This is a genomic window from Paenibacillus sp. FSL F4-0125 (genome assembly GCF_038008565.1).
Classification (GTDB): domain Bacteria; phylum Bacillota; class Bacilli; order Paenibacillales; family Paenibacillaceae; genus Paenibacillus_AQ.
Map to the genome: position 1 here is coordinate 1,672,475 of NZ_JBBOZJ010000001.1, position 115,343 is coordinate 1,787,817.

General features: G+C 44.4%; 98 protein-coding genes, 1 pseudogene and 1 riboswitch (2 of these 100 running past the window's edge). Of the genes and pseudogenes, 68 read left to right on the forward strand and 31 right to left on the reverse strand.

The window, feature by feature from the left end:
* Positions 1 to 2,086 carry the 5' portion of an amidase family protein gene (locus NST74_RS07385; RefSeq protein ID WP_341111199.1) on the reverse strand. The gene continues 1,082 nt to the left of window position 1, outside the view, so only the first 2,086 of its 3,168 coding nucleotides appear in the window; its start codon is at positions 2,084 to 2,086; its stop codon lies beyond the left edge, outside the window.
* Positions 2,087 to 2,688: 602 nt separating this feature from the next.
* On the opposite strand from NST74_RS07385, the gene NST74_RS07390 reads away from it, so the two are divergent.
* Together NST74_RS07390 and NST74_RS07395 are read left to right on the forward strand one after the other, a co-directional pair.
* Positions 2,689 to 3,072, forward strand: a complete 384-nt coding sequence (locus NST74_RS07390; RefSeq protein ID WP_341111200.1) for a DUF5071 domain-containing protein — start codon at positions 2,689 to 2,691, stop codon at positions 3,070 to 3,072.
* Positions 3,073 to 3,594: 522 nt separating this feature from the next.
* Positions 3,595 to 3,987 carry a DUF5071 domain-containing protein gene (locus tag NST74_RS07395; protein WP_341111201.1) on the forward strand — a complete coding sequence of 131 codons (393 nt, stop codon included), beginning with the start codon at positions 3,595 to 3,597 and terminating at the stop codon, positions 3,985 to 3,987.
* A 551-nt stretch (positions 3,988 to 4,538) separates the two neighbouring features.
* Here NST74_RS07395 and NST74_RS07400 read toward each other — a convergent pair.
* Positions 4,539 to 4,955, reverse strand: coding sequence for a MerR family transcriptional regulator (locus NST74_RS07400; RefSeq protein WP_341115846.1), 417 nt, complete (start codon positions 4,953 to 4,955; stop codon positions 4,539 to 4,541).
* A 120-nt stretch (positions 4,956 to 5,075) separates the two neighbouring features.
* Between NST74_RS07400 and NST74_RS07405 the strand changes: the two genes are divergently transcribed.
* Complete coding sequence (locus NST74_RS07405; protein WP_341111202.1) at positions 5,076 to 6,125, forward strand: NAD(P)-dependent alcohol dehydrogenase; 1,050 nt, start codon at positions 5,076 to 5,078, stop codon at positions 6,123 to 6,125.
* Between the two features lie 157 nt (positions 6,126 to 6,282).
* Here NST74_RS07405 and NST74_RS07410 read toward each other — a convergent pair whose 3' ends face one another.
* Positions 6,283 to 7,320: a LacI family DNA-binding transcriptional regulator gene (locus NST74_RS07410; protein WP_341111203.1), complete on the reverse strand. Its 1,038-nt coding sequence runs from the start codon at positions 7,318 to 7,320 to the stop codon at positions 6,283 to 6,285.
* Positions 7,321 to 7,812: 492 nt separating this feature from the next.
* On the opposite strand from NST74_RS07410, the gene NST74_RS07415 reads away from it, so the two are divergent.
* From NST74_RS07415 to NST74_RS07455, 9 genes are all read left to right on the forward strand, one after another.
* Positions 7,813 to 8,706, forward strand: a complete 894-nt coding sequence (locus NST74_RS07415) for an ABC transporter permease (RefSeq protein WP_341115847.1) — start codon at positions 7,813 to 7,815, stop codon at positions 8,704 to 8,706.
* Between the two features lie 17 nt (positions 8,707 to 8,723).
* Positions 8,724 to 9,605, forward strand: a complete 882-nt coding sequence (locus NST74_RS07420; RefSeq protein ID WP_341111205.1) for a carbohydrate ABC transporter permease — start codon at positions 8,724 to 8,726, stop codon at positions 9,603 to 9,605.
* 61 nt (positions 9,606 to 9,666) lie between these two features.
* A complete protein-coding gene (locus NST74_RS07425) occupies positions 9,667 to 11,277 on the forward strand; it encodes an ABC transporter substrate-binding protein (RefSeq protein WP_341111206.1) in 1,611 nt (536 codons plus the stop codon).
* 57 nt (positions 11,278 to 11,334) lie between these two features.
* Positions 11,335 to 12,816, forward strand: a complete 1,482-nt coding sequence (locus NST74_RS07430; protein WP_341111208.1) for a glycoside hydrolase family 32 protein — start codon at positions 11,335 to 11,337, stop codon at positions 12,814 to 12,816.
* Positions 12,817 to 12,837: 21 nt separating this feature from the next.
* A complete protein-coding gene (locus NST74_RS07435; RefSeq protein ID WP_341111209.1) occupies positions 12,838 to 13,731 on the forward strand; it encodes an ROK family protein in 894 nt (297 codons plus the stop codon).
* 87 nt (positions 13,732 to 13,818) lie between these two features.
* Positions 13,819 to 17,622, forward strand: a complete 3,804-nt coding sequence (locus NST74_RS07440; RefSeq protein WP_341111210.1) for a GH32 C-terminal domain-containing protein — start codon at positions 13,819 to 13,821, stop codon at positions 17,620 to 17,622.
* 1 nt (position 17,623) lies between these two features.
* On the forward strand, positions 17,624 to 17,806 hold the full coding sequence (locus tag NST74_RS07445) for a hypothetical protein (RefSeq protein WP_042125295.1): 183 nt from the start codon (positions 17,624 to 17,626) through the stop codon (positions 17,804 to 17,806).
* 136 nt (positions 17,807 to 17,942) lie between these two features.
* The gene (locus tag NST74_RS07450; RefSeq protein WP_341111212.1) at positions 17,943 to 18,608 is read left to right on the forward strand and encodes a YczE/YyaS/YitT family protein; all 666 of its coding nucleotides are present in this window, start codon (positions 17,943 to 17,945) and stop codon (positions 18,606 to 18,608) included.
* A gap of 695 nt (positions 18,609 to 19,303) precedes the next feature.
* Positions 19,304 to 20,485 carry a sensor histidine kinase gene (locus tag NST74_RS07455; RefSeq protein ID WP_341111213.1) on the forward strand — a complete coding sequence of 394 codons (1,182 nt, stop codon included), beginning with the start codon at positions 19,304 to 19,306 and terminating at the stop codon, positions 20,483 to 20,485.
* A 107-nt stretch (positions 20,486 to 20,592) separates the two neighbouring features.
* Here the strand turns inward: NST74_RS07455 and NST74_RS07460 are convergent, their stop codons facing one another.
* Complete coding sequence (locus tag NST74_RS07460; RefSeq protein WP_341111214.1) at positions 20,593 to 22,524, reverse strand: ATP-dependent DNA helicase; 1,932 nt, start codon at positions 22,522 to 22,524, stop codon at positions 20,593 to 20,595.
* 247 nt (positions 22,525 to 22,771) lie between these two features.
* Entirely contained in the window at positions 22,772 to 23,641 is an 870-nt protein-coding gene (locus NST74_RS07465; RefSeq protein ID WP_341111217.1) for an AraC family transcriptional regulator, read from the reverse strand.
* A 116-nt stretch (positions 23,642 to 23,757) separates the two neighbouring features.
* Between NST74_RS07465 and NST74_RS07470 the strand changes: the two genes are divergently transcribed.
* From NST74_RS07470 to NST74_RS07495, 6 genes are all read left to right on the forward strand, one after another.
* Entirely contained in the window at positions 23,758 to 25,278 is a 1,521-nt protein-coding gene (locus NST74_RS07470; protein WP_341111219.1) for a glycoside hydrolase family 31 protein, read from the forward strand.
* A gap of 126 nt (positions 25,279 to 25,404) precedes the next feature.
* Positions 25,405 to 27,171 carry a sensor histidine kinase gene (locus tag NST74_RS07475; protein ID WP_341111221.1) on the forward strand — a complete coding sequence of 589 codons (1,767 nt, stop codon included), beginning with the start codon at positions 25,405 to 25,407 and terminating at the stop codon, positions 27,169 to 27,171.
* Between the two features lie 2 nt (positions 27,172 to 27,173).
* On the forward strand, positions 27,174 to 28,751 hold the full coding sequence (locus NST74_RS07480) for a response regulator transcription factor (RefSeq protein WP_341111222.1): 1,578 nt from the start codon (positions 27,174 to 27,176) through the stop codon (positions 28,749 to 28,751).
* Positions 28,752 to 29,047: 296 nt separating this feature from the next.
* Entirely contained in the window at positions 29,048 to 30,340 is a 1,293-nt protein-coding gene (locus NST74_RS07485; RefSeq protein WP_042125309.1) for an ABC transporter substrate-binding protein, read from the forward strand.
* An 87-nt stretch (positions 30,341 to 30,427) separates the two neighbouring features.
* Positions 30,428 to 31,309: a carbohydrate ABC transporter permease gene (locus NST74_RS07490; protein WP_341111223.1), complete on the forward strand. Its 882-nt coding sequence runs from the start codon at positions 30,428 to 30,430 to the stop codon at positions 31,307 to 31,309.
* Entirely contained in the window at positions 31,306 to 32,142 is an 837-nt protein-coding gene (locus tag NST74_RS07495) for a carbohydrate ABC transporter permease (protein ID WP_341111225.1), read from the forward strand. Before NST74_RS07490 ends, NST74_RS07495 begins: the two co-directional genes overlap by 4 nt.
* A gap of 73 nt (positions 32,143 to 32,215) precedes the next feature.
* On the opposite strand, the gene NST74_RS07500 is transcribed toward NST74_RS07495, so the two are convergent.
* Positions 32,216 to 34,870: a cation-translocating P-type ATPase gene (locus NST74_RS07500; protein ID WP_341111227.1), complete on the reverse strand. Its 2,655-nt coding sequence runs from the start codon at positions 34,868 to 34,870 to the stop codon at positions 32,216 to 32,218.
* Between the two features lie 542 nt (positions 34,871 to 35,412).
* Between NST74_RS07500 and NST74_RS07505 the strand changes: the two genes are divergently transcribed.
* The 3 genes from NST74_RS07505 to NST74_RS29940 are packed head-to-tail and all read left to right on the forward strand — an operon-like array spanning position 35,413 to position 37,188.
* Complete coding sequence (locus tag NST74_RS07505; protein ID WP_341111229.1) at positions 35,413 to 36,963, forward strand: polysaccharide deacetylase family protein; 1,551 nt, start codon at positions 35,413 to 35,415, stop codon at positions 36,961 to 36,963.
* The gene (locus NST74_RS07510) at positions 36,894 to 37,118 is read left to right on the forward strand and encodes a hypothetical protein (RefSeq protein WP_445668177.1); all 225 of its coding nucleotides are present in this window, start codon (positions 36,894 to 36,896) and stop codon (positions 37,116 to 37,118) included. The genes NST74_RS07505 and NST74_RS07510 overlap by 70 nt, the downstream gene beginning before the upstream one ends.
* The gene (locus tag NST74_RS29940) at positions 37,060 to 37,188 is read left to right on the forward strand and encodes an S-layer homology domain-containing protein (protein ID WP_445668178.1); all 129 of its coding nucleotides are present in this window, start codon (positions 37,060 to 37,062) and stop codon (positions 37,186 to 37,188) included. Before NST74_RS07510 ends, NST74_RS29940 begins: the two co-directional genes overlap by 59 nt.
* 172 nt (positions 37,189 to 37,360) lie before the next feature.
* On the opposite strand, the gene NST74_RS07515 is transcribed toward NST74_RS29940, so the two are convergent.
* The 3 genes and pseudogenes from NST74_RS07515 to NST74_RS07525 all read right to left on the reverse strand — a co-directional run.
* Positions 37,361 to 39,736 carry an MMPL family transporter gene (locus NST74_RS07515; RefSeq protein ID WP_341111231.1) on the reverse strand — a complete coding sequence of 792 codons (2,376 nt, stop codon included), beginning with the start codon at positions 39,734 to 39,736 and terminating at the stop codon, positions 37,361 to 37,363.
* Between the two features lie 28 nt (positions 39,737 to 39,764).
* Positions 39,765 to 40,382, reverse strand: a complete 618-nt coding sequence (locus tag NST74_RS07520; protein WP_341111234.1) for a TetR/AcrR family transcriptional regulator — start codon at positions 40,380 to 40,382, stop codon at positions 39,765 to 39,767.
* 241 nt (positions 40,383 to 40,623) lie between these two features.
* Positions 40,624 to 40,958 (reverse strand): annotated as a pseudogene (locus tag NST74_RS07525) (MFS transporter); the annotation flags it as partial.
* Between NST74_RS07525 and NST74_RS07530 the strand changes: the two are divergent.
* The gene (locus NST74_RS07530; protein WP_341111237.1) at positions 40,931 to 41,512 is read left to right on the forward strand and encodes a TetR/AcrR family transcriptional regulator; all 582 of its coding nucleotides are present in this window, start codon (positions 40,931 to 40,933) and stop codon (positions 41,510 to 41,512) included. The pseudogene NST74_RS07525 and the gene NST74_RS07530 sit on opposite strands and share 28 nt — an antisense overlap.
* A gap of 71 nt (positions 41,513 to 41,583) precedes the next feature.
* Here the strand turns inward: NST74_RS07530 and NST74_RS07535 are convergent, their stop codons facing one another.
* From NST74_RS07535 to NST74_RS07545, 3 genes are read right to left on the reverse strand one after another with little or no spacing between them, the layout of a single operon-like run.
* Positions 41,584 to 42,849, reverse strand: coding sequence for an ABC transporter substrate-binding protein (locus NST74_RS07535; protein WP_445668179.1), 1,266 nt, complete (start codon positions 42,847 to 42,849; stop codon positions 41,584 to 41,586).
* A gap of 43 nt (positions 42,850 to 42,892) precedes the next feature.
* A complete protein-coding gene (locus tag NST74_RS07540; RefSeq protein WP_341111239.1) occupies positions 42,893 to 43,732 on the reverse strand; it encodes a carbohydrate ABC transporter permease in 840 nt (279 codons plus the stop codon).
* The gene (locus NST74_RS07545) at positions 43,732 to 44,613 is read right to left on the reverse strand and encodes a carbohydrate ABC transporter permease (RefSeq protein WP_076119360.1); all 882 of its coding nucleotides are present in this window, start codon (positions 44,611 to 44,613) and stop codon (positions 43,732 to 43,734) included. The genes NST74_RS07540 and NST74_RS07545 overlap by 1 nt, the downstream gene beginning before the upstream one ends.
* 175 nt (positions 44,614 to 44,788) lie before the next feature.
* Between NST74_RS07545 and NST74_RS07550 the strand changes: the two genes are divergently transcribed.
* Positions 44,789 to 45,259, forward strand: a complete 471-nt coding sequence (locus tag NST74_RS07550; RefSeq protein WP_341111241.1) for a VOC family protein — start codon at positions 44,789 to 44,791, stop codon at positions 45,257 to 45,259.
* On the forward strand, positions 45,256 to 45,954 hold the full coding sequence (locus NST74_RS07555; protein WP_341111244.1) for an SDR family oxidoreductase: 699 nt from the start codon (positions 45,256 to 45,258) through the stop codon (positions 45,952 to 45,954). The genes NST74_RS07550 and NST74_RS07555 overlap by 4 nt, the downstream gene beginning before the upstream one ends.
* Before the next feature lie 244 nt (positions 45,955 to 46,198).
* Here NST74_RS07555 and NST74_RS07560 read toward each other — a convergent pair whose 3' ends face one another.
* The 4 genes from NST74_RS07560 to NST74_RS07575 form a co-directional block, all read right to left on the reverse strand.
* The gene (locus NST74_RS07560) at positions 46,199 to 47,206 is read right to left on the reverse strand and encodes a FecCD family ABC transporter permease (protein ID WP_341111245.1); all 1,008 of its coding nucleotides are present in this window, start codon (positions 47,204 to 47,206) and stop codon (positions 46,199 to 46,201) included.
* Positions 47,203 to 48,210 carry a FecCD family ABC transporter permease gene (locus tag NST74_RS07565; RefSeq protein ID WP_341111247.1) on the reverse strand — a complete coding sequence of 336 codons (1,008 nt, stop codon included), beginning with the start codon at positions 48,208 to 48,210 and terminating at the stop codon, positions 47,203 to 47,205. Before NST74_RS07565 ends, NST74_RS07560 begins: the two co-directional genes overlap by 4 nt.
* A gap of 5 nt (positions 48,211 to 48,215) precedes the next feature.
* Positions 48,216 to 49,163, reverse strand: a complete 948-nt coding sequence (locus NST74_RS07570) for an iron-hydroxamate ABC transporter substrate-binding protein (protein WP_341111250.1) — start codon at positions 49,161 to 49,163, stop codon at positions 48,216 to 48,218.
* 174 nt (positions 49,164 to 49,337) lie between these two features.
* Positions 49,338 to 50,990 carry a helix-turn-helix domain-containing protein gene (locus tag NST74_RS07575; RefSeq protein WP_341111252.1) on the reverse strand — a complete coding sequence of 551 codons (1,653 nt, stop codon included), beginning with the start codon at positions 50,988 to 50,990 and terminating at the stop codon, positions 49,338 to 49,340.
* A gap of 189 nt (positions 50,991 to 51,179) precedes the next feature.
* On the opposite strand from NST74_RS07575, the gene NST74_RS07580 reads away from it, so the two are divergent.
* Both NST74_RS07580 and NST74_RS07585 read left to right on the forward strand, forming a co-directional pair.
* Positions 51,180 to 52,013: a metallophosphoesterase gene (locus tag NST74_RS07580; RefSeq protein ID WP_341111253.1), complete on the forward strand. Its 834-nt coding sequence runs from the start codon at positions 51,180 to 51,182 to the stop codon at positions 52,011 to 52,013.
* Between the two features lie 162 nt (positions 52,014 to 52,175).
* Entirely contained in the window at positions 52,176 to 53,336 is a 1,161-nt protein-coding gene (locus NST74_RS07585; RefSeq protein WP_341111255.1) for a serine hydrolase domain-containing protein, read from the forward strand.
* Positions 53,337 to 53,371: 35 nt separating this feature from the next.
* Here the strand turns inward: NST74_RS07585 and NST74_RS07590 are convergent, their stop codons facing one another.
* Positions 53,372 to 54,646, reverse strand: a complete 1,275-nt coding sequence (locus tag NST74_RS07590; RefSeq protein ID WP_341111256.1) for an AraC family transcriptional regulator — start codon at positions 54,644 to 54,646, stop codon at positions 53,372 to 53,374.
* A gap of 111 nt (positions 54,647 to 54,757) precedes the next feature.
* Between NST74_RS07590 and NST74_RS07595 the strand changes: the two genes are divergently transcribed.
* The gene (locus NST74_RS07595) at positions 54,758 to 57,022 is read left to right on the forward strand and encodes a beta-glucosidase family protein (RefSeq protein ID WP_341111257.1); all 2,265 of its coding nucleotides are present in this window, start codon (positions 54,758 to 54,760) and stop codon (positions 57,020 to 57,022) included.
* Positions 57,023 to 57,189: 167 nt separating this feature from the next.
* Here NST74_RS07595 and NST74_RS07600 read toward each other — a convergent pair whose 3' ends face one another.
* Positions 57,190 to 58,353, reverse strand: coding sequence for an MFS transporter (locus NST74_RS07600; protein WP_341111258.1), 1,164 nt, complete (start codon positions 58,351 to 58,353; stop codon positions 57,190 to 57,192).
* Positions 58,343 to 59,500 carry a serine hydrolase domain-containing protein gene (locus NST74_RS07605; protein WP_445668132.1) on the reverse strand — a complete coding sequence of 386 codons (1,158 nt, stop codon included), beginning with the start codon at positions 59,498 to 59,500 and terminating at the stop codon, positions 58,343 to 58,345. The genes NST74_RS07600 and NST74_RS07605 overlap by 11 nt, the downstream gene beginning before the upstream one ends.
* 181 nt (positions 59,501 to 59,681) lie before the next feature.
* Here NST74_RS07605 and NST74_RS07610 point away from each other — a divergent pair, with 181 nt between their 5' ends.
* The 4 genes from NST74_RS07610 (at position 59,682) to NST74_RS07625 (ending at position 66,548) form a co-directional block, all read left to right on the forward strand.
* Positions 59,682 to 60,146, forward strand: a complete 465-nt coding sequence (locus NST74_RS07610) for an Lrp/AsnC family transcriptional regulator (protein WP_042125340.1) — start codon at positions 59,682 to 59,684, stop codon at positions 60,144 to 60,146.
* A 611-nt stretch (positions 60,147 to 60,757) separates the two neighbouring features.
* A complete protein-coding gene (locus NST74_RS07615; RefSeq protein WP_341111259.1) occupies positions 60,758 to 62,581 on the forward strand; it encodes a glycosyltransferase in 1,824 nt (607 codons plus the stop codon).
* Between the two features lie 14 nt (positions 62,582 to 62,595).
* A complete protein-coding gene (locus NST74_RS07620) occupies positions 62,596 to 64,665 on the forward strand; it encodes an exosporium glycoprotein BclB-related protein (RefSeq protein ID WP_341111261.1) in 2,070 nt (689 codons plus the stop codon).
* A 53-nt stretch (positions 64,666 to 64,718) separates the two neighbouring features.
* On the forward strand, positions 64,719 to 66,548 hold the full coding sequence (locus NST74_RS07625) for an RCC1 domain-containing protein (RefSeq protein WP_341111263.1): 1,830 nt from the start codon (positions 64,719 to 64,721) through the stop codon (positions 66,546 to 66,548).
* Positions 66,549 to 66,709: 161 nt separating this feature from the next.
* Here NST74_RS07625 and NST74_RS07630 read toward each other — a convergent pair whose 3' ends face one another.
* Both NST74_RS07630 and NST74_RS07635 read right to left on the reverse strand, forming a co-directional pair.
* Complete coding sequence (locus NST74_RS07630) at positions 66,710 to 69,265, reverse strand: FAD-dependent oxidoreductase (RefSeq protein WP_341111265.1); 2,556 nt, start codon at positions 69,263 to 69,265, stop codon at positions 66,710 to 66,712.
* Between the two features lie 6 nt (positions 69,266 to 69,271).
* A complete protein-coding gene (locus NST74_RS07635) occupies positions 69,272 to 69,556 on the reverse strand; it encodes an ArsR/SmtB family transcription factor (protein WP_042125344.1) in 285 nt (94 codons plus the stop codon).
* A 101-nt stretch (positions 69,557 to 69,657) separates the two neighbouring features.
* On the opposite strand from NST74_RS07635, the gene NST74_RS07640 reads away from it, so the two are divergent.
* The 6 genes from NST74_RS07640 (at position 69,658) to NST74_RS07665 (ending at position 72,310) form a co-directional block, all read left to right on the forward strand.
* Complete coding sequence (locus tag NST74_RS07640) at positions 69,658 to 69,978, forward strand: rhodanese-like domain-containing protein (protein WP_042125346.1); 321 nt, start codon at positions 69,658 to 69,660, stop codon at positions 69,976 to 69,978.
* A gap of 5 nt (positions 69,979 to 69,983) precedes the next feature.
* On the forward strand, positions 69,984 to 70,397 hold the full coding sequence (locus NST74_RS07645) for a rhodanese-like domain-containing protein (RefSeq protein ID WP_052414515.1): 414 nt from the start codon (positions 69,984 to 69,986) through the stop codon (positions 70,395 to 70,397).
* Positions 70,397 to 70,753: a rhodanese-like domain-containing protein gene (locus NST74_RS07650; RefSeq protein ID WP_341111267.1), complete on the forward strand. Its 357-nt coding sequence runs from the start codon at positions 70,397 to 70,399 to the stop codon at positions 70,751 to 70,753. The genes NST74_RS07645 and NST74_RS07650 overlap by 1 nt, the downstream gene beginning before the upstream one ends.
* 183 nt (positions 70,754 to 70,936) lie before the next feature.
* The gene (locus tag NST74_RS07655) at positions 70,937 to 71,137 is read left to right on the forward strand and encodes a hypothetical protein (protein WP_341111268.1); all 201 of its coding nucleotides are present in this window, start codon (positions 70,937 to 70,939) and stop codon (positions 71,135 to 71,137) included.
* Between the two features lie 4 nt (positions 71,138 to 71,141).
* A complete protein-coding gene (locus tag NST74_RS07660) occupies positions 71,142 to 71,516 on the forward strand; it encodes a hypothetical protein (protein WP_341111269.1) in 375 nt (124 codons plus the stop codon).
* Between the two features lie 377 nt (positions 71,517 to 71,893).
* Positions 71,894 to 72,310: an HIT family protein gene (locus NST74_RS07665; RefSeq protein WP_341111270.1), complete on the forward strand. Its 417-nt coding sequence runs from the start codon at positions 71,894 to 71,896 to the stop codon at positions 72,308 to 72,310.
* 58 nt (positions 72,311 to 72,368) lie between these two features.
* Here the strand turns inward: NST74_RS07665 and NST74_RS07670 are convergent, their stop codons facing one another.
* Together NST74_RS07670 and NST74_RS07675 are read right to left on the reverse strand one after the other, a co-directional pair.
* Positions 72,369 to 72,713: a hypothetical protein gene (locus tag NST74_RS07670; RefSeq protein WP_341111272.1), complete on the reverse strand. Its 345-nt coding sequence runs from the start codon at positions 72,711 to 72,713 to the stop codon at positions 72,369 to 72,371.
* Between the two features lie 88 nt (positions 72,714 to 72,801).
* On the reverse strand, positions 72,802 to 73,740 hold the full coding sequence (locus tag NST74_RS07675; RefSeq protein WP_341111274.1) for an MBL fold metallo-hydrolase: 939 nt from the start codon (positions 73,738 to 73,740) through the stop codon (positions 72,802 to 72,804).
* A 148-nt stretch (positions 73,741 to 73,888) separates the two neighbouring features.
* Positions 73,889 to 73,997: riboswitch (guanidine-I (ykkC/yxkD leader) on the forward strand.
* 86 nt (positions 73,998 to 74,083) lie between these two features.
* On the opposite strand from NST74_RS07675, the gene NST74_RS07680 reads away from it, so the two are divergent.
* The 3 genes from NST74_RS07680 (at position 74,084) to NST74_RS07690 (ending at position 75,776) form a co-directional block, all read left to right on the forward strand.
* Positions 74,084 to 74,428 (forward strand): DMT family transporter, encoded by a 345-nt coding sequence (locus NST74_RS07680; RefSeq protein ID WP_042125357.1) that lies wholly within the window; start codon positions 74,084 to 74,086, stop codon positions 74,426 to 74,428.
* Positions 74,429 to 74,743 carry a DMT family transporter gene (locus NST74_RS07685; protein ID WP_341111277.1) on the forward strand — a complete coding sequence of 105 codons (315 nt, stop codon included), beginning with the start codon at positions 74,429 to 74,431 and terminating at the stop codon, positions 74,741 to 74,743.
* Positions 74,744 to 74,876: 133 nt separating this feature from the next.
* The gene (locus tag NST74_RS07690) at positions 74,877 to 75,776 is read left to right on the forward strand and encodes an aldo/keto reductase (protein WP_341111278.1); all 900 of its coding nucleotides are present in this window, start codon (positions 74,877 to 74,879) and stop codon (positions 75,774 to 75,776) included.
* Between the two features lie 79 nt (positions 75,777 to 75,855).
* Here the strand turns inward: NST74_RS07690 and NST74_RS07695 are convergent, their stop codons facing one another.
* On the reverse strand, positions 75,856 to 76,929 hold the full coding sequence (locus NST74_RS07695) for a M42 family metallopeptidase (protein WP_042125363.1): 1,074 nt from the start codon (positions 76,927 to 76,929) through the stop codon (positions 75,856 to 75,858).
* 517 nt (positions 76,930 to 77,446) lie between these two features.
* Between NST74_RS07695 and spoVAC the strand changes: the two genes are divergently transcribed.
* The 15 genes from spoVAC (at position 77,447) to NST74_RS07770 (ending at position 90,209) form a co-directional block, all read left to right on the forward strand.
* Positions 77,447 to 77,950, forward strand: coding sequence for a stage V sporulation protein AC (gene spoVAC / locus NST74_RS07700; RefSeq protein WP_042125365.1), 504 nt, complete (start codon positions 77,447 to 77,449; stop codon positions 77,948 to 77,950).
* Positions 77,947 to 78,978 (forward strand): stage V sporulation protein AD, encoded by a 1,032-nt coding sequence (spoVAD, locus tag NST74_RS07705; protein ID WP_042125367.1) that lies wholly within the window; start codon positions 77,947 to 77,949, stop codon positions 78,976 to 78,978. The genes spoVAC and spoVAD overlap by 4 nt, the downstream gene beginning before the upstream one ends.
* Positions 78,979 to 78,980: 2 nt before the next feature.
* Positions 78,981 to 79,331, forward strand: a complete 351-nt coding sequence (spoVAE, locus tag NST74_RS07710; RefSeq protein ID WP_036675923.1) for a stage V sporulation protein AE — start codon at positions 78,981 to 78,983, stop codon at positions 79,329 to 79,331.
* A 191-nt stretch (positions 79,332 to 79,522) separates the two neighbouring features.
* A complete protein-coding gene (locus tag NST74_RS07715) occupies positions 79,523 to 80,479 on the forward strand; it encodes an AAA family ATPase (RefSeq protein WP_341111281.1) in 957 nt (318 codons plus the stop codon).
* Position 80,480: 1 nt separating this feature from the next.
* Positions 80,481 to 81,725, forward strand: coding sequence for a DUF58 domain-containing protein (locus tag NST74_RS07720; RefSeq protein ID WP_341111283.1), 1,245 nt, complete (start codon positions 80,481 to 80,483; stop codon positions 81,723 to 81,725).
* 1 nt (position 81,726) lies between these two features.
* A complete protein-coding gene (locus tag NST74_RS07725; protein ID WP_341111285.1) occupies positions 81,727 to 83,967 on the forward strand; it encodes a DUF4129 domain-containing transglutaminase family protein in 2,241 nt (746 codons plus the stop codon).
* Between the two features lie 88 nt (positions 83,968 to 84,055).
* Positions 84,056 to 84,577, forward strand: a complete 522-nt coding sequence (locus tag NST74_RS07730) for a YqeG family HAD IIIA-type phosphatase (protein WP_341115849.1) — start codon at positions 84,056 to 84,058, stop codon at positions 84,575 to 84,577.
* 2 nt (positions 84,578 to 84,579) lie between these two features.
* A complete protein-coding gene (yqeH, locus tag NST74_RS07735) occupies positions 84,580 to 85,707 on the forward strand; it encodes a ribosome biogenesis GTPase YqeH (protein WP_339801708.1) in 1,128 nt (375 codons plus the stop codon).
* A 16-nt stretch (positions 85,708 to 85,723) separates the two neighbouring features.
* A complete protein-coding gene (gene aroE, locus NST74_RS07740; protein ID WP_283936275.1) occupies positions 85,724 to 86,599 on the forward strand; it encodes a shikimate dehydrogenase in 876 nt (291 codons plus the stop codon).
* Positions 86,600 to 86,656: 57 nt separating this feature from the next.
* Positions 86,657 to 86,950, forward strand: coding sequence for a ribosome assembly RNA-binding protein YhbY (gene yhbY, locus NST74_RS07745; protein ID WP_042125377.1), 294 nt, complete (start codon positions 86,657 to 86,659; stop codon positions 86,948 to 86,950).
* Positions 86,951 to 86,984: 34 nt separating this feature from the next.
* Positions 86,985 to 87,587, forward strand: coding sequence for a nicotinate-nucleotide adenylyltransferase (locus NST74_RS07750; protein WP_042125379.1), 603 nt, complete (start codon positions 86,985 to 86,987; stop codon positions 87,585 to 87,587).
* Positions 87,559 to 88,137, forward strand: a complete 579-nt coding sequence (gene yqeK, locus NST74_RS07755; RefSeq protein WP_042125381.1) for a bis(5'-nucleosyl)-tetraphosphatase (symmetrical) YqeK — start codon at positions 87,559 to 87,561, stop codon at positions 88,135 to 88,137. Before NST74_RS07750 ends, yqeK begins: the two co-directional genes overlap by 29 nt.
* Positions 88,134 to 88,481 carry a ribosome silencing factor gene (rsfS, locus tag NST74_RS07760; RefSeq protein WP_042125383.1) on the forward strand — a complete coding sequence of 116 codons (348 nt, stop codon included), beginning with the start codon at positions 88,134 to 88,136 and terminating at the stop codon, positions 88,479 to 88,481. The genes yqeK and rsfS overlap by 4 nt, the downstream gene beginning before the upstream one ends.
* Complete coding sequence (locus NST74_RS07765; RefSeq protein WP_076121874.1) at positions 88,478 to 89,398, forward strand: CvfB family protein; 921 nt, start codon at positions 88,478 to 88,480, stop codon at positions 89,396 to 89,398. Before rsfS ends, NST74_RS07765 begins: the two co-directional genes overlap by 4 nt.
* 40 nt (positions 89,399 to 89,438) lie before the next feature.
* Positions 89,439 to 90,209, forward strand: coding sequence for a class I SAM-dependent DNA methyltransferase (locus NST74_RS07770; protein WP_042125386.1), 771 nt, complete (start codon positions 89,439 to 89,441; stop codon positions 90,207 to 90,209).
* Positions 90,210 to 90,384: 175 nt separating this feature from the next.
* On the opposite strand, the gene NST74_RS07775 is transcribed toward NST74_RS07770, so the two are convergent.
* Positions 90,385 to 90,543: a hypothetical protein gene (locus NST74_RS07775; RefSeq protein ID WP_036675694.1), complete on the reverse strand. Its 159-nt coding sequence runs from the start codon at positions 90,541 to 90,543 to the stop codon at positions 90,385 to 90,387.
* 130 nt (positions 90,544 to 90,673) lie between these two features.
* Positions 90,674 to 91,630, reverse strand: coding sequence for an ArsR/SmtB family transcription factor (locus tag NST74_RS07780; RefSeq protein WP_042131966.1), 957 nt, complete (start codon positions 91,628 to 91,630; stop codon positions 90,674 to 90,676).
* A gap of 414 nt (positions 91,631 to 92,044) precedes the next feature.
* Between NST74_RS07780 and NST74_RS07785 the strand changes: the two genes are divergently transcribed.
* Together NST74_RS07785 and NST74_RS07790 are read left to right on the forward strand one after the other, a co-directional pair.
* Positions 92,045 to 93,310 (forward strand): glycoside hydrolase family 27 protein, encoded by a 1,266-nt coding sequence (locus tag NST74_RS07785; RefSeq protein WP_445668180.1) that lies wholly within the window; start codon positions 92,045 to 92,047, stop codon positions 93,308 to 93,310.
* A gap of 12 nt (positions 93,311 to 93,322) precedes the next feature.
* A complete protein-coding gene (locus NST74_RS07790) occupies positions 93,323 to 94,288 on the forward strand; it encodes a glycoside hydrolase family 43 protein (RefSeq protein ID WP_341111293.1) in 966 nt (321 codons plus the stop codon).
* A gap of 79 nt (positions 94,289 to 94,367) precedes the next feature.
* On the opposite strand, the gene NST74_RS07795 is transcribed toward NST74_RS07790, so the two are convergent.
* Positions 94,368 to 94,895 carry a hypothetical protein gene (locus tag NST74_RS07795; protein WP_076121033.1) on the reverse strand — a complete coding sequence of 176 codons (528 nt, stop codon included), beginning with the start codon at positions 94,893 to 94,895 and terminating at the stop codon, positions 94,368 to 94,370.
* A gap of 234 nt (positions 94,896 to 95,129) precedes the next feature.
* Between NST74_RS07795 and NST74_RS07800 the strand changes: the two genes are divergently transcribed.
* Positions 95,130 to 97,805: a YhgE/Pip domain-containing protein gene (locus NST74_RS07800; protein ID WP_341111297.1), complete on the forward strand. Its 2,676-nt coding sequence runs from the start codon at positions 95,130 to 95,132 to the stop codon at positions 97,803 to 97,805.
* Positions 97,806 to 97,864: 59 nt separating this feature from the next.
* Here NST74_RS07800 and NST74_RS07805 read toward each other — a convergent pair whose 3' ends face one another.
* The gene (locus NST74_RS07805; RefSeq protein ID WP_341111300.1) at positions 97,865 to 98,839 is read right to left on the reverse strand and encodes an aldo/keto reductase family protein; all 975 of its coding nucleotides are present in this window, start codon (positions 98,837 to 98,839) and stop codon (positions 97,865 to 97,867) included.
* Positions 98,840 to 98,948: 109 nt separating this feature from the next.
* Between NST74_RS07805 and NST74_RS07810 the strand changes: the two genes are divergently transcribed.
* Positions 98,949 to 99,611: an SGNH/GDSL hydrolase family protein gene (locus NST74_RS07810; RefSeq protein WP_341111302.1), complete on the forward strand. Its 663-nt coding sequence runs from the start codon at positions 98,949 to 98,951 to the stop codon at positions 99,609 to 99,611.
* A 43-nt stretch (positions 99,612 to 99,654) separates the two neighbouring features.
* On the opposite strand, the gene NST74_RS07815 is transcribed toward NST74_RS07810, so the two are convergent.
* On the reverse strand, positions 99,655 to 100,425 hold the full coding sequence (locus tag NST74_RS07815) for a DeoR/GlpR family DNA-binding transcription regulator (protein ID WP_341111305.1): 771 nt from the start codon (positions 100,423 to 100,425) through the stop codon (positions 99,655 to 99,657).
* Between the two features lie 238 nt (positions 100,426 to 100,663).
* On the opposite strand from NST74_RS07815, the gene NST74_RS07820 reads away from it, so the two are divergent.
* The 4 genes from NST74_RS07820 to NST74_RS07835 are packed head-to-tail and all read left to right on the forward strand — an operon-like array spanning position 100,664 to position 105,016.
* Positions 100,664 to 102,430 (forward strand): L-fucose isomerase, encoded by a 1,767-nt coding sequence (locus tag NST74_RS07820; protein ID WP_042125401.1) that lies wholly within the window; start codon positions 100,664 to 100,666, stop codon positions 102,428 to 102,430.
* A gap of 30 nt (positions 102,431 to 102,460) precedes the next feature.
* Positions 102,461 to 103,906 carry a rhamnulokinase gene (locus NST74_RS07825; protein WP_341111309.1) on the forward strand — a complete coding sequence of 482 codons (1,446 nt, stop codon included), beginning with the start codon at positions 102,461 to 102,463 and terminating at the stop codon, positions 103,904 to 103,906.
* Positions 103,907 to 103,924: 18 nt separating this feature from the next.
* Positions 103,925 to 104,575: a class II aldolase/adducin family protein gene (locus tag NST74_RS07830; RefSeq protein WP_042125403.1), complete on the forward strand. Its 651-nt coding sequence runs from the start codon at positions 103,925 to 103,927 to the stop codon at positions 104,573 to 104,575.
* Positions 104,576 to 104,587: 12 nt separating this feature from the next.
* Positions 104,588 to 105,016: an RbsD/FucU family protein gene (locus NST74_RS07835; RefSeq protein WP_341111313.1), complete on the forward strand. Its 429-nt coding sequence runs from the start codon at positions 104,588 to 104,590 to the stop codon at positions 105,014 to 105,016.
* Positions 105,017 to 105,019: 3 nt separating this feature from the next.
* Here the strand turns inward: NST74_RS07835 and NST74_RS07840 are convergent, their stop codons facing one another.
* A complete protein-coding gene (locus NST74_RS07840) occupies positions 105,020 to 105,847 on the reverse strand; it encodes an AraC family transcriptional regulator (protein ID WP_341111315.1) in 828 nt (275 codons plus the stop codon).
* Positions 105,848 to 105,993: 146 nt separating this feature from the next.
* Here NST74_RS07840 and NST74_RS07845 point away from each other — a divergent pair, with 146 nt between their 5' ends.
* Complete coding sequence (locus NST74_RS07845) at positions 105,994 to 107,280, forward strand: Gfo/Idh/MocA family protein (RefSeq protein ID WP_341111316.1); 1,287 nt, start codon at positions 105,994 to 105,996, stop codon at positions 107,278 to 107,280.
* A 192-nt stretch (positions 107,281 to 107,472) separates the two neighbouring features.
* Here the strand turns inward: NST74_RS07845 and NST74_RS07850 are convergent, their stop codons facing one another.
* A complete protein-coding gene (locus tag NST74_RS07850) occupies positions 107,473 to 108,735 on the reverse strand; it encodes a TraB/GumN family protein (protein ID WP_341111318.1) in 1,263 nt (420 codons plus the stop codon).
* A gap of 208 nt (positions 108,736 to 108,943) precedes the next feature.
* On the opposite strand from NST74_RS07850, the gene NST74_RS07855 reads away from it, so the two are divergent.
* The 4 genes from NST74_RS07855 to NST74_RS07870 form a co-directional block, all read left to right on the forward strand.
* On the forward strand, positions 108,944 to 110,065 hold the full coding sequence (locus NST74_RS07855; protein ID WP_341111319.1) for a glycoside hydrolase family 88 protein: 1,122 nt from the start codon (positions 108,944 to 108,946) through the stop codon (positions 110,063 to 110,065).
* On the forward strand, positions 110,055 to 112,214 hold the full coding sequence (locus tag NST74_RS07860; RefSeq protein ID WP_341111322.1) for an alginate lyase family protein: 2,160 nt from the start codon (positions 110,055 to 110,057) through the stop codon (positions 112,212 to 112,214). Before NST74_RS07855 ends, NST74_RS07860 begins: the two co-directional genes overlap by 11 nt.
* A gap of 67 nt (positions 112,215 to 112,281) precedes the next feature.
* Complete coding sequence (locus NST74_RS07865; RefSeq protein ID WP_341111324.1) at positions 112,282 to 114,003, forward strand: sensor histidine kinase; 1,722 nt, start codon at positions 112,282 to 112,284, stop codon at positions 114,001 to 114,003.
* A protein-coding gene (locus NST74_RS07870; protein WP_341111327.1) for a response regulator transcription factor crosses the window boundary here: on the forward strand, positions 114,003 to 115,343 show its 5' portion. 243 nt of this gene lie beyond the right edge of the window; the window shows 1,341 of its 1,584 coding nt (coding positions 1–1,341); it begins with the start codon at positions 114,003 to 114,005; its stop codon lies off the right edge, out of view. Before NST74_RS07865 ends, NST74_RS07870 begins: the two co-directional genes overlap by 1 nt.

Sequence of the window (115,343 nt, forward strand, 5' to 3'; positions counted from 1 at the left end):
GCACCTTATCTGAAGCTAGTACACTTGCTCCATCAATATAAGGGAAGTCCTTATGAAGCTCAATATAACGTGCCCAACCTTCAGTAGATCCATTAATACCTGAAGGACGACTAGGGCCTGATGGTACAGCTGACATTTCAATCATTGTCGCCCCCGCTGCTAGAAGCTCTGAGAACTTATCTATCACTGCCCGTCCAGTATCATCATCAGCATATGCAGATACAAAGGATGCAGGAATATATCCTATTTTCTTTCCTTTCAATGCATAAGCATCCAGAGATTCCTTCCAATCCACTGGACGCTTATGATCTGCATCAGCAGTCACAGTGAAAATATCTTGTGGGTCCGTACCCGTTGTAGTATTCAATATAATGGCTAGGTCAGTTACTGTTTTAGCAATGGGACCTGCATAATCTTGTCCCCAAGTGAGTGGAAGTACTCCTGTAGTACTTGCCATACCGTCTGTACCCCGGAAGCTTTTTAAGCTAGCGCCTGTAGTTGGTGCATAGAGAGATACCCCTGTTTGCGATCCCATTGCTGCTGCTGCAAAATCAGCTGCAACAGATACTGCAGACCCGCCGCTTGAGCCAAAAGATGTTTTTGATGGATAGAGTGCATTCCATGTTTGCTGCCAGCCGCTCTCACTAAAGCTTCCGCTGTTAGCAAACTCAGAAGTATTTACTTTACCAATAATTACAGCTCCAGCTTCCCGCAGCTTTTTCACTTGGAATGCATCGGAATCAGGCTGCCAGCCTTCAAGAGCTTTACTGCCACCTGTAGTAGGCATATCCTTTGTGTCATAAATATCTTTTATCGCAATTGGAATACCCAATAAATCACCTTTTACACCTTGTGCACGGGCATCGTCAGCAGCTTTTGCTTGGTTAAGCGCAGTTTCAGATACATGCAGGAATGCATGAAATCCCAATTGTCCCTCATCGTATACCTTAATTCTATCTAAATAGGCTTGAGTAATTTGTACAGAAGTAGTTTTACCATTAATCATATCCTTTTGCATTTCTGCAATTGATTTATTCTTAACATCATACGGCGATGAAGTTATTAATTCTTTGACCGCAGGAGCATTTGGAGTATCCAGATGATCTCCAGTATCAAGTCCCTCTATAGCAGATATATCCCAGTTGCTAATTGAACGAATTTGTGCGTTTGTTAATCCTGTTACATCCAGCAGACTATTAAGTCCATCTAGCTTAGCAACCAGATTTTTCAACCCTTCTTCACCAGCTTCTCCAACTTGTACATAATTTACTAGGGACTTCGATTCGCCCGGCCCAATATTTAGTGAATTAATGAACCCATAGAAATTCGCTTCATTTCCATACTCAGCTAAGGGTACTGTGAATGGATCCTGTTGCTGATTCCCTAGACCTGTTAATCCATTATCAAACGGTTTTGGAGATCCCACTGCAACGCCTAGCGGCTTATTGTTTCTGGCACTGCTATCTACAACAATCCATGAATCATCTGTAGTTACCTTTAGATCGCCTGAGTAGGTTGCCTTAACTACTGAAGCATTTGTTGTTGTACCATATCCTAAAGAGCCACCGAATGATACATCAACTTTTACAGCGACATCATTTTTATTAGTGAATGTATCAAAGAATCTCGTTCGATTTTGAATAGTATCCACATACACCTCACGTGTTACAGTTACATTTCCTAGATTTACAGATTGAGCCGAAGTAAACTTATTAACGCCATCGTATTTCAAGTCAAACCCACGCATCATTTGACCATTCATCAGTGGAGCTGAAGGCGAGGACACTTTAACAAAGATATTGCCGAAACCTTGTACTTGTGTAGCACCAACTGTACGTAAACTTCCTGTGTCTAAGCTAGGAGCAAAAACATCGTGAATCTCCCATACTGTGCCACTTTCTGAAGTAACTCTAGTTAAAGCGTCAGCTGTTTGGAAAGGAATTACACTAGTAGCAATAACAGATAACACAATTGAAGTAGCTATAAATTGCTTTTTACTCCAATTTTTTTTTGCTGGTGAATATTCAGATCGGGTGGAACCAGAATGATCTCTTTTAGTTTCACGTAGGCGTTTGAACTTATTCATGTGCGTAATCTCCTTTTCCATTATGTATTTTATTATTTAATGGTAGGAAATATAACACTAGTATTTGTTTCAGTCAATAAATATTATGAATTTAATATATTTTGAGGTTATAAAAAGGAAAAAAAGGCTTTTTTAGTTATTGTATGTAATGTATATGTAAACTGTTTAGTTAAATATATTACATATAGATTACATATTCTTGGGAGGATCCATAGGATATTGAGTATCATCATCCGGCTGCATCATCAAAAACCTTGAATTTCACGAAATCAAAAATAAGAGGAACAGCTAATAATTAACGGAGAATATTATGTTTTTAATTTTGTTGTCGGAATTTAGACGTGTAGTTCAAAAGAATGATGTAAAAAGTAGGGTTTCCATGTAAAACATTTGAAATATGATGTTATAATTTGGATAAATATAATCCTATTCAACGTAATCTGGAGGGATAAAAGTGGCTCGTAGTTTTGGAAGTACAGTTAATAAAATTATTAGAGAGACAGCAAAAGCGCAGCGTGCAGCTGAAAGATCAAGGAATGTTCAAAAATAGTTTTAGATTTGATTGAAATAATAAATTTTTTACCAAAAAGAGAGGGGAATCAATGATGGGGGATTTACCTCTAAGTAAAATGGATTATGAGAGTATTAAAAGATTAAAACAATTATATAAAAATGATCTTTTAGATCTGATTGAAGGGTTATCAATATATTTAAAGGATAGGAATTTTCCTATATTTGAAGATGTTGTGGAGTTATTACTTAATTTTAATAAGGAACTTATTCCACTCATCAATAGGATATTCGAAGGGGAGGAAAGTGATTGGAAATTAAATGTTTTAGAATATTTATTGCCTCAGTTTCCTATTGGAGTTCTTATTGAACTAGAAGTCAGTTTAATCAAGCTTGTTGAAACCCCAACTACATTAGATAGGGAATTAGAAGTTGATATGGCTGCTAAGGAAGTGTTGAAAAAAATTCAGGCTTAAGGATGGAGCCGCGCTAGTTATTTCAATAGACTTTTCTTCACATTCGCAATTTTGCTAGTAGCTTTAAGACGATATCCTGATTTAGGGTTATCACTATGAAAGTTACAGATCTTGTATTATTGATTACATGGACTTTGAAACCCGGTGTGGTTTATTTTTTTTCTTTATTTTAGTCTATGTTAAACTTAAATATTGATTTTAAGCTATAAAAATAGGCAACTCTAGCCTACCTATCCCTACTATATGCTTTTGAGGGCTTTTCTATTTTATCTCCAAACTTTGTTTCGTTTAGCTTGGGTATTAAGTTTTTGAAGTGACATGGCTGCAATAAAAAACCTAATACTTTCCGAATTGGTAAACAATTGGTGCGTGCGAACTGAGAAGCTGAATACTCTCTTCAAAGTGCTTTTTTCCATTATCTCGATTTTTCTCCGACCAAAAAACGTAAACCTTTATGATTTCATTATACTAAAGTATTGCAAGCGATAACGAATCAATATGATTTTAGGTAGGAGGATAAAGATGGAGATCAAAGGATTAATCCCGAAAGATAAAATGGATATCGAGTCAGTAAATAAATTAAAAGCATTGGATACAAATTTAATTAAACCGATTATTCCTGATTTATTAGAGTGGACTGCAGATGCGAATTGGCCTACTTCAAAAGAAATTGGGAAGTTGCTTATTCCGTTAGGCATGGAATTAATTCCTCATCTCAGGAAGATTTTCGCTTCTGATGATGACTGTTGGAAATATTCAATACTTGTAAAGTTGGTTAAAAATCTACCGAAATCTGTATTATCGGAGATGGAAGCTGACCTTAAAAGATTAGCCTTTAACCCAACTGAACGTGAAAAACAAGAATTAGTCGACGAAGAAGCAGCCGATATTTTGTCACTTCTATATCAAACATGAAGTGTACTGAGGAGTGTTTTCCTATCTTTCAATATGCAGAGCACGTTTATTGTTTTATCAATAAATGGATCGATATCAGTTAAGAATAACAGTTTGTAGGAGGTAAACATGGCTACTATTAAAATATGGGGAAAAGAACTGGTTTGTAACTGTTGCAGTCAATCAGACTGGGATCACTCCCGAATTAGAGTAACTATTTGTGATATAGTAAGGAAGAAGAAATCTCAATACAATCAAGATATCTATTTAGTTGTACAACTTGTGGTATGGAGGTAATGTTTGGAAAAATATATGATTGGGAAAATAGTAGTAGAAATATTGTAATTGAAGAAGAATAAGTTTCTAGATAGGTAACCCTAAAATGATAGTTAGCAAAAAAGGAGTGGTAATAATTGTCGCTTTTGTTTTTTAGGAAAGTTGATTAGACAACAAAATATCCCGAATCCTACAACTATTAAAAACGGGATACCTCATTATCTATAACCTCATCAGCTGTAATATTATCGGACAGGCTCTTTCTTGGAATATGCCATAATAAGCTGTGTTCCCTTCTAATGAGTACAAGCCTTCTTTATTTCATTATTTTTATGAACATCTTCCGTACCGCTATCCAAGGCGGTCTTGTAGTAGAAGCATTTATGTTCTATGACTTCCATCGTTTTTTTCAATTCTTCCATCTGTGCTTCTACGGAAGCTTTCCGCTCCAGGAACATGTCATATCTTTGCTGTAAGGTGGAATCCCCCTCAGAGCACCACTCAATGAAATGTTTTATTTCTTTAATGGGCATCCCGGATGACTTCAGGCATTCAATTACTTTTAAAGCGTCCATATCGGATTGTTTAAATATACGTTTACCGCCGGAGGTTCTATCTATAGCAGGGAAAAGACCTTCCTTGTCATAGTAACGCAGGGTATGTGGTGTCATGTTAAAGGACTCTGCAACTTCACTTATAGAGTATGTCTTCATCATCTTTCTCCAATCTCAAATATATTTTGTGCTTGACTTAGAGTTAACTTTAAGTAATAACATATATTTTGTAAAGCTGACGTTATAGATTTTAATATTATCTAGAAGAGAGGTTTCACTATGATAAAAGTTAATGCACGCGCAACATTCAGTCAGGAAGGTCCGTTCAAGCTAACCACAATCGAACGCCGAGATCTGCAGCCGCACGATGTTCTTATTGAGATTAAATACGCTGGCATCTGCCACTCGGACATTCATACTGCCCGCGGGGAGTGGGGACCGGTCAACTATCCACTCGTTCCGGGACATGAGATCGCCGGAATTGTCAGCCGGATTGGTTCTGAAGTCACAAAGTACTCAGTGGGCGATCGGGTAGGGGTAGGTTGTATGGTTGACTCTTGTGGAGAGTGCAGTAATTGCCATAAAGGTGAGGAGCAATATTGCCTGAGTGGAAATACGGGCACCTATGGAGCTATCGACCGGTATGGGCAATATACGCAAGGCGGCTATTCCACCCATATCGTCGTAACCGAAGATTTTGTGGTTCGAATCCCTGACAGTATTCCGCTTGACGCCGCTGCACCACTTTTGTGTGCAGGGATCACCACCTATTCACCTCTGCGTCATTGGGGAGCCGCTCCCGGCAAAAAGGTAGCTGTAGTGGGTCTTGGCGGACTTGGACATATGGCTGTGAAGATTGCTCATGCCATGGGAGCTGAGGTTACTGTTTTATCACAGTCACTAAAGAAGAAGGAAGATGGATTGCAATTAGGGGCTGACCATTATTATGCCACTAGCGATCCTGAGACATTTAAACAGCTTTCCGGTTCGTTCGATCTAATCGTAAATACTGTAAGCGCGCAGATTAATATCGATGCCTATCTTTCGCTCTTGGCGCTGGATGGTACATTAGTCAATGTCGGCGCGCCTGCTGATCCCTTGGCAGTTAACGTATTCTCGCTGATCGGCCACCGCCGCTCGTTTGCCGGATCGATGATTGGAGGAATCCGTGAAACGCAGGAAATGCTTAATTTCTGCGCTGAACATAATATTGCATCTGAAATCGAAGTCATTTCTGCTGACCGGATTGATGAAGCCTGGGAGCGTGTGCTTGCTTCAGATGTCCGTTACCGGTTTGTCATCGACATTAGCACAATGGGGAACGAATAAGAGACGTCCTCTTTGTTGACATCACATCATGCATTGGCTTGATTAATGCCATAAAGAGCTATCGTCCCAATAAAGGGAGTAGACTGGCCTTTTGAAGTCTACCCAAAATAAAGAACCCAAGCGATTGAATTTCAATCGCTTGGGTTCTTTGAATTCATCAACTGATATTAGGTGTAGATTCTCTTATGATGAGTTTGGTATAAATATGAGAAACCTGATAGGGTTGCTTCGGATCATGAATTCGGGAGAGCAGCATTTCGGCCGCTTTGACACCCATCTCATTACTATAAATATGAACTGTAGTGAGATGGGGTTCTACAATGCTTGATTCAGGACCGTTATCAAAACCACTAATGACGATGTCGTTAGGAATGGAAAGCTTATTTTTAAGTGACTTCATAAAGGAAACCGCAATATAATCGTTAGCACACACGAAAGCAGAAGGCAGCTCATCGATTTGACTTAGTCTAGTATCTGCCCACTCCGGACTTGAGAAAAATAGTCGATCGTCATCGAGAATGCATTGCGAGAGATCAAGCTGAATCCCGGATTCTATCAGAGCGCGATTAAAGCCCACCCATCTTTCATTAAAACTCCTACAGTGATTATAATCCCCGATGAACCCCAGTGATGTGTAACCGCCATCAATTAACTTTTTTGTAAGTTGATAGGTACTATGTTCGTTCTCCATGAGAAGGACATCTGCTTGGAATTCAGGGTAACAGACATGTGCAGAGCAGTCGATGAAAATAGTTGGAATACCTAGACTTGTAATTAGCTTAGTATATTCCGAATTGAATAGCTCAATACAAATAATTCCGTCTACATTGGAAACATCAAAATTATTTGGAAGAGACAGGGACTCCTGATCAACGTCTCTTATAATGTGCATGGATAAATTATATCCTTCTGCGCTGATTCTTTTTTCCATGCCACTGATCAGTTTCGATCCAAAATGGGAAGTGTTCGGTAAGTTTTCTGTTAATAAAGCAATGTTTCCAGAGTTTCTTGATAGAGTACTCTCGGTGTCCATAAAAGCAAACTGTTTATATTTTAACTCTATCGCTTTCTTTATAACTTTGTTTCTGGTTTCATCGGGTATACCGTTCGTTCCATTTAAAGCTTTGGAAGCTGTATTTCTGGAGATTCCTAAAGCGTCTGCGATGTCTTGTATAGTTACTTTTTCCCTGGCCATCTATGTAATTCACCTCTATATTCTTGTTCTTGATATCCGCCACAAATCGTGTACTATTTTCCATTATTCCAACTCTCTTTAATGTATATTAGTTTGCCTAAAATAGCAACATGATTTTTACAAATGCACAATTTAGTTTACATTTTATTTGATATAAAGTGTGCAATAAGATAGTGTTATTTTCATTATATTGAGAATGTGGTGAGATTAAAGGATGTAATCCTATTTTAATTGGCTGTATTTGTAATTATGTAAAATAATTAACGCCATTTATGAACAAAATAATTTGTCATATGCACATAAATATTTTTACAAAATGTATTGACGAACGATTAAGTGTTTGGTAAATTGTAAAAGCAGCAGGACATAAGTGAGATTGAAAGCCCTTACTGCATCAAGATGTAAACATTGATAAGAACGGAGGTAAAGGCATTGCATAACCCAATAGAAGCCGAACACGGAATAACGGTGACGCGACATAAGAGTTCCTTAATGGATTATTTAAAGAAGCACTACTTTCTTTATATTTTGCTCGCACCAGCTGTGATTCTGACCCTTATTTTTAAATACGGTCCTATGTATGGTGCGATTATAGCCTTTAAAGATTTCAGCCCAATCAAAGGAATCATGGGGAGTGAATGGGTAGGTTTGTACAACTTCGAGAAATTCCTTTCTTCTCCCAATTTCGAAGTAATCTTTTTGAATACGCTTAAATTAAGTTTCTTCGGATTAATTCTGAGTTTTCCAATTCCGATCCTGCTTGCCTTGATGTTGAATCAAATTCGCCGTGCAGGCGTCAAAAAGAACATTCAATTGTTCTTGTATGCACCTAACTTTATTTCTGTTGTCGTTGTGGTCGGGATGTTGTTTATCTTCTTGTCCCCAACGGGACCGATTAACCAGCTTTTTACCTGGCTTACAGGTGAACCAATTATGTTCATGTCTCGTCCCGAGTACTTCCGTTCGATCTACATTTTATCTGATATTTGGACCGGAGCCGGTTGGGCATCCATTATTTATGTAGCAGCGCTTGCTAATGTCGATCCTGAGTTACATAATGCAGCCAATCTCGATGGCGCTAATCTTCTACAAAGAATACGCCATATCGATCTGCCAACCATTCGTCCAATTATGGCTATCGTATTTATCCTTGCAGCCGGTGGGATTATGTCGATTGGCTTCGAGAAAGCCTACCTCATGCAAACGGCGATGAACTTGCCAACCTCAGAAATCATTCCGACTTACGTTTACAAAATAGGGTTACAGTCGGGCGATTATGCGTATTCAGCCGCAGTAGGATTGTTTAACTCTATCATCAACATCGTCTTGCTCGTCACCGTTAACTTCACCGTGAAGAAACTGAATGAGGGTGAAGGTCTTTACTAAGAAAGGAGCAACAAGTCATGCCCATTAAACATTCCGGATTAGATCGCTTTATCGTCGTGCTGAACGCGATCTTCCTGACACTGGCCGTACTTATCATCGTACTTCCCTTGATTTATGTAGTAATTGCATCTTTTATGGATCCATCTGTGCTGCTCAGTAAAGGACTATCATTCAACCTATCGGACTGGTCATTAGAAGGGTATATAAAAATTCTTTCTAATCCTGCCATGATCCGAGGTTTTGGAAACTCTGTTTTATACTCTGTTTCGTTTGCTATGATTACCGTTCTCGTCTCAATCTGTGCAGGGTATGCACTGTCCGATGACAGGCTCAAAGGAAAAGGGTTCTTCATGACATTGTTTATTATCACCATGTTCTTTGGGGGTGGGCTTATACCTACATATCTGCTCGTTAAGAACCTTGGTCTGCTTGATACAGTATGGGCGGTGATCATTCCAGGGGCAGTTAATGTTTGGAACATCATTCTCTCTAGAACTTTCTTCAAAGGAGTTCCGAATGAAATGAAGGAAGCCGCTAATGTAGACGGAGCTTCGGAGATGCGGATTTTCTTCAGTGTCGTATTACCGCTCTCTAAACCGATTGTTTTTGTGCTCGCTCTTTATGCCTTTGTTGGCCAGTGGAATTCCTACTTCGACGCTATGATCTATTTAGATAATCCGAATCTTCATCCACTGCAGCTCGTGTTGCGTTCCATCTTGATCCAGAATCAGGTAGATCCGGGCATGATCAGCGATCAACTCGCCATGGCGGAAATGAAACGATTGTCTGAAATCATCAAGTATGCTGCCATCGTTGTTTCCAGTTTGCCACTCATTGTTATGTATCCATTTTTCCAGAAGTATTTTGAAAAAGGTGTTATGGTCGGTTCCCTTAAGTAGGAAACAGGCTGCACATAGATAAAGATTAATTCATTCATATCTAATTTGGAGGTCATACCCTATGAAAAGAATTATGAAATCAAGAGTTTCGACGAAAGCAGCTTCTGCCACTGTACTTGCTTCTCTTATGTTCCTGACTGCATGCGGTGGTGGAGGAGGGGGAAGTGCAGCTAGTAAAGAACAGGATGCCAGCGGTAAAGTAACTTTGAACTTTATTACGCAAAGCTCTCCACTTGCCCCAACTGATCCAAATGAAAAACTGATTAATAAACGTCTTGAAGAAAAGACGAATGTTCATATTAATTGGAAGAATTTCACGAAAGACGTATTTGTTGAAAAAAGAAACTTGGCTGTGGCAAGTGGTGATCTTCCTGATGCTATTTTTAATGCGGACTACAGTGACTATGAGCTGCTCAAACTTGCTAAAGATGGTGCCATCGTCCCGCTGAATGATCTCATCGAGAATAATATGCCAAACTTCAAAAAGGTGCTGGAAGAAGCACCGGAATATAAGTCTATGATTACGGCACCAGATGGCAATATTTATGCGTTTCCATGGATTGAAGAGCTAGGTAGCGGTAAAGAAAGAATCCAGGCGGTAGATAGTATGCCTTGGATCAATGTGGAATGGCTTAAGAAGCTTGGCCTTGATATGCCTAAAACAACAGAAGAGTTAAAGGAAGTATTAATTGCATTCAAGACAAAAGATCCAAATGGAAACGGTAAGGCTGACGAAATTCCATTGTCCTTTATTAACAAGCCGGGAGCAGAAGATCTGGCATTCCTATTTGCTTCGTTTGGATTGGGTGAGAACCCTGACCATGCGGTTGTGAGCAATGATGGGAAAGTGATATTTACGGCGGCACAAGAAGACTACAAGGAAGCAGTTTCTTTTATTAACGAGCTGTATAAAGAAGGGCTCATTGATATTGAAGCCTACACACAAGACTGGAGTACTTACCTTGCAAAAGGAAAGGATCAGAAATACGGACTTTACTTCTCATGGGATAAGGCAAACATCACCGGAGATAATGACACCTACGAAGTTATGCCTCCACTTGCTGGACCTGATGGAGAAGTTAACGTAACAAGAACGAACGCGCTTGGTTTGGGAAGAGGGAAGATGGTTGTCACAAGCGCCAATAAGAACTTGGAAACGACAGCGAAGTGGGTTGATCAACTCTTCGATCCGATTCAATCTGTACAGAACAACTGGGGGACGTATGGAGATGATAAGCAGCAGAATATTTTCGAATTTGATAAAGAAAAAGGAATGCTGAAACATTTGCCATTGGAGGGTGCAGCTCCTGTAGAACTACGTGAGAAAACAAGTGTGGGTGGTCCCTTAGCTATCCTTGATTCCTATTATGGAAAATACACAACCATGCCGGATGATGCCAAAAGCAGAATGGACATTATCAAGAATATCATGGCGCCAAATATGAAAGCAGAAAACGTAATGCCAAGTGTATTCCACTCTATTCAAGAGCTTGATCGCCTTACGACAATTGAAACGGATCTTTTTGCCTACGTGCTTAGAATGCGCACGGAATGGTACCAAAACGGTAAAGTCGAAGCGCAATGGGATGAATACCTGAAAGAATTGGATCGTCTGGGCTTGCAAGAATGGCTTCAAATTAAACAAGGCGGATATGATAGAGCAACCCAATAACAAACTATAAATAATGTGCGGTGAAGGCCGTGTTCGGGAGTAAAGGAGAAAACAATAATGTCTACGATTGCGAAACAAAATTACCGAGGTGTGTACCATTTTTCCCCTAAGGAAAAGTGGATGAATGATCCAAACGGAATGGTCTATTTTGACGGTGAATATCATTTGTTCTTTCAGCACCATCCGGGTGGAATGACTATGGGAGCTATGCACTGGGGCCATGCGGTCAGCAAGGATCTTGTTACATGGGAGGAGCTGCCTATCGCTCTCGCTCCAGATGAATTAGGGATGATTTTTTCCGGCAGTGCTGTAGTTGACTGGAATAATACGACTGGATTTTTTGAAGATAAACCTGGTCTGGTAGCGATCTTTACACACCATTTGGATATGCCAGAAGGCAAGCCAGCCATTCAGCGTCAAAGCTTGGCCTACAGTAAAGATAACGGAAGAACCTGGACGAAATATGATGGAAACCCGGTACTTGAACATGATACATTCATTGATTTCCGTGACCCGAAAGTATTTTGGAATAAAGATACGAATAAATGGGTGATGATTGTAGCTTGTGGTCAAACGGTGTGTCTATATCATTCTCCTGATCTGATTAACTGGACTTTTGCTAGTGAATTCGGAGAAGGAATCGGTTCTCATGACGGGGTATGGGAATGCCCAGACTTGTTCCCGCTGGCCATTGATGGCGATCATTCGAACACGAAATGGGTGATGCTTGTGAGCATCGGTGCGGATCCCGCTTTTGTGGAAGGGTCAAGAACGCAGTATTTCACAGGCCATTTTGATGGAGAAGTGTTCACGCCAGATGAAGATTCGCTAAAAGTTCGCTGGATTGATTATGGAAGAGATAATTACGCAGGTGTAAGCTGGTCTGATATACCGGCTGAAGATGGAAGACGACTATTTATCGGCTGGATGAGCAACTGGATGTATGCTAACAAAACACCTGCAGAAGAATTCCGTGGTGCGATGACGATTGCAAGAGAACTTCAACTCGAATCAAGACAAGGGGAGATCTTTCTTGTGCAGAAGCCGGTACAAGAGTTGGAATCTGCTCGTGTACAAGTTCTTTCTGTGAAAGAGGCAACGGTACAAGAAATTAATACTCTTCTTAAAGAGATTCACTTGGAATCTTATGAGATTACTGCTGAGTTCACTCGAGGTAAATCTGTTGGTTTCAAAGTAAGAGTAGGTGCGGACAGTCAAACAGTGATCGGTATTAACGGTGAGACAGAGGAGCTTTATGTAGATCGGATGGCTTCAGGTCAGCATGATTTCCACGAACATTTCGCAGGACATCATTCAGCCAAACTCGAAGCACTTGGTGAATCAAATGATCTCCGCATTTATGTGGATCACACTTCCGTTGAGGTGTTCAGTAATGGAGGTCAGGCAGTGATCACGGATCTTATATTCCCTGGACTAGAATCTAAAGGTATTGCTGTGTTTGCAGATAATGAGAATGACTTGCTGATTTCCCTGGATATCTATGAGCTTACTCTCTCTGCTAAGCAAGACAAGAATTAGTCACCGAGAGGAGTCTTGTATATGCGTATTGGAGCGATTGAAGCTGGCGGGACAAAGTTTATATGTGGCATCGGGAATGAAAACGGGGTAGTTGAAGATCAGATTAGTTTCCCAACAGAACATCCTGAGTTGACGTTGCCCAAAGTTATTCAATATTTTCAAGACAAACCAGTAGAAGCTATCGGAATTGGATCGTTCGGTCCAATCGATATACGCCCAGATAGCCCGACGTATGGTTACGTTACAACAACACCAAAGCCAGGGTGGGGAAATTACGATATGCTGGGTACTTTGAAAAGTAACTTTTCGGTTCCTTTTGGATGGGACACGGATGTCAATGCAGCGGCATTTGGTGAAGCCAAATGGGGCGCCGCCCAAGGGTTATCCAGCTGTTTGTACTATACAATTGGCACGGGTGTTGGTGTGGGAGTGTATTCAGAAGGCAAACTCATTCATGGTCTTGTGCATCCCGAAGGGGGTCATGTTCTTACGAGACGCCATCCTGGCGATGTATTCCCGGGGGGATGTCCCTATCATGGGGACTGCCTAGAAGGGATGGCGGCAGGTCCTGCTATTGAAGCAAGGTGGGGGAAGAAGGGACATGAACTTCCTATGGATCATATGGCATGGGAAATGGAAGCATTTTATATTGCGCAGTCGATTACGGGTGCTATATTGCTTAACTCACCTCAGAAAATCATTCTGGGTGGCGGTGTTATGCAGCAGTCACAATTGTTTCCACTTATCCGTCAGGCTGTGCTTCAGAACCTGAACGGCTATGTCAGTTCAAATACTATTTTGGAACACATCGATGAGTATATCGTTCCACCAGGTCTAGGCCAACAAGCGGGATTATGCGGTGCTCTGGCTCTTGGACTCACAGCACTGGAAAGTCAGATTTCTGCTCAATTGTAAAAGAATATAGAGAGGAGGTCAGTGCAATAATGAATTGGCCTCCTTCTTGTTTTTCAATATTAATGATAGAAAATGAGGGCAAAGAAGATGAAAAATAAAGGAAAAGTCGCATTAGGCTTTCTTATGGCAACAGGGCTTGTTATGACTTCAGCAGGCATTTATATAGCAAATCCCGGCACTGGGTGGGCTGCGCTCGCTGAACAGGAGGTAAGCAAACGAGCTAAGGAGGGACTTTCTATTTTTGAAAGCGTAACCAATGCCAATACGAATTTGACAGGTTGGCAAATAAAAGGAAAAGGGAAGTTGGCAGATACGGTTGAAGGGATGTTACTGACTTCCGATCCAAAAGAAAATGTAATGGCAATCTCCGAAACGGTGTCAGAGGATTTTATCTATGAAGCTGATGTCATGATCAAGGATATGAAAGCTGACGCGACCTTATTGTTCCGTTCTAATGAAGATGGCTGGGGTTCCTATATGCTCCAAATCGTACCGAATGCAGGTATGATTCGCTTACGAGATGCAAGGGATGGTGAAGGCAAATTAAAAGAAGAGCGGAAGGTTACTGTGAGGGAAGGAGAGATCTATCATCTCAAAGTGAAAGCAGAGGGTTCATCGCTGAAAGTGTATTGGGATAATGCATATAAACCTGTGATTGAGGTTCAGAATTATACGTATCGTACTGGTAAGCTAGGACTCAATGTATGGGATGGTTCTGTTTTGTTCCAAAACATTATCGTGAGTGATCTGAGAGGAAATCTTGGCGCCATGGTTACAAATAAAGGACAATGGGAGCCTAATATCAGCGGCAAAAAAGGAACGGCAATAAACCAAAGTAAGTCACAGCAAGTGTATAACAAACAAGCTGCTGATTTTGTATATGAAGGAAATGTATCTCTTCATCCTGATTCTGTTGCATCGCTCGCCTTTCGTTCATCCGCTGATGGATCAAAGGGATATGAAGCTACCCTTATAAAGGAAGGAAATCAGGTTCGTGTAAGTTTGACGAAAGCTAATGGAACAACCATTGCAAGTTCGCAGCATACCTATCCAAGTCAGACGGGAGCAAAACATCATGTAGAGATAAAGGCAAATGGAAACAGAATTCAGGTCTTCTTAGACGGATACACCCCGGCTGCAATAGATCTAACAGATAAAACCTACACCGATGGATATGCAGGAATCGTCGTTAAACAGGGAACGGCTTACTTCCAGGATACCTATGTGACGGAGGCTAGCAGTTATTATAATGAAAAATATCGTCCTCAATATCACTATACGCCAATTCGTGGTTCTGCAAGTGATCCAAATGGACTGGTCTACTTCGAAGGAGAATATCATCTATTCCATCAGGACGGAGGCACATGGGCACATTCCGTCAGCAAAGATATGCTGAACTGGAAGCGGCTTCCGATTGCGCTACCGTGGAATGATCATGGGCATGTCTGGTCTGGATCGGCTGTGGCAGATTTGACGAATGCATCAGGTTTGTTCGGGGATTCAGGAGGTAAGGGGCTAATTGCCTACTACACTTCCTATAATCCCGATGGCCCGAATGGGAATCAGCGTATCGGCCTTGCATACAGCAAGGACCAAGGCCGTACTTGGGAATATTCCAAGGAACGTCCAATTGTTATCGGAAATCCCGGCGATAATGGAGATGAGCCTGGAGGTTGGGATTTCCGTGATCCGAAAGTGATTCGTGATAACGACAATAACAGGTGGGTAATGGTTGTATCCGGTGGAGATCATATTCGTTTCTTTACTTCAACGAATCTACTTGATTGGACTCTGACAGATAGCTGGGGATACGGGGACTATGTTCGCGGCGGTGTATGGGAATGTCCAGATTTGCTTCAGCTTTCGGTAGACGGAACATCACAGAAGAAGTGGGTCCTGATAATTAGTACAGGAGCGAATTCAAAAACAGGCGGATCAGATGCTGAATATTTTGTGGGTCATTTAACAGCGGAAGGTAAATTCGTTAATGATAATCCGGCAGGGAAAGTATTGCGAACTGATTTTGGAAAAGAATTCTACGCATCAATGTCTTTTTCTAACATGCCGGATCATCGCAGCGTAATGATGGCGTGGATGACAAACTGGGACTATCCGTTTGCTTTCCCAACAACCAATTGGAAAGGGGTACTGTCAATCCCAAGAGAAGTCTCATTAGTAACGACTAAAGATGGGATTCAGCTGGCTCAAAGCCCAATCAAGGAGCTCCAATCGCTGCGTAGTCAGCTATATTATACTGCTAACAAAGAGGTAAGTCCTTCTTCTCAGAATCTACTGAAAGGTGTTACTTCTGGTGCATACGAGATTGAAGCTGAAGTGGAAATTCCTGCAGGTAGTCAGGCAAGTGAATTTGGCTTTAACGTTCGTGTAGGGGGAAGTCAGAAAACGGTTGTTGGATATAGTCCTAGTGAGAGTCAGATTTTCGTGGATCGGGCTGCATCTGGTTTGACGGATTTTTCGAGTCTATTTAGTACAAGACATGAAGCACCAATGCAAATGGAGAACAAGCGTGTTAAGCTGCGTATCCTTGTAGACGAATCTTCTGTTGAGGTTTTTGGTAACAACGGTAAAGTCGTTTTCTCTGATGTCATTTTTCCGGATCCAGCCAGCAGAGCTTTGAGCTTTTACACCAAAGGAGGCAACGTAAAAGTCGTATCTTTGACAGTTAATCAGTTAGGTTCTGTATGGAATCAGGAGTCCGGCTCAGCTACCAAGATAATGATGGATACAAGTGATCGTGAACTGAGCAAGGGGGAAAGCGACACACTTTTGGCAATGGTAGAGCATGGCACAGGTAATGGGGCACAGCCGCTTAAATGGAATTCCAGTAACAAGGATGTGGTTGAACTAAACGTGGTAGATAACTCACAGGCAACCATTCTAGGCAAAAAAGAAGGCGAGTCTATCATTACTGTTTCTACTCCAAATGGGAAGACATCAGCCAGCGTATTAGTTAAGGTATCTGGCGGTGAATTCCATACGAACTTAAGTGGGTGGATTAAAGATCTATCAGCAGCCTCCTGGGTCATTAGTGAAAATGGAATTCGTGGAAATTACTTTAGTGACGCGAATTATATCGCAGAGAAGCAGGTAGGGAACTTTACTTATGAAGCAGAGATGATGTTAGGAAAATCCGGGGGAGCAGGCTCTGTGTTGTTCCGTGCCAGCGAAGATGGACGCAGCGGATACTACTTAAATCTAGATCCGAATATGAAGTCCATTCGACTGTTTTATAAAATTGACGGCCGTTTTGAAGAGCGTCAAGTTCTGGCGAAAGTTCCGACGTTCATTCAGCCGGGTCGAACCTATAAAGTGAAAATCGAAGCAAATGGCCCACATATTGTGGTATATATGGACGGACAGAAAGTGATCGACCTGCAGGATGGCACATTTGCAGAAGGACGCTTTGGACTACATGTATTTGGCGGATCGGTTTCATATCAAAACGTTAACGTGAGCGGAGAAGCACCTGCCAATCTGACCACATCCAGTCTAGTAAATGCAGAACTACAGAAATCTCTCTATACAGCAAATCTTGTAAATGGTGAAGCTGTTGCTCTGAAGGATGCGAATGATTCTACGGATCAGAAGTGGGTATTCGTGCCGACGGGGGACGATTTAGGATCCTATTCCATTCGTACAACGGCCGGTCAGGCCCTTGATCTGGACACAGGGCAAAATAAAATTCAGTTGTACCATTATCTCGGATATAACAATCAGCGTTGGATTCTTCAAAAGAATGATGATGGTACCATAAGTATTATTTCTGCTCATCATAAAAAAGCGCTGGAAGTATCAGCGGATGGAACGAGACTGTCTCTAAGTGAGCTAGATCCTACCCTTGATCGACAAAAATGGGTAATTACGAATTAACATGAGTATGATAGAAGTAATGGAAGAGCTGTTAAGATTGGCGGCTCTTCTTTTTTATAGCCGAAGCAGCCCAGACAGATGTGAGTTCATGCAGCAGAAAGCCGATCTATTCCAGAGCCAAGAGGTTGTCTCCAGTATGAAACGTATAGATTTCAACCTAGAGAATCAGTGTGGTAAAAATTAACTACCTCAATGCTATTTCATACACGGGTATGATAGTATATTGGTGAATACAGAAGGAAGGAGTAAGCTCTAGCTGTTGAATTTGTGTCGTTGTTTTGTGGAAAATAGATCTATAATATGAAAATAGGATGGACCATATGAAGTGGAATATTAATAAAGTAGATACAAAACGATTGATCATTATGGTTATGGGCAATGTATTTCTGGGCATGGGAATCAGTATTTTTAAGCTGTCAGGTATGGGAAACGATCCCTTCAGTGGGATGGTGATGGCACTTGCAGCGTCCAGCGGTATCGTATATGCAAATTTTCTAATCTTACTGAACCTGGTATTGTTTGTAATACAATTTATCACAGGACGAAAGCTTATCGGAGCCGGTACTTTCGTAAATGCAATTTTTCTAGGCTACATAGCTACATTCTTTCATAGTACCTGGCTACATCTGTTGGGCGAACCTCAGCTGTTTTGGCAGAGGGTAATCACTGTGGCCATTGGCGTAGTGGTATGTAGTTTTGGGGTATCCATGTATCAGAAATCGGATGTGGGAGTAGCTCCCTTTGACAGCTTGTCCCTGATAATGAAAACTAAATTACCGAAAATCTCATATTTTTGGCATCGGATGTTTACAGATGCTCTTTGTGCTTTGATTTGTTTCCTGTCAGGAGGCGTTATAGGTTTGGGAACTCTAGTCTCCATGTTAGGTCTAGGGCCCATCATTCATTTTTTTGATGTGCATTTTACGGAAAAGCTTCTGGCAAAAAAGGGTCCAAAAGCGAATAACGATTCAGTTTCGCTGACTTAACATAATGAAGTGTGGCAGGGTAACATCAGGTAGATATATTTCATAGATTATAAGTGGAGACAGCACCTTCGCTTGGTGCTAGGCGGAGCAAGGGAATAAGCAGGGAATACTCTCACTGCAGGTTTTCTGCAAACGCATTCATGTCCCTAATCTAGTAATGCTAACGTACTCGGAGAATCCGAAACCGGCTCTTACAAAATGAATCCTTTTTAGAATCGTTTTGTTATAGGTGGTGATGAGGAGTTATCGTTTTATGTGCAATCATCTGGGTAGGTGTGTATTTCAATCTAGCCGCATCGAAGGAATCGATGGATGTGAAGCCTATCCGTTCCGTGGATGATCTGTTTGAATAATTTAAGAACAACGCTAAAAGCACTTGATCTATGATCAAATGCTTTTTTTTGATAGCACATAGAGTCTACTCTTAATCCTTAAATAGATGTCGACTCTTCCAGAAACATCATGCCATAAATCTGTTGTCCCATGTCTTGTTATCCAAAAAGGGAGCCGCCTGAGCGGTTCCCTTTTTTTAATAGGCTGAATGGTTTGGGGTGTCTTACATTTTTATAGAATATATATATTTAAAATTTGAATTAAAATGATGATTAAGTGAGCCATAATGATTTACTGTGTTTTTTGAAGCAGGAAAATATACATATGTATTGAATACAAAACAACAAAGAGGGAGGATGAAAATGTCATACAGAGAAAAGGAATTACGTTCGTCATTAACCCTAGCTGTTCCAATCATTTTAGACAGGCATTATCATTCTATAACTATGAAAAATATCGAATCCGCCTGGTTTGTAGAGACACAAAAGGAAATGTTAGATTCGACATTTAGTATGATATTAATGAGTATGGTAGAAGCACTGTTCTTGGATTCCTTTGATTACGGCCAGTACCTAAACATACTAGAAAAAGAGGGGTTTGAGCAAGGCGTTTATACTGCAGAAATATTCGGTGATCATTTTGATATCTTACTTGAAATGAGCAAGGACTTAAACTTAACCGCTCAGGGTATTATGTTTAAAATCATTGAAGAAATGGAAGATGAATCTACGATTCGATTGTTTTTTTATAATCGTTTAATGGAATGCAACTGGATCCGGTTTACTGGCTTTGCACAGGGTTATCTGTCTAATAAAAATCAACAGATTGACAACTTACATGAACAAAAAATTGCTCTGATGGGACAAATGGCAGCAGGGATGGCACATGAAATACGGAATCCGCTTGCTTCAATAAAAGGTTTTGCTCAGCTTGTAAATAACAGGCTATATGAACCGGAGATCAAGGCGGATGAATTGCGTGCGTATCTGGATATAACCATCAATGAGATTGATGCTCTGAATAGATTAGTCACGGACTTCCTAGTACTGGCTCGAAAAGGTGATAGTGCGAAGAATAACGTCGTGGTATTTAATATTATGGAGGTTATACATAGAGTTAATAACATCGTAAACCAACTCATACTTAGTGATAATATCATTCTTTCCGTGGATTATTCTCTAGAAAAAGTACTAACGTATGGAAACGCCTCCCAACTTGAGCAGGTAATCCTGAATATTTTAAAAAATAGTATAGATTCATTCACAGCGTTTAGAGGCAGAATAGACATTACAGTTACGACCGATTCTGAGACTAACGAAATTATTCTTATTTTTAAAGACAATGGAGAAGGAATTTCACAGGATAAATTAAACCGAATATTTGATCCTTTCTTTACAACCAAGCAAAAAGGGACAGGAATTGGATTATCGATCTGCAAGCAATTAATAGAAATGTACGGGGGGCAAATTAAGGTGGATTCAGAGGTTCAGGTAGGTACCAGCGTGATGGTTATTTTGCCTTGGGTAAATGATTATCACATTTGAGATTACGAACAGAAACAAGCCTGGCGCAGAAGCCCGTCAGGCTTATTCCTTATATTTATCGCTAATTCCGAAGCATACGCGTCCCTTGGAAGACGATACAGTCGGTTCTACTTGTCACTAAGTTGTATCTCTTTTTCCTTTACAAACTTCTCCAGCACCCCAAAGTCCTCGGTAACTTTTTTAAATGGCAAAGATCCCAGTACCTTTTCCCGGTAATCCTTTTTGGCGGCAGTGGACAGACGGGAATCAAGTATGCTGAGTACTCCGAGGTCAGTTTCACTACGGATCAGACGCCCGGTTCCTTGTCTTAAGCGAAGCAGCATGTCCGGTACAAAAACATCTTTTAAGGGATTCTCTGCTAAAGATGCCTTATGTTCATAGACAGGATCGGAAGGAACCGGGAAGGGCAGTCGGAAAATAATTAACTGCGACAAATCGGAACCTTCGATATTCACGCCTTCCCAGAATACACCGGTACTTAGAAGGACGCCCTTACTTCCCCGGAATTCAGCGATCACCCCGTCCTGGGACGATCCTTCTCTTTGGACATGCACCGCCCATGCAAGCTTCTCGGAGCTTAACTTATTATGAATGTACTTCATATCCTCTTTAGCTGAAAAAAGGACCAATGTCCGCCCGTCCGTTAAATTACAGAGTCTTAGCATTTCCTTGTATGCCGCTTCAAGATAACTTTCCCGGTTCTGATGGTTATAGTATGGGATGTCCTTGGCAATATACATCATGGTGTGGTTGTCATAATCAAACGGTGAAGCCTGACGCTCCATATAATCTCCTTTGTAACCGAGGGATTGCGTCAGATATGCATATTGCTCCTCTAGTGTTTCGCCGGTCTGGCACATCGTTGCTGATGTTAAGATAACAGATGTCTTCCCGTTAAATAAGGTATATTTCAGAAACTTGCTTATACCTTTAGGACAGATACTAATGGTAGCTTCCCGCTGGGTATTACTTGCCCAAATCAGGTAGTTATCCTCCACTCCGGAGAGGACATCAAAGAGGTCTATAAGTCCGTTTATGGCTTCAAAAATATTGTCGATCTCCCGCTCATGCTTGGAAGTTAAGACGGAAACGCTGAGATTAACCTCTTTTAGAACCTGCGCCGCTCGTCTTAAGGAAATTCCGGTTATCTCCGACACTTTTATGCGGTCATTGTCTTGCTTGGCTGTTTGCAGCAAATCCGCCTCAACTTGTTTGAATATATGACCAACACATCTTTTTAAAAATTTGAATTGTGACATTAGATCCGTATCTGCGGATTGCTTGAAGAGAATTTGTAAGGCGTCATCCAGCATGCGGCAGGTTCCCCGGAATGTAAACTCAAGCGTTCTTGCATCTCTAACCTTTGCTTCCAGATTATGAGCTTCATCAATTACGATCAGAGCTGGCCGTTCAGTGATTAAACCCTTTGTTCCCTCTTTTTTCTTGATCAAATCACGGATGAGCAGGTCCTGGTTGACGATAATAAAATCCATGTCGCTGGCGTTAGCGTTAATCTTCGCTCTCATCTCATAGAATGAACATGTACTTTTATAATGGCAACGTTCAAATTTGCAATCATTCACACAAACGTTAGACCATACTGCATCCGTAACCCCGCCTTTAATATCTGCTCTCTCATCAATTTCGTAATTCAAAATACGCTGGGCAAGTGTAGATAGAGGGGAGCTTAAATCATCAGTCTTGAACAATTCTGCTGCTCTGTACCGGCAAGCATATTGCCCCATGCCTTTTCCGACTACGGAGCGAACAGAAGTAAATCCGAGCCGGCTTCCGATGAATCTCAGATCCTTATGTATCTGTTCTGAAAGCTGTATGGAGGATGTTGCAATAATGATTGGTTGCCTAGAGATTTGGTTAATAAGCAAGCTGGGAATGAGGTATGCAAAGGACTTTCCGATGCCGACTCCAGCTTCAATCATCGCGTTTCGACCATGAATGTAGGCATCAGCGATATCTAGAGACATATCCTGCTGGCCGATTCGCTCTTTAAGTCCAATCCTGGGAAATCTATCATACATTCGAAAGATGGCATTGACTAAAGAGGGCTCGATATCCTTTTTTAGCTCCTGCTTCTGTAATTTATAGAGATCACTTAACCAGCTAATGACGACCGCCCCTTTTCAAATCAATGTTCTTCCTAATTTTAGTTTTTTTGGTTTTTTGGTGAGGTTGTAATTATCATAGATGAAGCGCTAACAGTCAAGTGTCAGAATATAGAATGATGCATGTATCCTCTGCTACGTAGGCAAGAGCCTGTTGAATATTCTATTCATAATAAATAGCATCATAAGGAAACTCTAGCTTCTTCATCCGATATTCTTTTGGTGTCATCGACATGTATTCCCGAAAGACTTTACCAAAATAACTTGGACTTTCGAAGCCGCAGCGTTGCCCAACCTCCTGCACAGGTAAATCTGTAGTCCGTAGCAATGCTATGGCAGCCTCCATTCGTCGATCTCTAAGATAAGCGAGAGGAGAGGTCTGCTCCGATTTTTGAAACAACCTGCATAAGTGATATTTGTTTACTCCGCAATAGTCGGAAAGTATATCCAAGGTTACAGGCAATGCATAATTCTCTTTCAGATAGGTTTTAGCCCGCTGAATCAGCGTGATTGAATTTGCGCTTATCTCCTTACGCATTTCCCCGCTCGTTTTTACTAATGTAAGCATCCAGTTATACACTTCGGCAGATAACAAAAACTTGTCTGTTACTTTCTCTTCCGAAATTACCCTCAACAGTTCCCATAAACCTTGTATTAGAGGGGAGTTAGATTCTCTTTGAAGGATGTGGCCTTCTTGTTCTATTACTAAATCCCAGATTCGATTAGCTTCTGCTCCGCGAATATTAAGCCATAGAATCTCCCAAGGCTCTGCCTGTTCTACATAATAATATCGGTGCTTGCTTGGAATTTTGACTAGAAATCCCGAACCTTTGGGCAAAGGAATTGAGTGCTGTTCTAGTTCAATATATCCCTGACCACTGAGTGTGTATTGAAAAATGACATGGCCGGAATCGGGGCGTGTATCACCTGAAAAGCTGTAATCGGGGCTCCTGATCTTCTGCCATCCTATAGAATCTAGTGTCAAGATCGATGTATCGTCATTTCGAAATGCATAAGATAAAGGCTCAATCATTAGCGTTTCCTTCCTTATTAAAAAAGTCAATTTTGTTATATTGTAGCGCACAACATTTAGATTGTCTTGCGAATCCTTGAACGGTAAGATCAGGTTAGATAAAGGAGTGAATACATATGTCAAATCATAATCTCATACTCAATTTGCTTTTGGATGAGCACTGGTGGGGAGGACGGGTGGCAGACGGGACAAATATGCCATACGGTACGGCACTATTTAGTGCAGATCTGACTACCAGTCATAAAGCCAATCAAGCTTCTCCACTATTGATCTCTAACAAGGGAAGGTTCATTTGGAGTGAAGAGCCGTTTGCATTTCGATTTGAACAAGGAAGTCTTTTGGTGGAAGGGAAAGGAGAATTAATTACAGGGGAAGGTCATGGAGCCTTGAAAGAAGTATTCCAATATGTCTCCCGTACCTTCTTCCCGCCTGTACCTAGCATCCCGGAAAAATTGCTATTTACGGCTCCGCAGTACAATCTTTGGATTGAACTCCTCTACGAGCCCACACAGGACAAAGTATTACAATATGCCAAGGAGGTTATAAAGCATGGTATGCCTCCGGGTGTGATCATGATCGATGATAACTGGCATGAGCCGTATGGTACCTGGACTTTTCATTCCGGTCGCTTTCCTGATCCGAAGGGGATGGTGGAGGAGCTTCACGCTATGGGCTTTAAAGTGATGCTATGGGTATGTCCCTTTATTAGTCCTGATTCTCTTACTTTCCGTGAACTTGAATTTACGGGCTACCTGTTGAAGGATCGCGAGGGAGAGAATGCCATTCGAAAATGGTGGAACGGGAACAGTGCGGTGCTCGACTGCACCAACCCCCAAGCCGTCATCTGGATACAAGAACAGTTGGATAATCTTCAGCGCGAGTATGGAATTGATGGCTTCAAGCTGGATGCCGGTGATGTAGAGTTCTATGAATCGGATGATTGTTGTTATGTGCCGACAAGCGGCAGCGGTCAAAGTGAAGCATGGGCCAGGGTCGGATTAAAATACGAACTGAATGAATACCGCGCCTGCTGGAAGCTCGCAGGTCAGCCGCTTGTACAGAGGTTGAAGGATAAGATTCATGACTGGCAGGGGAACGGACTGGACACGTTAATTCCGGACGGCTTAGCGCAAGGGCTGCTAGGCTATGCCTATACTTGTCCTGATATGATCGGAGGAGGTGAATTCCTGAGCTTTACTTCGGCTGAATTAGATCAGGAGTTAGTGGTACGCTCAGCCCAGTGCTCGGCATTATTCCCGATGATGCAGTTTTCTGCTGCGCCTTGGCGTATTTTGGATGAAGATCATTTACGATACTGCGTTGAGGCCGCACAACTTCATTCGCAGTTTGGTCAGGAGATTCTAGAGCTGGCCAGACAATCCTCCTTAACGGGTGAACCTATCGTACGCCATATGGCTTATGAATTCCCTGAAGCAAGCTTTGAGACTATACAGGATCAATTTATGCTCGGAAGCTTCTTACTCGTCGCCCCTGTTATTACAAAAGGAATGAGAACGCGGGTTGTGGCGTTCCCGGCAGGCACTTGGGATGGTGATGACGGCAGCATTGTGGAGGGTCCTTCGACTAAGCAAATTGATGTGCCTCTCAGCAGACTGCCTTACTACAGAAAGCGTTAATATCGTTCCTTCAAAAGCCGCATTATTTGCGGCTTTTTTAATATATAGGCAACCTTTATTAAATGTTGTTATAATTTATTCGATTCAAAGATAAGTACTCAACTTACAGCAGTGGAGGCTAAAGAAGTGAAATTCTCCTTGCGCCAGCAGATGATCATTTCCTTTTCGGTTGTTTTTAGTGTTCTGATCGTCGTCTTTGGCAGTTTGATTCTAAGATACAACTTATCCAGTTATCAGAAACAAAGCTATGATTCTATGAATAAAGTGGTTAAGGCAAATATCTTATTAATTGATAATTATTTAACACAGATTATTTCCGTGTCCAAAATTGTAGCCAGTGATCCGGATATTATTAAGGCTGTTACTTATCGCAACAGCATTGATGAAATTGATTACTCGGTCGAACTCTATAATCAACGTAATGTCGACTCCAAAATCAAACAGCTCGATGTTCTTGGCACGATTACGAATGCCTTGGTGATTGGCGATAATTATGAATATTTGTATTACTATGGCAGCTCTCCGGTCAGGGGATATCGCTTCGACCAACAGGAATGGTTCGTCAAATCTGCATTAAATGTAGACAAACCCATTCATTTTACCAACTTTCATTCATCCGACTATCTGCTGGATCATGCAAACCATCAAACCGTGTCGGTGATTATGCCAATCATCAATGGTAATCAATACAGTGCAACCCATACCTTTTTAATGACAGACTTTAATCATAATCCGATTATCTCTGATAAGAGCGGCGAAGATAATGTGGAAATCGCTATTTATGATGGGACTACACCTATTCAATTTGCTAACAACAGCAATCTTTCCACGTTTCAAAAGAATGAAGTTGCCAAGCATCTAAAAAAGAATGAAAAATCATTTATTATTTCTAAATCCGGCAGTGATTCCGTATCATACCTCATTATCAATGAGCCATCTCTTGTTTCGGGTTGGTCCATTCTTGGGATCATGCCGCTTACGGAAATGGAGGAAATGAAATCGAATACTTCCAAAGTGGTTATAACGATTATCGTAACCGCTTGCATAGGCGTCATTATTTTGTCTGTGATGATTTCGCGATCCATCCTAAACCCTATGCAGAGCTTGTTGCAACGATTTAATCAAATTGCATCGGGGCGCAGAGATATCACTTTTAAATATTCCAAGAGCAAAGAAGTGAATTTGATTGCTGAAACGGCTGACTATATGCTCAAAAGCATCAACCATTTAACGGATGAGATTGTAGAAGAGCAAACAAGATTAGCGGGTGAGCAGCTGAAAGCGCTTCAGCATCAGATCAATCCTCATTTCTTGAATAACGTGCTTCAGTCGATAAAAGCAATGGCAGTAACGGGGGATAATCATTCCATCTCTCGTGCAACGACGCTGCTCGGTAAAATCTTGTCGTATTCGGTTTATAACCCTTATGAAATGGTAGGGCTAAAACAGGAGTTTGAATACACCGAAAATTATATCGCCCTGCAAAATATACGCTTTAACGATCTGATTATTTTTGATGCACATTGTGATGAACAGCTGGAACATTTCTTGGTGCCAAAACTGATGATTCAGCCTCTGGTTGAAAATGCAATCGAGCATGGCTTTGAGAACCGGAAGGAAGGCTCCATTTTCGTATCGGCAGAAGATGATGGAGATGAAATTTATATATCCGTTACAAATAACGGCAATTCTATTGAGATTGCGGACATGGAGCGTATTAATGAGATGCTATCCAGCCGGGATACCTATACACAAAGCAAAAGTATCGGACTATTAAATCTAAATCAAAGGCTGAAAAGCTGTTTTGGATCACAAGCAGAAGTGAAAATGTTATCGAAGGGCGGCATAAATACAACCATTGTTATTACGATACCCAAAGCAGGAAGAGGATGAATATGCTGACAGCAATTATTGTAGATGATGAGAATTTGTCCGTTAAAATGATGGAAAGTATTTTGGATTGGCATGGGCTCGGCATTAGCATCAGTGGAACAGCAGAGAACGGTATTGAAGCTTTGGAACTTTTTTACCGTGTGAATCCCAATATCATTATTACAGATATAAGGATGCCAGGATTGAATGGACTCGATTTTATTAAAAAAGCGAAGCTTATGAATCCGGAGGCTGAATTTATTTTAATCAGTGCTTTTGCTGATTTTGATTATGTTAAAAATGCGATGGAACTCGGTTGTTGCAATTATATTTTAAAGCCGGTAGATGAATATGAGCTGGAGCAGACACTGAAAAAAATCGTTGCCAAGATAGAAGATAAAAAAGCAGCTGAAAAAGATGCGCTGAAAAAGCAAATGGAGCATCATAAATTGGCGATTTACCATTATATGAATTCGGGTGCTAATCCGCTAGCCGCAGGAAAAAGTGCTGGAAAGCTGGAGGTCAATTTCGAAAGTTACTGCTTATTTAACTTTATCCTTAAGGATCAATCTATTAATGATTATATTGAAGGCGGCATGCAATTGGACGCACAAATGCCTTTTATTATGGAACGGATGTCCTCGGTGATTAAAGAGTTTGGGCAATGTATGCTGTTCCCTTATAGCGACTATTCCTGGACAGCCATTCTCAGTGGAAACTGCTCGCAGGAGGATCTGCAGAAGTGTGCTTTGAAAATGATCACTTTATTTAAAAATGAAATTCACAGAGACATTAATGTCTGCTTTAGTCCGCAAGGAACCCGGTTTGATGAATTGCCAGAGCTATATCGACACCTTACTTCTCTTATCCGTTACAGTGCCTACGTCAGGGATGAGCCGATCCTGGGTTACGGCTACAATATAATAGAAGAATATATACAGCAAACGGATTTTTTGGTCTATATTAAGCAGCTGACCGATGCCTTAAACAATAACGAATCGGAGGATGTGGCATGTATTGTAGAAGAAGTACTGATGTTATCATGCAAATCCAATCCGGAATATCTGCACTTGTTTATTGATTTCTACTATACGGTTTTCTGTGCGATACGAGAAAAATTAGTCGAAGAAAACAAGCTATCTGAAGAGCATCATGAAATCCTCAACTTGAGTTATAAGGATATATCGGATATGTCCACTGCGAACGAAATAAGCCGCTTTTTGAATCGGATCATTCAGCTTCTCCAGGGAAATCATCTTCAACCAGCGAGATCTCAATACGGTCAATTGGTTGAAACAGCTATCCGCTATTTGAGTGAAAACTACAACCGCAATTTATCTTTGGAAGAAATATGTACTGAACTGGCAGTTAGTAAAAACTACTTTAGTTATTTATTTAAACAAAAAACAGGAAAAAATTTATGGGCTTATTTGACGGATATTCGGGTTAGTAAATCCAAGGAACTACTGCGAACGACAGCGTATAAGAGCTACGAAATTGCGTATATGGTCGGGTATGATAACCCAAGCTATTTTTCTAAATTATTCAAGAAATCCACCGGTCAGACACCGAATGAATATCGTGCGGCAATTAAGTCATAAAGAGTCTGTCTGTTGAAACCTATAAAACATTGATAAAAGGCTTACCCTCCGGTAGTGCAGATGGGGGTAGGCTTTTGTGATTTAGGATGCCGATCTTAATAAATTACATAATTTATTTCTTTAATCGTAATATATTTGCAATCGTTTACAAGTAGGGGAGAAATTCGCTCAACTAAAAATCAAACTCCTTAATTTATTGCCATAAGTACGGAATACGCTTTCTTTTATGCGAAGAGAGAACGTTTTATCATAATCATGTAAACACTTTCAATCAAATTAAAGGGGGAAACACAATAATGAACAAGAAATGGATGCCTCTGCTGCTGGCTTTTGCAATGCCGATGGCTATGGTGGCAGGCTGCAGCAAAAGCAATCAAACAGAAAATGCGACTGCATCCTCAGACCAGGGAACTAAAACAGAGGGGCAAGTTTCGATCCGGATAATGGGCTACAACTCGGAAGCATCAAGAGCAACCTATTTGAAGATGCTGCAAGAAAAGCTTCCCAACATCAAAGTAGAATTTCAATTTGTCGCGCTCGATAATTTTAATAATGTTTTAAACACTCAACTGCAAGCAGGTGAAGGCCCAGACATTATTGAATTGGGCGGAGAAGCCCGATTGCTTGCCAAAGCAGGTTATTTGATGGATTTGACGAGCGAAAGCTTTGTGTCCAAATATGCAGATGCGGGTCTGACTCCTTATTCTGTTGAAGGTAAGGTTTATGCGACCCCGTTACAAAGCTGGTACGAAGGGATTTTCTACAATAAGAAAATATTTAACGATAACGGGATTCAAATTCCAAAAAACTTCGACCAATTCATTGAAATTCAGAAGGATTTAGCGGCTAAGGGAATTAAGCCTCAAACCATGGGAGCTCAATCTTGGGAGCCAATGATGAAGCAAAGCATTGGTCTTGTAAATAATGATTATTATTCAAATCCGAGTAATAAGGGCTTCGATGAGAAATTTAATAAAGGGGAAGCGAGCCTTGCGGAGACATGGGAACCTTATGTAGAAAACTGGTCGCGTATGATCAAAGAAGGTATTCTTAAGCCGGATATGCTGGGACTGAGCTATGATCAGGCACTGGATGAGTTCGCTACAGGTAAAGCGGCTATGTGGGAAAGCGGTCCGTGGGCAGTGAGCACCATTCTGGAAAAAAGCCCGGATTTTGAACTTGGCATGTTCCCCATCCCGGGCTCTAATGAAGGTCCAGGCTGGTTAGTAGGTGGACCTGGATCAGCTTTTGCCATTAACGCGAACACGAAGCATAAAGCCGAAGCGCTTCAGATTCTCGAACTTACTGCAACACCAGAGGCGCAGCAAGCATTAATTAAAGATAATGCCGGGAGCTCTTTCCTTAAGGGAGTAGATGTGGATCTCGGAGAGATTTATGCGGATGCTAAAGAGGCTTTTAAGGCAGGAAACGTATACGCTCCTTGGACAGCGGCATGGGATTCAGGGAATCCGATTGTAGAAGCTTACGGGAAATCGCTACAAGAAGTACTTGCTGGGACCAAAACTGTGAAGCAAGCGCTTGAAGATGCGGATCAAGTGAATCAGACGATGCGTGATTCGTTGAAATAACAAGAGAAAGCTACAGGGGATAAAGCCGGCTGCTATATAGCTCACCGGCCTTTTCTCTAGGGTAGACATAGAAAGGAGAGACACCACTTGAATATCAAACATAGAGATCGGGTTTTTCTTATGATGATCCTTCCTGCCTTTATTGGTTTTACAATACTTTTTATTGTGCCGACACTCATGAGCTTTGGGTATAGTGTAACGAATTGGTCGGTGTATAAGCCCAATTTCAGCCTTATTGGCCTAGATAATTATGTGAAATTATTTCATGATACCAAAAATATTACAGCGATCAAAAACTCTGTAAATTATGCGTTAGTGATCACGATCATCCAGAATATCCTGGCGATTCTATTCGCAACGCTGCTTAATAAAACAGGATTTGTCACCAATCTCGTCAAATCCATTTTCTTTTTTCCGGCAGTGTTAAGTGTATTGGTCGTAGGGTTTTTGTTCCAATACATAATGACCTCTGCAGATTACGGATTGTTAAACAATATCATTCAGTTTTTTGGAGGTCATCCTGTCAATTGGCTAGGAAACGGTAAAATTGCACTCTATTCTGTACTGTCGACTCAGGTATGGCAATGGACAGGTTGGAGTATGGTTATTTATATCGCCAATTTGAAAAGCATTGATTCTTCCCTTTATGAAGCGGCCAATATCGACGGCGCCAGCAAGCTTCAAACCTTTAGAACGATTACGCTTCCACTGCTGTATCCTGCTGCCTCATTTAATATTTTGATGAGTCTGATCGGAGGAGTGAAGGTATTTGATGTGGTATTTGCTATGACTAAAGGGGGACCTGGTTCTGCTACGGAGACCATCATGACAACATTGATTCGGGAAGGGTTCAGTTCAGGACGAACTGCGTACGCTTCGGCATTTGCTGTGGTATTCTTTGTCATTGTATTTACCCTATCCAAAGTGGTTACCTTCTTCTTGAATAAATGGGAGGAGAGAATTTCATGAAAATCAAGAATAGAAAATTACGATCTTCGTTTACTTATATAATGTATCTGTTGGCTGGAGCGGTTGTATTTCTTCCGATTTATTATTTGCTGATCACTACGTTTAAGACACCGGCAGAAGCCACAGCAAGCCCGCTTGGGCTTCCCAAGTCACTGAACTTTAGCAATTATAGTAAGGCATACAGCGCTATGGATTATCCGAGAGCAGTATCAAACAATCTGTTAATTACCGTGTGTTCTGTCATTATTATTATTTTAATCTCTTCTATGGCCGCTTATGTAATCGCTAGAAGTGACCGGAAAATTTTTAAATGGATGTTTTCGATATTTATGGTCGGGTTGATTATTCCTTTTCAAATTGCGATTATCCCTCTGTATAAAATCATTTCGGGAATGAATCTCATGAATACTTTTCCCGGCATCATACTAATTGATGTTTTCTGCATCAATTTGCCATTATCCATCTTTTTGTTCAGGGGTTTTATTTATACCGTACCAATAGAACTGGAGGAAGCAGCGGCTATTGATGGATATGGAACTTTCCGTACGTTCTGGAGCATTATATTTCCATTACTAAAACCCATCGTTTCCACTGTGGCAATTTTAGATGCCTTGGCAATCTGGAATGACTTTCTGACGCCGCTTCTGTTCCTCCAAGATCCGAACAAAGCGGTACTGCTGCAAGAGGTATATAAGAACGTCGGTCCGTTTTCTACGGATTGGACCTCCTTTTTCCCAATGCTAGTGTTGGCCACTCTGCCTTTGGTTATCTTCTTCCTGATTATGCAGAAGAGCATCATCGACGGTGTTGTCGCTGGTGCGGTGAAAGGATAAGTTATAAACGACAGAAGAACAGCGATCTTCCATCCTTGGAGAATCGCTGTTCTGTCTTTTCGGTCAATTGTGATTAAGAAGCTGATTTAGGAGTAAACGCTCTACGAATAACCTTCGTCAATTCCATTAGGATGACGGCGCCGAGTGCCAGACCACTAGCAATCAGCCAATCGGACATTCCGAACGAAGCCGGAATCGAGAAAATTTCTCTAACCCCAGGCAGAACCGCAATGCCATAAAAGGCAAAGCAGACCAGAACAGCTCCGATGACGTATTTGTTGCTGAACAAGCCAGCTTCAATAGCGGTTTGACTGTTCGAGCGGGCGGCAAAGGTCTGAAGTGTACGAGACAGGATCAGGGTTGTGAACGCCATAGCCACGCCCATATCAGGGGATTGCTGGAGTCCGATATACAAGGATACAATTACGGCTATACCAATCAGTAGACCACGGGTAATAATAGCCTGCATCATTCCTCCGGCAAATATACCTTCCTTGAGTTCTCTTGGATTTCTGTTCATCACATTAGGTTCAGGTTTCTCCATACCAAGCGCAATGGCTGGGAGAGAATCATTCGCCAGGTTGATAAATAGAAGCTGAATCGCCGTGAAGGGATTAATCCAGTCGAAAATCAGGGCAAAGAGTATGGCGATAATCGCACCCAGGTTACCTGAAAATAAATAGGCGATCGCTTTTTTGATATTGTCGAATACCGTTCTGCCTACAGACACAGCATTCACAATGGATACAAAATTATCATCGGTCAAAATCATGGCAGCCGCATCTTTAGCAACATCGGTTCCACTGCCCATAGCAACACCGATATCTGCTTGCTTCAAGGCAGGTGCGTCATTTACGCCATCACCGGTCATGGCTGTAATTTTGCCTTTTCGCTGCCACGCACGGACAATTCTGATCTTGTTCTCCGGGGAGACTCGGGCGTATACACCAATCTGCTCAAGCTTATTATCCAGTTCTTCGTCAGACATGGCATCGAGCTCTTGACCGGTTACGGCAATTTCTTTTTCGGTCATCAGGCCGATATCGCGTCCAATCGCTTGTGCGGTTGTCTTATGATCACCAGTAATCATGATGGTCCGAATTCCAGCCTTCTTAGATTCTTCGATCGCACCATAGACAGCTTCCCGAGGGGGATCAATCATAGCTGTCAAACCTACGAGTACCAGGTTTTGTTCATCCTCCAGCCCGACTTCAGTGACCGTATTGGGTACAGTTTTGTAAGCATAGGCAAGTACACGTAGTGCTCTGCTGGAGAATTCCTCATTGGCTTCAATGAAACGATCAAGAACTTCCGGAGTCATCGGCACTTCTTGTCCACTTAGTAGTACATGCGTACAAAGACTAAAGAGTACATCCGGTCCGCCTTTGGTGATCATTGCTTTTTGTCCGTTAAAAGTGTGTAAGGTCGTCATCAGCTTGCGATCCGAGTCAAAAGGAAGTTCAGCTTCGCGTGGGAAATTGTCGCGTATTTCCTTGTAATCTTTGTTCATGCTGTTACTGAAGGCAATAAGCGCCACCTCAGTTGGATCGCCTAATTCTTTACCATCCTCATTAATGTTAGAGTCGTTACAAAGCACGGCAATGTGTAGGAGGCGCCGGGCTTCCTCAGACCATTCTTCGGGCTCTCGATTGAATTGATCACGATCGCCTTCCGGTAAAAAGTAATCTACAACCGTCATTTTATTTTGGGTCAGAGTACCGGTTTTGTCCGTACAGATGACACTGGTTGATCCAAGTGCTTCGACGGCAGGGAGCTTACGAATAATCGCATGTTGCTTAGCCATTTTGTTCGTACCTACGGATAAGACAATGGTTACGATCGAGGATAAAGCTTCAGGAATAGCGGCGACTGCCACAGCGACTGCAAACATTAGGGCATTCAGGATGGCTTCCGTGGTATCCACTGTATCATTCGACAGCCAAACACGTCCGGCTTGGATGGCAAAGATCAAAACGGACAGGATGATAATCGCTACGCCCAACTGCTTGCTAAAGGTTTCGAGCTTACGCTGTAGTGGCGTCTGCTTGGCTTCGGCGCTCTCAATGAGTTCAGCGATTTTGCCGATTTCGGTTGTCAGTGCAGTTCCTGTTACTACAAGAGTTCCACGGCCATATACAACCAAAGAACCGCTAAACGCCATATTACGACGGTCTCCGAGTGGAGATTCCTTCGCAATGGTATCCGTATGCTTCTCTACAGCTTCGGATTCTCCGGTCAGCATGCCTTCATTGATCTTCAAGCTTCCCGATTCTATGATACGGCCGTCGGCAGGCACAAAATCTCCAGCCTCCAGTAATACGATATCACCGCGAACAAGCTCTCTGGCAGGGACGGTTTTTAAGGCTCCATCCCGTAACACTTTAGCCTCGGGTGCCGACATCTGCTGCAGGGCATCAAGTGAACTCTCCGCTTTACGGGTTTGGATGACACTTATAACTGCATTGAGAATCAACACGAGGAAAATGATAAGCGACTCCATAACTTGACCCATAACAATCTGGACAATGGCCGCAATAAGCAGTACGACCACCATAGGGTCCTTGAAATTTTCAAGAAAAAGCTTCCAGAGGGGATCTTTTTTCTTCCCTTTTAATTCATTGTAACCATCACGTTCCAGTCGTTTGTCGACTTCTGCCGACGAAAGCCCGTTAGCGGAACTCTGCAGTTCCTTTAAACTGTCTGTTACACTATTGCGGTAATACTCCACTAATGATAGCTCCTCTCTGCTGTGCTGTGTGTTTGTTTAGGTCTCATAAGCTTCGATTTACTGCATAAGTGCACATAACTGCGTGTTCTACACAAGTATGGTATATCAGTTCGTCAAATCAGTAGACTTCAGGACCTATCTTCAAACTTACGATTTAACCCGGAGCAAGTTTCATAATATCGAGCTTAGTATGCGCATATCTAAAAAAAGATCATTCGTAATCGTCTATATTGTGAAATCTTTTTAATGAACAGTATTGGATTACCTATGAAGAAGTCTTATTACATGGAAGCCTTAGGGAATTCCTGGATCTTGGGTGTGTTTTCCTATGATTATGGGGGGGAACACTTTTAGTATCGTATAGATGTGGATAGAATCGGAAGGTAAAATAATGTGAGTATAAATATAAGCGCTTACATATGGAGGCGATTAATACCAAGACAAGATGTTTCTGCAATGAGTGTAAAGGGGTAACGCTGTTTCGTATTTTATGATTTTTAGACCGGATTGAGGGCTGTTACAAGGAATTGTAGAATTCGCTAATGCTAAAGACCAAAATAAGAGGAATGCTGCAAATGAACAAAATGCTTAAACAAGTCATCTCGATCTTACTCGCAATCGCGGTACTTATACCGTCAGGTTTGTTTGCTCCGGTTACGGAAGCAGCGACTTCTGAAATTCCTGTACTATTGTATCATCGTATTGTCGATACAGCGACGAATGAATGGACAGATACAAGCGTAGATAAATTCAAGAGCACTATGAAATATCTTAATGATAACGGCTATAATACATTGACTGCAGATCAATATGTGAACATTAAAGCCGGTGTCGAAGCAGCTCCTGCCAAACCGATTTTACTCACTTTCGATGACGGGACACCTGGCTTTGTTACCAAAGCTCTTCCGGTATTGGATCAATATGATATGAATGCAGTTGCATTTATTGTCACTGGATGGATCGGTAAAGGTTATAGCATGTCGCAATCACAGCTTCAAGATTTGGCAACCAACCACCCGAATATCAGTATCCAGAATCATACGGTTAACCATGCAGAAGGTGTATGGAAGACTATGACAAAGACGGAAGCTTCCGCAGAATTAGCTGAGGCCAATAATTATCTTAAACAAATCACGAATAAAGATCCTATTCTTTTGGCTCCTTATGGGGACTTCAATTCCGATGTTCAGGCTGCAGCTGCGGCGAATGGCATTAAGTACTCCTTTAAAGTAGGTTATCCGAATCAAGGGGACCATGCTAGTGGACGTTATTACGTACAAATGGGTACAACATTATCCGACATTACGAATTGGATTGGTGGACCTGCACCTGATACGACAGCACCTTCTACTTCCGTAACCGTTTATCACGAATCCTTTTCGAATGGTAAGGGAGTTGCTACACAATCAGGGAACGCAAACTTGACGACAGTCACGAACAAGGTTTTTGCGGGTAATGAGGACGGCACAGCATTATACGTTAGCAACAGAGCTAATGACTGGGATGCGGATGATTTCGATTACAGCGGGATGAAGCTTGTAAACGGTAAGACTTATACCGTAACCGCATCCGTTTATGTTGATGCTGATATAGCGATGCCTAGCGGTGCCCAAGCTTATTTACAAAGCATAGACAGCTATGACGTTGTTGCAAGCGCGAATTATGAAGCTGGTAAAGCAATCACCTTAAGTGGGAAATTTATTGTAGATACGAGCAAAAATACGAAACTACGTATTCAATCAAATGCAAGCGGAAAAGAGGTTTCATTCTACATCGGTGATCTATTGATTACCGAACAGGTCACTACAGAAGAGCCAACTAGAGAACCGGCGTTACCTTTTACCACCGTTACTTTTGAGGATCAAAAAGCAGGCGGTTTTGTAGGTAGAGCAGGTACTGAAACGCTGACCGTATCCAACGAGGCGAATCATACGGATGGTGGTTCATACGCTTTGAAGGTAGAGGGCAGGGCGATGTCTAAAAGTCGGACTATTATTATGATGAACTTGTCATCGCGAAGAAACTGGGAACCGTTACAGGTTTTGCAGATGATACGTTCAGACCAAACACTGATATCTCCCGTCAAGATATGATGGTGCTGACAACTCGCGCGCTGGCGGCATCCGGTAAACAGGTCAAAGCGAGCGGAGCTTTAAATGTTTATCTGGATGAAGCCAGTATCTCCAGCTATGCGAAAGACAGCATTATTGTTGATCAAAGCCGGAGTTGTGAACGGAAAGAACGATAGGATTGCACCAAACGATACGCTTACCCGTGCTGAAGCGGCAGTAATCTTGTATCGCATTTGGAAAATGTAGGCTTAACTTAGAGAGAAAGTCTTTATAGGCGCTTACAAGAAATATCAAAAAAACCGTAAACGACAGAAAACAGCGATTCTCCCATCCTTGGAGAATCGCTGTTCTTGTTTATCGATCAATAGTAGCTGGCTTCAGTGGGAATTACAATGCATTTGAGGATTGGGAGGACGGATTAATGGCCGTCCTTACCTTCTCCCTTGGCATTGAGCATGGCGATTAGCTTATCGCCCTCGACGTCGAGGTTCGGAAGCAGACGGTCAAGCCATTTCGGAAGCCACCAGGCTTTGTCGCCGAAGACGGCCATTACCGCCGGAACGAGCGTCATGCGGATGATGAAAGCATCGATCAGGATGCCAAGGGCCAGCGCGAATCCGATCTGCTTGATCATCGCATCAGGTGCGAAGATGAAGCCAGCGAAGACGGAAACCATGATTACGCCTGCGGCAAGTACGACGCGGCTGGCGAGATCGTAGCCATGAATGATACTGTCGTTGCCACGACGTCCGTGGACGTAAGCCTCACGCATGGAGCTGACGAGGAATACCTGATAATCCATCGCCAGTCCGTACAGAATCCCGGTGACCAGAATTGGCATAAAGCTGAGCAGTGGGACTCCTGTGTCAAAACCAAACAGAGAGTGAAGCCATCCCCACTGGTACACGGCCGTAGTTAGACCGAAAGTAGCGAGCACACTGAGAATGAAGCCTACCGTCGCCTTAATTGGAACGATGACCGACCGGAAAACAAGCAGCAGTATAATTAGGGATAGAATTACGATGATGCCGATATACACGGGAAATGCATCGGATAGCTTGGAGGACATATCGATGTTGATCGCAGTGAAGCCGGTGACGCCAAGCGTTACATCATTTGCTGATGCGAGGCTGGAAGCGGGATCGCGCAGATCTTGCACCAGATCTCTTGTCTTTGTATCTGTAGGGCCGGTTTTAGGGATCAGACTGATAATAGCAATATCTCCGGTCGCGTTGACGCCCATTGGGGACACCAACGTGACGTTATCATGCATTTGCAGTTCTTGAACCAGCTTGCCAAGTGTCTGCATTGAAATCTTGTCGGAAGGGTTGTTTGGCTGGGCCACAAGTAATAGCGGACCGTTGAACCCTTCACCGAAGCCCTTGGAGATGATGTCATAGCTCTGGCGTGCTGGAGTATCCAGATTTGCCGAAGCGCCAGACGGAATACCTAGCTCCATTTTGGATACTGGAATCGCCGCTGTGCCAAGAACCAATACAACTAGAACAATGATGGCCCAGCGGTATTTCACTGTAGCATTCGCCCAGCGGTGTGAGAACCCGTGATGGGCTTTGTTCGCAGAAGCTACGTTCTTTGAACGTGCCTTGGCGGTGCAGATCCGTTCGCCGACCAGACCCAGCAGAGCAGGCAGCAGGGTAAGCGCCAACAGAACAGTGATCAGAACGCTGACAGCAGCAACGAGAGCCATGGTTGACAAGAAGCCGATGCCGATGACCAACATGCCGCAAAGGGCGATGATGACGGTCAGTCCGGCGAAGAATACTGCACTGCCGGCGGTGCCGACTGCTCGGCTTGCTGCTTCCTTGGCACTTAAATTCTCATCGAGAATTAAGCGCCGCTGCCGGTTCACGATAAATAAGGAGTAGTCGATGCCGACAGCCAGACCGATCATGACTGCGAGAATGGGTGTAATGTCATTCATGTGCACAATATTCGAAAGAGCAAAAGCACCGCCGACGCTAATCGCGACGCCAAGGAGCGCGGTGATCAGCGGCAGTCCGGCGGCAACAATCGAACCGAGTGTAATAAACAGCACAACTGCTGCAACGGCTACGCCGATCGCTTCCGTAGATCCGATGGACGGTGTGCTTTTGAGCGAATCACTCGGAATGGCTGTGATACCGGAGCCAGCCTGCTCTACTTCGGTCACGGCTTTAATAACGTTATCCGGTACAGAAGAAGGGAGTGAGGTCTGCTGAACAGTGAACTGGAATTGGAACAGGGCGATGCTGCCATCGGCGGACAGCATGACGCCTGGAACCGGAGCACCATCAACGATTAGTGGCCCGTAAGGAGCGGCCTGAGCTGCAGCATTAGCTTGACCCGAAGCGTCTGTCTGACCTGCAGCCGCTGAAGGGTCCGCAGCGGCAGTTTGGCCACCGGCAGCTGCTGATGGGTCTGCCCCTGCAGCTTGGCCCGCAGCCGCCGCGGCTTGCGCGGCCAGTTCAGCAGGATTGATGATATAGTCCATGCTGTAGACATCATTTATAGCCTTCAGAATCAGTGCTGATCTCTCCGGCGTATCTAGCCGTTCTCCATCAGGCGCGGTGAAGGCGACGCTCGCCTGACCGCCAGCAGCCGCTGGAAGTTCCTTGACCAGCATATCCAGTACTTTTTGCGATTCAGTGCCTTCAATTTTCATTTCCGAGCTGGATTGGATGCCATTGACACCAAGCAGGGCGCCTATAACACCGAGAATCAGAATCCAGACCGTAAGGAAATACCAGGGTTTGGTATATGCAGATTTGCCCAATCGGTACAGAAATGTAGACATATTATGGTTTCTCCTTTGTATCTTTGAATTAAAAGCCTTTGCGTAAATAAGTGAACATGGAATTTAGATATTGATCGAACGATATGGCATCGGAGTGTTCATCCTGCGCTTCGCCTGGTAGCATGACGTTTAGACGTCCATCCAGAATCGGCACGAACGCTCCGTAAACGGCACCAGCGAGAAGGTGTGTATATCCGTCGGCATAGCGTCCATGAGTGAACTGTTCGAGCACTTCCTGCGCGGCAATCTGCAGGCGGCGAAATACGCTGAGGATATAAGGCTCCAGCGACGGATACTGATTAGCCAGCAATACGAACTGCCGCAATTGATACAGAAACTCGGAAGTGAACTGCAGCTTGAACAATTTATACAGAGCATCCAGCGGTGTTGCATCTGGTGGCAGGTCCTCGAATAGCTTGCTCTGACCCTCTCTTGAAGAGTTGCTGATAAAATATGCGGCCACCGCCTCCTCTTTGCATGAGAAGTAGTTAGCAAAGGTCCGCCGGGAGTAGCCGGCCTTCTGGACAACGTCGTCGACGATGAAACCGTCCATACCTAGCTCAAGCGCAAGCTCGAAGGCGGATTTGGCTAAGGCATAGGCCGTAGCTTCTTTTTTTTTGTCGCGCAGCGTCTGTTTGGGGTTCAAGTTCTATGCAATCTCCTTTCTTAAGTACAGAGGACATTCTGTGCTCTATTTTCTATTTTTATATTATTGCCCAAAGGGCAAAATTGCGCAATGGGCAATTTTTTAGAAGCGAAGAGAGTGTGGTATATTCAGGATACAGGGTAGTGAACCGCCCGAGCTTGTAAGCAGGGTAGTTGTCAGACTAAAAAGAGATCAGCAATGATTAACATCGCTGATCTCTTTTGCAGTTGCTTTAAATAGTGCTACCTGCGGCCATCATATCCTTCATATGCGTTGTAGTACGGCTCGTCATTACAGTGACGAGAAGGGAAGTCCCTACGGCACCAACAACTTGTCGGATGGTATTTGAGATTGCTGTTCTGTGCGCACTAAGCTTAGAAGGCAATTGATTTAGTCCTAAAGTTTGGATAGGCATTAGGAGTAATACCATCCGGTTACCGGCATTAATAAACCCATAATGAGCGCGCCAGGAAGCAGCAGTAAGCCGGATTCCATCGCTGTGAAGCCGCGGGCATTCTGCAGATACAGTAGCAGCATCATCATATCTGATGAATAACACAACGCAACGTACAGATCCCCGGGTACTTCGTACACGTCAATTGCTTAGAGAAGCTGTGATTGAATTGCTGGAGGAAATGGATATTGAGAAAATATCAGTAAACCGTATTGCAGAGCGGGCTAAAATCAATCGTGTTACTTTTTATCTGCATTATCGGGACCTCCCGGATATGTTGGAAAAGATGGCGGATGAGATGGTGGAGGACATTCTGCAAGTGGTGAACAACGATAACGACCATCACGAATCGGTTGAGGAAGAGAATTTAAGGATATTAGAGATTCTGCTTAAGCATATTGCGGAAAATGCAAAATTCTACAAAGTTATACTCACATCGAAACGGAGCCCGATTTTTACAGATCGCCTGTTCAACTTGATGGCGGAGATCATTTCTGCTCACCAGGAGAAAAAGGAGGGCGCCGCTGATCATTCCAAGATGCCCTTACAGAAGGACATTGCCGTTTGGTACGGTTCAGCAGCCCTAATTGGCACGGTTATTTCTTGGCTTCGAGATGACATGCCCTATACGCCGGTATATCTAGCCAGACAAATCAGTATGCTGCGCGCTAACTAGCCAAATGAATACGCTCAAAAGAAAAAGCCGCGCAACGTTGCGCGGCTTTTGATGTGTAAAGAGCGGGTAAATCACTGCACACTGAGATTATCCCAGTTGACTTGGAATTCCTTCAGCATGCCTTCTTTGGTCAGCTTGCCACCGAGATAGCCTTGAATGCTGCTGGATAATTCTTGCGGCATCCCGTTCGGCAGGCGGGTCCAGTTCCAGGTCAGCGCTTGATCTTTATCGGTATAGGCCAGCACCTCAGCACCTAGTGCTCCAAGATCTTCTTCGGTTCCCTTAATGTTGTCGAGCGCAGGGATGAACTGGAATTCCTTGGTGATATATTTTTTTCCCGTCTCGGAGGTGACGAGCCAATTCAGGAAGACCTTGGCCTCCTCTTTGACGGGGGAGTTCTTATTGATCACCCAATTGCTTGGCACGCCTACATACAGCTTGTCATTATCTTCGGGTGTGTCATCAATGGGCATCGGCAGGATGCCCAGATTAAGATTGGGATCAATGCCGTCGATCTGTCCTTGTGTCCAGTTGCCCTGCTGCATCATTGCGGCTTCGCCGCTCGCTACCATAGTGACTTGGGTATTATAGTCGGTCGAGAGCGGGTTCTTGTTGCCATATTCAACAGTAAGGTCGAGTAGATCAATCCACTTGGAGAAAATAGGGTCTCCGGCAAAGGTTTTGGAGCCGTCTGTAAGTCCGGTGATAAACGCTTCGGGATCTGGTTGCTGAGCGAAAGCTACGTTCACATTATGATTGCCGAGCACGAACCATTCCTGGTACCCATTGGCAAAAGGTGTGATCCCTGCCGACTTTAACTTCTCGGAGGCTTCACGTAGTGCGGTTAGGGTCAATGGCTTCTCGGTGATGCCGGCCTTCTTAAACAGATCCTTATTATAGATGAAGCCGTAGCCTTCCAGATTCATTGGCATGCCATAGAGCTTTCCATCTATGGTCATTTGTTCTGCTGCAAGCGGCTTTACATCCTTAGTCCAAGCTTCACCGCTCAGATCCTCTAGATATTCCAGCCACATATCTCTTTCATTGTTGCCGCCGATGGTGAAGATATCCGGTTCATCTCCGGAAGAGAATTTGGCGCGTAGGGAAGCACCGTAATCGGTACCGCCACCCACGCTCTGAATCTCCAGTTTAATATCGGGGTGTTCCTTCTCGAATTCAGTCTTAAGCGAAGCCAGCGCTTCGGATATTTCAACCTTGAACTGGTAGATATGCACGGTTTTGACTCCATTTGCATTGTCGCTGCTGCGTCCGCAGCCGGCTGTCAGGGTAGCCAGCAGCAGGGAGCATGCGAGGAGAATTCCACGTTGTATTCTCATATTCATTCATTCATCCTCTCTGGCTGAAAGTAACTTGTAGTCGTTAGCCCTTTACGGAGCCTTGGGCAATGCCTTCAATAATATATTTTTGCATGACTAGGAAAAAGATGACCACGGGCGTAATTCCGAGCACGAGTCCCGGAAGTGCCAAATCCCACTGCTTCGTATATTGTCCGAAAAAACTATAAGTGGCGATGGGTATGGTGCGAAGCCCAGGGTCCTGCAGAATAAGCGAAGGCATCAGGTAATCGTTCCAGATCCACAGGGTATTCAGAATAATGACGGTGATAATAATCGGCTGCATGAGCGGAAGTACAATTCGGAAAAAAGTGCCATAAGGACTGCTGCCATCCACCCTTGAAGCCTCTTCGATATCAAGAGGTACCGATTTGACGAAGCCATGGAACAGAAACACAGTCATCGGGGCGCCAAATCCAAGATAGGCTAAGATCAAACCAGCAGTTGAATCCATAACCCCGATTCCGCTGACGACCTGCACCAGCGGAATCATGATCGACTGAAACGGGATAACCATAGCGGCTACTAATGCAATATAAAGCATGCGGTTGTACAAGCTGTTATTGCGGACCATTTTATAGGCACACATAGAGCAGAGGAACGCTAGCAGAATATTACTAACCACCGTGATGATAAAAGAGTTCAGGAAGGCACGAGGGAAATTGGTAGCTTTCCAAGCTTCGGCGTAGTTGCTCCACTGGAACGTGGTAGGCAGCGCAGCAGAATCTGAAAGAATCTCACTATAGCTTTTTACTGAGTTCGCTAGCAAAAAGTAAAATGGCACCAGGAATAGAAGACCTAGCAGGATCACAATCACTTCGACGAGAAGCAGAGGCACATTGAATTTTTTGGCAGTAGTCTCCATTACAGCTCCACCTCTCTTTTCTTGGTTGCTCTAACCTGCAGCAGGGAGATCACAGCTACGATGACGAAGAAAATCATTGCTTTGGCCGAGCCCATACCGAACCTGCTGATCGTGTAGGCCTCATTATAAATATTCAACGCTACAGATTCGGTAGCTTTGAAGGGGCCGCCCTTGGTCAGAGACAGGTTAAGGTCGAACAGCTTAAACGACCAGGAGATCGACAGGAACAGGCAGACGGTTACAGCTGGCATAACGAGCGGGATAGTGACATGGCGTAAAGCCTGAAATCGTCCAGCGCCATCCACCTTCGAGGCTTCAATCAGGCTTTTGGGAACGTTGTTGATTGCGGAGATGTAGATGACCATCAGGTACCCTGCATTTTGCCAGACAAATACGATCACAATCGCCCAGAAGGCCGTCCCTCCGGTGCCCAGCCATGGAAGATTGAAGAAGGACCAACCGGTAGCTTGTCCGATAGAAGAGAATCCTCTAACAAAAATAAACTGCCAAATGAAACCGAGCAAAAGTCCGCCGATGACATGAGGGACAAAAAATACTGTTCTCAGAACATTGCGCGTAAACAGTTTGCGGGTCAGTACATAAGCGAGTGCAAAGCCGAGCAGATTGGTCAGTACTAAACCAAAGAAAGTGAACTTCGCTGTGAACCAGAAAGAATTAAGAAAGGAAGGATCTTTAGTGAAGATATGTAGATAATTCCGGAGCCCGGTCCACTCCACATGACGCGAGATTCCGTTCCAGCTGGTAAATGAATAATAGAGTCCCAAAAAGAAAGGAATCAGCACAATAATAAAGAAAAACAGGGAAGTTGGCCCGACAAAAACAAACTGCTGCATCAGGCGTGATCTTTTTCTATGGTCCATCGTTCCTCACCCCTTTTTGTTAATGTAAACTTTTCATTCTATAACCGGATTGGTGATTAACCGAAACAAGCAGGCTACAAATCCGCTCTGCTTCAGAATGATTTCTTCTCAGGCTTGACAGCCCTTTCAAAGAATCGGTATGGTGGACTTGTCAGACAAATAGGAGGTTGAACAGATGTCAGGATTGCTTAGCAATTTTGTTACGCAGATTGGAATCTTGGTGAATGATGTTGAGAAGGTAAGTACGGCATATGCGGAGTTTTTTGGACTGAAAAATCCGGAAATTATCGTTACAGATACAGAAGATATTGCGCAGACCCGTCATAATGGCGTGGCGACGCAGGCACGGGCAAAGCTAGCTTTTTTTGATATGGGTTCCTTGCAGTTGGAACTGATTGAGCCGGATCATGAGCCGAGCACATGGCGTGATTACTTGAATGAGCATGGGGAAGGGCCTCATCATATTGCTTTTGTGGTTGAAGGGATGAAGGAGAAGATTATGCTGCTCGAAGGCAAAGGCTTCCCGCTCCAGCAAAAGGGTGAGTATACCGGAGGGCGTTATGCTTATATGGATACGTTCAAGGAGTTAAAGGTAATCGTAGAGCTGCTAGAGAACGACAAGGATAAAGGAGAGGACTCATTATGAATATTATAATTACCGGTGCCGGACGCGGATTGGGTTATGAACTGACGGCTGAGGCATTAAAGCGTGGTCATGGAGTGATTGCTGGGGTTCGCCATCCTGATCAGGATCAAACAGCGTTATCCCAGCTTGCTGAAACCTACGGAGATAAGCTAACAGTCGCAGGGTTGGACGTGACGGATGAAGCGGGAATCGCAGCACTGGCTGCTAGTCTGCAAAAACAAGGGCGGACGCTGGGTGCCATTATTAATAATGCGGCGGTACTCAGTGCCCGGGATACATCGATTGAAACGTTGAATTTCCAAGATATGCTTACAACAATGGATATTAATCTGTATGGACCAATGCGAGTGGTGAAGCATTTCCTGCCGCTACTCACGGAATCTGAATGCTCGATCATTAATGTATCGTCGGAAGCAGGCAGCATCACTAATGCATATCCAAACGACTATCCATATGGCATTTCCAAAACAGCGCTCAATATGTTCTCGCAGCAGCTGCATGTTTATGTAAAAGAACGCGGAATTCAAGTGCTTAGCGTGCATCCCGGCTGGATGCATACAGATATGGGCGGGGCAGAGGCACCGACAAATCCAAATCAAAGTGCCGAAGGGATCCTTGACCTGATCGAGAAGCGGACTACACCTGAAGGTCATTTCATGTTTGTGGATTATACGGGTAAGGATATGAAGATTTAGGTGATATATAGGCTGAACTAAAGTTGCGAACAAAAAGCTCAGTAGTCACTGCGGTGAATCATTGGACTTCCGGCCGTTGTTGTCCCCAGATTTCTTGATTGAACCGCTCCTGCAGTTCCAATACTCCCCTCCGATGCTTCTCGCTATTCGATATAATCTTTTATTCAGCCTATATAGATAGGAATGGACAGTAAAGAGAACCTCGGTAATTATGCCGGGGTTCTCTTTTTTGTTTATAGATTACTTATTTCTTAAGCAATAAATAAGCGAAATAAGGTACGCCGATTAGCGACACCATGATCCCTGCCGGGATACCGTCAGGATCGACGAGATTACGGCCAACAGTGTCCGCGATCAGAAGCAACCAGCCGCCAAGCAATACAGCGACGGGAATAAACATCTGATTGCGCGGGCCCACTAGCGATTTTGCAATATGCGGAGCCATCAGCCCGATAAAGGCGATCCCGCCTGTGACGGATACTGCTGAGGCGGAAGCTGCAACAGCCGTGAGAATCAGGACGATACGTTCACGTTCCAGATTCAGGCCGACACCAATGGCGGATACTTCACTAAGACTGAGCAGGTTGAGTCGCTGTGATTTGTACAGGGTAAAGGGAACTAGCAGGATCAACCAAGGCAGTAAAGCCCAGATGAACGGCCAATCTGTACCCCATATATTCCCTGCAATCCATTTTGCAATAAAATCTACCTTGGCACGATCCGCGGACGAAATGATCACGATCATAACACCAGACAACGCTAGGGAGAAGCCCACCCCAACTAGCACCAGCCGAACAGGATCAAGTCCCTTAGTTCGACTATATGAAAATAGATAGATTAACGCTGCCGTAAGTAATGCCCCTATAAAAGCAACCAGCGGCAAAGCAAAAATAAATGATCCGGCGCTAACCGGGAAAAATAGAAAGAACACAGCGACAGCTACACCTGCACCGGAATTGATACCAATAATACCGGGGTCGGCTAGATCGTTTCGTGTAACGCTTTGCAGGATGGAACCGGATAACGCCAAGGCCATACCTGCCAGCAGTGTAATCAGAATTCGCGGCAATCTTACAGAGAATAATACAAAATCCTCTTTAAAGGTTCCGTGCCCGAATAGAACCGGAAGCAGCCTGTCAAAAGATAAGGAAGAGTATCCGATTCCCATGCTGACGATTGCTGTTAGCAAAATCAATCCGGTGCTTACACATAAGATAATCCGTTGTTTTCGTACGGGTGCAGAGGAAATCATGAGAGTGTTTTACCTCCTTTCCGAACAACAAACAAGAAGAAAGGCAGCCCAAGCATAGCTACGACGGCGACCACTGGCGTCTCATAAGGTGCATGAATTGTCCGTCCAATTGTATCCGCGAGAAGCATGAACGATGCACCCGTAAAGATCGAAATCGGCAAAATATACCGGTAATCGGTACCGACAATCTTACGGACAATATGCGGAATCATCAGCCCTACAAAAGCCATATCGCCAATTAGAGCGACCGATGCTCCGGTCAGCAGAATAATAAGAGTAAATAGAATCCCTTTAACCAAAGCAAGGTTTTGTCCTAATCCGATGGCTACCTCGTCACTTAAGCTAAGAATTGTTAACTGGTTTGAAAATATTAATGCCACCACGATGCCGATGAGAATAACGGGTGCGATAGCCTGAAGCTGGCCCCAGGTTGTGCCGATCAATCCACCCGCTGTCCACATAGATACATCCTTGGATATTTTGAAGGCAATGCTCACGCCACTTGCGATAGCATACAGGAAGGCAGATACCGCAGCACCAGCAAGCACGATTCGAATCGGAGAGAAGCCGCCTTGACGCGCGGAGCCGAGAATAAGCACTAACACGGCTCCTAGAGCAGCGCCGAAGAAACAAGCGATCATGGTACCAAAATAATTCAGTCCCGGCAGAAATACAAACGTAAGAGCCAGCGCCATATTAGCTCCCGAGGTCAGACCGAGCAGGCCGGGGTCAGCTAACGGATTACGTGTAACCCCCTGCATGATAGCACCGGATACGGCAAAGGCGGCACCAATTAGCATGGCGGCCAGTTCGCGAGGCAGCCGGATTTCACGCAGAATAAGGACATTGTCTGCTTTTGAATTTGAGGTGATGGCAAGCCATAGGTCATTGAAAGTGGTTTCTTTAGCCCCGAATAGCATAGCAATCACGAGGCATATCATCATTACCAGCACGCTACCAAGCAGCTTATATAAAAATGGAATGGAAGTTTGCTTCGTAGTCATGATCTTTATTTCCCAAGAAATTGTTGTTCAAAGAATTCCAACTGGTACTCTAGGCTGAGTGGATCGTTAAAGTAGAATGCTTTTGCATCAGCTTCGAAAACATGATTATTTTTGACGGCAGGAATGCTCTTGTAGATTTCGGTATTCTGGAAGGAATTATCCTCATCCGCGTTCTTGCTGAAAATCACGTAATCACCCAGATAATCCTTCAGCACTTCCGTCGAAACTGCGAAGAATCCATCCGTTTTGGTGCTTTCTTTTACTGATTCTGGCATACCGAGTTTGAAGTCCCCATAAAGAAGCTCAGTTCCGCGGCCAAAGTTATATCCGTAAACATATAATTGCTTATTGAAGGTCTCAATAACAGACACAGTTGCATTATCGCCGATCTTCGCTCTGATTTCTTCACCAGCTTTTTTAGTGCGGGCGCTAAAGTCATCGACCCAAGCTTGAGCTTCTTTTTCTTTGTTCACCAATTTGCCGACTTCCAGCTGTTGGGTTAAATAATCCACTTTATTATAAGTATAAGTAACGGTTGGTGCGATTTGCTTGAATTTATCGATATTCTTAATATCGGAGAGCCCGATGATCAGATCCGGTTGCAGTTCAATGATTTTCTCCAGACTTTCATCGCTAACCGCTTCTACGTCTTTCAGCTGTTCTTCAAAGCGTGGGTTGGTTTTGGACATTTCATCTACGCCTACAACAGGCACTCCCAGTGCCATAACATTACCTGTTAAAAAACGGGTGAGTACAACAACACGCTGAGGATGTGTTGGAACCTCAACAGGTCCATCTTCGGATTGATAAGTAAAAGTCGCACTTTCTGACTCCGCAGCAGGAGTAGAAGATGGGCTGTTTGTAGGACTAGCCTCATTTTTCGCCTGATTTCCCCCACAAGCACTAAGTGCAAGCCCCATAATAAGTAGAAACGGAATAAATATCTTTCTCATTAAATAATTCTCCCCTTTTTTGTATGACAGTGTTTCTTGGAACAATTCCAGAAATGTAAATCAATCCTCAGCTATACCTAAGAGTGATTATGAGAATCATTCGCATTTGTAATCATTATAGGGATCACTTATGTGCCTAGCCATGCCTTTTTGTTGGAAAAAAGGCTTGGACTATTATTTGCCTCCGAATAAAGCTACAGCACGTTCCAGTTGTAAACGAATCGAAGCCGGATTATAAGGTACCCAGTCATCTAGATCAAGTAAATGGACTTTCTTCTGCTGCACTGCGGGAAGCTGGCTCCAATAAGGGGATTGGAAGATCGCTTCAGTATGTGCTGTAGAGCCTTTGGCATCGGGAAATACAATGACTAAAATTCGGTCTCCTGCATAATCTGCAAGATCTGAAACCCCGATCGAAATCGAATGGAACTGATCTCCCAATCTTTTTATCTCATTGTCAATCAAGGTTGGAGCTCTAAGCCCAAGGGATTGGTACATCACATAACCAACATTCCGTGCTCCGTAAACGAGTAGCTCCTCAGGCTTGATTACCAGAATGGTGATGATATCATTAGCGACTGTGCTGTGCAGTACTTTTTCACGGGCTTCTAGCTCTTCTTGTTCAAAATCGTTCAGCCACTGCTCCGCCCGTTCACTCCGCTGAATGGCTCGGCCGATTAATCGCAGCTGATCTTTCCATCCGATTTCGTTCCAAGAGATCTCCATAATCGGTGCTACAGCACGCAGTAGCCCAGCCTTCAATCCGTATTCCTCCAGATGTTCTTTCGCCGCAATAATCAGTTCGATGTTGGCTTCAAGTAATAGCGACCTGATCTGTTCAGCAGAGCTATTTGTATTGATAAATTTCATCGACTGCGGTGGTTCCTGATCCGAAAGATTCAAATATTCACTGCTTTCAGAGATGGTAACCGCAGGTTCTAAGCCAAGTAACAGTAGATGACTGGCATAAGGGGTGAGCATTACGGCAACTCGCTGGAACGAGCTTCGGCTGTAACCGGATGGAGATGCGCCTGTCTGCAGCTTAAAGCGACGACTGAGATAAAATTCATCCTTGTAGCCTACCTTCAGCGCAATTTCCCTAAGTGTGCCTGAACCGTTAAGTAAAAGTTCCTTGGCACTATGAACCCGTAGCCGTGACAGATATTCGCTTTGGCTGAAGCCTGTCACCTGCTTGAACAGCGTTGAATAATGCGAGCTGCTTACACCCGCTATGGCGGCCAAGTGCTCACGTGTTATTTTTTCGCTAAAGTGATTCTCCAGGTAAGAAATGCTCCGTTCCATCGAAGGTTGCTCGTTGACTGTATATCTGGCTTCCTGCTGTTCAAGCAATTGTAGAATAATCTGATGAAAGAGCATTTGATTCTGTACATGGCGTGTTTCTCGATCTGGCAGTCGGTGAAGATACAACTCCTTGACACTGGTTACAATGGTAGGCTCATATGGAAACAACAGCATATTTGAACTCGAAGCCATCTCGCTTTTTCGTATCATCGCACCGCCAGGTATAGCTTGAGTCTGCTCTTGAATCCAGATGGTGAGCTTATAGGCATGAAGCGGCTGCTGGAGATTTGTAATTAAAGCGGCATGAGTATTGGCGGGGAGAAGGACTATGCTTCCTTCCGTAAGCTCATAAGTCAGATTATTGACCTCAAGGCTTCCTTTACCAGCGGCAACGGCCAGTAATACGGTTAGATTCTCATAAATCTGAACTCTTGGTAGATTTGAGGTCCCATACATCGATTGAATGCTGCCAGCGCTATATAAAGGAAAATGAGATTCGGCCCATTCCGGGATAACGTTATTCAAAATAAGGCCTCCGTTAGTTGAATATATTTTCAAACTATAAATCTATGGATTGAACAGTATTATTGACTTCTGTGGAACTAATTATAACATCTTCCCTTTTTAAAAGATTCGTCTGTCCAAGAGAAAGCATATTGGATCGAATATACATACTACCAGGTATTCTTTATCCATTTTAAAGAGGTGATTAAGATGAAAAAGCAGTTAGCCTCCGCCAAGAAGCGCAAGCTTTTCTCCAGGCCCAAACCCAAATCTAATCTGAATCCTAAAGCAACAGCCCAGACTATTAACTTCGCGGTTATTGGGGACAGCCATGTGGGATATGGGAATAGCACTAGCATTTTTAAGAATCTTTTGCCAAAAGCAGTAAGCAGCGGGAATAAGAGATTTGTTATTTTTGGAGGAGATAACACGCAAGCGGGAGCGAATCATGGAAAAAATGCAAATGCTTACTACAAGGATTTTAAAGATACGGTAACAAACACGCTGGGGAGCATCCCTTATAAAGCATCTATAGGGAATTGGGAGGCTAGTACACAGTCCTTGTTCACGCAATATTTAGGTGCAGTGGAAGGGCAAATGAATTTTCCTGGGACACAGGGTATGGTGAAGTACGTGTGGCTTAATTGTGCTATGGGGCAGTTCACTCCGGGCAGTATTAATATATTGAAAAATTTAGATGATCAGCATTTTTATATTATTGATTTTCATTGGCCTTTAAAGGTGAGCGGGATCACGGTTGATCCAAGTCATGTATTAAGCGCGGCGGAAACTGCTAAGTTTTTTGGGGCTATTCCTGCGAAGGTGAGAGATAAGATACTTGCCATTTTTACGCATCATGGGCACAAGTTTTACCGGAAGCTTACCAATATTTATCCTGGCTATACGAAAACTAAATTCTTCGTGTGCGGATGTTCTGGTGATTATAAATGTACGCCAAATGGGAATCGAGGTTATTATAATGCCACATTGACCATCAATGGATCGGTATTAAACGTCGACGCATTTAAGGTAGCGGTCACTTAGTGAAGAAAAAGAACGTTGTTGGAGCTGATTTTCGGGAAAAATCCGAGATCAGCTTTTTAAAATAATCGGCTAACAGGAAAATAGCAAGTAAGCAGGATTATTTAATATATTTGTATAATAGTTTATATATGTATTAAATAAAATTATTTAGGAGGGCTACCTATGAAAGGACTATCATTTAATGGGCTAGAACAGGCGGGGATGTCGGCTTACGGCGTGGAGCGCATACGTACAGCAGCTGCACAAATGGTTGAAGACAACATCACACCGGCACAAGTGATTCTTGCTGCGAGAAGGGGGGTACTACTAGTCCATCAAGCGAACGGTAAATTCGGTCCAGAGCCAGGCGCAGCGGAATTAACAGTGGATGCTATATATCCACTATGCTCCATAACAAAGCTGTTTACGGCAACCGCTATTATGATGTTAATGGAACAAGGGAAAGTAGGTCTAAACAGACCTGTTTCCGATTACATCCCCGAATTTACAGGTGAAGGCAAAACTAAGGTATGCGTACATCATTTGTTAACACATACCTCTGGTCTGGAGGGTGAGGTCATTTGGCAGAATGGGCAAGCGAAACAGGAGCAAGGGGAATACCCTCCGCACGAACCTAATCAAGACCCAGATCAACATAAGTACTTATATGGCGGTTATGATGCACCGCTTAGTAATGAGCCTGGTACAGTCATGTCTTACTGTGGATATGGTTATGAGCTGTTGGGTGAAATCATCCGGCGAGTGAGTGGACAAGCTTATGATGTATTCGTTAATGAAAATATCTTTAAACCGCTTGGCATGGAAAATACATATTATCGTGTACCGATGGAAGTACGGGACCAAGTAGTTAGACGTGCACCAGAAGCAGCGTGCGCGGAATGGGTAGACAGTGAGTACAATCTGAATTCTGTCTCTGCGGGGGGCGGCGCTTATTCAACGGCGATGGATTTGGCTGTCTTTGGTCAGATGTTTCTAAACGGTGGGATTTATAACGGAGTACGATTCCTTAGTCCGGTAACAGTGAGAGAAATGACCCGTAATCAAATTCCAGGCGTATCCTCACAATATAGAGACGAGGTTTTTCCTGAAGCTTATTGGGGTTACGGATGGGCGATTAACGGCACGAAGCGTGACGGTGGAGATTTGTTCTCTCCAGAAGCTTATTCACACTGGGGTGCGGCAGGTCCATTCCTCTGTGTGGATCCGGTTTATCAGACAGTTACAGTGCATTTATCCGTAGAGTTAGATCACCAGAAGCCGTTTAAAAATATGTATGTGGATTACTTCAATAATACTGTTCTGGCAGCCATCACTGATCTTTAATTATCCTTTTAGATTTTTAGTCGAGTCTCCTATGCCTATAGCGTACTTTCCCAGTTTTTTCTGAATTGTTTAGGGGTAGTTCCGGTATATTTCTTAAACACTTTGGTAAAATAGCTCTGGTCATTGAAATGTAGCCTCGTAGCGATATCCGATAAGCTAATGCCCGGTAATTCGATTAATCGTTTGGCTTCTACAATCCGCTCGAATTGAATAAAATCACTGACCGTGAATCCTGTTTCCTTCTTAAATAATTGGGAGAGATAGCTCCTGTTTAATCCTGCGACTTCAGCTAGCTTATCTAAAGAGAGTTCCTCATATAGGTGGTTGAAAATATAGTTTTGACAGAGGGCCACGGTGCGCGAGAATTTCGCCATTCGGCTCTCTTTGACATGGTCAGCGAAATCGCAAAGCGCATTAAGAATAGCATGATCTACGGCAGGAATATCCTTTAGTTCTTCGATATGCTGGATGTGAAAGTCACTTAGGGTATAAGAAATCTCCCAATACAGTCCTCCATCAATAGCGGCACGTGTAGCAAGCGTAATGCAGGAGATCGCCAGATTCTTTTTGTTGCGTAAATGGCTCTTCTTGGAGAGTACTCCGTAATTCTCTTCAGAGAAGGTTGCCTGGACACGAAGCAGCTCAGCCTTATTTCCATTTTTGATATGGTGAAATAATGCTTTTTCCAGCATGGGTTCGTGGTGCAGCCATGTATTCTCGCGTCGGTAGGAAACGTCCAAGTCCAAACTGTCTGAGGGAGGCTGTTTATGTTCAAAGGTTCGAGTGTTCAATAACAGTTCGCTAAGGGATAGCGTCTTTCCAGTGACGAGCGAGTATAGCAGCATAGCGGTATGGTTGAGTCTCATTCTATTAAGCACAGTTAAGCTGCGGTAGTATTTCATCCATTGCTCGTACAGTCTGAGTGGAACCTCATGGTCACGCATCAGACTTGTCATATTATTCTCTGAAAGTTGAGTATACAGTGTAGGGCCGATCACAATACTTCCCCCGTTACTGCTGTCAGAGGGCAGATGGAGAAGGATGTAATTCTCTAGGAAACTAGTAGTGCGAATGATCAGTATGGAGGTATTGGAGTGATCTAGAATAGAATTGTTCTCTCTTTTAGTAGAATCTGCAATTTCCGAAAGGAATTCATTAATGTCATAAACCCATGGGGCGCCCTCCGTTGAGGAAGGCAGCGCTAGCTCAATTCTCCGATTGGCGTCTAGCAGAAACACAGGAATATGCAGCGATTCATACAACACTTTACAGATATATTGCGCTCCTTCATGATCATCTAAATGATTCAATATTTCCAGCCTCCTCGCCCAACCAGAATACCAAAAATGCAATAATAATGCCATAAATCTAATATGAAGTCGATTAAAATGGGGATAGATACATTCAGAGGAGGTATTTTTATGAAAACCAACATTCATGAACTCATATCAAAAATGACCCTTGAGGAGAAAGCAGGACTCTGCTCAGGGCTTGATTTCTGGCATACGAAGGGCATTGAACGACTTGGAATCCCCTCTTTAATGGTAACGGACGGCCCCCATGGTTTACGCAAGCAAAAAGAGAGCGCCGATCATCTCGGACTCCATAATAGTGTACCTGCGACTTGTTTTCCCTCAGCAGCAGGGATGGCTTCTTCTTGGGATCGGGATTTAATCGGGCGTGTGGGTAAAGCACTCGGGAAAGAGTGTCAAGCAGAGAACGTTGCTGTTCTGCTTGGACCGGGAACAAATATTAAGCGCTCTCCATTGAACGGCCGTAACTTTGAATATTTTTCGGAAGACCCATACCTTTCTTCGGAGATGGGCGGGAATCATATCAAAGGTGTGCAAAGTGAAGGAGTAGGAACCTCACTCAAGCATTTTGCCGCTAATAATCAGGAGCACCGGAGAATGTCTGTTGATGCCGTTGTTGATGAGCGGACGCTGCGGGAGATTTATCTGGCTAGCTTTGAAGGCGCAGTTAAGAATAGTCAGCCATGGAGCGTGATGTGCTCTTACAATCGAGTGAACGGTGAGTATGCTTCCGAGAGTGAATTTCTTCTGACTAAGATTCTTAGAGAAGAATGGGGCTACGAGGGATTCGTCGTCTCCGACTGGGGTGCGGTCAATGAACGGGTGAAGGCGCTGCAAGCAGGGCTGGAGCTGGAAATGCCTTCAACCGGAGGAATTGGTGATGCTAAGATTGTCGCAGCAGTACAAAGTGGCGAGCTGGCTGAAGAAACGTTAAATCTTGCAGTGGAACGGTTACTTGCCTTTGTTTTTAAGGCGGTGGAGAACCGTAAAGATAATGCATCATTTAATGCGGAAGAACATCATCAACTGGCTCGTGAAGTGGCACGGGAGAGCATGGTGCTCCTTAGAAATGAGGATCATATTTTACCGATAGCTAAACAAGGAACGATTGCGGTCATAGGTGAGTTTGCTAGAAATCCACGATATCAGGGTGGAGGCAGCTCACATGTGAATCCGACGAAATTAGATGACGCTTTTGAAGAGATGAAGGCTCTCGCAGGTTCTGCCGAACTGCTGTATGCACAAGGTTATGAACTGAATCATGACGGAATTAATGAAGCCTTGCTGCAAGAGGCGCGGGATACAGCGGCAAAAGGGGATATAGCCGTATTGTTCCTTGGACTTCCGGATAACTATGAATCAGAGGGGTATGATCGTAGTCACTTGTCACTTCCAGAGAGCCATAAAGCACTGATCGATGCAGTGGCTGAGGTGCAAACCAATATCGTTGTCGTGCTCAGCAATGGTTCACCCATAGAAATGCCTTGGATCCATAAAACGAAGGGGATTCTTGAAGGTTATCTAGGTGGGCAGGCTTTTGGCGGTGCAGTTGCAGATCTATTGTTTGGAGAGGTTAGTCCAAGCGGTAAACTGGCAGAGACCTTCCCGATGAAGCTGAGCGACAATCCATCCTTTCTTAATTTCCCGGGTGAAGGGGATACAGTGGAATATAAAGAAGGTTTGTTTATAGGCTATCGTTATTATGATAAAAAAGAAGTTGAACCGCTGTTTCCTTTCGGCTTTGGCCTAAGCTACACAGAATTTCAATACAGTAATTTAACAATTTCCAAGAGCAGCATAAAAGATAATGAGTCCGTAAAAGTTACGGCTACCGTCAAAAATACAGGTACTCGTGCTGGAAAAGAAATCGTTCAGCTCTATGTTAGTGATGTGGAGAGCAGTGTAATTCGCCCACTTAAGGAGCTTAAGGGCTTCCAGAAGCTAGCGCTTCAGCCTGGGGAAGAGCAAGAGGTTGCTTTTGAACTGGATAAACGTTCCTTTGCTTATTACAACGTCAACATTGGGGATTGGTATGTGGAAAGTGGCATTTTTGACATTGCTATTGGTTCCTCTTCAAGGGATATTCGTCTGACTGCTTCTATTGAAGTGGAATCGACAGTTCCGCTTGCGTTACGATATCATCGCAACAGTACCGTTGGTGATTTGCTAGACAATCCACGTACGGCAGATAAAGTGAAGAAATTCAGCAGTGTTTTTGGGTTAGGCGATGCGATGGGCGATAATCCAGAAATGTTCATGGCGATGATGAAATATATGCCGCTGCGGGCATTGATTGGATTCGGCCAAGGGAAATACACGGAAGAAGATTTAGCCAAGGATCTGCAAGAATTTAATGCTTTGGCTGTGGAGTAGGATATAGAAAAGGCCAAGTCTGATCTTTAATAAAAATCTAATATAAGTAAGCCAGTAGTCCATATTAGTCATATTTAATATGCACCACTGGCTTACTTTTTTAATTTCTTGTTCAGTTGCCGATATCAGTAAACTTGATGATTGTGGCATGATTTCTTAGGTGTGCCTCAACGCTTCCTTGAAGGAAATCCGTATTCTTTAGCTTGCCACGCTACTAGTAGCGCAAGAATTAATAGAATAAACAATACCAACGGGAAGGAGCGGACACCAACTGTTTCAATAAGTATCCCACCCATCACGCCGCCACCGCCGATAGCTAGGTTCCATGCCGTCACTAACATCGACTGGGCCACATCTGCACTTTCGCCAGCTGCTTCAGCAACTGCTGTCTGTAGCAAAGTAGCCGCTCCTCCGAACGTCAACCCCCATACAGCAACCACTAGATAGATCACTATGGGTTGGCTGCTGCTAATGCCCAATACAATGGATGACAAGGCGAAAGCCACGAGGCTGATTAGAACCAATGGACGTAGTTTACGGTCGATCAAAATACCGATGACCCAGATGCCAATAAGCGCAGTAATGCCGAAAATAAGCAGTACCAAGTCAACGCGCTGGGTAAGCCCAGCCAGAGTAAGATAGGGTGCAATGTAGGTAAACAGGATGTTATGTGCTAGCACCCATGCCAGAACGACAAACAGTACCGGCCGTACCCCTGGAATAACAAAAACCTTGTAGAGAGGGAGCCGCTTATCAGGAGCCTCCCCTGGATAGTCCGGTAGCTTCCAAAGTACCCAGGCGACCAGCATCAGAGCCAGCAGCGACATGATCCCGAAGATGGAGCGCCAGCCCACAAGGGTGCCAAGAAGTGTTCCGGCAGGGACACCGAGTGCCAGAGCGAGAGGCGTGCCAACCATCGCCACCGCCATAGCTCGGCCCTTGCGTGATTCCGGGACCATACGCCGGGCATAACCTGCAATCATGCCCCATAAGACTCCAGCGGATACGCCTGCGAAGAACCGAGCTCCCAGCGTAAGTACATAATTTGAAGAAAGAGTGGTGACGGTGTTGAATACGAGAAAACCAAGGATGCACATTAGCAGAAGGGGACGCCGCCGCCATCCGCGTGTCAAGGTGGTTATAGGAATCGCGGCTAACAGCGAACCAAGGGCGTACAAAGTGACAAGTTGACCTGCAAGGGCCTCTGAGACGCCAAGCCCGTCCCCAATTTGGAGCAATAGCCCGGCTGGGATGGTTTCGGTAAGAATACAGATAAACCCCGTCATAGCAAGGGCAAGTAATCCAGCCCATGGGAAACGTTCAGTTGTCATATATAGCTTCACACAGGTCAACTGTAAACTGACCTGACATGCCTTCCAGTGCGGTATTGGTGAACGCGACAACACTGAGCCGCTGCTTGGGATCGACGAACCACGAATGACCATAGGTACCGCCCATTCGCCATGTCCCTGGGGATTCTGGAGTGTCTGCGGCTGCAGGGTCCTTGAGTACCGTAATGCCTAGGCCAAAGCCTCGGCCTGGCCAAAAGGCCATTGGCAGATCACCGATCTGGTTGGTTGCCATATCCTGAACCAAAGATTCCGGCAGCAGAGGGGCTCCGCCTTTGCGTAATGTTTCTAGTAGTTGCAAAAAGTCTCCGGCGCTGCCGACCATACCAGCTCCCCCTGAAGGATAGGCAGTGTCGTCCAGTGCTCGGCCAGGTGCAAGCAAGAATCCTGCTGTACCCTCGACGAAGGAAATGCTGTCCGAATCAAGCAAAGGCCGTGGCTCTGGACTATCATTGGTATAGGAAGTGGCCAACCGTTCTAAATCGACTGCAATAAATCCGGTATCATTCATACCCAACGGTTTTGTAATGAGCGCATGTATGGCCTCGCTGAGTGGTGTCTCTGTGACCTTTGCAATTACTGCTCCAAGCACATCTGTTGCGATGGAATATCTCCACTCGGTACCTGGCGTATAGAGGAGGGGGACAGAGGCTAGCCGACGTAGGTTCTCTTCCAACGTAATGCCGGGCTGATCCATGCCATCTGATACTCCTGCTTGTTGGTAGGAGCCATTCTCTTCTTGAAAGAAACGGTAAGACAGACCTGCGGTGTGTGTCATCAAATGACGGATCGTCATTGTGGCCACCTCACCGTTCTGCAAACGTGGCTGGAATTCTGGAAGCCAACGATCAACACGATCGTCCAACCGCAGGCGACCTTGCGCCACTAATACTAGAGCAGCAGTTGAAACGATAGGTTTAGTAACCGAAGCGAGCCGAAATAAGGCGTCTTCTTGCATAAGCAGGTTCTTTTCGCGGTCGGCAAGACCGGCAGCGCAGCTATAAACCAGTTCTCCATCTATCGCCACTTTAACAACAGCACCAACTAACCGCTTGTCGGCAAGTGTACGATCAATTACCTCACCGACACGACGGGGTAATCCCTCTGAATTAATTTTATGTGAATCCAATATCTCCAACAGTCTTCATCCCTTCCGAATAGTTAAAGTCATAAATGCTTTACTATTGTAGGGTTATTATATAAAATAAGGTACCTTGATTACATAAGGTAACTAAGTTAAATTACCTTTATAACGATTAATTACAAGTTAGTTTATAGGATTGACCTTAGATTTAAAGGAGGCGATTATAATGGATCATATTGATAAGCAAATTCTTCTTCACCTTCAGAGTCAAGCGAGAATTTCTATGACAGAGCTGGGAAAATGTGTCGGTTTATCACAACCTGCAGTTACGGAAAGAGTTAGGCGCATGGAGGAAAAAGGTATTATCAGCGAGTATCGCACCATAATTTCCCCTGAAAAGATTGGCAAGCATGCTGCTGCCTACATGTTATTTCATTCAAGGGATTGTAATGCATTTCTTGATTTCTGCCGTTCGTCTCCCGATGTCGTTGAATGTTATCGAATAAGTGGCGAACATAACTACTTATTGAAAGTAGTAACCGATTCTACCCGAGCGCTTGAGGAGTTCGGAAATCAATGTGATAAATACGGTACCTACACCATTCTAATCGTGATGTCATCGCCAATCGATCATAAATTTCTTATACCATCGCTTGAAGAAGCGGGCATCAACTTGCTGAATAAGAATTGAACATTACTCTTCCAGCCCATAGCACCGCAAAAAGACTCTCCTATGTAAAAAAGAGGACGTTGGTCGTAATAACGGTTTAGATAATCCACTATCTCAAATATTTTTTATTGAAGACACAAACTTCTTCAGTAGGTACTTTAGATCAATATGAAGTGGAGTAAGATGGAGTAATCCCTAACGTTCGTAATCAATGATGTATTTAGAAAAAAGGCTGCCCTTAGAGGCGGCTTTTTTGGTTTTAAAGGATTGAGTTAATGAATCTAAATTATCCATTCATTCTCTTCTATATGACTTATATTACATTAAATACCATAATGTCATATGACAAAAGTGATGACAACGTACACTATTTTTATGCTCTTTTTTTATATATATTGTTGGAATGACTTGTACAAGATGCTAGTAGTGGTATGAAAAAAGATAAGATAATCGATAATTTTCTTGATGTACGGGTGAGTATTAAATAGCAACTTTAGTTGTCTTGATTGGACCACAGATAGAATGGTAGATTTAGGTGAATTGTCGAATGTTGGAGGAAATATGGGGCTTTAAGGAATTAATCGTATTTGGAAGCGATCTACAACTAAATAATAATGGATGGTACAAAGCGAATGAATATTAGCATTATATTGTTGGCTCAGCACTTTAACGTAACCGTACAATGTCTGGATCGAATTAAGCAATATACGTCTATGTCCTATGAACTTATTGTTGTCTCGGATAATGAATCTGCCGAAGTATCGAATTTCCTTGCTTATGAATACGGTGTTCATGTCATTCATAGCAGGAGTAAAGGGGTTGCAGCTTCATTTAATCTGGGCGCGCGGTCCGCTTCGGGTGATCGTCTTGTATTTATCCGCGATCAGATCATGGTAAATGAGGGGTGGCTTGAGCAGTTGTCGGGCTGTCTGGACCATCATCCGAATGCTGCGATCGTGGGTCCGAGGATGAATGACGTTAGCGGTGGCCAAAGGATTCCGATTGTTTATCAGAACATGGAGCAACTCTATCAGTCGGCGTCAATGCTTGCCATTGGGAAATCGATGTCTTGGACCCGGGTTCCTAGGCTTGTCAGTTTGCTAATGATGATACCGCGTCACTATTTTGAGCAGATGGGGTCCTTCGATGAGAGGTTTGAGGTTGAATCCTATGAGGACGATGATCTGTGTTATCGCGCATTATCTATGAATCTGGATATTTACATAGCGGAAGGATGCGTAGTCTTCCGGAAGGAACCTCCTTCAGTCAATCCCAATGATCCCGATTGGTACAATAACAGATTAATCTTGAATCGTGCTATGGCCATAAGTAAATGGGGATTCGATTTAACTTCGTCATTGCATTGCAGTACGCGAAAGGTCACGGTCAGCTTATGCATGATCGTGAAGAATGAAGAGCAAACCTTAGGACGTTGTTTATCCAGCGTGCGGGAGCTAGTCGATGAGATCATTATTGTGGATACGGGTTCGAGTGATGGAACCAAAGAGCTCGCGGCTTCTTATGGAGCTCGGGTTTATGATTTTGAATGGGTGAACGATTTCTCCAAAGCAAGAAATTATGCCTTCAGTCTCGCCACTCAAGAGTATCTGCTGTGGTTGGATGCGGATGATTATCTGCAATCAGAGGATGCAGAGGCTCTAGGGTCCATTGTATCCGAATTACCATGGGATATCGATGCCGTATCGATGCATTATTATCTCGACCGAGATAAGGACGGAAGCGTAACTTCGAGTTTAAGGCGGAATCGTCTGGTTAGACGAAGTTGTGGTTTCCGTTGGATTGGAATCGTTCATGAGTACCTGGAGGTCGAAGGCAAAGTACTCTATGCCGAGTTAGGCATAACGCATGATAGAAAGCATACGCAGTCTTCGCGTAATCTGCTTATCTATGAGGGGATGATCGAAGCGCAGGTGAGCTTCACTCCGCGGGATTTATTTTATTATGCTAATGAATTGTATGATCACGGCCAATGGCAGCGAGCGATAGAGCAATATGATACCTTCATTGCAATGCCGGATGGCTGGATGGAGGACAAGCTGCTAGCGAGTCGGCGTGCCGCCGATGCATTGGCGCAATTAAGCCGCTTTCAAGAAGCTAAGCTTAAAGCACTTCAAGCCTTTGCATTGTCACCTCCCCGAGCAGAAGCTTGTTGCCAATTAGGGTCTTATGAGCTAGTTGAACAACGGTTCGAGAATGCTGTTTTTTGGTACAAGCTAGCTACAGAAGTTCCTAAGCCGATTGAGCCTAACGCTAGAATAGACAATTCGGCATGGACGTGGCTGCCACATCTGCAATTATGTGTTTGTTATGATCGCTTAGGTCAACACGAAGAAGCTAACTATCACAATGAATTAGCTAGGGGTTATGTACCGAAGCATCCGAGCGTCATAGCAAATCGCGATTATTTAAAGCAATACGTAACTTTATATACTTGAGGGGGATATTGTTAATGGCAAGACTAAAGAGAGCGAAGGCAAGTGGCAAGAAGAATGGGAGTCAATTAGCCTACAAGAGCTCAATGGCATTTATTTTAATGAGTCAGTTAATTGCACCATTGAGCCCTGCCTTTAGTGGTATTCTACCCCGGGCGAGCGCAGCGGCTTACAGCGATGTCAATACTTCTTCATGGGCGTACCAGTATATTACCAAAGCGTCCGCACTAGGGGTAATTGAAGGAGATGGTTCAGGCAACTTCAACCCGAACCGTCCAGTCACGAATCAGGAAGCGGTAGTTATGGTGCTTAGGTTCATGGGATATGAGCAACCAAAAGAAAATGGAACGAGCCTGCCCTTCACTGTGGATTCATGGGCAACTGTATGGATACAGCAAGCCATTGACATCGGCCTAATAATCCCAAGTGAGGAAGAGAGACCAAATACCGTCATCTGGGGAAAAGAGCAAGCAAGTCGCGAGTGGATAACACGTCTAATTATTCGTGCGGCAGGCAAGGAATCTGAGGCGATAGAGTTTAAGGATAGCAACATCGGTTTTTCGGATGCGTCAGACGCATCGGACTGGGCAGCAGGCTACATTAATGCTGCAGTAAACCGTAATGTCATTTCGGGTTTCCCTAATAATACTTTTAAACCTAAGCAGACGGCTACTCGTGCCGAATTTGCTTCTATTTTATCTAAGACGGAAATATTTGCGAGCACGGTATCCGATCGAATTATCCATGGCTCTGTCGTCTCGATGTCGAAGAATTCTATCGAATTGTTAAGCAGCAGCGGCCAGACGTCGAAGTTCGAAATCAATACCCATTCAGTTCTGTTCGGAGACAATGGCAAGGGTGTGTTGCCTACAGGGGCATTGGTGACGCTCATCCATAATGGAGGAGTGGCTTCCTTCGTTGAAGTATTAGGAATGGTGGCATTAGGCCAGACAGGTTCAAAAGGTGATAAGGGAGACACAGGTGCAACTGGCGCAGCAGGTCAAAACGGGTCCTCTGGCTCCAGTGGACCGCAAGGCGCTACGGGAGCAACCGGAGCAGTTGGAGCAACTGGCGCAACTGGAGCTGTAGGAGCAACCGGACCACAGGGAGTCCAAGGCATTCAAGGAGCAACCGGGGCGGCTGGAGCTAACGGTGTAACTGGAGCAGTTGGAGCGACTGGAGCAACCGGAGCAACCGGACCACAGGGAGTCCAAGGCATTCAAGGAGCAACCGGGGCGGCTGGAGCTAACGGTGTAGCTGGGGCAGTCGGTGCTACTGGAGCAACCGGAGCGACCGGACTACAGGGAGTCCAAGGCATTCAAGGAGTAACCGGAGCAACCGGGGCGGCTGGAGCTAACGGTGTAACTGGAGCAGTTGGAGCGACTGGAGCAACCGGACTACAGGGAGTCCAAGGCATTCAAGGAGTAACCGGAGCAACCGGGGCGGTTGGAGCTAACGGTGTAACTGGAGCAGTCGGCGCGACTGGAGCAACCGGAGCAACCGGACCACAGGGAGTCCAAGGCATTCAAGGAGCAACCGGAGCAACCGGGGCAGCTGGCGCATCAGGCGCATCAACAATAATTCCATTCTCTTCCGGAGCACCAATTACCGTAACGACAATCGCCGGGGGATTAACCGGCACAGTGGCAATGCTCGGATTTGGCAATTCGTACTCAGGAGCTAGCACAATAGGTAATACAATAGATTTGACTGGAAATTATGGTTCGAATCTTAACCTGGCGTTTGTCGTTCCGCGTAATGGTACGATTACTTCAATGTATGCTTTCTTCAGTACAACTACAGCAATTTCTTTAGTAGGCACAACCGTAAACATTCAAGCACAAATGTATAAAGCGGGTAGTAACAGCAATAGTTTTACTCCTATTAGTGGTGCAGCAGTATCATTTGTGCCTGGTTTTACGGGAATAATATCTATCGGATCTATTAGTACCGGATCAGCAACAGGATTAAATGCTGCTGTTCAGGCTGGTGATCGCTTAATGTTAGTATTCACTTCTACAGCTACCGGTCTAAGCTTGATAAATGCAGTAACAGGTTATGCGAGCGCTGGAATTGAAATTAAGTAATTCAAGATTTGGGGCTGGAACCATCCATTTTGTTTGATAGGAAGTGATTAAATATGGCAAGAAAGCTAGTTTCGATAAAAAGATTGAGCTTACTGTTGGTGTTAGTTCTTATATTTCCATTCGTCATTCAATTTCCGTCTGCGGGGTATGCAAAAGGGCGTGCTTTTGAACAGGTAAAGCTGCTGGCTGCACCGGTGAATCTGGCAGTTAGCGGTACAACCCCCACAAGCATCGGACTTACCTGGGATGCCGTAGTGGGAAGCTCTGACTCCGATGTGAGTTATAAGGTAAGCCTAGCGGAGCAGACCAATTCTAGCGTGACCGATGTGGTCTACACCTTTAATTCAGGTGGGTTAACGGAGTATATGGTGAAGGGATTAGCTTCTGACCGGAGCTATACATTCACGGTCCAAGCGGTAAATTTATCTGGACCTGTGTCAAAAACAAGTCTCCCTTTAATCGCAAGTACGCTTCCAGCAGAAGCACAATCTCCGACAGCGAAGGAAGAGGAACTCCTACTAGCCGATCAAGAACCGCCGAGTAGCCCTAGGTTAAGTCTTATCGGTCGCACATCGGATAGTATTAGCATGGCATGGAGTTCATCCGATGATAATGTGGGAGTTGAGGAATATGTTCTATATCAGGACTCTAATCTGTTGGCAGAAGTAACGGTCAGCACAACAGTCTACTCGGCCGTCAACTTGAAGGCTGGACAGGAGTACACCTTTTTAGTACAAGCTATAGACGAAGCGGGGAACAAATCAGCAATCAGTAACGAGTTGAAGGTTAGTACACTTGATGATGTAAGTGTGGTTGGTCCGGTTATGAACATGGGCAACGGGAATTCCTTCCATACATTGACTGTCCAGCCGGATGGTACCGTATGGGCTTGGGGCAATAATAGGAAAGGTCAGCTCGGTGATAGCACGACCATTACTCGTAATAAGCCTGTGCGAATTGTTGGTTTGCCGGAGATAAGCGCCGCCTCCGTTGGACAAGACCATTCCATCGCACTTGCGACGGACGGAACGGCTTGGACATGGGGAGGAAATAGTGTGGGTCAGCTGGGTAATGGTACGTTGGAGTCCCAGCTTATGCCGCAGCAAGTGCCTGGATTGGCGCATGTCGTAGCGGTTCAAGCGGGTGAGCAGCATTCGTTAGCGTTATTGTCCGATGGAACAGTGTGGGCGTGGGGACTTAATGCTTATGGGCAGCTTGGAAATGGTACCAACGAGGATAGCGGATTACCGGTGCAGGTTGTAGGCTTGGAGTCAATCGCATCAATCTCGGCCGGAGCCTTTCATAATCTAGCGGTTAGCCGCGAGGGTCAGGTTTATGCATGGGGGTTCAATGCGTATGGTCAACTCGGCGATAACACAAAGATTGACCGCTCGACTCCCGTGCAGATTGCTGAATTAAACGGCGTTGCGTCCGTATCTGCCGGTTTCTACCACAGCATGGCAGTGAAAAAGGACGGAACTGTATGGAGCTGGGGAACGAACGCCAAGGGGATTTTGGGTGATGGGACAACCGAAGATCATTATACTCCCGTTCAAGCGGTGGATCTTGGCTCAGTGATCAGCGTATCCGCTGGCGCCTTGCACAGCATAGCGCTGAAGAGGGACGGAACCGTATGGATATGGGGAGCGAACAACGAAGGTCAACTCGGTGGTGGAGCTGAGTCAGAGCGTTCTATCGCGTCAATGCTCAATATTGGCAGTCGTATCGTTGCTATTAGTGCAGGTTATATGAGCGGCGGCGCGGTTAGCGAAGAGGGAGCCTTGCTGACTTGGGGTTACAATGGACTAGCCCAGCTTGGTGACGGCACTTATACTAATGTCATTGATCCGGTTACAATTTCACTTGTAGAAGAAACTAATTGAATTTGAAGAGTAGGGAATTCCATGCCTAAGTGACAGAAAATTTCCTATTTTTGTATGTCGAAAGAGAAAACTCTCTGCTTTGTTATTTGAAAGCAAGTGTCTTTGTGGTTAAAAAAGAGGCTCTTCTAAATAAATAGAGGAGTCTCTTTAATGATAACAATTTAGATAAATAGATTATGATTAGATTGATCGGCTTGACCGAGGTAATACCCTACACCGCCGATTTTTACGCCGTCGATCAGTTCTTCACGAGTGATGCCCATAAGGTCCATAGACATTTGGCAGGCAACGATCTCGACACCTTGGTCGACAGCCATCTGAATCAACTCTTCCAAAGAAGAGACATTGTTGTTCTTCATTACAGAGCGAATCATTTTGGAGCCCATGCCCATCATGTTCATATTCGAAAGCGTTAGCTTCCGACTGCCGCGGGGCATCATCGCTCCGAACATTTTGCCGATAATATTCTTGTTCACAGGCACCTTCTCATCCTTGCGGATAATATTGAGACCCCAGAAGGTAAAGAACATCGTCACTTTTTTGCCGCTGGAGGCTGCTCCATTAGCAATGATGAAGGAAGCGATCGCTTTATCCAAATCCCCGCTGAACACAACCATCGTACTTGCGTTACTAGTTTGGACGGGTTGTGCTCCTGCTAGTGCGGATTCTTCGCTCAATCCTTTGCACAGATAAGCTTCGATCATACCCGTAGGCAGCTTCGTTAATTGCAAAAGCGTGTGCTTAGACATGCGAGCCCATGCCTTAATATCTTCATAGAATCCCGGATCGGAAGCCGTTACCTTCAAGATTTGTCCGTCCAAGAGCGGGTCCATGCTCATCTTGACTTGAATCAGCGGCCCGGGACAGCATAGTCCGCAAGCATCAAGCACGGAATCAGGTGTTAGATCTATTTCTTGTTTGGCTGGTGCGGATACGGGAATCACATTTTCATTTCTCGTGGCCGTCGCCATTGCTGATCCAGACGCCGTCGCTGACCCAGATCCCGCTGCTGCAATCTCTTTGCTGGCTGCTGAAATCGTAGCAGTTGGCGCTGAGATATCTTTTTTCGTAGGAGTAAATTTGCTCAGTTGGTACGTCTTATAGCCTCCGGTCAGATTCTTCACACGGAAACCTTTTTGCTGCAAAATCCGGGAAGCTGTGTAGCCTCTAAGTCCAACTTGGCAATACACCCAAATTTCTTTACTAGGGTCAAGCTCGGCTAGACGACCACGCAAATCATCTACAGGGATGTTAATGGAGCCTTCAATATGACCGTTGGCATGTTCGATTTCCGAACGCACGTCAACTAATATGGTGTTGTTCTTGTCGCGTCCTTCTAAATTCTTTGGAACGAATACCGTGGTCATGCCTTGCAAAATATTTTCAGCGGCAAAGCCAGCCATATTCACCGGATCTTTAGCGGAAGAATAAGGAGGGGCGTAAGAAAGCTCCAATTCCGATAAATCAGTGACCGTACCTCTGAACCGAATAACTGTGGCGATATCGTCGATACGTTTATCTACTCCACTGTAACCGACAGCTTGTGCTCCTAGCACCGTACCTTTTGGATCAAAGATCAGCTTCATAGAAATCGGAGTTGCCCCAGGGTAATAGGTTGCATGAGAGCTTGGATGTACGTAAATCACGTGATAAGGTAAGCCCAAGCGCTGTAGTGTTTTTTCGTTATTGCCGGTAGAAGCGCCTGTGATTCCAAATACTTTGATAATGGAAGTTCCTTGGGAACCTTTATAAGTAGTGTTTAGACCGCTAACGTTGTCCGCTGCAATCCGCCCTTGTTTATTGGCAGGACCTGCTAATGGAATAGCGGTTTTAGTTCCGTTTACGAAATCCACCACTTCGATCGCGTCACCGACAGCGTAAACCTGATCCAAATTTGTCTCCATACGCTCGTTGACCAAGATATGCCCGCGTGGACCGAACTCTAAGCCACTATCCTTCAGGAAAGAGGTGTCCGGCGAAACGCCGATAGCCAGCAGAACCATATCACTTTGCAGTACCGTGCCACTTGCCAATTGAACTTCTATTTGTTCACCAACATCTGCAAACCCTTGAACCATATCCGAAAAAATAAGATTAACGCCATGCTCATCAAGCTCTTTTGCCAAAATAGAAGACATTTCAGGATCGAACGGAGCTAAGATTTGCGGACCCGCCTCGATCAAGGATACTTCCAGTCCAGCTTCTCTAAGGTTCTCAGCCATCTCAACACCGATAAATCCACCACCAATGACAACGGCGGAACGAGTGCCTTCGGCTGCGACTTTGGTTTTGATTTTGTCAGTGTCGGGAATGTTGCGCAGCATGTGAATTTTGGAACTCTCGATACCAGGTAGATTCGGACGAATCGGTTTAGCACCGGGTGATAAAATAAGCGCATCATAGCTCTCTTCATAGGAGCCTTTTTCTATACTTTCTACTCGTACTTTCTTGTTCACAGGGTCGATAGACACCACTTCACTTTGAATCCGAACATCGATGTTAAACCGTTTATGCATCGCCTCCGGTGTCTGCACCAGCAGCTTGGAACGGTCCTGAATGGAACCTCCGATATAATAAGGTAGTCCGCAATTGGCAAAAGAAATGTACGGATCACGCTCAAACATTACAATATGAGCCTCTTCATCTAATCTCCGAAGCCTGGCGGCGGCTGATGCGCCTCCTGCAACTCCTCCGACAATCAGTACTTTTTTACTCATGATGATTTAGTCCTCCCCTAAAAATAGCTGAATTAGATGTTTGATCTTCTCGTCTTTAACGGAATAGTTAATTTCCAGTCCATTACGTTCGGTTTCGACAATGCCTAGGGATCTAAGCTTCTGTAAATGCTGTGATACCGTAGATTGTGGAAGGTCAAGACAGTCTTGCATGAAGCTAACGTTGCAGCTGCCTTTTTCAAGCAGTCCTTTAATGATGCATAAGCGAACGGGATGAGCGATAGCCTTTAAGGTTTCGGCGGTTTGGTTATAGGCTTTAAAATTTTTGTCCATGGTTATGAACTCCTCGCTTTACAATATCCTTATATCGTAATATTATGATATAGTGATATAAAAATCAAGTTATTTTTACAAAAGAGAAGGAGAGATGCTCGATGGCTTTTAAAATTCCAAAGGAAATTACTCCTCAGCAAGTGGCGGAACGTCTGAAGAATGGAGAAGCTCCTACGCTGCTGGATGTACGCGAACCCGCCGAATGGGTGGAGGGACATGTGATCGGTGCTAAGCATATTCCGCTTGGACAGCTGTTAATGCGTATAGATGAACTAGATCCTAATGCAGAGACAATTGTGATGTGCTTAAGTGGTGGTCGAAGTGGACTGGCGTGTGAGCTGCTGAGCGAAAAGGGATACAATGTTGTGAACATGACGGGTGGATTAGGTGCTTGGACGGATGATTTTTTGGTGCGGGGGTAATAGCCATGACGGTTCGGATCATACTATTTGTTCTATTAGTAATAAGTCTTGTGCGGGTCCTACGTTACGCTTGGCCTGTCCGTTCACTCTCATTTGTGGAAGCACGCGACGTTCGCGAATTAGCAGATCAATCATTGGACATGAAAATGCTCGATGTGAGGGATGCCGTAGATTATGAGAAGAACAATATCCGTGGTTCGATAAATATATCGCTTGGGCGGCTAGCTTATGTATGGCAGCATTGTCTATCCCCGGGCGATTCGGTCCTAATTCTTGCAGATAGTTATTATAAAAGAAACAAAGCTGCGAGAATTCTTTATAAGCAGGGCTTTCGAAAGTTATATGCGGTAAACGGTGATTTTTTAGGGAACAAAAGAACGCTCTCCGACATTTCTGTGAAAGGTTGTTGTGAAGGATAATGGATTTAAGCTCATGGATGTCCCGTCTCGGATTTGGTAAAAGCGCAAGTGTTAGAACATTGAAGCCGGCAGAATTCCGCAATGAAATGGATAGATCTAAAACAAAGCTCGTGATCGATGTACGCGAATCGGATGAATACAAGAGTGGATTTATTCAGGGGGCGAAAAACATCCCATTATCCCAGCTGGAGCAGCGACTAGGGGAAATCCCGAAAGATCGGGATGTGCTACTCTACTGCCGCAGTGGTATGCGAAGCAAAAGTGCAGCACGGATTCTAAGTAAGCACGGATATACTCGACTTGCACATTTGCAGGGCGGGGTAAGTAGCTGGGATGGGAAGTTGGGTCGGAGGTAGGCTTAGTGGATTTCATTTTATATTGAGGATAGGCTCACTGAGGTTGCTTTAACGTTGATAGTAGAGTGTTATTGACAGTACAGTATCAGAAAGCGAATACTATACTTTTGATTAATAGGACGAAGCACGTCCCGTACCGATATTGGGTGCGGGATTTTTTTATGTCGAGGAGGAGGGTGACGTATGGGATTTGCGGAGGAACATCGTAAGTGGGTAGAGGAGCATATAAGTCGAAGGACGGGAGAAAGGCGGGGGAGATTGAAGCGGGGACATGGCCATGGTGAGCGGATGTTTTTGGAGAAGGTATGGTGGCCTATGATGGGTCATCTTAATGACCTCCATCCTGAATATATTGGATTGGCGCAGCAGGCCCTACTTTGTTGATTTTGTGTGGAAACCTGGGCAGGTGAAATTTGCGTTTGAAGTAAAAGGCTACGGCCCGCATGTGCAAAATACAGACAGGAGGCGCTATCGGCAGGAGCTAAATCGAGAGACTTATCTGCAAATCGCGGGTTATCGGGTGGTGGCGATTCCTTATGATGACCTGGAAGCAAGTCCTGAACTTACGATTACTTTGCTTCGGCCGTTGCTGATGCCGTACCTCGCATTGAGGCTGGAAGAGAAGGAGGAGTTCAGCCGACTGGAGCGTGATATTTTGCGGATTGCTGTGCGTTCGAATGGTTGTATTCGACCGGTTGATTTGGTGAAGGTGCTTGGGATTGATAAGCGTACGGCTATAAAAGGTTTGAGTCTTTCTCTGTAATAAAGGAAAGTTTAGTCCTATAGTTTTGGAGAAGAGTGGTAGAGTTTGCCGATATGAATATAAGCATTCCTTTAAGGATGATCAACTATGGTAAGCTTTCATAAAGAGGTACAAAAATCCCCTAGATATCGGCTGAAAGGCGTGAAATGGGCGAAAGAGGTACAAAAAGCATTCTGGGATATTACACGAGAGCAATATTGCATCGGAAATGGAGAATACGCGAAGAGGATATCATTCCTTCCCGTAATTTGTATAACAACACCAAAGTGTGTATTTTTGGACGAATGCAACGCAGGCGAAGCCTCCGTACATCCGGTAAAAATGCGCTAGGATCGCTTTTAATGACATGACCTTAGATATAGGATGGAGTGTGCAATATGGAATGTTTGGGATGTCGGATTGCTAATGGAATTGAGCCTAACGTAAAAGTAGTATATGAAAATGAATTTATTACTTGTGTACTAGATATCGCTCCGTTTAACGAAGGGCATACTCTGATCCTTCCTAAAAAGCATTACTGGGATCTCGAAGAAATCGATTCAGAGACTTCGTATGCGATAATGGATGGGTCGAAGAAGTTATCAGTCGTTCTGAAAACATTGTTCAAACCGGATGGCATAAGCATATGCCAAAATGGCGGAAAGTTTAATGATTTGACCCATTACCATATGCACCTCATCCCTAGATACGAAGGCGACGGATTCGCTTGGAGTGAACCACTACACCCGCACGGTGCTGAGAAGTTATTAAGTCACACGCAAGCAAAGATTCTTAACTTATTAAAAAAGCAATAAACATAAAAAGGCATTCCTGAAGCAATATCAGGATGCCCTTTTCTTTAAACAGAGCGCACTAATCACATCCGCCACCGCCGCCAGAATCTCCTCCACCGAAATCTCCCCCGCTACTGTGCCCGCTATCCCCACTCCAACTATGCCCGTTGTGATGTCCGGAATGATGATGGGAGTCGCCACCGTGATGGTGATGATGTTGGTGGTGATTAGAGTGATTAGAGTGATTCGGGTTATTTAGATCTATTAGATCTGGATGGCTGGCTGCCATAAAAGACATACTGGCCGCATCCTCACGTCTATTCCCCTCAAATCTGTTGCTGTTTGAGCTGCTTGAACCATTGCGAACTACGGCCTGTATGATAATAAATACAACAACTCCAATAAACAGGATTCCAAACACCATTATTGATCGCCCTCCCAGTTGTTCATTATAAGCTGTACTTTTTAAAATTGTACCATAATATCGAATAAATGGATTTAAGGGAATGGAATCAGCGATTAGCTGTTTTGATTAGAAACTCAAGATTCCGATAAAAAATACTGCCAAACTTCCAGTGAAGGTACGGCTCAGGAATTTCTATATCATTCACGTCCATCAGAGCATTCTCCACAACCATTTGTTTACTAATGCTAATTAGATCATTTATATATTGTCTGATTTGTTGGATATAAGGGCTAGAAGCAGCAGGTCCATGTCCAGGGACTAACAGGTCTACATTTAAACTCTCGATGAAAGTAAGTGCCTCCAACCATGATATAGGGTCACCATCTACTAGGAGTGGATGATTATGAACGGCGACAATATCTCCAACAAAAGCGATGGAATCCGAAGGTGAATATAGAATTGTATCACAATCAGTATGTGCTGCACCCACCGATAAGAGTTCAACGGTTCTCGCTGATCCGTGTAGGGTTATTTTTCGATCATAGGTCAGCTGAGGCAGCGTCACTTTAAGTGTTAGTATGGACTCTTTGATTTCTAGTAGATAGGAAAGCTCAGAGGACAGTTCTTTTTGTTTCAAAGCATGATGTTCGTGATCAATAGAAGCGTTTAGTTTAAGAATGTCTTCGTCTAGGTTAGGGAGAAGGTTCCTCATACGATTGAGCCATTCAGGTTGAGTCTTCATCATGAGCTCTCTTGTAGTACTAGAAGATACTATTAGTTCCTCCGAAAAGTGTTGGTTTCCTCTAACATGGTCTCCATGCCAATGACTGTTGATGATGTATTTTATGGGTTGATTAAAAAAATATAAAGCAGCCTCTCTAAGATCTTTACCTGCTTGTGGAGTATTGAACGTGTCGAAAATTAATGTGTGGTCGCCCATATCTATTAATCCTGCATTGCTCATGGCTCCGCCTTGCTCCTTGGCTTCAAGGACGTAAATTCCTTCGGTTATCGGTACACAATTAAAATGTCTGGAGTGAAACATGATCAACCTCTTTTCATAGGGAATCAAGCATCAATACTTTTGCTATTTTACAATTTTATGGAATTGATCGCTGTGAGATTGTTCTTTTTTTATTTAGAAAAGGTTGATTTTATCACCCCGATTTGCTACCATACGATGTAACTTAATAGTTATTGTTTTCTAGGGTTCCGCAGCTGGTGCACAGCTGGTCTGGTCCGAGGGAAAACGCACGAACAGCATCGTTCGTGTCTACACGGAGGGATAAAAGCCCGGGAGGTATCGTTATAAATGACGATGACCTTCCGGGCTTATTTGTTTGTTTCGTGGGCAATTATAAAGTTAGTGAATTGAAGGAGGGCTTGGAATGAAGAACAATTCAGAGTGGTTAAAGGTAGTTGGTGCAGCTGTTTTCGAGGTCATGTGGGTCATCGGCTTAAAACATGCCTCCACGATGTGGGAGTGGCTGATAACTGTGGTAGCTATAATAATAAGCTTCTATGTGATGATTTCAGCGAGTACCAAATTGCCGGTCGGCACGGTTTATTCCGTGTTTGTTGGTCTAGGAACTGCAGGTACAGTAGTTGCGGACATGGTTTTATTCGGAGAACCGTTCAAGTTGATGAAGCTGGTTCTAGTGGTTATTTTGCTGGCAGGCGTTATAGGATTGAAAATGGTGACCAAAGAAGCCGAAGTAAAGGGGGAGTCTTAAATGGCATGGGTATTTCTGGTTGTTGCTGGTTTATTTGAAATGTTTGGAGTAGCTATGATTAATAGGTTGAATAAACACCGGAATTTCATGTCGTTCGCGCTGCTCTTTCTTGGTTTCGGAGCAAGCTTTCTGTTTCTGTCTTTAGCAATGAAGAGTCTGCCGATGGGAACAGCTTATGCGGTATGGACGGGGATCGGTGCATCCGGCGGAGCGATTCTGGGGATGATATTGTATGGAGAGGCCAAAGACTGGCGCCGGATCGTCTGTATAATTATGATTCTGGGGGCCGCTGTGGGACTAAAACTGATAGCTTAGTTTGGGATTCATTCGTAATTTTTCTCTACAAAAGAGAGATTAGTTAAAATTTAGACACGATTCAGATGTTTAGAAAGGTTCTTATAGGTCGTATAAAGTAAGTATACAATACTTCAATAAGGGGATTTTTAATATGACTAAGGATTCAATCGAACATTTGGCTGAAATCGCAAGAATGAACCAATCTAACCGCATGCTGCTTCCAGATGGAACGTCACTTCCCAGAATCGGGCAGGGAACTTGGAATATGGGCGATGACGCATCCCGCAGGGAGGAAGAGATCGCTGCCCTGCGATTAGGCGTGGAACTAGGCATGAATTTAATAGATACGGCTGAGATGTATGGGGACGGGCGCTCGGAGCTTTTAGTGGGTGAGGCTATCAAAGGTATTCGAGATCAAGTTTTCTTGGTGTCAAAAGTCTATCCACATAATGCCGGGGATGAGCGCCTTATCCGCAGTTGTGAAGAAAGCTTAAAACGCTTGAATACGGATCATCTGGATCTTTATCTGCTGCATTGGCGGGGAGATATTCCACTAGAAGAGACTGTTGTAGGTATGGAGAAACTAGTCTCTCAAGGGAAAATAGCAAGATGGGGTGTATCCAATTTCGATGTCGACGATATGAAAGAACTGCTTGGTATTGCTGGAGGAACTCATTGTGCTACCAATCAGATTCTATATCATTTAGGGTCCAGAGGAATTGAAACTGAATTGCTGCCATGGCAACGAAGCCACAAGATCCCGGTAATGGCTTACTCACCGCTTGCTCAAGCAGGTTCACTCCGAAAAGGAGTGATCGAGAGTGAAGTCGTTCAGGAAATCGCCAGTGTGCATAATGCAACTCCGCTTCAGATTATGCTAGCTTGGACAATGCGTGAAGAGGATATTATTTCTATTCCAAAAGCTTCTTCTCGCGAACATGTCATCGAGAATGCTGCCGCAGGCTTGATTACCCTAAGTAAGGATGAAATTTGGAAGCTGGATGAAGCTTTCCCAATACCGTCTTGGAAAGTGCCGCTGGATATGATTTAAATCAGTTCTATTCACATAAAAAGAAGCCCTCATTCACTGCGAAAGTGTTTGAGGGCTTCTTCATTCATTTCTTATGCGATTAGCTGTTTTCAATAATCGTCTGTAACGTAGTCCGGTCAAGACCTTCTACCAGCTTGATCAGAAGCTCTTTAGCAGCATCGTAGTCATCGCTGTGAATCACTGATGAAGCGGTGTGTATGTAGCGGGAGCATATTCCGATTACAGCAGAAGGAACGCCGATTCCACTAACATGGACTTGCCCCGCATCTGTTCCACCTTGAGAAACAAAGTACTGATATTTGATCCGGTGGGTATCCGCTGTATCTTGTACATATTCAATCAGACCGCGATGTGTAACCATCGTAGGATCAAAGATGCGCAGGAGAGCTCCTTTACCCAGGTGGCCAAATGCTTGGCTGTCGCCTGTCATATCGGCAGCAGCGCTCGCGTCCAGACCGAAGAAGATGTCCGGTGACAGGAGATTAGCCGCAGTACGCGCGCCCCGCAAGCCTACTTCCTCTTGTACAGTAGCACCAGCAAAAACGGTATTCGGCAGCTTTTTACCGTGCAATGCTTTAACTAGTTCAATGGCGAGACCTACGCCGTAACGGTTGTCCCAAGCTTTCGCCAAGATTTTTTTGGGATTCGCAAGGGGGGTAAACGGACAAATCGGCAGAACTTGTTGGCCTGGTCTAACGCCAAAGCTTTCTGCTTCCTCACGGCTGTCTGCACCAATATCGATATACATTTTGCTTATCTCACCAGTCTTGCCGCGTTCTTCGTTGCTTAGCAAATGGATAGGCGTGCTGCCAACAACACCGGTCAGCGTTCCTTTAGGTGTAATGATATGTAGGCGCTGGGATGCAACAGCAGAGGCAAGCCAGCCGCCAAGAGGTTGAAAACGAATCATCCCGGTGTTAGTAATTCCAGTTACCATGAAACCTACCTCGTCAAAGTGCCCGGCGACCATAATCTTTGGTCCGTTCTCTTCGCCGCGCAGCACGCCGAACAAGCTTCCGAGACGATCCTGTACGAACTCATCAGTATAAGGAGTCATAGCATCCTTGACGTAAGCGCGGAGTTCGCGCTCAAATCCTGGGGCTGAGGGAAATTCGGTAAGTGTTTTAAACATGTCTAATGTTTCTTGATTCATATGAATTCACTCCAATTCTTATATTTCTACGAGAAACGGATGTTATCCATAATGGATGGCATCGTTATTTCTTCCTTCAACCTAGTATGAACATTCTGAGCTCACTTGTCCATGATTAGAGACATTGAACACCGGGCACGAGCTCCACGAATACTATGCATTAGAGGCTTTGGTGGCAGGAGCCTTAGAAAGGATGCGAAGACGAATGAGGGTAGCGGGTAGCGTACCCCCAAGAAGGGTGCAGGGAGGATTCTCTAGTAAAAGCCTACAAGGAAACGGAACGCGCAGGCGATACTGGCGCCACAATCCAAGGGAAAGAGAAGCAGTACTTATTTTTGTGCTCTTTTTATTGCTGATTGTAGTGTTACTGTATTTTTCCTGAACTGGAGGGACATAACGAAGCGGAGGATGGCAAACAATAAGGAAAACTTCTAAGCGAAGAACAACTTGAGGGGCTTTAAAGTGAGTACAATAATGCTTGTCAGCCCCCTTCGCCTAACTTTCAGGAGGTGCCTCAATGCCGGCGAAAACTAAGAAATCTGGTGTCAAGCTGAAGCTTGACACCCTGACTCCACAAGATTACGAGAAATTGTCCAAGCCCTTTGTTCCTGCTAGGCCCGTATTTAAGAACTGCATACGAGCGTTTATTGCTGGCGGCATAATCTGTGTTATTGGACAAGGTATTCAGGAGGCATTTATGGCCATATTCGATATGACCTCCAAGGAAGCCGCCAGTCCGACAGTAGCGGTGATGATACTGCTCTCTGTAATCCTGACCAGTTTTGGTGTGTACGACAAGATGGCTCAGTGGGCTGGTGCTGGAACTGCAGTTCCCGTTACGGGGTTCGCAAACAGTATGTGCTCTGCAGCTTTAGAACACCGCGCTGAGGGCCTTGTGCTTGGTGTAGGCGGCAATATGTTTAAGCTAGCGGGTTCAGTCATCGTATTTGGTGCTGTCGCTGCTTTCATCATTGGGATCGTGTATCTCATCTTGGGCACAGGTGGAGGTGCACATACATGAAACAGCTTGGTAGTCAAACTTGGGAGTTCACGAACCGTCCCGTTATTTTAGGTTCTTCCGCAGTAGTTGGCCCAGAGGAGGGAGAAGGTCCTTTAGCTTCAGATTTTGATTTTATATTTGATACGCTGGAAATGGACGAGAAGACATGGGAGAAGGCCGAGCGCGCTTTGTTCGAGAAGGCTTCCCATCTGGCTCTGATTAATGCGAATATCGATAAACAAAAGCTGGAGTTTTTTGTTGGCGGCGATTTGATGAACCAGATTATCAGCAGCTCTTTCGCGGCGAGAAAATTAGGTGTGCCTTATCTCGGAGTCTTTGGTGCTTGCTCTACTTCTATGGAGAGCCTTGCTATTGCCTCAATGATCGTTGATTCTGGAGGCAGTAAGTATGTGCTCGCGGGAACATCCAGCCATAACTGTACAGTGGAGAAGCAGTTTCGTTATCCAACGGAATATGGCTCGCAGAAACCCCCGACAGCACAATATACAGTTACAGGTTCGGGCTGTGCTGTAGTAGGTCAAAATGACGGCTCTGGTAACCATCCAGTTGTGGTTTCAGCCACACTTGGACGTATTATGGATCTTGGTTTGACAGATCCTTTTAATATGGGTACGGCTATGGCACCCGCGGCGGCGGATACCATTACTGCGCACTTTCGGGATACAGGCCTATCGCCCGGGCACTATGATTTAATTGTTACCGGAGACCTGGCATCTGTGGGCTTACCTATAGCCAAAACCCTGTTAGCTAAAGAGGGAATTCCTATGGAGCAAACTACTTTTGATGATTGCGGTCTGCTCATTTACGACCTGGAGAAACAGAAATATGTAATCGCAGGGGGAAGCGGTTGCGGATGTTCAGCGGTTGTAACCTATGGCCATATTCTTAAACGTTTAAAAAAGGGTCAACTTAAACGGGTGTTAATAGTCGCAACGGGTGCACTGTTATCCCCTTTGTCTTATCAGCAAGGAGAGAGTATTCCGTGTGTGGCTCATGCTGTTGCGATAGAAAGTGGAGGTGAAGCATAATGATGATCTACTTATGGGCTTTTCTGATTGGAGGAGCCATTTGCGTTATAGGGCAGCTGATGTTCGATGTATTGAAGCTGACACCTGCACATACCATGAGTACATTAGTAGTTGCCGGGGCGATTGCGGATGCTTTTGGAATATACGATCCGCTGGTGAAGTTCGCAGGTGCTGGTGCAACCATTCCAATCACAAGCTTTGGGAATTCCTTGGTCCACGGTGCATTAACAGAGCTGGAGCGAGATGGCTGGATTGGCGTAGTAACGGGGATTTTTGATATTACAAGTGCGGGTATTTCGTCAGCTATTGTGTTCTCCTTTTTGGCTGCTTTAGTAGTACGTCCTAAGGGTTAGCCAAGTATGATTCTATTTGAAACGGTTGTCGTCTGAAAAGACGGCAACCGTTTTTTGTTTAAAAATTGTAGGATGTTTCATCTTATGGTTTTTTTTGTATACTGACTTCGTGATCTTCAACAATGTACTTTGGGTCCCCTAATCATGTAAAATATAAATAATACTGCTTATTCTGGCTAGGAGGATCATATATGCCCGTACGTCAAGAATCGATGCACATCATGAATGCTGTACGCACTAATCTGGAATCCTGCATACTTGGAAAATCATTTGAAATACAATTACTGTTAACTGCACTGCTTGCTGGTGGTCATGTATTGATCGAGGATGTACCGGGAACAGGAAAAACTCAGTTAATCCGAGCACTTTCAAGATCAATGTCCGGTGAATACCGCCGGATTCAATGTAATCCGGATATACTTCCAAGTGATATTACAGGTGTTTCTGTGTATCATCCTAGGGATGAGATGTTTCATTTCCGGCCAGGTCCGGTGATGACGAATATTCTGCTAGCCGATGAAATTAACCGTGCTACAACGAAAACACAATCCGCACTTCTCGAAGTGATGGAGGAACGAAACGTAACTGTGGATGGCGAGACGTATCCACTTCCGCATCCTTTTATGTTGTGCGCTACCCAGAATCCGATAGATTTTGAGGGAACTTACACGCTGCCTGAAGCTCAATTGGATCGATTTATGCTAAGAATTAGCCTTGGATATCCTGATGCAGCGACTGAGAAAAATCTATTGTTGAGTCATCAGGAAGGTCAACCAGTGGACAGGCTTTCGCCAGTAACAAGCATGGAACAAATCGCAGGAATTCAGGAAGAGATTCGCGACATCTTCATGAGCGATCCTGTACTGAATTACTTGTTAGATATTGTACGGCAGACAAGAGAGCATCCACTAGTAATGCTAGGTGCAAGTCCACGTGCGTCACTATCCTTTATGATGGCTTGTAAAGCTTATGCCTTTTTGCAGGGGCGAGACTATGTTCTGCCTGATGACGTGAAGATCCTTACTCCATTTGCCTTGGGTCATCGGATATTGCTGCGTCCAGAGTCGCGCCTTGATAATATTAGCGTAGAAGCTTTGCTTCAAAAGCTTCTGCAGAGCATTCATGTGCCTGTTACGATGAGGCAATGATATGAGACGTTATTTGTCGTCGGTAGCAGCCATCATTCAGCCATCTAAGCTCGCAAGCATCCTTGTAATTTGGAGCATTACACTCTTATATGTACTTTTTCAGGGCGGGAAAACGGCATTTATGTTGTTTATCATGGTCTCTGTGCTTATTGCATATTTGATTGCTGGAGGTTTAGGAGGCGTTCGGCGATCTAAGGGCACTCGCAGTCTTTTTTCTGAGCAGGACAAAGGGGATTTGCTCTCTGCAGGAGGGCATCTTCGTGTAAAACTTAAGGTTACAATCCCCGGCATTTTGCCCTTGCCTTACGTAGTTGTAAGAGAGGTGCTTAAACGGCATAATGGAGAATCGTGGGTGTTTGAAGAGAGTGTGATCCCAAGCCTCAGAGGCATTGGAGAACTGAAGTTCCAGACACCAGCCTTAGAGCGTGGTACCTATACGTTCGCTAATACGGATATTATCAGCCAAGATATATTTGGGCTTGTCGAGCATAAAGGGACATTTTTATCTGAAGGACAGTTTCAGGTGTTGCCTCGTGCGATTTACGTTCCGCGCTGGCAGTTATATGAGAGGAAGTCCCGACTATCAGGGCCGCAGACCTCCGTTGTTCAATCTCGGCGTGAAACCACACAAATTAATGGCGTCCGTGACTATGTATACGGTGATCGCTTGACGCGAATTCACTGGAATGCCACTGCTAAGACCGGTTCTTGGAAATCCAAAGAGTTTGAGCATGAGTCGATTCCCAAAACCATTCTAGTTCTTGACGGAAGCGCATCAGCTTATATGAATACGAATCAATTCGAATTAGCAGTTTCTGTGACGGCATCACTACTCGGATATGGAATTCGAGAGAGAATTGGAATTGGCCTATGTTGTTTGGATAAAACCACGAAGGTATTTGCACCCGTTGAAGGTGCTGCTGAACGACAGAAGATGATTCAGTATTTAATCGATCTTAACGCTGAAGGGCGGGGTCCGCTTATCTCCCGATTGGAAAAAGGATACCGTATGTTTCCTAAGGGTTCTTACTTCGTGTTGATCAGCCCGCAGCGTGGACAGCCTGTACTTGATGCACTGCGTTGGGCTGACAGCAGAGGGATGACAGCTTCTCACATTCATGTGCGAAATTCGGCAGAGATGAATAAAGGTAACGATTGGATTGATGTCCTTAGATCACGTGGAATAAACGGTTATGGTATTAGCTCACTTCAAGAGCTTCCTTCCGTGTTAGGAGGGGAGGGCTGATATGAGAACCTGGTGGAATCAGATAAAATTCTCCTGGCACCGTTCCATTGGCCTATTTTGGCTATTGATTATTGCACAGCAGTGGATTTCTTATACGGAACCCATCTGGTTAAATCAAACCACTGCTTCTGTATGGGCTGCTTTAATAACGATTACAGTCATTGAAATTCTTATCCCTGTTAAAGTTAAGTTTAGACTGTTGATGGAAGCAGTAGCTATTATCTATATCGTTTATCGAACCATTACTAATTATGGGATTTATGTTCCTGACCCATGGGCATTAACCCTTGCAGATAGGCTCCAGGATATTAGTGTTCATATGGTGCCGTATATCTGGTTTGCAATTGGTGCATCTGCTTTGCTGTTGCTTTCGTCTTGGTGGGTATCCTCGAAGAAGCGTATCTTATGGTTTATTGGAATGAACATTGTAGCGCTGGCGGCCCTTGATTCCTTTACGTCTATTGTATTGTGGCAAGAAGTGGCTTGGACGGTATTTGCGGGTATGGGATGGCTTGTCAGCCAGCACCTGAGAAGTTTTCAGCTACATTATCCGCGTGGATGGGTACATTTGATGGAATATCCCTCGAAAATAGTCATGAATATCGCAATCGTCTTCTCTTTGGTTATCCTAATCGGTGTGAATATGCCGGATGTAAGGCCTACTTTGACGGATCCATATACAGCATGGCAAGAATGGAATGGAAATGGAAAGTCTTCTGGTAAGAGCACAACTGGAACATCGAAATCCAATACGGGCTCAAGCTCCTCTATTAATAATACTTCGTCTGGCTACAGTCTGAATGATGATAATCTGGGTGGGGGCTTTAACTTCGATTATACTCCGGTGATGACAGTGGTTTCGGACTTGCGGATTTATATGCGTGGAGAGACACGCAGGATCTACTCCGGAAGCGGATGGACGGATAAGGATCGATTGAAGCGGGGACCTGTAGAAGAAGTGGAGACAGGTAAACTCTTGGAGCAAAATGCTGCCCCTAAGGTCACTACCCGAACATTGAAACAAACGGTTAGAGTGCTTAACAATAATGAATTTCCTGTGTTGTTCGGTGCGTATTCAGTTACATCGGTGGATTCGTTAAATGATGAGGAAGCTGGAAAAGGTCTTTTTTGGAGAGATCGTGATAGTGAGCTTTTATGGGATATTAATGGGAAGAACCGCGATTATCCTTCGAGCTTTGAGGTGACTTCTGAAGTTCCTGTCATTCCTGTTCAGGAATTGACAGCGAAGACCTATGAGGAGCTATACAAAGGTAATGATCTGGAGGAAAGCTTCCTTCAGCTACCTGACGATTTCCCTCAAAGGGTTAAGGAACTGGCCGAGGAAATTACAGCACAAGCAAAAACACCGTATGAAAAAACAGCGCTTTTGCAACAATACTTACAACAAACCTTTCCATATACCAACAAGCCGGATATATCACGCGTTTCAAGTAAGGATTTTGTGGATGGATTTTTGTTTGAGCTGAAGGAAGGCTACTGTGATTATTATTCTACGGCACTGGTTACTATGGCACGGTCCCTTAACATTCCTGCAAGATGGGTTAAGGGGTATGCACCTGGGGAACAGCCAGAAATGCCTATGAATCCGGCGCAGCAGCAGGCGGGTGCAGCGAACAATAACTATACGATTACCAATGCAGATGCCCATTCTTGGGCAGAGGTCTATTTTGGTGAGTATGGTTGGATTCCGGTTGAAGCTACTCCGGGATTTAATGTGCCTCTTCTGACTCAGAATGAGCAAATACCTGAAACAGATCCGGAAGATCAAGAAGATGCAGCAGAACCTACACCAGCACCTGTAACTAATACACAAGGAGATCAAGGCTTACATGTAGGTTTATGGGTAGTTTTGGCGGCAGTGGTTGTACTGCTTTCCTGGACAATTTTTAAAACTTGGCATATGCGCTTTAAGCTTCGCTTCTTCATTCAACAGATGCGGATGGGTCGTCCATTAACACCTGATCAGAAAGTTGTGGCGGAAACTGAGTGCTGGGTAAGGTATTTGCATCGTAAGGGAATGATGAAAGAAGAACATGAAACATTGCGTGAAGCCGTAGTCCGCTGGAGTCAGGAACGACCCGCTGTGGCCAATCATCTTTCTTCACTGTTAACGATGTTTGAACAAGCGAAGTATAGCCCTGATGTTATTGAAGACAAAGACTGGCAGAGCGTGTATACTGAAGCTTTGCGGCTGCGGAGAACGATTAGATCGAAGAAATAGCGCGATTGCAGTAAATCATTGATATAGATTTATTTGCGTAGCGCATGGAGTATGTTATAGTTTTTTGTATGAAATCGAGGTGAACGTATTGTTTGAAATGTTAGTTCCCAAACTCCGGGTGAAGACGGTATTCGATATTTCTCTAGAAGAGCTGTATCGACAGGGATACCGTGGAATCATTACGGATCTGGATAACACACTGGTCGGTGCCAAAGCGCCTGTGGCTACTCCGGAGCTGTTGTTATGGTTTGAGAAGGTGAAGGAAGTGGGCTTTAAGCTCATCATCGTATCCAATAACAACATGGATCGGGTGTCACGCTTTGCTACACCGCTTAATATTGAATTTGTGCATCAGGCTCGTAAACCGAGTAATGCTCCTTTTCTCAAAGCGATGAAGCAGATGGAGTTGCCACCGGAGGAAACGATTGTGGTGGGAGACCAAATGCTTACAGATGTATACGGCGGCAATCGGCTTGGCCTCTATACCGTATTGGTGCTGCCAATCTCCGTTAAGGATGAAGGGTTCGGCACAAGATTTAATCGCCGGGTAGAGCGAGTTGCTCTGACACGGCTTCGTAAAAAAGGATTGTGGCACGAGGAGGATAAATAGTAATGAACGAACAAAGTGAAACACAGCGTCCTGAGAAGTGCAGCGGTTGTGGGATTAAGCTTCAGACGGAGCATAAGGATCAACCAGGATACCTTCCGGAAGTCGCACTAGATCGGGACCCTGTGATTTGCCAACGTTGTTTCCGGATTAAGAATTATAACGAGGCTTCATCTGTTTCTGTGAACCAGGATGAATTTCTTCGCTTGCTGAGTGGGGTAGGGGAGAAGAATGCACTTGTTATTCATATTGTTGACATTTTCGATTTTGAAGGCAGCTTGATTTCCGGCCTTCAGCGGTTTGTCGGCAATAACCCAGTTATTCTTGCAGTGAATAAATGTGATCTGCTACCTAAGGTTACGAATTGGAATAAACTGCGTAACTGGATGCAGCAACGCTGTAAAGAAGAAGGATTGCGGACAGCTGAAATCGTACTTTGTAGTGCGAAACGTAACCAAGGCTTCGACCGTTTGCTGGAAGCTGTAACAGAACTGCGCGGTCAACGTGATGTTTATGTAGTGGGTGCTACGAATGTAGGGAAATCCACGCTTATCAACCGTTTGATTTCGGACTATAGTGATTTGGAGCAGGAGTTAACCACCTCGCGTTACCCTGGCACAACACTCGATACGGTTAAAATTCCACTGGATGATGGCCACTATATTATAGATACGCCAGGGATTGTATATCCATGGCGTTATAGTGAACTAGTTGAACGTCAGGATTTGGATGCAGTTATGCCTGCCAATCCGTTGAAGCCTGCTGTCTATCAGTTGAATGAAGGACAGACGCTATTCTTTGGCGGACTGGGACGTTTTGATTTCGTGCAAGGTCCACATCAATCGTTCACTTGCTTTATTAGCGGTACTCTAAAAATCCATCGTACGAAGCTGGAACGTGCAGATTCTCTTTATGCGGACCATCGAGGTGAAATGTTGTCCCCTCCAGGAAGTGATCGGATGGACAAACTGCCACCATGGCAACGGCATGAGTTCCGAATTAATAAAGGCAGTCGGAGCGATCTCTATATTTCAGGTTTGGGATGGATTAAGGTCAACGGGACAGAAGGCGCAGTCGTGGCTATCCACGTTCCGCGTGGCGTGAAGGTGCTTACCCGCCCTTCGATGATCTAACGGGGAGGCTATTACAGTGTCTTTGATAACTGCAACCGAGGACTACAATACCGGGAATATCCTGCTGGGTGTAATGGGAGATCCTATTATACAATCAAAATCTCCTATTATGCATGAAGCAGCGCTGAAAGCACTGGGAATTCCGGGTGCTTACGTGCCGCTTCATATCCTTCCGGAGAATCTGGAGAATGCGGTGCAGGCAATTCGCACGCTTGGGTTCCGTGGGGTAAATGTGACGATTCCGCATAAGGTTGCGGTGATGGCTCATATGGATCTATTAGATGAAAGTGCGGTAGCCGTTGGTGCAGTCAATACGATTGTTAATAATAACGGGATACTCACTGGATATAATACGGATGGAATCGGTTATGTACGTTCGCTTAAAGCGGAAGCCATTTCTGATTTGTCAGATACGAAGATTATGGTGATTGGAGCCGGTGGAGCAGCAAGAGGAATTGTTGCTGCGCTGCTTCAGGAGAAGCCTTCTTCTATCCTTATCGCTAATCGGAGTGCTGATAAGGCACGGGACTTGGCTGCAGATTGCCAAGGCAAAGGGAATGTCATCGGGATTAGCATGGACGAAGTGGCGGAAATGCTGGATGGTGTTGATGTACTGATCAATACTACCTCCGTAGGAATGTATCCTCATATGGATGAGACACCGATAGACCCTGGACTGCTTCGTGCAGGCATGGTCGTAAGTGATCTGATTTATAATCCGTTGCATACTCGGCTATTGTTAGAAGGACTTGAACGGGGCTGTACGATTCATGGAGGCCTCGGGATGTTTGTCTATCAGGGAGCTTATGCATTGGAGTATTGGACAGGGCAACCAGCTCCTACGGAAATCATGCGACAGACTATACTCCATTGTCTGGGTGGAAAAGAGTAAGAAATGGATTCATCAATTTAGGGTAATAATATATGTTAATTAAGGAGTTATTCATTTATGTTAACTGGTAAACAAACACGGTATCTTCGTTCATTGGCTCATCATCTCGATCCTATTTTTCAAGTGGGTAAGGGTGGAGTAAACGATCACCTCGTACGTCACATTGAAGAAGCTATTGAGAAGCGTGAGCTAATGAAGATTAGTATACTGAGCAATAATATTGAGAATCCCAAGGAAATCGGCGCGCTACTTGCCGAACAATCGGGTTCTGAGCTTGTACAAGTGATCGGCAAGACCATTGTACTGTACAAGGAATCACGTGATAACAAAACCATTGAGCTGCCACGCTAATACCTGAAAGCATACTACCGAGGAGGTCGTCCTCTTGAAAGTTGGAATTATGGGAGGTACCTTTGATCCTCTTCATATCGGTCATATGATGGCAGCGGAAGCAGCTAGAGAAACTTATGGACTTCAAGAAGTATGGTTTATGCCTTCTCATATTCCGCCTCATAAACATGAGGCAGGAGTATCTGGAGCTGATCGGCTGGCAATGGTGCAGGAAGCGATAAAGAATCATGAAGCTTTTCGCACATTAGACTGGGAAGTTGTCAGAGGTGGCGTTTCCTACACGTACGAGACCATAAGACGGCTGCAAGAGGCGTATCCGCATTTCGATCTTTATTTCATCATTGGAGCGGATATGGTCCAGTATTTACCGAAATGGAACGAGATTGAAGAGCTTGTGCAGCGGCTTACATTTATCGGCGTAGGTCGTCCGGGAACACCTCTTGATCTAGAAGCATTGCCAACATATATCGCAGAAAAAGTGCTGTTAGCAGATATGCCTCTGGTTGATATTTCGTCAACGATGTTAAGAGAACGGGCTGCAGCGGGCAAATCCATTCGTTATATGGTACCTGAGGCAGTGTTCGATTTTGTTCAAAGGAGTGGATTGTATGGCATACAGTCGCGAAGCTCTAATTGAGGCGGTTTCAACACAAATGCCTGCTAAACGCTGGAAGCATACACTGGGCGTCATGGAGTCATCCATTCAACTAGCGGAGCAATATGGCGCTGATCCTGAGCGTGCGGAGACAGCGGCAATTCTGCATGATGTGGCCAAGTATTGGCCTGTGGAGAGAATGAAGGAGATTATCGAGCAGAATCATCTGAACTTGAATCTTCTGAATCATGACAAGCAGTTGTGGCATTCGGAAGTAGGTGCCTTTGTAGCAGAGCATGATTATGGGATCACAGATCCAGATATTCTGAATGCGATCCGTTTTCACACCTCAGGTCGTGAAGACATGAGTTTACTTGAGAAAATTGTCTGTCTCGCCGACTATATCGAGCCTGGCCGCGATTTTCCAGGGGTTGATAAGATACGTAAGCTGGCAAAAGTAAGTTTGGAAGAAGGACTAGTTGCGGGATTTGATTCTACGATTAGTTTGTTACTGGAAAAACGCCGAGTAATCTTTCCGTTAACGGTACTGGCACGTAATGATTTAGTTAGAATATTGGAGGATAAAATATGAGTGTACAACCAAGCAAGCTGTTAGAACTGGCCCTTAAGGCTGTGGAAGATAAAAAAGCAATGAACGTAGTGGCATTAGATCTGCGTACTGTTTCACCGATTAGTGATTACTTCATCGTGTGTCATGGTAATTCGGATATCCAAGTACAGTCCATTGCTACCGAAGTCCGCAAAGTGGTCCATGAAGCAGGCGGCGTAATCAAGGGGATTGAAGGAATGGATTCAGCACGCTGGGTGCTGATGGATCTTGGGGATGTTATCGTTCATATTTTCCACCGCGATGAACGTGAATATTACAATATCGAGCGTCTGTGGTCGGATGCGAAGGTAGTGGAGACTGTATGAGCCTGATTGCAGGAACTACAGTTACACTTAATGTAGTAAGAGAAGTTTCCCCATACGGATTTTTCCTGAATGCAGGAGATCAGGATGTTATGCTGCATTATACAGAGCTTACCGAGAAGGTTAAGACAGGCGATAAAGTTGAAGTCTTTATCTTCTTTGATACCGAGGATCGTCTTGCGGCAACGATGAAGAAACCGTTTCTAACGTTGGGTGAGATGGCTTTATTGGAAGTAGCTGATATTCATCCGCGTCTAGGTTGCTTCTTGGAAATGGGCCTTGGACGGCAGCTTCTGCTGCCCATTCGTGAGCTTCCAGAGCTTCCAGAGCTGCGCCCTCAGATCGGTGACTATGTGTATGCGATTATGGAACATGATAAACAGGGGCGTCTTCGTGCTAAATTAGCCGGAGAGCAGGAACTAGCTCCGCTAGCACTTCCTGCACCTGAATCCTGGATGGGACAGACTGTAACAGCCCGGGTGTACAAACCGCTGCAGATGGGGACTTTTGTTCTTGTAGATGCTGGGGTTTTAGGCTTTGGTATTATCGGAATGGTCCATTCCTCTGAACGGAGTCGTCTACTGCGTCTTGGAGAACAGTTCGAAGCACGTGTCTCCCATATTCGCGAAGATGGTCGTGTTAACCTTTCTATGGGTCTCCGTAAAGAGGTAGGCATGGATGTAGACTCTGCCAAGATTTTGGAGTTCTTACATGCCCGTCCGGGTGGAGCGATGCCTTATTCGGATGCAACACCACCCGACATTATCAAGCAGCGTTTCGGAATTAGCAAATCAGCGTTTAAGCGTGCGCTTGGAAAGCTGATGAAGGAAGGCCATATTACCCAAAAAGAGAATTGGACGTATCTTGCTCCTAAGGAAGAGGAAGGTTCAACCGAGGGAAATAAAGAAACCTCTGAATAACAGAATCATATTAAATGATGTAATAGAAAGCGGTGTACTAGTGTCTTCCTATGGGAAATTTGCTTATGTATACGATGAGCTCATGGCAGATATGCCGTATCCTGACTGGATCTCCTTTGCTGAAACCGCATGGAGCAAATACGGTAAGCCTGTAACCGTGGCTGAGCTTGGCTGCGGCACAGGGAGTATCACCATTCCTTTGGCAGGATCAGGGTATCATATGACCGGAATCGATCTATCTTCAGATATGCTCTCAGTGGCACAGCGCAAAATGGAGGAGCATCCCCATGGACGGCGCTTTTTGCGCGAAGGTAGTGTTCGATGGATTAGACAAAACATGAAGGAATGGGAGCTTCCAGAGCCTGTGGATTCTGTGATTTCTTTCTGTGACTGTCTGAATTATGTGCTGGAAGAAGACGATATCAGAGCTGTCTTTGCTAGTACCTTTGCAGGACTGAAGCAAGGCGGTACCTTTCTGTTCGATGTTCATCATCCAAACACACTAATCCGTTATGAAGAAGAGCAGCCCTTTGTTCTGGACGAACCGTCGGTGTCTTATATTTGGACTTGTGAAATGGATGTTCCACGCCGTGAGATAGAACATCATCTGTCCATTTTCGCGCGGGAAGAGGGACGGAGTGATGTATATCGCCGTTTCGAAGAAACACATATTCAGCGTGCCTACGATCCTCAGTGGATGAAGGATGAGCTGCTTAAGGCTGGATTTAGTGAAGTGAAGACTTACGCCGATTTCGAGTGGATAGAGGCGGATGATGATGCGGAACGTTTATTTTATATTGCTATAAAATGAATATTCAGAAATACTAAGAAGGGCTGTCCCAAAAGCTATGAAAATAGCTGATGGGAGGGCCCTTCTTTTTATGGGTTCGGTGTGGTTCGTCCGTATGCTCCATTGAATGTTCTCGCCAATATGTGAACATCAAAAAAACCGGGCAGTGTTTATGCCACCCGGCATCTTCCAATCCTTACCGATGCTCAAACAGATCAATGGCACCCAATACGACATGAGCCAGACCAAATCCAAGTACGCCTGTTGCTGCCATCTTATACTTGCTTCCAAGAAAAGCGGCGCTAGAAGCGGTTACGACGGTTCCAAGAACAGCGGGAATTAGACCTTCACGCATTCGAAACACTCCTTCTCGGTGGTTTGGGAGACAAGGTTATTATGGATCAAACTCAAAAAAATATACAAAGCTTAAGAAGACCTTAGACCAATTATTGCTGGTTCTAAGGTCTTTTTGTTTAGCAATAATTTTACTCTGATAAGGTAACGGCAGTACGAGAAGCACCAATTTCTACTTCATGTACATCATATAGGACACGCGCGAGTAAGTCCTGGCTGTAGTTGCCGAAGTGTTTACCGTAAATGGTGAGCCCGCGTTTGTTTACAGGCTTGTCCGTTACAGCTATCCGGAAAGTAAGCTCGCTCTTATAATCCAACTGAATGTCATCCAGAGTTACGTCTGAAATTCGGCAGCCGTCAATGAAGCTACCTTCATTATTAATACGGATCAGCTTGAGCATACCGTATTGATTTAAATGTGGCGGCCACCAGTCTGGATTAAATGTTCCTCGGGTGTCTCCGAAATCTCCCGGACTAGTCCAGTATCCGATTTCTATTCCATTTAAGTAGAAATAAAGGTCGGAGGGATAGTTATCGTTAGATCCAGGGGCTTCAGAGCCGATCTCCATCGAGAATTGGATTTCGCGGAACGTTTGATTAGCTTTAAGATAGTTCGGAATTCTATATTCGAGAAAGCCCTCTGCCATCCAAATGATCTCGGATTCAATCCGCTGAGGATCTGCGAAATAACGGGGTTCGTCGAAGTCGCCGATAATACTGTCTTTGGTAGCGAGTCCGCAGGTCGGAACGGCCTGATAGTTGCTGTAATGTCCTACTTGGATTTCTACTTCATAGAGATTATCAACATCCTTGCTGCGAAGATCAACAATAAGCTTATCTTTATTCAAATAGCAGACCTTCTGAATACCATGCTTGCCTACGGATGTGTTTATTTCAATGAGACCGCTTTCTTCTAACTTTTTAATATGCATCGTAATTGCGCCATTGCTAAGGTTCAGCTTTTTGGCTATTTCATTCAGGTTTAGTGCTTGATTGGTAGCTAAAAGTTCGAGGATGAGGATTCTGATTTCAGAGCTTAGCGCTTTGAAAATTTCAAGACCACTCATTAAATCTTTAATATAGATCATTTTATCAATACCTTCTTCCAAATGGATCATAAATGAATACTGTTTTATGAAATTATAAACTAATATAGCATATAAATAAAGCATCCTTCCTTATTTTGTAGAATAACAAAAATACGGGTGTTTTATTTCCTGTTTTTGCATTTAATGCAGTTAAATTTAAGTAATTATAAACTAAATTCACGAATTAGGTTGATTTTTAACGGAGATTTCGTTAGTTTTGTCATTAATTTTATAATAATATAAAAAGGTTTAATAAAATATATTTACAAGTCTTTTTGTCTATGCTATTTTTAAACTGAAATTGAATACTTATTAATCCTTAAGAAGGCAAAATGGCCGATGCTGTTATTGTCTGTGATTAGAGATAAGAGTAGGAGCTAGGAGTGAGACTTAGAAAAGGACGTGAAAATCATTATGTTAGCTGCAACGCCACCGATGGGCTGGAATAGTTGGGATTGTTACGGAGCTAGTGTTAATGAAGAAGAGGTAAGAGGCAACGCCGAATATATGGCCACTCATTTGAAGGATTTTGGCTGGGAATATGTAGTTGTGGATATTCAGTGGTATGAGCCTGGAGCGAACTCCTCACAATATCGCAATTTTGTACCGCTGGTCATGGATGAGTATTCCAGACTTCAACCGGCAGAGAATCGTTTTCCTTCCGCAAAGGGTGGTAAAGGTTTTGCTCCATTGGCTGAATTTGTACATGGTCTAGGGTTGAAATTTGGCATACATATTATGCGCGGAATCCCACGTCAGGCTGTTCATTCGGCCAGTGCCATACTAGGATCTAAGCAAACTGCACGTGATATCGCTCATCCCAATTCTATTTGTCCTTGGAATACAGATATGTATGGAGTAGATGCTTCTAAAGAAGGTAGTCAGGCTTACTATGATTCTCTGTTCCAGCTGTATGCAAGTTGGGGTGTAGATTATGTGAAAGTGGATGATATTGCTGCTTCACGTATTTATGGGTATCACAAAGACGAAGTTGCTATGATCCGTAAGGCTATCGACCGCTGCGGTCGCGAGATGGTGCTTAGTCTTTCCCCTGGACCTGCTCCGGTAGAAGAGGCTGAACACTTAGCTGAACATGCTAACCTGTGGAGAATGACCGACGATTATTGGGATCATTGGCATTTGCTGCGTGGAATGTTCGAGCGGTGCAAGAAATGGGCTCCCTACGTTCAGCCAGGCCATTGGCCGGATTGTGATATGCTGCCGCTAGGTCATCTTGGGATTCGTTCCGTTGATGGCGGGGGAGACCGGTTTACACGGTTTACTCCTGAGGAACAGGTTACCATGATGACGCTCTGGACGATTTTCCGTTCCCCTTTAATGTTCGGGGGAGAGCTTAGAGACAATGATGAGTGGACATTATCTTTATTAACCAATAAGGAAGTACTTCATCTGCATCGTTTTGGTAAGGGTAGCAGACAGGTAGATCTGAATGAGAAGTATGCGATCTGGACTTCTGAGGATGAACAAGGAAACCATTATGTAGCATTGTTTAATCTCAGTGATGAAGAATCAACGCTTCAGGTATCGTTCCAACAGCTTAATGTTTCAATTCCAAAAACGATCCGTGATCTGTGGCAAAGCCGCGACCTGGGGGTTATTAATGAAGGGATTACGCAGGTTCTTCCACCGCATGGATCAGTATTGCTAAAGCTTATCTAGAGGAGAGAGAGTATGGATACGAGTAGAGATTACAACAACCCATTGGTGGAGCAACGTGCTGATCCATGGGTATATAAACATACGGATGGTTATTACTACTTCACCGCTTCTGTTCCAGAATATGACCGGATCGAAGTTAGAAGATCGACAACGATCGAAGGATTGACTACAGCAGAACCAGTTGTAGTATGGCGCAAGTATGAGACGGGTCCGCTTAGTGCTAACATTTGGGCGCCGGAAATTCATTACATTGACGGAAAGTGGTACATTTACTTTGCCGCAGCCCGCACGACGGAGACGACGGATGGTTTGTTCGATCACCGGATGTTTGCGCTCGAGAATGCATCTGCAAATCCTTTAGAAGGAAATTGGGAAGAAAAAGGCCAAGTGAAGACCGCTTGGGAATCGTTCGCGCTGGACGCAACTACGTTTCAGCATAAAGGAAAACTGTACTATGTATGGGCTCAGAAGGACCTGAATATTGAGGGGAATTCTAATCTGTATATTTCTGAAATGAGCAATCCGTGGACACTAACAGGTCCTCAGACTATGATTGCGACTCCTGAGCACGACTGGGAAATTATTGGGTACAAAGTAAACGAAGGGGCAGCAGTATTGAAACGCAACGGACGTATCTTTATCAGCTTCTCGGCGAGTGCTACCGACTTCAACTACTGTATGGGATTATTGGTAGCGGATGAAGACAGCGATCTTCTTGATGCAGCTTCATGGACTAAACTACCGAATCCTGTCTTCCAAACGAATGAAGAAAATGGACAATTCGGTCCAGGTCATAATAGCTTTACGGTCAATGAAAATGGGGAAGACGTGCTTATTTACCACTGCCGCAATTATAAAGATATTACTGGCGATCCTCTATATGATACAAACCGTCATACTCGTGCACAAGTTTTCCATTGGAATGAAGATGGCACACCGAATTTTGGAGTTCCTGTTAAGGATGCCGCAAATAAATAATCCGTTATTATAAAAAAGAGGGTTACCTAGAAGCCACGTAAATGGCCGCTAGGTAAACCCTCTTTTTATGAGATGCTGTTTAAGGTATATATTGTTGCACGATGGATGTGATTACGCCGTCCTGAATCGTAAGGTGATAAGGGAACTGGCTTAAATCTAAGATTTCCGTGTTATTAAATTGATCGATAAATTGCTGTAATGTAATGGCTTCGTTCCATTGAATGTCTAGGTCGTCAATATTGCCAGTGTGATCATAGATCTGCATGGTAACTGTTGCGTTATCCGCTATCGGATAGGTTGTCAGTGTATCAACATCATTAACAACATAGTAGCCGTCTGGAGCTCCGCCAATTTCTGCTGCACCTTCTGGGTCTCTTTCAGCAAAGACTCGGTCAGCATCAGCACCCTGATACCAGTTTATTTCATCGGCTGTAATGGAAAGCTTGCCATTTTCGGATTGAATAGTATGGATATATACCGTCTGTTGCTGAGTCTTGCCACTATCTTGCGCATCCACTCGTGTTCCAACGGTACTAGCAGTAGTAATTAGGGAAAGAAACAATAGAACAACAACCGGTAACACATACGCTGACTTTTTCTTAAACATTAGAAATCTCCCCCTTGAGATATGTAAAAAGGTTGTATATATCTTATTACCCGCTACGTTTTTTCCTAAACGGGCTATCTACTTCTATTACGTTTGAGGAGCAGGTTTTGTTGCATTTTTTTAAAAATATTTCTGAAAAGCAATTGCGGTCATGAATCCACTAAAATGATAGTAAATGTTTGTCTCCTCGGGCATATTAAAATGTCAAAACATACAGATGAGGGGGAGCAACGAATGGGTGGAATATGGCGGATTTATAGGAACGACTGGCGCAACGTATTTAAGGTTCCTGTGGCCGTGTTCCTGATCGCTGCTTTGGTAGTATTACCTTCTGTATATGATTGGTTTAATGTTGCAGCAGTATGGGATCCCTACAGTAACACCTCTGGCATTAAGATTGCTGTAACCAGTCTGGATGAAGGAACCACTGTGAAGGATAAGAGCTTCAATATCGGCAATGACGTGATGGACAGTCTTCGGAATAATAAAAACTTAGGCTGGACCTTCGTAGATGCAGAAGCTGCGCATAACGGCGTGAAACGTGGAGATTATTATGCCAGTATTGTTATCCCTGCTGATTTCTCAAAGCGAATGACGGGAATCCTTGAAGGCAGGATCGTGAAGCCAGAAATTGAATACACCGTCAATGAGAAGATAAATGCGATTGCTCCAAAAATCACGGATAAAGGCGCCTCTTCAATCACTACGCAAATCAGTGAGAATTTTACGGAAACGATTAGCGAAACGGTATTTACTGCTTTAAAGGAAATTGATGCAAAGTTCCAATCGGAACTGCCTATTATACGCAAGGTAGAAAAAGGTTTGTTTAAACTAGAGGCAAGTCTTCCTGAGATTGAAACGGCAGGCCAAAGTGTATTGAAAATTGAGGAGAATTGGCCACAAATTCATGCATCAGCAGAGCGTATCTCTAAACTGGAGAACAAACTGCCTGAGGTAGAGAAGGCGGGCCTAGCTTTAGAAAAAATAGCTGAACATTGGCCGCAAATTGCCGATGCTGCAGATCATTTAGACGCACTGCAGGATAAGCTGCCCAATATTGAACAAGCCGCACAGCTAATCGTTCAACTCGATAATCATTTTGGCGAAGTTGAACAAATCATGGATAAGGCGGCTGAAGGTCTTGCTGGAGCCAACAAGATTGTTAATACTGCCCTAACTGCGTTACCTAAGGCCGACAAGATTGCAGCCGCTGGAAATGATTTTGTTCTGGAGCTTCAGCAATTTTTAGAGAAGAGTAATGCTGCATTTGAAGCAGTACCTGCCGCCCTCAAACAAAATATATACCTCCTGCAAAAAACAGAGAATACAGTAGTTCAACTTGTTGAACAGTTGCAGGGGAAGGATATAGACCCGCAAGCGGTGAGCGAGCAACTTGAGTTAGTATCCGCTCACTTAGCATCGGGAAGTAGCGTAATTGATCATACGCTTTCTTTGTTATCGGCACTGAATACATTCTCCCCAGGAACAGTGCCTAATGCGGAGATCAGCATTTTAAAGGATGTAAACAATGCCTTGAGCAGACAGATTACATTGGTAAATTCCTTGGCAACGGATCTTCAAAAGGATGGTCAGCCTGATCCGAGTAATGTTGAGCAATTGGGCCTTAAATCTGATGAAGGGAACGCAGCCGTTGCTAAGCTTATTTCCAGATATGAAACGGCAACTATTCCTGCTATAAAAAATACATTAGAGCAATTAACTACGGCTGCTGAGACTACAGCTACAGCACTGGAGCAGGTTCCAGATCGTCTATCTGCGCTGGGTACCCTACTTGAAGAAACCGTGTCGGCGATTGAATTCGGACAATCGAGCTTGGCTAGTCTACAGCAGGACTTACCAGCGATTCGTGAAGCGGTACATACAGCAGCCAGTGGTGTCGCAGATAAGACACAGAACTTTGGTGCTTTTATTCGCGATACACTTCCACTTATTCAGAGCAGCTTGCCTGCCGCAGGGGAAAAGATACAACAAGCCGCAAATTTCGTCCGTCAGGATCTGCCGACTGTAGAGGAACGCGTGCATCAGATTTCTGATCTGATTCGTACAGGCCTCCCCCGTGCGGATAAGGGGGTGGCGGTCGCAGCGGACTTGGTGCGAAATGATCTTCCAATCCTGGAAGATTCGATTCGTAAAGCAGCAGCTACCATTCGTCAGATCAAAGATGAAGTGGATCTGGGAGAAATTGCTGAGCTGCTCGGAGGGGATATTAAGAGCAAGAGTGATTTTTTGGCCAATCCGGTAGTGTTAAAAGAGAATAAGTTATATCCTATTCCGAACTATGGGTCGGCTATGACTCCTTTTTATGTTGTACTTTCTTTATGGGTGGGCGGTACACTTCTTATCTCACTTCTTCGTACGGGGGTGGATACGGAGGGGATTGTGTACAAACGATATCAATTGTATTTTGGACGACTGCTGACGTTTCTTACGGTTGGGATTCTTCAAGCGCTGGTGGCTGTACTTGGCAATATTTTTATTCTGAAATGTTATGTGGTGGATAAGGTGTGGTTTGTCCTTTTTGCAGTATTGATTAGTATCGTATTCGTGACGATTGTATTTACGCTGGTCTCCGTATTCGGCAATGTAGGGAAGGGGATAGCGATCGTATTTATGGTACTTCAATTCTCAAGCTCTGGCGGTACGTTTCCAATCAGTACAACAGGGCATTTCTTTCAGATGTTGAATCCGTTTATGCCTTTTACTTATGCGATTAGTCTAATGCGGGAAGCGGTAGGGGGGATTCTGCCGGAAGTGGCGATTCGCGATTGTCTTTATTTGATCCTATTCGGTGTACTAGCACTCTTACTGGCGCTAACACTCAAGAAGCCGCTGGAGCGTTATATCGATAAGGCGGCTGAGAAAGCCGAAGAATCCAAATTGATCTCCTAAGAAAAAAAGAGGTTGTACCTAAGCCAATTGCTATGGCTTTTGGTACAACCCCTTTTGGATTATCTTGCTGGAGCGAAGTCGGCTACTGGCTTTAGAATCTCTTCAATTCTCTCCAAAGTATCTAGGGATAAAACGGCATCAACCGCTTTGGCGTTCTCTTCCACCTGCGCTGGCTTACTGGCTCCAATAATTGCAGAACTTACACCAGGTTGTCGGAGGGTCCAAGCTAACGCTAGTTGCGACAGCTTCAAATCAAGGCTGTTAGCTAGTTCATCCAGTTGTCCGACAACAGTGAGTACATCATCGCGGAAGTAGCTGCGAATGACCCCGTTTACCGAATCATCGGCTGCGCGGGTTCCTTCTGGAGGTTGTTGACCAGGTTTGTATTTACCGGTCAGAATTCCTTGAGCGAGTGGAGAAAAGACTACTTGGCCAAGGCCCTCGCGCTGAGATACCTCAAGCACCTCATTTTCAATGTACCGCTCAAACATGTTGTAGATGGGCTGATTAGAAATAAGTGGATGCAGATTTAGTCTGCGTGAAATACCAGCGGCATCAGAAATCTGGGCTGCGCTCCATTCGCTTACTGCAGAATACAGAATTTTTCCTTGTGCAGTTAGGTCGTCAAGCGCGCGCAAGGTTTCCTCCACAGGCGTCTCTCTGTCGAAGCGATGACAAAAATAAACATCAATATAGTCGGTTCCTAAGCGGCGAAGGCTAGCTTCACACTGCTCCATAATGTGCTTGCGAGATAAACCGCGATTATTTACATCGTCTCCCATGGGGAAGAACACCTTGGTACTAAGCACATAAGATGATCTTTCATAGGCGCGAAGAGCAGCGCCCATTGCTTTTTCGCCTTCACCACGGTTATAGGCATTAGCTGTATCAAAGAAATTGATACCGCATTCAAAAGCTGTGCTGATGCAGGCGTCTGCAGCCTTTTGCTCTGCTGCTGTTCCATATGTAAGCCAGCTGCCTAAGCCGATTTCACTGATTTTTAGTCCTGAATTGCCAAGTCTTCTGTATTTCATATTTCTCTTCCCTCCTTGAGTTGTATATGTTAACTTTACTTGTATCTTATGGAACATTCAACTTGAATGTTTCATGTAAAAGAAGAGATCAAGGAGATGAATCATATTAATGACTAGTCCAACTTCTAAAAAAGTGATTTTATTTCAGGGTGATTCTATCACTGACGGGAACCGTGGTCGGGATGAAGATCCCAATCATATTCTGGGACATAGCTATGCATATATCATTGGTGGCAAGTTAGGTAATGAACGGGCTGAGCAGAATCTAGTATTCTATAACCGTGGGATAAGTGGGGATCGAATCTCCGATTTGTATGCACGCTGGAATGAGGATGCGATTTACCTTCAGCCGAATATCATCAGTATTTTGATTGGTGTTAATGATCTTTGGAGAACAATGAAAGGGGAACCAAGCGGTGTAACGGACCGTTTTGAACGTGCGTACCGTCACGTGCTAGAAGAAACTGGGGAAGTACTTCCGCAAACGAAGCTGGTCTTGTGTGAGCCTTTTATTCTAAATACCGGAGCTCCGGCAGAACAATGGGAAGAATGGGAAGCTAAAATTACGCATTACCAGAGCGTTGTTAAGCAGCTTGCAGAAGAATTTAATGCGGTGTTTGTTCCTTTGCAGGAAGCATTCGATGCAGCTGCCCGTAGAACAGATGCATCCTACTGGCTGTGGGACGGCGTTCACCCGACAGCGGCCGGGCATGATCTGATTGCCGGGGAGTGGCTGAAGATCGTAGGGAAAAGCGATCTTTTTAACGACTAGTGAAATAAAGGTTTCCCCTTATCTTAATTTATGCACCTACTGATTACTCAGCGGGTGCATAGATAAGAGAGATATGATAGTTATTCAGAAACTTGATCCATTCCTCAGAAGGCTTCTCGTCTGTAACGATATAATCCACTCTATCGAAACTAAATAATTTAATGAACGCAGTCCTGTCGAACTTAGAGTGATCTGCGAGCAGAATTACTTTATTCGCCTGCTGTTGCATAAGAATCTTCAATTCACTTTCTTCTTCATTCGAATCGCTGAGCCCACCAGTCATAGACAACGCTTTACAGCTGAATATAGCTACGTCCACATTATATTTTTGAATAGTCTGCGAGGCGGTATGTCCAACGAAGGAGCTGGTCTCGGGCCCTAGTATTCCACCAGTGGAAATTAGCTTTTGCCCGGAGTGTTGAAATTCAGATAATACAACCAGTGAGTTCGTAATAATCGTAAGATTGTTTTTCTCCTCTATAATTCTCCGTAAGGCCTCAAAAACGGTTGAACTCGTATCCGTCACCAAGCTGTCCCCATCATTAATTAATTGGAGAACATGATCAGCTATCGTACGTTTAGCCTCTATATTTACCTGATGTCTACTCACATAGGGAGGGTCCTCATTCGTGTGGGCATTGAGGATCGCCCCGCCATAATTTTTCTTGGCAAGTCCTTCCTTGTCCAGTTTATCCAGATCCCGCCGAATGGTCTCTTCCGAGACATTGAATTTTTGCGCCAGCTGAGCAACATGGACTTTCTTTTGTCTATACAGCTCATTAATGATTAAATCTCGCCGTTCAAATGCTTTCATCCGTTCACTCACCTCTATCATCATCTACTTCCTAGTTTACTACATTGCCCAATAAATCAAAGAAATAACCTCATATTCACATAATACCACAGTATAATAATATTAATACCACACAAAACCACATAATTTATCTATAAATATGTTGTTTTGTGTTGACTAAAGCGTTTCCATATTTTATGATGAAGGAGAAATAGGTCCATTACCGATGTTACTAAGATGATCTTGAGGAGGAACAGCAGTGATAGAAAACTATCCGAAAATTGGCATCCGCCCGACCATTGATGGCAGAAGAAGAGGGGTCCGTGAATCGCTAGAAGCTCAAACCATGGGTATGGCACAGCGGGTAGCTAAGTTTATTGAAGAGAACTTATTTTATCCGGATGGCCGCCCCGTGGAGTGCATCATTGCCGATTCTACGATTGGTGGTGTTAAAGAAGCTGCTGCGGCGGCTCAGAAATTTGCCGGGGCTAATGTTGGCGTATCGATTACCGTGACTCCTTGCTGGTGTTATGGTTCTGAAACGATGGATATGGACGCCTCGATCCCGCATGCGGTTTGGGGCTTTAACGGAACGGAACGCCCTGGCGCGGTCTATCTAGCTGCTGTTCTCTCTGCTTATGCACAAAAAGGAATTCCGGCGTTCGGTATCTATGGTGAGGATGTTCAGGAGTCTAGCAGTGAGGAGATTCCAGCGGATGTGCAGACTAAATTGCTGCAGTTCGCCAAAGCTGGGTTGGCTGTCGCTCAAATGAGAGGGAAATCCTATTTATCAATGGGTTCTGTTTCGATGGGGATTGCTGGATCGATTGTGAATGAACAGTTCTTCCAAGAGTATCTGGGGATGCGCAATGAATATATAGATATGTCAGAATATGTGCGCCGTTTTGAAGAGGAAATTTATGATAAAGAGGAATATAAGCGAGCACTCGCGTGGACCAAAGAAAACTGCCAAGTTGGTGCCGATAATAATCCACAGCATCTGCAAATAAGTGATGATGAGAAAGAGAAGCAGTGGGAGACTTGTGTGAAAATGACATTGATCGCCCGAGATCTGATGATCGGAAATCCTGTTCTGGCTGAGCTGGGCTTTGAGGAAGAGGCCAACGGCCATAATGCGATTGTGGGTGGGTTCCAAGGTCAGCGCCAATGGACAGATCATTTTCCTAACGGGGATTTCATGGAGACAATTCTGAATTCCTCCTTTGACTGGAATGGCAAACGTTCACCTTATATCGTAGCGACAGAGAATGATAGCCTGAACGGAGTAACGATGCTATTCAATTATTTGCTTACGAATACTGCACAAATCTTTGCGGATGTTCGAACCTTTTGGAGTCCAGATGCAGTTAAGCGTGTAACGGGTCACCAATTAGAAGGTGAGGCAGCTCACGGAATACTGCATTTGATCAACTCTGGTTCGGCTGCTCTTGATGGGACGGGTGAGCAGACGATCGATGGTAAACCTGCGATTAAACCTTTTTGGGAAATTTCGGAGGATGAGGTGGAAGCTTGTTTGAGCCATACCCAATTCCGCCCGGCTTCTCAAGAATATTTCCGTGGGGGCGGCTTCTCTACAGATTATTTAACTAAAGGCGGGATGCCGGTGACTATGGCTCGTCTGAACTTGGTTAAAGGGCTTGGACCTGTTCTTCAGCTTGTAGAAGGTCACACGGTTGAGCTGCCTGAAGATGTTCACCATACTTTGGATCAAAGAACAGACCCGACCTGGCCAACGACCTGGTTTGCGCCTAAGTTAACCAATAGTGGTTCTTTCCAATCGGTGTATGATGTCATGAATAATTGGGGCGCAAATCATGGGGCGATCAGCTATGGGCATATTGGAGCGGATTTGATTACACTGGCGTCTATTCTGCGTATTCCCGTCAGTATGCATAACGTTGAGGAATCACGTATTTTTAGACCTCGGGTGTGGTCGCTATTTGGTACCGAAGATCTGGAGGGAGCAGATTATAGAGCATGTCAGAACTTTGGACCCCTCTACTAAAATCTTCCCGTGAAGCAGGTGTGATGAACAATGGTTGATACGATTAAGCTTCTAGCCATAGATCTCGGCGCCAGTTCCGGAAGAGTTATGCTAGGGATATATGGTGGAGATAGGCTTCGAATGGAAGAAATTCATCGGTTTGAGAATACGCCGGTACAGATCAATGGGCACTTATATTGGGATACTCTGAGGCTTTTCCACGAAATGAAGCAAGGCGTGCAAAAAGCCTTTAGGCAACACGGAGAATTGACGTCTTTAAGTGTGGATACATGGGGAGTTGACTACGGTTTTATCGACAAAAGAGGAATGATGGTCTATTCCCCACATCATTACAGGGATCGGAGGATGGAGGCTCACCGTCTCCAATTGGAAGCGCTACTCTCACCGGCAGAGCAATTCCGTATGACCGGTCTTCAGCCAAGCGTGATTAATACAGTCTATCAGCTGTTCTCTGATTTTCAGGATAATGATTCTCTTATGGAGACCGCGGATACGATTTTGATGATGCCGGATCTATTTCATTATCTATTTTCTGGTATTAAAGCAGCAGAGAGCACCATCTGGAGCACAAGCGGCTTAGTGGATGCTGTCTCTGGAGAACCCTCCTCTGAATTAATGAGCAGGCTTGGAATTCCGAGTAGTCTAGTTCCACATCAAGTCCAAGCGGGAACGGTTATTGGATCTATCCTACCGGTTATTCAAGAGGAGCTTAGTGTAGGACCGATAAAAGTGATCGCCGGCGCTTCACATGACACGGCTTCAGCCGTGGCTTCGATTCCTTATACTCGTAAGGATGAAGCAGCATTTTTAAGCTGTGGTACGTGGTCCTTGGTGGGTATGGAGACGCCTGAGCCGGTCATTTCAGAGAAAAGCTATGAATATGGTTTCACAAATGAACGTTGCTTCGGTAATTCTAACCGTTTGCTAAAAAACACAACGGGACTATGGATTTTGCAGGAGCTCCAAAGGAATTGGGCAAAAGCAGGAGAGAATCTTAGTCAAAGTGAAATGGTTGAACTAGCCAAAACGATTAATGGGGCGCCAGCGATCATTGATCCGAATGACCCGCTCTTCAGTACACCTGGTGTGATGATACAGCGGATTAAGGAATATTGTGAGCGGACGGGGCAACAGCCCCCTAATACGAAAGCTGAAATTATACGCGTTATCCTTGAGAGCCTTGCGCAATCATACTGTAGAACGATTAAAGAAATGGAAGAGATCACCGGCAAGACAATCACTATCATTCATATGGTTGGCGGTGGGATTCAAAATGAGCTATTATGCCAGCTCACCGCCGATGCTACGGGTAGAGAAGTCGTTGCGGGGCCTGTGGAGGCCAGTGGAATTGGCAATATCATTGTCCAACTGGCTGCGCTGGGAAAATTGGATGTTTCCGAGGGGAAAGAGTTCGTGGCACAATCCTTTACCTTTAAGACCTACCAGCCTTCTGTGGTAAAGAACTCTAAAAAATAGGATACGAGGAGAGTACTTATGGATACTTTGGAACAAAAATTACGTTTGCAGATTTGTGATATCGGCAGAAATCTGTTTAATAAAGATTTCATCGCCGCCAATGATGGAAATATTTCAGCACGGTTATCAGAGAATGAAATTCTTACTACTCCCAGAGCGGTTAGCAAAGGATATTTAGAGCCTCATATGATTGTAAAAGTGAATCTGCAAGGTGAAGTGCTTGAAGCGGCAGAAGGGTACAGACCTTCAACAGAAACCAAAATGCATTTGAGAATTTATAATGAGCTACCTGAGATGAATGGTGTGGTTCATGCACATCCCCCGTATGCCACCGCTTTTGCCATTAAAGGTGAGGCACTCGATAAAATGATGATGCCGGAATCGGTTATCATGATCGGGGATATCCCATTAGCGGAATATGGTACCCCTTCGACAGAAGAAATTCCAGACTCACTGATGCCTTATCTTGGCAAAAAAACAGCAGTCCTGCTCGAAAATCACGGCGCACTCACTTGGGGAACAGATGTTATGGAAGCCTATTTGAACATGGAGAGACTCGAATATACGGCTAAAATTACATTCATTACCCGTATGATTGGCGGGGAGAGAGAACTGCCACAGCATCGGATTGATGAGCTGGTTGCGTTGAGATCTTTTTATGGGAAGTAATGAGGTGCTTGGATGTTAAAAAAAATTCCTAAGCTGCTATCTCCGGAACTGGTACGTGTAATGATGGAAATGGGTCATGGAGATGAGCTTGTACTCGCGGATGCGAATTATCCAGGGCACTCCTTGCACTCAAAAGTATTAAGATATGATGGCATTGGGATACCTGCTTTACTGGACGCAATATTGGAGCTGCTGCCACTTGATCATTATGTGGAACATCAGGTGGCGTTTATGGCTGTCGTTGAGGGAGACCCTACGGTGCCGGTGATCTGGTCGACATACGAATCGATTATCGTCAAACATGACGCTGAAGCGACGATTAAATATGAGGAGCGGTTTGATTTTTATAATCGTTCAAAGGAAAGTTACGCTATTGTTGTAACAGGTGAAGAAGCACTTTATGGAAATATTATTATAAAAAAAGGTGTAATTAAAGCCTGATAATCAGCGGTTCTGCTTGCGGTATTGCAGGGGTGAGCACTTGGCGATGTGCTTAAACACCCGCCCGAAGTGGGCGATGCTGTCAAAGCCTGTCTTCTCAGCAATGGTAGTGACTTTAGTGTTAGTGCTCTGCAAGAGTCGTTGGGCTTCCTTGATCCGAATGTAGTTTAGATATTCAACAATGGTAAATCCAGTGGTCTGCTTGAATAAACGGCAAAGATAGGTGCTGCTGATGAAAAAGGTTTCTGATAGCAGATCTAATGTAAGCTTTTTAGCATAATGTGCCTGTAAATAATCGATCATTTCGTAGACTTTAAGCTGCTTCTCACTGCTCTCATGAGCGATGGGCTCGCGGCTTATTTCTTGTGCTCTGTTCATTTCAATGAATAACTGGATAAGCAGTGTCTGAAGATAAGGAATCTGCTGTGATCGATGTTCTTCTTGTTCTTTTAGCATGGCGAAGAGGATATATTCGATGGCTCCTTGTTCATGGACTCCGGGTCGCAGAAGCAAGCTTTGGGTAGATAAAAAAGGAAAGCTCAGATCATAGTTGGCCAACGTTTTTTGCAGAAAGCTCTCCTCAAAGTTAATCAATATTCGCTCATGCCGTGCTAAACCCTTAGAAGTGGTGCGGTGGAGTTCATTCTTGTTAATAAATATCAGATCACCTTTGCGCAAGGTATAAATTAGATTGTTGATATAATAGCTGCGCTCACCTGCGAGTAAATAATAAATTTCATATGTATCGTGATAATGGTCGGAATCCATGTTGAAGGGTCCGGCTCTTTTGATTTGTTCAATGATAAATGGAGGCTCTAGTTCCTGTTCCATTGCAGATTTGCTCCTTTCAGATAATGAAGCTAATATATGCAAAGTTTCCGTCATATTTACTAATAATCGCTTAGATTTCGATGTATTTTATACTATAAACTATAGAAAGAAACGGCATCTAAATCAATAGCGATGGAGTGATACTTGTGTCGAAGAAGAAATATGTATTCGTAGGTACCGGCGGCCGAGCGGAGTTCTTTTATGGTGAGATTACTACAAATTATCGTGAAACATCGGAAATCGTAGGCTTTTGCGATGTGAATGGGGTAAGAATGGATTATGCGAACCGATTACTGGAAGGGAAATATCAGTATCATGCGGTTCCTACTTATAAAGCTCATGAGTTCGATCGTATGATTGAAGAGACTAAGCCGGATGTGGTTATCGTTACGAGTATTGACCGCACACATCATCGTTACATTATCCGGGCGATGGAGCTTGGCTGTGATGTTATCTCAGAGAAACCGATGACGGTGGATGAAGAGAAATGCCAGGAGATTCTTGAGGCGATTGATCGAACGGGGAAAAAGCTGCGCGTTACGTTCAATTACCGCTATGCCCCGCACAACACCAAAATCCGTGAATTGATCATGGATGGAGCCATTGGCGAAGTACTTTCTGTTAACTTTGAATGGCTGCTAAATACACAGCATGGAGCGGATTACTTCCGCAGATGGCATCGGGATAAACGTAATAGTGGAGGTCTATTGGTCCATAAATCAACACATCATTTCGATTTGATGAATTTCTGGTTGGGCTCACGTCCGGACACGGTCTATGCCATGGGGGATTTAAGGTTTTATGGCAGAGAAAACGCAGAGAAGCGCGGCGTGACCGAGTTTTATCAGCGTGCTCATGGTAGTGCAGCAGCCGAAAATGATCCCTTTGCCCTTCATCTTAAAGATAATGAACAGCTGAAGCAGATGTATTTGGATGCCGAGCATGAAGATGGGTACCTGCGTGATCAAAGTGTATTCGGTGATAATATCAGCATTGAGGATACGATGGCAGTCATGGTCAAATACAAAAACAAGACGATTATGAACTATTCACTTAATGCTTACTTGCCTTGGGAAGGCTTCACTGTAGTATTTAATGGAACAAAGGGACGGATGGAAGTGAAAGTAGTTGAACAGTCTTATGTAAATGCCGGAGGGAACAAAGAGGATGAAGGGGCCCTAAAGGACAAGCAGATCACTGTATTCCCACATTTTGCGCCTCCCTATGAAGTGGAGATTGAAGAAGGTGTTGGGGGACACGGCGGCGGAGATCCGGTCATGCTGCGGGATATTTTTGAACGACCTGTGGAGGATCGGTTTAATCGAGCAGCTTCCCATGTGGATGGGGCGTTGTCTATTATGACCGGGATTGCGGCTAATCGTTCGATAGCTACCGGACTTCCAGTGAAGGTGGATCAGTTAATCAAATGGTAGAAGGATTAGCAGTTGAAATTGGTCTTTAAAGGCGAACACTGGCGTTTCTCCAGAATCCCTCCACCCCTCCGCTTTGTCTTCACGTCAATTTACTACTATTTTTAGATTAAGCTAAAAAAGTAAAGATAAAAGGCTGCCTCCAAAGTCATTGTGATGACTAAGAGACAGCCTTATTTAATTTGTTATTAGCAATTATTGTTTGACGACGTTAAAGCCGTCTTTTTGCAATTGAGTCACAATGCCATCATCACCTAGCATATGTAGTGCACCAACAACGACAAGGTAAGTCGCTTTTTTATCACTATTCAAATACTCTTTTACATGCTTCACCATGTTGGCATTCCGATCTGAAACGAGACCCTTATAGTATTCTGGCTCCTTAGCGACCGCTTGTGTCATAGCTACGAGTGATTGTTCATCCCCCTGCCTCCACATTTTGGATAATGAATCCAGCGAAGCTGTTGCTGCAGCCTTGTCCGTTTGCTTGAGGCTATCGAGTGTATCGAGGAGAAGCTTTTCTTGTAATCCATCTGAGAATTGATCAAACATGTTCAGCTGCAATTGCATATTTTCCAATTCAATGACCGGTTTATTCAATTTGGCTGCTTTCTGTGTGAAATATAGGTCGATTCCCGTATCAGGTGTATAATCTGTTGTTTGCATTTGCAGGCTTGAAATGCCTTGAGTAACGACCCATGGCTTATAGGAATCGAATGCATCTCCAGCAAGACCATTCGCTTTCAGAAGCGCAACAACTTTGTTATAGGTATCAGCGGATACGTGATCTTTGAGCTTGGATCCATCTGTATAGGAGCCTTTCTCCGTAAGGAACTTTTGAATCTCTGTTTGATCAACCTTGGTTAAGTCAACTTCGACCCCAAGATATTGAGAAGCCTCAAAGGCAGCTTCAATTTCCGGACGAAGCGGGTACATTTTGTCGTTAGCCACATGGATAGAACCAAGCAGATAGACAGTGTTACCGTTGTTCTCCACTTTCCATAAGAATCCGGTGCTGCCTGCAGCCTGATTATTGGCTACAAAGGTGATGGTGCGCTGCGCCGGACTCCATTCTACCTTATAGCCGATCGTTTCTCCTATAAAGCGGACAGGTACATAGGTGACATTATTGATGGTTTTAGGAGCCACCTCTAGTTTTTTCTTCTCCCCGTTCACCGTTGCTGTGGTGCTGCCGATAGTCAGTGAGAGGGCCAGTCCATTTTTGGTCCCCGTTACGGTTTGCGTCTTTTTATTCCAATTCAAATTTACATTAAGCTTCTCTAGAAGTGGACGCATAGGAACCAAGGTAGTTCCTTTTTCTACAACAGGGTTAGCATTGCCTAACTTTACTTCGGTTCCGTCAATCCATACGCCGACAGGTTTTTCAGCCGCATGGGCAGTGGTAATGACAGACATAACCATGAAAATGGATAAAAATAATGCACCTAGCTTTTTCATTAGTAGGACACTCCGTTTCTAAGATAATGTAAGCTGTAATTCACCTCATGATTTTAACGTATTTTTCCATAAATAGTTATATATTTTGTTACTTCGTTCAAAAGTCAAAATAATGCACATCAAAGCAAAAATCACCCCTATTAGATCCTGTTCACTCTCCTTATCATGAGACGTAAGAAACGAAGAGCCTGAAGGGAGCAAGAAACTTATGTGGAGCAGTGCGATTGAAGATGCAATAGAGAAGGTACGTAAGAACATAGATCGGTTTGGGGGCAGTTTCCCTCATGTCAGCAAGAATGGAACCTACCAGCTCAATAACAACGACGACTGGACTAACGGATTCTGGAGTGGCATGTTGTGGTTGTGCTATGAATATACGCAGGATGACAGCTTCCGTATTGCGGCATCTCATACCGTAGAGGATTTCCGGCGCCGTTTCGCGGCAAAGACGGTGCTTGATCATCACGATATAGGATTCTTGTATTCGTTATCCTCCAAAGCCCAGTGGATGATAGAAAAAGACGAATCCGCACTTCAGTTGACATTGCAAGCGGCAGACTTACTGCTGAAGCGCTGGCGCACAGACGGTGGATATATTCAGGCTTGGGGACCTATCGGAGATGCCCAAGAAGGCGGGCGTATCATTATTGATTGCCTGCTGAATCTACCTCTTCTGTATTGGGCGGAACAACAGACCGGGGATTCCATATACCGGCAGGTGGCGATCATGCAGGCGGATAAAACGAAACGTTATCTGGTACGGGGAGATGACAGCTCCTACCATACGTTTTTCTTCGACCAGAAGACCGGAGAGCCGATTGGGGGCGCTACGCATCAGGGCTATACTAACGGATCGACTTGGACGCGCGGTCAGGCCTGGGGCGTCTACGGTTTTGCATTATCTTACCGTTATACTAAGGATCCATTGTATTTGGAAACGTCCAAGCGGATGGCCCGTTATTTCCTGGAGCATTTGCCACAGGATCATGTAGCTTATTGGGACTTCAATGCTCCGGTGGCCGCGGATACTTATAGGGATAGTTCGGCGTCTGCAATTGTTGCGGCCGGACTTCAGGAACTGCTAGAGCTAATGGATGAGGAAGATCCCGAACGAGCTTATTTTCAGCAGGGATTAATACAGTCGATGACTTCACTTGTGCAGAACTATTCCACGATCGGTGAAGACGCGGAGGGGCTGCTGAAGCATGGTTCTTACCATGTGCGCGGCGATCTTTCTCCGGATGATTTCATGATCTGGGGGGATTATTTTTATCTCGAAGCGTTGCTGCGGCTGCAAAAAGGCAGCAGGGGGTACTGGTATGAACGCTGATGACCAACAAACCTCTCCGTATTCCGTCTTTACGCTACTCGACCTTGCGTTACCCGCTCTAGCTCCGGTGAAGGATGCGCTCGACCAAGCGCGGCAGGACGATGCGCTGACTGCGTTGCATCAGTACTTGACCAGCCGGAGTACGCCGGGCTGGAGAACAGATAACCGGAAGCAGCAGCTTATCGACTATATACAGCACTATTGCACAGATGACCTGGAACTTGTAATAAAGACGGCGGACGAAGTCGTCGAGCAGACATTTCTCTTCCGCTTTCCCTGGGACATGGAACGAAGCAGCATTCCGGTTACCTTTGAGGAAAAAATTGACTGGCGTTATGTTCCTGACAAAGATGTAGAATGGGCTTATATGCTGAATCGCCATCGTTACTGGGTGGCATTAGGACAAGCGTATGCGATAACTGGTAATGAAAAATATACGAGGGCATTTTGCTGTCAGCTTGAAGATTGGCTGGACCGTAATCCTGTTCCAGACATGCCTACGAATGATACGCTGACTTGGCGCACCATTGAAGCGGGCCTTCGCTGTGCTAACTGGATCAAAGCGTTATCCTATATACAGGAAAGTCCGCTGCTCACACCGACGCTCCTGGCAAAAATGATGATATCTCTGCATGAACACGGTGAATATTTAGCTTCATCGTTTACGGGCTGGAAGAATATCAGCAACTGGGGGGTTCTGGAGACTTGTGGCTTGTTCCAAACCGCGCTCTACTTCCCTGAGTTCACAAGGGCCAGAAACTGGCAACGTCTCGGTGAGGAGAGATTAGGGGAGACTGCTCGAATCCAGATCATGGCGGACGGTATCCACTGGGAGCAATCCCCCACTTATCACCATGAAGTTCTGGTATGTTTTCTCGACTGCATCCGCTTGGCCCGTATGAACGGACTGGAGCTTGAGGATGAATTTTTGCAAAAGGTACGTCAAATGGCCGTTGCTTCATTATATTGGGCCAAGCCGAATCATCGGCAGCCGATGCTCGGCGATAGCGATGATAGCGATGTCCGTTCAATTTTGACTTATGCGGGTTGGTTGTTCCAGGATTCTGTGCTCCGCTTTGGCGGATACGATCAAATGGATTATGATAATGCCTGGTTGTTCGGGTTGACTGGCGTTGAGGGCTACGCGCGGCTGTTGGCAGAGGAACCGTCTTACTTGTCACATTCTTTTGTACATTCCGGCCATTATGTGATGCGGACGGGTTGGGATGAGCAGGATTTGTACCTATATTTCCACTGCGGACCACTTGGGGGTGGACATGGGCACGCGGATCTGCTACATTTCGATCTGTATGCTTATGGGCGGGATATGCTTACCGATCTAGGCAGATACAACTATAGTGATCATACACCACTCAGAAAAGCGCTAAAAGAAAGCGCTGCCCATAATACGACCACTGTTGACGGAATTGGATTTACCGAAATCACGGATACATGGTCCTTCTCCCAAATTGCGAAGCCAACGGGCACCCAATGGATTAGCAAGCCGGAATTTGATTATGTAGAAGGCAGCCATGACGGTTATCGTCATTTGAATGATCCGGTACACCCGCTTAGGAGGATTATATTCATCAAGCCTTATTACTGGCTTCTGGTCGACAGCTTCAGCTGCCGGCAGGAGCATACGTTTTCCCAGCATTTACATTTTGCGCCCGGAGCGGTTCAGATGGAAGACGAAACATTTATTTGCCGTACTAAAAATGAGCGGGAAGCCAATCTTTGCATCATTCCTGTTAATGTTGAAGGACTTCAGGGCAAGGTTGATGACGGGGTAATCTCCCGCGAATACAATCTGCTGGAACCCAATCAGCATGCTGTGTATTCCCGAACGGGGAAAGGGAAGGTTTCGATCATGCAAGTGCTGTATCCGCAGCCTCCCGGCGAGCAGTTTTGTCCTCTGGTTGAACAGGTGGCGATTTACCGTCATACGGGTGAAGCAGTGGATGCTGCACAGGCCGAGGCCTGCCGTATCAGCCTCCCTGAAAGGAATGAGGAGCATATTATCGTGATCAGCCATGAGGTTCCATCCAGTCACTTGGATTCCTATGTAGTAGAAGGTATACAAATATTTGGTGAAGTGGTCCTTATTGTTTTCGCAAACGGTCAAAAGAAAGTCACGGTAATCAGATAATGCATGTATACTGGATAACGGGCTGATAGAATACAAGAAAAGAGCATGAGAGAGGCGCGGGGAAAACATGTTCAAATTCACTTACTATAGACGTATCCAGGCATCATTTCTTTTGCTGATTTTTATCCCGCTGATTGCAGTATCGATCATCTCCTTTGTGCTAATTCGGGATACGATGGTAGAAAAGCTACAGCTCAGCAACGATAACTTCCTGAACGTTATGATTGACGAACTAAACAAGACCATTGATGATGTGACATTTGCATCGCATTTTATTGTAAACGATACCAATTTTCGCGCCAACCTGAAGGTCTTTGCAGATACCGAGCGGCTGAACACCTATCAGGATTACGTACAATTTACGCAAATTCAGGATGTGTTTTCGCTTATCAACTCTAAGCCGCTAAATAATAACATTCGCATGTATTTGGTTAACCGGAAGCACTTTGTGATCTCCTCTGGGACTGAGAATTTATCCGTGATTAATGCCAACATGGACAAGCTGATGGGCCGTGTCAATATTCACGAACCGGAGACCTTGCAATGGCTGGGGATGGCTGACAGCGGTTCAGGCAAAAGCAGCAGCTACTATATTGCCAGAGTAATCTATGACAGCCGGGAGAAACGGCAGGTATCCGTGCTTCTCATCTCCATTCCCGAGGCCTATTTCAACAAGCTGCTTGGACCGGTTGAATTTGGAAAGGTTGCGTTGTTTGATTCCGGAGGCGGCCTGATTGCCGGGAACACAGAACTAGCTCCAGAAGGTAAGGAAGCGAGAGGAAGCGTACGAACGGCCAGAGCCATCGACAAATCTAATTGGCAGCTGGTCTATGAAGCTTCGGAGAAAGAATGGTCAGGCCAGATTTCGCGAACTTTTTATAGTGGTATTGGCTTGGTGCTTCTTTTGTTCATTGTCTTTTCGGCCACCTCTATGTTGATTGCCAAAAGATTGCATAGTCCGATCATGAAGCTGCAGCGCGTTGTTCGCCAGTTCGGGATGGGGAATCTTGATGTCAGGCTGGAGGTCAAGGGCAAGGATGAAATCGCTGAGCTGGGGCAGACGTTGAATACTATGCTGGACCAACTGCAAGGATTGATTCACGACATCGAGCTGGAGCAGGAACAGAAGCGAGTGATGGAGCTGGAAGCGCTGTTTATGCAGATTCGTCCCCACTTTTTGATCAACACGCTGAATTCAATCAAATGCAGCCTTATTTTGGCTAAAGATAAGCTCCACAGCGGGATCATTGATTCGCTAATGAGTCTGCTCCGGGCGTATCTAAAGGTCAATGAACCGGCTACCTTGCGGGAAGAATGTAAACTGCTCGGCCATTATATTGACATCATGAAGATCCGCAACGAAATCCCTCTTGAACTGGAGGTCGATCTGGAAGCGGATACAGAGAAGCTCATCGTCCCTAAGCTGATTCTGCAGCCACTCGTAGAGAACGCCATCGTTCACGGTTTAGTTGACCACCCGGCACCGCGTATTGTCGTTCGTTCGCGAACGATCCCTGATGGGATTCTGATTGAAGTTGAAGATAATGGCTGCGGTGCGGGGGCAGAAGTTTTGGCGGGATTGAACCGCAGGTTAATGTACAAGGGCGATGAACAGGATGCAACTTATCAAAGGGTCGGTTTAATTAACGTGGTTCAAAGGCTGAGGCTGACCTATGGTCAGGATACCCGCTTGTCGCTGCATAATTTGCCGCAAGGTGGGGTGTCCGTTTCTCTGTATTTGCCGCAAGGCAATCATCAGGTTAATCTGTCGGAGAGAGAGGGATATTGATGTATAAAGTGATGCTCATAGATGATGATGTTCCTATGCTCAAGGTGCTTCAGCAGATGATTGACTGGGAAGCACATAGCTTGCAGATTGTCGGCAGCACCTATTCCAGTGCCAAGGCGTTATTAATGTTTGAGGAAGTGCAGCCCGACATCGTGATCACGGATATAGGCTTACCGCAAAAGAACGGGATTGAGCTGGCAGATTACTTTACCCGCATGAAGCCGGAGGTCAGAATTATTTTCCTGACCTGTCATGAGGATTTTCATTATGCTCAGCAAGCGGTAAAGCTGAAGGTGGATGACTATTTAATCAAGGATCAGCTTACGGATGAGCAGCTGGAGAATAGCCTTGCCAAGTCTGTACGCTTGCTTAAATCGAAGATCGGTTTAATCAAGCATGGGGAGACGGGTTACAACAGCCAGCTATTCCGGCAGAATTTGCTGCAAAGGGTGATCGGCGGCGCTCCGCCCGAAACCACGCTGGCCTATGCGACGCAAATTGGCATATCCTGGACGTACCCGTGGTTCATGCTGGGCACAGTCAGCATTCACTTTTCCAGTTTCGAGAAGCGGTACAAGCAGAGCGAGTATCCACTTATTTTATATGCCATCTACAATATAGCCCTAGAGCTGTCCGAAGCGTGTGAGGGGATTACGCCTTTTTTGGAGCAGAAAAATATTGTGATTCTGTATAATTACCGAGTGAATCTGGCGCAGAATGCCAGTCTTTATTTTCATGATTATTTACAGCGATTGTGTTCCGAGTGCTCCCATCTCCTTAAGATTCAACCGGGCATCATCGCAGTCACTGAGAAAATAGAGCTGCAGGCGATTGGACAGATTCATCGGCAAATTGTCAAGGACAAGTGCGAGTTTTATGCGAGTGCAGATTACACAGTTCTGGATACTCTGCAAATCGCTACCCCTCGCTTCCAGCCCGCTCCTCCAGGATTTCTGGATAGTTATATCCCGCAGATGGAGCGGGCCGTGATTAAAAATGATCTTGAAGCCATCCGTGGCACTCTTCAGGAAATCGCTAAGACTGCAAAAGGTATGGCTATCCATCCGGGCGATTTCGTCCGGGATTTATCCTTTATGCTCCGCGGTATCGAGCTGATGTTCACTAGCCTAACGTTCGATGAGGATCTGTTCGTCTATCTCGTGCAAACCCGCACACTGGAGGATACGATGGAACTGGTGGAAAGAAAGCTGGTGCAGATTACAGGCAGCAAGCAGCAGGTGGCAGGAGCTCCCCCGCAGGAGCCGAAGCTGCAGCTTATCCAGCAATTTATCGATCAGCATCTTGGCGATAATATCACTTCAATCGATATGGCACGTTAT

What these genes read in the sequence shown, in the direction of transcription:
- NST74_RS07405 (WP_341111202.1), top strand. Translation starts at nt 5,076, where the DNA reads ATGATAAAAGTTAATGCACGCGCAACATTCAGTCAGGAAGGTCCGTTC.
- NST74_RS07775 (WP_036675694.1), bottom strand. Translation starts at nt 90,543, where the DNA reads ATGCGTGAAGGTCTAATTCCCGCTGTTCTTGGAACCGTCGTAACCGCT.
- spoVAD (WP_042125367.1), top strand. Translation starts at nt 77,947, where the DNA reads ATGAAACAGCTTGGTAGTCAAACTTGGGAGTTCACGAACCGTCCCGTT.
- NST74_RS07400 (WP_341115846.1), bottom strand. Translation starts at nt 4,955, where the DNA reads ATGAAGACATACTCTATAAGTGAAGTTGCAGAGTCCTTTAACATGACA.
- NST74_RS07390 (WP_341111200.1), top strand. Translation starts at nt 2,689, where the DNA reads ATGATGGGGGATTTACCTCTAAGTAAAATGGATTATGAGAGTATTAAA.
- NST74_RS07395 (WP_341111201.1), top strand. Translation starts at nt 3,595, where the DNA reads ATGGAGATCAAAGGATTAATCCCGAAAGATAAAATGGATATCGAGTCA.
- NST74_RS07815 (WP_341111305.1), bottom strand. Translation starts at nt 100,425, where the DNA reads ATGAAAGCATTTGAACGGCGAGATTTAATCATTAATGAGCTGTATAGA.
- NST74_RS07785 (WP_445668180.1), top strand. Translation starts at nt 92,045, where the DNA reads ATGTTAGCTGCAACGCCACCGATGGGCTGGAATAGTTGGGATTGTTAC.
- NST74_RS07460 (WP_341111214.1), bottom strand. Translation starts at nt 22,524, where the DNA reads ATGTATGATAGATTTCCCAGGATTGGACTTAAAGAGCGAATCGGCCAG.
- NST74_RS07535 (WP_445668179.1), bottom strand. Translation starts at nt 42,849, where the DNA reads ATGAGAATACAACGTGGAATTCTCCTCGCATGCTCCCTGCTGCTGGCT.
- NST74_RS07485 (WP_042125309.1), top strand. Translation starts at nt 29,048, where the DNA reads ATGAACAAGAAATGGATGCCTCTGCTGCTGGCTTTTGCAATGCCGATG.
- NST74_RS07620 (WP_341111261.1), top strand. Translation starts at nt 62,596, where the DNA reads ATGGCAAGACTAAAGAGAGCGAAGGCAAGTGGCAAGAAGAATGGGAGT.
- NST74_RS07665 (WP_341111270.1), top strand. Translation starts at nt 71,894, where the DNA reads ATGGAATGTTTGGGATGTCGGATTGCTAATGGAATTGAGCCTAACGTA.
- NST74_RS07765 (WP_076121874.1), top strand. Translation starts at nt 88,478, where the DNA reads ATGAGCCTGATTGCAGGAACTACAGTTACACTTAATGTAGTAAGAGAA.
- NST74_RS07650 (WP_341111267.1), top strand. Translation starts at nt 70,397, where the DNA reads ATGGATTTAAGCTCATGGATGTCCCGTCTCGGATTTGGTAAAAGCGCA.
- NST74_RS07505 (WP_341111229.1), top strand. Translation starts at nt 35,413, where the DNA reads ATGCTAAAGACCAAAATAAGAGGAATGCTGCAAATGAACAAAATGCTT.
- NST74_RS07655 (WP_341111268.1), top strand. Translation starts at nt 70,937, where the DNA reads ATGGGATTTGCGGAGGAACATCGTAAGTGGGTAGAGGAGCATATAAGT.
- NST74_RS07595 (WP_341111257.1), top strand. Translation starts at nt 54,758, where the DNA reads ATGAAAACCAACATTCATGAACTCATATCAAAAATGACCCTTGAGGAG.
- NST74_RS07855 (WP_341111319.1), top strand. Translation starts at nt 108,944, where the DNA reads ATGTGGAGCAGTGCGATTGAAGATGCAATAGAGAAGGTACGTAAGAAC.
- NST74_RS07570 (WP_341111250.1), bottom strand. Translation starts at nt 49,163, where the DNA reads ATGAGAAAGATATTTATTCCGTTTCTACTTATTATGGGGCTTGCACTT.
- NST74_RS07580 (WP_341111253.1), top strand. Translation starts at nt 51,180, where the DNA reads ATGAAAAAGCAGTTAGCCTCCGCCAAGAAGCGCAAGCTTTTCTCCAGG.
- yhbY (WP_042125377.1), top strand. Translation starts at nt 86,657, where the DNA reads ATGTTAACTGGTAAACAAACACGGTATCTTCGTTCATTGGCTCATCAT.
- NST74_RS07680 (WP_042125357.1), top strand. Translation starts at nt 74,084, where the DNA reads ATGAAGAACAATTCAGAGTGGTTAAAGGTAGTTGGTGCAGCTGTTTTC.
- NST74_RS07560 (WP_341111245.1), bottom strand. Translation starts at nt 47,206, where the DNA reads ATGATTTCCTCTGCACCCGTACGAAAACAACGGATTATCTTATGTGTA.
- NST74_RS07780 (WP_042131966.1), bottom strand. Translation starts at nt 91,630, where the DNA reads ATGATCTATATTAAAGATTTAATGAGTGGTCTTGAAATTTTCAAAGCG.
- NST74_RS07865 (WP_341111324.1), top strand. Translation starts at nt 112,282, where the DNA reads ATGTTCAAATTCACTTACTATAGACGTATCCAGGCATCATTTCTTTTG.
- spoVAE (WP_036675923.1), top strand. Translation starts at nt 78,981, where the DNA reads ATGATCTACTTATGGGCTTTTCTGATTGGAGGAGCCATTTGCGTTATA.
- NST74_RS07410 (WP_341111203.1), bottom strand. Translation starts at nt 7,320, where the DNA reads ATGGCCAGGGAAAAAGTAACTATACAAGACATCGCAGACGCTTTAGGA.
- NST74_RS07635 (WP_042125344.1), bottom strand. Translation starts at nt 69,556, where the DNA reads ATGGACAAAAATTTTAAAGCCTATAACCAAACCGCCGAAACCTTAAAG.
- NST74_RS07465 (WP_341111217.1), bottom strand. Translation starts at nt 23,641, where the DNA reads ATGATTGAGCCTTTATCTTATGCATTTCGAAATGACGATACATCGATC.
- rsfS (WP_042125383.1), top strand. Translation starts at nt 88,134, where the DNA reads ATGAGTGTACAACCAAGCAAGCTGTTAGAACTGGCCCTTAAGGCTGTG.
- NST74_RS07545 (WP_076119360.1), bottom strand. Translation starts at nt 44,613, where the DNA reads ATGGACCATAGAAAAAGATCACGCCTGATGCAGCAGTTTGTTTTTGTC.
- spoVAC (WP_042125365.1), top strand. Translation starts at nt 77,447, where the DNA reads ATGCCGGCGAAAACTAAGAAATCTGGTGTCAAGCTGAAGCTTGACACC.
- NST74_RS07825 (WP_341111309.1), top strand. Translation starts at nt 102,461, where the DNA reads ATGGTTGATACGATTAAGCTTCTAGCCATAGATCTCGGCGCCAGTTCC.
- NST74_RS07565 (WP_341111247.1), bottom strand. Translation starts at nt 48,210, where the DNA reads ATGACTACGAAGCAAACTTCCATTCCATTTTTATATAAGCTGCTTGGT.
- NST74_RS07675 (WP_341111274.1), bottom strand. Translation starts at nt 73,740, where the DNA reads ATGTTTCACTCCAGACATTTTAATTGTGTACCGATAACCGAAGGAATT.
- NST74_RS07450 (WP_341111212.1), top strand. Translation starts at nt 17,943, where the DNA reads ATGAAGTGGAATATTAATAAAGTAGATACAAAACGATTGATCATTATG.
- NST74_RS07515 (WP_341111231.1), bottom strand. Translation starts at nt 39,736, where the DNA reads ATGTCTACATTTCTGTACCGATTGGGCAAATCTGCATATACCAAACCC.
- NST74_RS07600 (WP_341111258.1), bottom strand. Translation starts at nt 58,353, where the DNA reads ATGACAACTGAACGTTTCCCATGGGCTGGATTACTTGCCCTTGCTATG.
- NST74_RS07435 (WP_341111209.1), top strand. Translation starts at nt 12,838, where the DNA reads ATGCGTATTGGAGCGATTGAAGCTGGCGGGACAAAGTTTATATGTGGC.
- NST74_RS07480 (WP_341111222.1), top strand. Translation starts at nt 27,174, where the DNA reads ATGCTGACAGCAATTATTGTAGATGATGAGAATTTGTCCGTTAAAATG.
- NST74_RS07685 (WP_341111277.1), top strand. Translation starts at nt 74,429, where the DNA reads ATGGCATGGGTATTTCTGGTTGTTGCTGGTTTATTTGAAATGTTTGGA.
- NST74_RS07800 (WP_341111297.1), top strand. Translation starts at nt 95,130, where the DNA reads ATGGGTGGAATATGGCGGATTTATAGGAACGACTGGCGCAACGTATTT.
- NST74_RS07540 (WP_341111239.1), bottom strand. Translation starts at nt 43,732, where the DNA reads ATGGAGACTACTGCCAAAAAATTCAATGTGCCTCTGCTTCTCGTCGAA.
- NST74_RS07715 (WP_341111281.1), top strand. Translation starts at nt 79,523, where the DNA reads ATGCCCGTACGTCAAGAATCGATGCACATCATGAATGCTGTACGCACT.
- NST74_RS07795 (WP_076121033.1), bottom strand. Translation starts at nt 94,895, where the DNA reads ATGTTTAAGAAAAAGTCAGCGTATGTGTTACCGGTTGTTGTTCTATTG.
- NST74_RS07645 (WP_052414515.1), top strand. Translation starts at nt 69,984, where the DNA reads ATGACGGTTCGGATCATACTATTTGTTCTATTAGTAATAAGTCTTGTG.
- NST74_RS29940 (WP_445668178.1), top strand. Translation starts at nt 37,060, where the DNA reads ATGCGAAAGACAGCATTATTGTTGATCAAAGCCGGAGTTGTGAACGGA.
- NST74_RS07625 (WP_341111263.1), top strand. Translation starts at nt 64,719, where the DNA reads ATGGCAAGAAAGCTAGTTTCGATAAAAAGATTGAGCTTACTGTTGGTG.
- NST74_RS07720 (WP_341111283.1), top strand. Translation starts at nt 80,481, where the DNA reads ATGAGACGTTATTTGTCGTCGGTAGCAGCCATCATTCAGCCATCTAAG.
- NST74_RS07790 (WP_341111293.1), top strand. Translation starts at nt 93,323, where the DNA reads ATGGATACGAGTAGAGATTACAACAACCCATTGGTGGAGCAACGTGCT.
- NST74_RS07445 (WP_042125295.1), top strand. Translation starts at nt 17,624, where the DNA reads ATGAGTATGATAGAAGTAATGGAAGAGCTGTTAAGATTGGCGGCTCTT.
- NST74_RS07470 (WP_341111219.1), top strand. Translation starts at nt 23,758, where the DNA reads ATGTCAAATCATAATCTCATACTCAATTTGCTTTTGGATGAGCACTGG.
- NST74_RS07415 (WP_341115847.1), top strand. Translation starts at nt 7,813, where the DNA reads ATGGATTATTTAAAGAAGCACTACTTTCTTTATATTTTGCTCGCACCA.
- NST74_RS07690 (WP_341111278.1), top strand. Translation starts at nt 74,877, where the DNA reads ATGACTAAGGATTCAATCGAACATTTGGCTGAAATCGCAAGAATGAAC.
- NST74_RS07840 (WP_341111315.1), bottom strand. Translation starts at nt 105,847, where the DNA reads ATGGAACAGGAACTAGAGCCTCCATTTATCATTGAACAAATCAAAAGA.
- NST74_RS07430 (WP_341111208.1), top strand. Translation starts at nt 11,335, where the DNA reads ATGTCTACGATTGCGAAACAAAATTACCGAGGTGTGTACCATTTTTCC.
- NST74_RS07670 (WP_341111272.1), bottom strand. Translation starts at nt 72,713, where the DNA reads ATGGTGTTTGGAATCCTGTTTATTGGAGTTGTTGTATTTATTATCATA.
- NST74_RS07440 (WP_341111210.1), top strand. Translation starts at nt 13,819, where the DNA reads ATGAAAAATAAAGGAAAAGTCGCATTAGGCTTTCTTATGGCAACAGGG.
- NST74_RS07805 (WP_341111300.1), bottom strand. Translation starts at nt 98,839, where the DNA reads ATGAAATACAGAAGACTTGGCAATTCAGGACTAAAAATCAGTGAAATC.
- NST74_RS07420 (WP_341111205.1), top strand. Translation starts at nt 8,724, where the DNA reads ATGCCCATTAAACATTCCGGATTAGATCGCTTTATCGTCGTGCTGAAC.
- NST74_RS07555 (WP_341111244.1), top strand. Translation starts at nt 45,256, where the DNA reads ATGAATATTATAATTACCGGTGCCGGACGCGGATTGGGTTATGAACTG.
- NST74_RS07850 (WP_341111318.1), bottom strand. Translation starts at nt 108,735, where the DNA reads ATGAAAAAGCTAGGTGCATTATTTTTATCCATTTTCATGGTTATGTCT.
- NST74_RS07860 (WP_341111322.1), top strand. Translation starts at nt 110,055, where the DNA reads ATGAACGCTGATGACCAACAAACCTCTCCGTATTCCGTCTTTACGCTA.
- NST74_RS07530 (WP_341111237.1), top strand. Translation starts at nt 40,931, where the DNA reads ATGAATAACACAACGCAACGTACAGATCCCCGGGTACTTCGTACACGT.
- NST74_RS07695 (WP_042125363.1), bottom strand. Translation starts at nt 76,929, where the DNA reads ATGAATCAAGAAACATTAGACATGTTTAAAACACTTACCGAATTTCCC.
- NST74_RS07495 (WP_341111225.1), top strand. Translation starts at nt 31,306, where the DNA reads ATGAAAATCAAGAATAGAAAATTACGATCTTCGTTTACTTATATAATG.
- NST74_RS07455 (WP_341111213.1), top strand. Translation starts at nt 19,304, where the DNA reads ATGTCATACAGAGAAAAGGAATTACGTTCGTCATTAACCCTAGCTGTT.
- NST74_RS07425 (WP_341111206.1), top strand. Translation starts at nt 9,667, where the DNA reads ATGAAAAGAATTATGAAATCAAGAGTTTCGACGAAAGCAGCTTCTGCC.
- NST74_RS07725 (WP_341111285.1), top strand. Translation starts at nt 81,727, where the DNA reads ATGAGAACCTGGTGGAATCAGATAAAATTCTCCTGGCACCGTTCCATT.
- NST74_RS07830 (WP_042125403.1), top strand. Translation starts at nt 103,925, where the DNA reads ATGGATACTTTGGAACAAAAATTACGTTTGCAGATTTGTGATATCGGC.
- NST74_RS07550 (WP_341111241.1), top strand. Translation starts at nt 44,789, where the DNA reads ATGTCAGGATTGCTTAGCAATTTTGTTACGCAGATTGGAATCTTGGTG.
- NST74_RS07640 (WP_042125346.1), top strand. Translation starts at nt 69,658, where the DNA reads ATGGCTTTTAAAATTCCAAAGGAAATTACTCCTCAGCAAGTGGCGGAA.
- NST74_RS07835 (WP_341111313.1), top strand. Translation starts at nt 104,588, where the DNA reads ATGTTAAAAAAAATTCCTAAGCTGCTATCTCCGGAACTGGTACGTGTA.
- NST74_RS07585 (WP_341111255.1), top strand. Translation starts at nt 52,176, where the DNA reads ATGAAAGGACTATCATTTAATGGGCTAGAACAGGCGGGGATGTCGGCT.
- yqeH (WP_339801708.1), top strand. Translation starts at nt 84,580, where the DNA reads ATGAACGAACAAAGTGAAACACAGCGTCCTGAGAAGTGCAGCGGTTGT.
- yqeK (WP_042125381.1), top strand. Translation starts at nt 87,559, where the DNA reads ATGGCATACAGTCGCGAAGCTCTAATTGAGGCGGTTTCAACACAAATG.
- NST74_RS07810 (WP_341111302.1), top strand. Translation starts at nt 98,949, where the DNA reads ATGACTAGTCCAACTTCTAAAAAAGTGATTTTATTTCAGGGTGATTCT.
- NST74_RS07630 (WP_341111265.1), bottom strand. Translation starts at nt 69,265, where the DNA reads ATGAGTAAAAAAGTACTGATTGTCGGAGGAGTTGCAGGAGGCGCATCA.
- NST74_RS07610 (WP_042125340.1), top strand. Translation starts at nt 59,682, where the DNA reads ATGGATCATATTGATAAGCAAATTCTTCTTCACCTTCAGAGTCAAGCG.
- NST74_RS07615 (WP_341111259.1), top strand. Translation starts at nt 60,758, where the DNA reads ATGAATATTAGCATTATATTGTTGGCTCAGCACTTTAACGTAACCGTA.